The sequence below is a fragment of the Pseudonocardia humida genome (assembly GCF_023898865.1).
Taxonomy (GTDB): domain Bacteria; phylum Actinomycetota; class Actinomycetes; order Mycobacteriales; family Pseudonocardiaceae; genus Pseudonocardia; species Pseudonocardia humida.
This window is the reverse complement of record NZ_JAGSOV010000054.1, coordinates 1-115343: the sequence shown is the minus strand read 5'-3', so window position 1 is coordinate 115343 and position 115343 is coordinate 1. Positions and strand designations below refer to the sequence as shown.

Annotated in this window: 98 protein-coding genes and 1 riboswitch (1 of these 99 running past the window's edge); of the genes, 56 read left to right on the top strand and 42 right to left on the bottom strand. The window is 75.1% G+C overall.

The features are described from left to right. The 6 genes from KDL28_RS25850 to KDL28_RS25825 form a co-directional block, all read left to right on the top strand. A protein-coding gene (locus KDL28_RS25850) for an MFS transporter (protein ID WP_252442415.1) crosses the window boundary here: on the top strand, positions 1-135 show its 3' end. Its footprint begins 1371 nt before the window's first position; 135 of the gene's 1506 nt are visible here — the last part of the coding sequence; its start codon lies beyond the left edge, outside the window; it ends in the stop codon at positions 133-135. Between the two features lie 15 nt (positions 136-150). Then, on the top strand, positions 151-726 hold the full coding sequence (locus KDL28_RS25845) for a PadR family transcriptional regulator (RefSeq protein ID WP_252442413.1): 576 nt from the start codon (positions 151-153) through the stop codon (positions 724-726). A gap of 96 nt (positions 727-822) precedes the next feature. Beyond that, positions 823-1794, top strand: a complete 972-nt coding sequence (locus KDL28_RS25840) for an ATP-binding cassette domain-containing protein (RefSeq protein WP_252442411.1) — start codon at positions 823-825, stop codon at positions 1792-1794. After that, complete coding sequence (locus KDL28_RS25835; RefSeq protein ID WP_308216062.1) at positions 1791-2630, top strand: ABC transporter permease; 840 nt, start codon at positions 1791-1793, stop codon at positions 2628-2630. Before KDL28_RS25840 ends, KDL28_RS25835 begins: the two co-directional genes overlap by 4 nt. A 191-nt stretch (positions 2631-2821) precedes the next feature. Further along, positions 2822-5095: an ATP-binding cassette domain-containing protein gene (locus KDL28_RS25830; protein ID WP_252442409.1), complete on the top strand. Its 2274-nt coding sequence runs from the start codon at positions 2822-2824 to the stop codon at positions 5093-5095. A gap of 90 nt (positions 5096-5185) precedes the next feature. Beyond that, positions 5186-5995, top strand: coding sequence for a sulfite exporter TauE/SafE family protein (locus tag KDL28_RS25825; protein ID WP_308216061.1), 810 nt, complete (start codon positions 5186-5188; stop codon positions 5993-5995). A 10-nt stretch (positions 5996-6005) separates the two neighbouring features. Here KDL28_RS25825 and KDL28_RS25820 read toward each other — a convergent pair whose 3' ends face one another. From KDL28_RS25820 to KDL28_RS25810, 3 genes are all read right to left on the bottom strand, one after another. Further along, on the bottom strand, positions 6006-7226 hold the full coding sequence (locus tag KDL28_RS25820; protein WP_252442407.1) for a heparan-alpha-glucosaminide N-acetyltransferase domain-containing protein: 1221 nt from the start codon (positions 7224-7226) through the stop codon (positions 6006-6008). A gap of 71 nt (positions 7227-7297) precedes the next feature. Beyond that, positions 7298-9112 (bottom strand): serine/threonine-protein kinase, encoded by a 1815-nt coding sequence (locus KDL28_RS41690; RefSeq protein WP_252442405.1) that lies wholly within the window; start codon positions 9110-9112, stop codon positions 7298-7300. A 139-nt stretch (positions 9113-9251) separates the two neighbouring features. After that, positions 9252-10427 carry a lactate 2-monooxygenase gene (locus KDL28_RS25810; protein WP_252442403.1) on the bottom strand — a complete coding sequence of 392 codons (1176 nt, stop codon included), beginning with the start codon at positions 10425-10427 and terminating at the stop codon, positions 9252-9254. Between the two features lie 80 nt (positions 10428-10507). Here KDL28_RS25810 and KDL28_RS25805 point away from each other — a divergent pair, with 80 nt between their 5' ends. Continuing rightward, on the top strand, positions 10508-11305 hold the full coding sequence (locus KDL28_RS25805; RefSeq protein WP_252442401.1) for a DUF427 domain-containing protein: 798 nt from the start codon (positions 10508-10510) through the stop codon (positions 11303-11305). Between the two features lie 25 nt (positions 11306-11330). Here the strand turns inward: KDL28_RS25805 and KDL28_RS25800 are convergent, their stop codons facing one another. Then, positions 11331-11879, bottom strand: a complete 549-nt coding sequence (locus tag KDL28_RS25800) for a MarR family winged helix-turn-helix transcriptional regulator (protein ID WP_252442399.1) — start codon at positions 11877-11879, stop codon at positions 11331-11333. 96 nt (positions 11880-11975) lie between these two features. Then, positions 11976-12950: a type I pantothenate kinase gene (gene coaA / locus KDL28_RS25795; RefSeq protein ID WP_252442397.1), complete on the bottom strand. Its 975-nt coding sequence runs from the start codon at positions 12948-12950 to the stop codon at positions 11976-11978. A gap of 286 nt (positions 12951-13236) precedes the next feature. On the opposite strand from coaA, the gene KDL28_RS25790 reads away from it, so the two are divergent. From KDL28_RS25790 to KDL28_RS25775, 4 genes are read left to right on the top strand one after another with little or no spacing between them, the layout of a single operon-like run. Beyond that, complete coding sequence (locus tag KDL28_RS25790; RefSeq protein WP_252442395.1) at positions 13237-14658, top strand: hemolysin family protein; 1422 nt, start codon at positions 13237-13239, stop codon at positions 14656-14658. Further along, positions 14648-15721, top strand: a complete 1074-nt coding sequence (locus tag KDL28_RS25785; protein ID WP_252442393.1) for a hemolysin family protein — start codon at positions 14648-14650, stop codon at positions 15719-15721. Before KDL28_RS25790 ends, KDL28_RS25785 begins: the two co-directional genes overlap by 11 nt. A gap of 42 nt (positions 15722-15763) precedes the next feature. Further along, the gene (locus KDL28_RS25780) at positions 15764-16171 is read left to right on the top strand and encodes a PPOX class F420-dependent oxidoreductase (protein ID WP_256502729.1); all 408 of its coding nucleotides are present in this window, start codon (positions 15764-15766) and stop codon (positions 16169-16171) included. A 48-nt stretch (positions 16172-16219) separates the two neighbouring features. Next, a complete protein-coding gene (locus KDL28_RS25775) occupies positions 16220-17086 on the top strand; it encodes a 3-methyladenine DNA glycosylase (RefSeq protein WP_252442391.1) in 867 nt (288 codons plus the stop codon). A 548-nt stretch (positions 17087-17634) separates the two neighbouring features. Here KDL28_RS25775 and gcvP read toward each other — a convergent pair. Continuing rightward, positions 17635-20502, bottom strand: coding sequence for an aminomethyl-transferring glycine dehydrogenase (gene gcvP / locus KDL28_RS25770; protein WP_252442389.1), 2868 nt, complete (start codon positions 20500-20502; stop codon positions 17635-17637). A 94-nt stretch (positions 20503-20596) separates the two neighbouring features. Next, a riboswitch (glycine riboswitch) is annotated at positions 20597-20703 on the bottom strand. A gap of 186 nt (positions 20704-20889) precedes the next feature. On the opposite strand from gcvP, the gene KDL28_RS25765 reads away from it, so the two are divergent. Next, positions 20890-21183, top strand: a complete 294-nt coding sequence (locus tag KDL28_RS25765) for a YiaA/YiaB family inner membrane protein (protein ID WP_252442388.1) — start codon at positions 20890-20892, stop codon at positions 21181-21183. On the opposite strand, the gene KDL28_RS25760 is transcribed toward KDL28_RS25765, so the two are convergent. The 6 genes from KDL28_RS25760 to KDL28_RS25735 form a co-directional block, all read right to left on the bottom strand. Then, positions 21167-22384, bottom strand: coding sequence for an MFS transporter (locus tag KDL28_RS25760; RefSeq protein ID WP_252442386.1), 1218 nt, complete (start codon positions 22382-22384; stop codon positions 21167-21169). The two genes, KDL28_RS25765 and KDL28_RS25760, sit on opposite strands and share 17 nt — an antisense overlap. A 272-nt stretch (positions 22385-22656) precedes the next feature. Then, positions 22657-23232, bottom strand: a complete 576-nt coding sequence (locus KDL28_RS25755; protein ID WP_372497069.1) for a MerR family transcriptional regulator — start codon at positions 23230-23232, stop codon at positions 22657-22659. Positions 23233-23459: 227 nt separating this feature from the next. Next, positions 23460-23933 carry a bifunctional nuclease family protein gene (locus KDL28_RS25750; RefSeq protein ID WP_252442384.1) on the bottom strand — a complete coding sequence of 158 codons (474 nt, stop codon included), beginning with the start codon at positions 23931-23933 and terminating at the stop codon, positions 23460-23462. A 289-nt stretch (positions 23934-24222) separates the two neighbouring features. After that, positions 24223-24663: a glycogen accumulation regulator GarA gene (gene garA / locus KDL28_RS25745; protein ID WP_372497068.1), complete on the bottom strand. Its 441-nt coding sequence runs from the start codon at positions 24661-24663 to the stop codon at positions 24223-24225. 140 nt (positions 24664-24803) lie between these two features. Beyond that, positions 24804-25193: a glycine cleavage system protein GcvH gene (gcvH, locus tag KDL28_RS25740; RefSeq protein ID WP_252442382.1), complete on the bottom strand. Its 390-nt coding sequence runs from the start codon at positions 25191-25193 to the stop codon at positions 24804-24806. Positions 25194-25206: 13 nt separating this feature from the next. Beyond that, positions 25207-25869: a CDP-alcohol phosphatidyltransferase family protein gene (locus KDL28_RS25735; RefSeq protein ID WP_308216060.1), complete on the bottom strand. Its 663-nt coding sequence runs from the start codon at positions 25867-25869 to the stop codon at positions 25207-25209. Between the two features lie 106 nt (positions 25870-25975). Here KDL28_RS25735 and KDL28_RS25730 point away from each other — a divergent pair, with 106 nt between their 5' ends. The 5 genes from KDL28_RS25730 to KDL28_RS25710 all read left to right on the top strand — a co-directional run bounded on the left by KDL28_RS25730 (position 25976) and on the right by KDL28_RS25710 (position 31373). Next, positions 25976-26491 (top strand): OsmC family protein, encoded by a 516-nt coding sequence (locus KDL28_RS25730; RefSeq protein ID WP_252442380.1) that lies wholly within the window; start codon positions 25976-25978, stop codon positions 26489-26491. Between the two features lies 1 nt (position 26492). Then, positions 26493-28151 (top strand): acetolactate synthase large subunit, encoded by a 1659-nt coding sequence (locus tag KDL28_RS25725; RefSeq protein WP_252442378.1) that lies wholly within the window; start codon positions 26493-26495, stop codon positions 28149-28151. A gap of 283 nt (positions 28152-28434) precedes the next feature. After that, positions 28435-29331 carry an MEDS and STAS domain-containing protein gene (locus tag KDL28_RS25720; RefSeq protein WP_252442376.1) on the top strand — a complete coding sequence of 299 codons (897 nt, stop codon included), beginning with the start codon at positions 28435-28437 and terminating at the stop codon, positions 29329-29331. Between the two features lie 21 nt (positions 29332-29352). Continuing rightward, positions 29353-30309 carry an ATP-binding protein gene (locus KDL28_RS25715; RefSeq protein WP_252442374.1) on the top strand — a complete coding sequence of 319 codons (957 nt, stop codon included), beginning with the start codon at positions 29353-29355 and terminating at the stop codon, positions 30307-30309. Between the two features lie 269 nt (positions 30310-30578). Continuing rightward, entirely contained in the window at positions 30579-31373 is a 795-nt protein-coding gene (locus KDL28_RS25710) for an AfsR/SARP family transcriptional regulator (RefSeq protein WP_252442372.1), read from the top strand. Between the two features lie 96 nt (positions 31374-31469). Here KDL28_RS25710 and KDL28_RS25705 read toward each other — a convergent pair whose 3' ends face one another. Next, on the bottom strand, positions 31470-31976 hold the full coding sequence (locus KDL28_RS25705; RefSeq protein ID WP_252442370.1) for an ATP-binding protein: 507 nt from the start codon (positions 31974-31976) through the stop codon (positions 31470-31472). 165 nt (positions 31977-32141) lie between these two features. On the opposite strand from KDL28_RS25705, the gene KDL28_RS25700 reads away from it, so the two are divergent. Then, positions 32142-32393, top strand: coding sequence for a hypothetical protein (locus tag KDL28_RS25700; RefSeq protein WP_252442368.1), 252 nt, complete (start codon positions 32142-32144; stop codon positions 32391-32393). Next, entirely contained in the window at positions 32390-32755 is a 366-nt protein-coding gene (locus tag KDL28_RS25695; protein WP_252442366.1) for a DUF4235 domain-containing protein, read from the top strand. The genes KDL28_RS25700 and KDL28_RS25695 overlap by 4 nt, the downstream gene beginning before the upstream one ends. A gap of 68 nt (positions 32756-32823) precedes the next feature. Here KDL28_RS25695 and fgd read toward each other — a convergent pair whose 3' ends face one another. After that, entirely contained in the window at positions 32824-33828 is a 1005-nt protein-coding gene (gene fgd, locus KDL28_RS25690; RefSeq protein WP_252442364.1) for a glucose-6-phosphate dehydrogenase (coenzyme-F420), read from the bottom strand. A gap of 164 nt (positions 33829-33992) precedes the next feature. Between fgd and KDL28_RS25685 the strand changes: the two genes are divergently transcribed. Both KDL28_RS25685 and KDL28_RS25680 read left to right on the top strand, forming a co-directional pair. Further along, positions 33993-35780: an ABC transporter ATP-binding protein gene (locus KDL28_RS25685; protein WP_252442362.1), complete on the top strand. Its 1788-nt coding sequence runs from the start codon at positions 33993-33995 to the stop codon at positions 35778-35780. Next, on the top strand, positions 35777-37675 hold the full coding sequence (locus tag KDL28_RS25680; RefSeq protein ID WP_252442360.1) for an ABC transporter ATP-binding protein: 1899 nt from the start codon (positions 35777-35779) through the stop codon (positions 37673-37675). The genes KDL28_RS25685 and KDL28_RS25680 overlap by 4 nt, the downstream gene beginning before the upstream one ends. A 3-nt stretch (positions 37676-37678) precedes the next feature. Here the strand turns inward: KDL28_RS25680 and KDL28_RS25675 are convergent, their stop codons facing one another. Further along, complete coding sequence (locus KDL28_RS25675) at positions 37679-38113, bottom strand: hypothetical protein (RefSeq protein ID WP_252442358.1); 435 nt, start codon at positions 38111-38113, stop codon at positions 37679-37681. An 82-nt stretch (positions 38114-38195) separates the two neighbouring features. Then, complete coding sequence (locus KDL28_RS25670; protein WP_252442356.1) at positions 38196-39386, bottom strand: acyl-CoA dehydrogenase family protein; 1191 nt, start codon at positions 39384-39386, stop codon at positions 38196-38198. A gap of 119 nt (positions 39387-39505) precedes the next feature. On the opposite strand from KDL28_RS25670, the gene recQ reads away from it, so the two are divergent. Together recQ and KDL28_RS25660 are read left to right on the top strand one after the other, a co-directional pair. Further along, complete coding sequence (recQ, locus tag KDL28_RS25665) at positions 39506-41422, top strand: DNA helicase RecQ (protein WP_252442354.1); 1917 nt, start codon at positions 39506-39508, stop codon at positions 41420-41422. A gap of 9 nt (positions 41423-41431) precedes the next feature. Continuing rightward, entirely contained in the window at positions 41432-44236 is a 2805-nt protein-coding gene (locus tag KDL28_RS25660; RefSeq protein ID WP_252442352.1) for a helix-turn-helix transcriptional regulator, read from the top strand. Here KDL28_RS25660 and KDL28_RS25655 read toward each other — a convergent pair. The 4 genes from KDL28_RS25655 to KDL28_RS25640 form a co-directional block, all read right to left on the bottom strand. Continuing rightward, positions 44191-45000 (bottom strand): RNA polymerase sigma factor, encoded by an 810-nt coding sequence (locus KDL28_RS25655; protein WP_252442350.1) that lies wholly within the window; start codon positions 44998-45000, stop codon positions 44191-44193. The two genes, KDL28_RS25660 and KDL28_RS25655, sit on opposite strands and share 46 nt — an antisense overlap. 96 nt (positions 45001-45096) lie before the next feature. After that, positions 45097-47229: a patatin-like phospholipase family protein gene (locus KDL28_RS41685; protein ID WP_252442348.1), complete on the bottom strand. Its 2133-nt coding sequence runs from the start codon at positions 47227-47229 to the stop codon at positions 45097-45099. A gap of 1 nt (position 47230) precedes the next feature. Continuing rightward, positions 47231-48856, bottom strand: a complete 1626-nt coding sequence (locus KDL28_RS25645) for a GMC oxidoreductase (protein WP_252442346.1) — start codon at positions 48854-48856, stop codon at positions 47231-47233. A 158-nt stretch (positions 48857-49014) separates the two neighbouring features. Further along, positions 49015-51609, bottom strand: a complete 2595-nt coding sequence (locus tag KDL28_RS25640; protein WP_256502721.1) for a GcvT family protein — start codon at positions 51607-51609, stop codon at positions 49015-49017. Between KDL28_RS25640 and KDL28_RS25635 the strand changes: the two genes are divergently transcribed. The 5 genes from KDL28_RS25635 (at position 51543) to KDL28_RS25615 (ending at position 57200) form a co-directional block, all read left to right on the top strand. Then, positions 51543-52463 (top strand): choline/ethanolamine kinase family protein, encoded by a 921-nt coding sequence (locus tag KDL28_RS25635; protein ID WP_252442342.1) that lies wholly within the window; start codon positions 51543-51545, stop codon positions 52461-52463. The two genes, KDL28_RS25640 and KDL28_RS25635, sit on opposite strands and share 67 nt — an antisense overlap. 59 nt (positions 52464-52522) lie before the next feature. Further along, a complete protein-coding gene (locus KDL28_RS25630) occupies positions 52523-54232 on the top strand; it encodes an amino acid permease (RefSeq protein ID WP_252442340.1) in 1710 nt (569 codons plus the stop codon). 91 nt (positions 54233-54323) lie between these two features. Further along, a complete protein-coding gene (locus KDL28_RS25625) occupies positions 54324-55682 on the top strand; it encodes a glutamine synthetase family protein (RefSeq protein ID WP_252442338.1) in 1359 nt (452 codons plus the stop codon). Further along, entirely contained in the window at positions 55663-56439 is a 777-nt protein-coding gene (locus tag KDL28_RS25620; RefSeq protein ID WP_252442336.1) for a gamma-glutamyl-gamma-aminobutyrate hydrolase family protein, read from the top strand. The genes KDL28_RS25625 and KDL28_RS25620 overlap by 20 nt, the downstream gene beginning before the upstream one ends. Beyond that, the gene (locus KDL28_RS25615) at positions 56436-57200 is read left to right on the top strand and encodes a 3-oxoacyl-ACP reductase (protein WP_252442334.1); all 765 of its coding nucleotides are present in this window, start codon (positions 56436-56438) and stop codon (positions 57198-57200) included. Before KDL28_RS25620 ends, KDL28_RS25615 begins: the two co-directional genes overlap by 4 nt. A 136-nt stretch (positions 57201-57336) precedes the next feature. Here KDL28_RS25615 and KDL28_RS25610 read toward each other — a convergent pair whose 3' ends face one another. Next, positions 57337-59598, bottom strand: coding sequence for a HelD family protein (locus KDL28_RS25610; RefSeq protein WP_252442463.1), 2262 nt, complete (start codon positions 59596-59598; stop codon positions 57337-57339). Positions 59599-59849: 251 nt separating this feature from the next. Here KDL28_RS25610 and KDL28_RS25605 point away from each other — a divergent pair, with 251 nt between their 5' ends. Continuing rightward, positions 59850-60623 carry an RNA polymerase sigma factor SigF gene (locus KDL28_RS25605; protein ID WP_252442332.1) on the top strand — a complete coding sequence of 258 codons (774 nt, stop codon included), beginning with the start codon at positions 59850-59852 and terminating at the stop codon, positions 60621-60623. Positions 60624-60704: 81 nt separating this feature from the next. Then, positions 60705-61187 (top strand): SRPBCC family protein, encoded by a 483-nt coding sequence (locus KDL28_RS25600; protein ID WP_252442330.1) that lies wholly within the window; start codon positions 60705-60707, stop codon positions 61185-61187. A gap of 27 nt (positions 61188-61214) precedes the next feature. Here the strand turns inward: KDL28_RS25600 and KDL28_RS25595 are convergent, their stop codons facing one another. Further along, positions 61215-61817, bottom strand: coding sequence for a DUF6328 family protein (locus tag KDL28_RS25595; RefSeq protein ID WP_252442328.1), 603 nt, complete (start codon positions 61815-61817; stop codon positions 61215-61217). An 80-nt stretch (positions 61818-61897) separates the two neighbouring features. Continuing rightward, on the bottom strand, positions 61898-62467 hold the full coding sequence (locus KDL28_RS25590) for a type 1 glutamine amidotransferase domain-containing protein (protein WP_252442326.1): 570 nt from the start codon (positions 62465-62467) through the stop codon (positions 61898-61900). A gap of 81 nt (positions 62468-62548) precedes the next feature. On the opposite strand from KDL28_RS25590, the gene KDL28_RS25585 reads away from it, so the two are divergent. Further along, complete coding sequence (locus KDL28_RS25585) at positions 62549-62758, top strand: hypervirulence associated TUDOR domain-containing protein (protein ID WP_252442324.1); 210 nt, start codon at positions 62549-62551, stop codon at positions 62756-62758. Between the two features lie 76 nt (positions 62759-62834). Further along, positions 62835-63581 carry a leucyl/phenylalanyl-tRNA--protein transferase gene (aat, locus tag KDL28_RS25580; protein ID WP_252442322.1) on the top strand — a complete coding sequence of 249 codons (747 nt, stop codon included), beginning with the start codon at positions 62835-62837 and terminating at the stop codon, positions 63579-63581. Between the two features lie 116 nt (positions 63582-63697). Here aat and KDL28_RS25575 read toward each other — a convergent pair whose 3' ends face one another. Further along, positions 63698-64099, bottom strand: coding sequence for a hypothetical protein (locus tag KDL28_RS25575; RefSeq protein WP_252442320.1), 402 nt, complete (start codon positions 64097-64099; stop codon positions 63698-63700). 207 nt (positions 64100-64306) lie between these two features. Here KDL28_RS25575 and KDL28_RS25570 point away from each other — a divergent pair, with 207 nt between their 5' ends. Beyond that, entirely contained in the window at positions 64307-65254 is a 948-nt protein-coding gene (locus KDL28_RS25570; protein ID WP_252442318.1) for an ATP-binding protein, read from the top strand. 29 nt (positions 65255-65283) lie between these two features. Continuing rightward, positions 65284-65679, top strand: coding sequence for an SCO5389 family protein (locus KDL28_RS25565; protein ID WP_252442316.1), 396 nt, complete (start codon positions 65284-65286; stop codon positions 65677-65679). Between the two features lie 487 nt (positions 65680-66166). On the opposite strand, the gene KDL28_RS25560 is transcribed toward KDL28_RS25565, so the two are convergent. Next, a complete protein-coding gene (locus KDL28_RS25560; protein WP_252442314.1) occupies positions 66167-66775 on the bottom strand; it encodes a TetR/AcrR family transcriptional regulator in 609 nt (202 codons plus the stop codon). A 67-nt stretch (positions 66776-66842) separates the two neighbouring features. Between KDL28_RS25560 and KDL28_RS25555 the strand changes: the two genes are divergently transcribed. Continuing rightward, positions 66843-67274, top strand: coding sequence for an SgcJ/EcaC family oxidoreductase (locus tag KDL28_RS25555; RefSeq protein ID WP_252442312.1), 432 nt, complete (start codon positions 66843-66845; stop codon positions 67272-67274). A gap of 66 nt (positions 67275-67340) precedes the next feature. On the opposite strand, the gene KDL28_RS25550 is transcribed toward KDL28_RS25555, so the two are convergent. From KDL28_RS25550 to KDL28_RS25540, 3 genes are all read right to left on the bottom strand, one after another. Then, a complete protein-coding gene (locus KDL28_RS25550) occupies positions 67341-68051 on the bottom strand; it encodes a PadR family transcriptional regulator (RefSeq protein ID WP_252442310.1) in 711 nt (236 codons plus the stop codon). A 148-nt stretch (positions 68052-68199) separates the two neighbouring features. Beyond that, on the bottom strand, positions 68200-69789 hold the full coding sequence (locus KDL28_RS41680; protein WP_252442308.1) for a thiamine pyrophosphate-binding protein: 1590 nt from the start codon (positions 69787-69789) through the stop codon (positions 68200-68202). Between the two features lie 10 nt (positions 69790-69799). Next, positions 69800-70285 (bottom strand): MarR family winged helix-turn-helix transcriptional regulator, encoded by a 486-nt coding sequence (locus tag KDL28_RS25540; protein WP_252442306.1) that lies wholly within the window; start codon positions 70283-70285, stop codon positions 69800-69802. Between the two features lie 87 nt (positions 70286-70372). Here KDL28_RS25540 and KDL28_RS25535 point away from each other — a divergent pair, with 87 nt between their 5' ends. Further along, positions 70373-70960 (top strand): hypothetical protein, encoded by a 588-nt coding sequence (locus tag KDL28_RS25535; protein WP_252442304.1) that lies wholly within the window; start codon positions 70373-70375, stop codon positions 70958-70960. Positions 70961-71033: 73 nt separating this feature from the next. Further along, the gene (locus tag KDL28_RS25530; RefSeq protein ID WP_252442302.1) at positions 71034-71204 is read left to right on the top strand and encodes a hypothetical protein; all 171 of its coding nucleotides are present in this window, start codon (positions 71034-71036) and stop codon (positions 71202-71204) included. Between the two features lie 6 nt (positions 71205-71210). Here KDL28_RS25530 and KDL28_RS25525 read toward each other — a convergent pair whose 3' ends face one another. Beyond that, complete coding sequence (locus KDL28_RS25525; protein ID WP_252442300.1) at positions 71211-71717, bottom strand: hypothetical protein; 507 nt, start codon at positions 71715-71717, stop codon at positions 71211-71213. A 165-nt stretch (positions 71718-71882) separates the two neighbouring features. On the opposite strand from KDL28_RS25525, the gene KDL28_RS25520 reads away from it, so the two are divergent. Beyond that, a complete protein-coding gene (locus KDL28_RS25520; protein WP_252442298.1) occupies positions 71883-72824 on the top strand; it encodes an NADP-dependent oxidoreductase in 942 nt (313 codons plus the stop codon). A 10-nt stretch (positions 72825-72834) separates the two neighbouring features. On the opposite strand, the gene KDL28_RS25515 is transcribed toward KDL28_RS25520, so the two are convergent. Continuing rightward, a complete protein-coding gene (locus KDL28_RS25515) occupies positions 72835-74031 on the bottom strand; it encodes a hypothetical protein (protein WP_252442296.1) in 1197 nt (398 codons plus the stop codon). A gap of 226 nt (positions 74032-74257) precedes the next feature. On the opposite strand from KDL28_RS25515, the gene KDL28_RS25510 reads away from it, so the two are divergent. The 6 genes from KDL28_RS25510 to KDL28_RS25485 are packed head-to-tail and all read left to right on the top strand — an operon-like array spanning position 74258 to position 83055. Further along, complete coding sequence (locus tag KDL28_RS25510; RefSeq protein WP_252442294.1) at positions 74258-74527, top strand: hypothetical protein; 270 nt, start codon at positions 74258-74260, stop codon at positions 74525-74527. Beyond that, the gene (gene eccD / locus KDL28_RS25505) at positions 74524-75879 is read left to right on the top strand and encodes a type VII secretion integral membrane protein EccD (RefSeq protein ID WP_252442292.1); all 1356 of its coding nucleotides are present in this window, start codon (positions 74524-74526) and stop codon (positions 75877-75879) included. Before KDL28_RS25510 ends, eccD begins: the two co-directional genes overlap by 4 nt. Positions 75880-75891: 12 nt before the next feature. Further along, positions 75892-77709, top strand: a complete 1818-nt coding sequence (locus tag KDL28_RS25500; RefSeq protein ID WP_252442290.1) for a MinD/ParA family ATP-binding protein — start codon at positions 75892-75894, stop codon at positions 77707-77709. Next, positions 77706-81728: a type VII secretion protein EccCa gene (eccCa, locus tag KDL28_RS25495; protein WP_252442288.1), complete on the top strand. Its 4023-nt coding sequence runs from the start codon at positions 77706-77708 to the stop codon at positions 81726-81728. Before KDL28_RS25500 ends, eccCa begins: the two co-directional genes overlap by 4 nt. Next, a complete protein-coding gene (locus KDL28_RS25490) occupies positions 81725-82072 on the top strand; it encodes a hypothetical protein (RefSeq protein WP_252442286.1) in 348 nt (115 codons plus the stop codon). The genes eccCa and KDL28_RS25490 overlap by 4 nt, the downstream gene beginning before the upstream one ends. Further along, a complete protein-coding gene (locus tag KDL28_RS25485; protein WP_252442284.1) occupies positions 82069-83055 on the top strand; it encodes a DUF6177 family protein in 987 nt (328 codons plus the stop codon). The genes KDL28_RS25490 and KDL28_RS25485 overlap by 4 nt, the downstream gene beginning before the upstream one ends. A 4-nt stretch (positions 83056-83059) precedes the next feature. On the opposite strand, the gene KDL28_RS25480 is transcribed toward KDL28_RS25485, so the two are convergent. From KDL28_RS25480 to KDL28_RS25455, 6 genes are all read right to left on the bottom strand, one after another. Then, positions 83060-83722: an endonuclease V gene (locus KDL28_RS25480; RefSeq protein WP_252442282.1), complete on the bottom strand. Its 663-nt coding sequence runs from the start codon at positions 83720-83722 to the stop codon at positions 83060-83062. A 92-nt stretch (positions 83723-83814) separates the two neighbouring features. Next, a complete protein-coding gene (locus tag KDL28_RS25475; RefSeq protein WP_252442280.1) occupies positions 83815-84405 on the bottom strand; it encodes a hypothetical protein in 591 nt (196 codons plus the stop codon). A gap of 3 nt (positions 84406-84408) precedes the next feature. Beyond that, positions 84409-87213, bottom strand: a complete 2805-nt coding sequence (locus tag KDL28_RS25470) for an IQM protein middle domain-containing protein (RefSeq protein WP_252442278.1) — start codon at positions 87211-87213, stop codon at positions 84409-84411. Then, a complete protein-coding gene (locus KDL28_RS25465) occupies positions 87210-87563 on the bottom strand; it encodes a DUF6507 family protein (RefSeq protein WP_252442276.1) in 354 nt (117 codons plus the stop codon). Before KDL28_RS25465 ends, KDL28_RS25470 begins: the two co-directional genes overlap by 4 nt. A 127-nt stretch (positions 87564-87690) precedes the next feature. Beyond that, positions 87691-87999, bottom strand: coding sequence for a pore-forming ESAT-6 family protein (locus tag KDL28_RS25460; RefSeq protein WP_252442274.1), 309 nt, complete (start codon positions 87997-87999; stop codon positions 87691-87693). A gap of 13 nt (positions 88000-88012) precedes the next feature. Next, a complete protein-coding gene (locus KDL28_RS25455) occupies positions 88013-88348 on the bottom strand; it encodes a hypothetical protein (RefSeq protein ID WP_252442272.1) in 336 nt (111 codons plus the stop codon). Positions 88349-88961: 613 nt separating this feature from the next. On the opposite strand from KDL28_RS25455, the gene KDL28_RS25450 reads away from it, so the two are divergent. Then, complete coding sequence (locus KDL28_RS25450; RefSeq protein WP_252442270.1) at positions 88962-89978, top strand: M23 family metallopeptidase; 1017 nt, start codon at positions 88962-88964, stop codon at positions 89976-89978. A 29-nt stretch (positions 89979-90007) separates the two neighbouring features. Here the strand turns inward: KDL28_RS25450 and sthA are convergent, their stop codons facing one another. Then, positions 90008-91420, bottom strand: a complete 1413-nt coding sequence (sthA, locus tag KDL28_RS25445; protein WP_252442268.1) for a Si-specific NAD(P)(+) transhydrogenase — start codon at positions 91418-91420, stop codon at positions 90008-90010. A gap of 291 nt (positions 91421-91711) precedes the next feature. Between sthA and KDL28_RS25440 the strand changes: the two genes are divergently transcribed. After that, positions 91712-92971, top strand: coding sequence for a DUF4192 domain-containing protein (locus tag KDL28_RS25440; RefSeq protein WP_252442266.1), 1260 nt, complete (start codon positions 91712-91714; stop codon positions 92969-92971). Here the strand turns inward: KDL28_RS25440 and galE are convergent. Both galE and KDL28_RS25430 read right to left on the bottom strand, forming a co-directional pair. Further along, positions 92913-93878 (bottom strand): UDP-glucose 4-epimerase GalE, encoded by a 966-nt coding sequence (galE, locus tag KDL28_RS25435; RefSeq protein ID WP_252442264.1) that lies wholly within the window; start codon positions 93876-93878, stop codon positions 92913-92915. The two genes, KDL28_RS25440 and galE, sit on opposite strands and share 59 nt — an antisense overlap. Positions 93879-93990: 112 nt before the next feature. After that, the gene (locus KDL28_RS25430; protein ID WP_252442262.1) at positions 93991-94731 is read right to left on the bottom strand and encodes an iron-dependent transcriptional repressor DtxR; all 741 of its coding nucleotides are present in this window, start codon (positions 94729-94731) and stop codon (positions 93991-93993) included. Positions 94732-94894: 163 nt separating this feature from the next. Here KDL28_RS25430 and KDL28_RS25425 point away from each other — a divergent pair, with 163 nt between their 5' ends. The 3 genes from KDL28_RS25425 to KDL28_RS25415 are packed head-to-tail and all read left to right on the top strand — an operon-like array spanning position 94895 to position 99748. Next, positions 94895-96058, top strand: a complete 1164-nt coding sequence (locus tag KDL28_RS25425; RefSeq protein WP_252442260.1) for an acetoin utilization protein AcuC — start codon at positions 94895-94897, stop codon at positions 96056-96058. A gap of 1 nt (position 96059) precedes the next feature. Continuing rightward, positions 96060-98831: a bifunctional acetate--CoA ligase family protein/GNAT family N-acetyltransferase gene (locus KDL28_RS25420; protein ID WP_372497066.1), complete on the top strand. Its 2772-nt coding sequence runs from the start codon at positions 96060-96062 to the stop codon at positions 98829-98831. After that, entirely contained in the window at positions 98828-99748 is a 921-nt protein-coding gene (locus tag KDL28_RS25415) for an alpha/beta fold hydrolase (RefSeq protein ID WP_252442258.1), read from the top strand. Before KDL28_RS25420 ends, KDL28_RS25415 begins: the two co-directional genes overlap by 4 nt. Before the next feature lie 27 nt (positions 99749-99775). Here KDL28_RS25415 and KDL28_RS25410 read toward each other — a convergent pair whose 3' ends face one another. Continuing rightward, positions 99776-101470 carry a fumarate hydratase gene (locus KDL28_RS25410; RefSeq protein WP_252442256.1) on the bottom strand — a complete coding sequence of 565 codons (1695 nt, stop codon included), beginning with the start codon at positions 101468-101470 and terminating at the stop codon, positions 99776-99778. A 276-nt stretch (positions 101471-101746) separates the two neighbouring features. On the opposite strand from KDL28_RS25410, the gene KDL28_RS25405 reads away from it, so the two are divergent. From KDL28_RS25405 to KDL28_RS25385, 5 genes are all read left to right on the top strand, one after another. Beyond that, positions 101747-104101 carry a xanthine dehydrogenase family protein molybdopterin-binding subunit gene (locus tag KDL28_RS25405; RefSeq protein WP_252442254.1) on the top strand — a complete coding sequence of 785 codons (2355 nt, stop codon included), beginning with the start codon at positions 101747-101749 and terminating at the stop codon, positions 104099-104101. Positions 104102-104235: 134 nt separating this feature from the next. Then, a complete protein-coding gene (locus KDL28_RS25400) occupies positions 104236-105075 on the top strand; it encodes a fumarylacetoacetate hydrolase family protein (protein ID WP_252442252.1) in 840 nt (279 codons plus the stop codon). A 37-nt stretch (positions 105076-105112) separates the two neighbouring features. Next, entirely contained in the window at positions 105113-105889 is a 777-nt protein-coding gene (locus KDL28_RS25395; protein ID WP_252442250.1) for a maleylpyruvate isomerase N-terminal domain-containing protein, read from the top strand. Further along, the gene (locus KDL28_RS25390; RefSeq protein WP_252442248.1) at positions 105880-107343 is read left to right on the top strand and encodes an RNB domain-containing ribonuclease; all 1464 of its coding nucleotides are present in this window, start codon (positions 105880-105882) and stop codon (positions 107341-107343) included. The genes KDL28_RS25395 and KDL28_RS25390 overlap by 10 nt, the downstream gene beginning before the upstream one ends. 63 nt (positions 107344-107406) lie before the next feature. Further along, positions 107407-108522 carry a glutamate-cysteine ligase family protein gene (locus KDL28_RS25385; RefSeq protein ID WP_252442246.1) on the top strand — a complete coding sequence of 372 codons (1116 nt, stop codon included), beginning with the start codon at positions 107407-107409 and terminating at the stop codon, positions 108520-108522. Positions 108523-108597: 75 nt separating this feature from the next. On the opposite strand, the gene panB is transcribed toward KDL28_RS25385, so the two are convergent. Together panB and KDL28_RS25375 are read right to left on the bottom strand one after the other, a co-directional pair. Then, on the bottom strand, positions 108598-109506 hold the full coding sequence (gene panB / locus KDL28_RS25380) for a 3-methyl-2-oxobutanoate hydroxymethyltransferase (protein WP_252442244.1): 909 nt from the start codon (positions 109504-109506) through the stop codon (positions 108598-108600). A gap of 118 nt (positions 109507-109624) precedes the next feature. Beyond that, complete coding sequence (locus KDL28_RS25375) at positions 109625-111733, bottom strand: NAD(+) synthase (protein ID WP_252442242.1); 2109 nt, start codon at positions 111731-111733, stop codon at positions 109625-109627. 147 nt (positions 111734-111880) lie between these two features. On the opposite strand from KDL28_RS25375, the gene KDL28_RS25370 reads away from it, so the two are divergent. Both KDL28_RS25370 and glnA read left to right on the top strand, forming a co-directional pair. Next, positions 111881-113455, top strand: a complete 1575-nt coding sequence (locus tag KDL28_RS25370; RefSeq protein WP_252442240.1) for an alpha/beta hydrolase — start codon at positions 111881-111883, stop codon at positions 113453-113455. Between the two features lie 98 nt (positions 113456-113553). Beyond that, positions 113554-114897 carry a type I glutamate--ammonia ligase gene (gene glnA / locus KDL28_RS25365; protein ID WP_252442238.1) on the top strand — a complete coding sequence of 448 codons (1344 nt, stop codon included), beginning with the start codon at positions 113554-113556 and terminating at the stop codon, positions 114895-114897. Positions 114898-115343: the final 446 nt, after the last annotated feature.

Sequence of the window (115343 nt, the reverse complement as noted above, 5' to 3'; positions counted from 1 at the left end):
GCGGACGCCTACACCGCGGGCGTCGCCGTGGCTGCGGGCACCGGCGCGGTGGTGATCGTGCTGGTGGCCGGGTGCGCGGCGCTCGCGCTGCGCGGCGTGCCGGCCGGACGGACCGATGACCGGCGCCCCGACTGACCTACCCTGGGCCCCGTGTCCGCGACCAGGCTGCTCGTGCTGGGCATCGTGCGCGGCTACGGCCGCGCGCACGGCTACCGCGTCGGCAGCGACCTGCTGTCCTGGGGCGCCGACGAGTGGGCCAACGTCAAGTGGGGCTCGATCTACCACGCCCTGCGCCGGCTGACCGCCGACGGCTTCCTCCTCGACCACGACGACGTGCCCGGGCGCACCGACTACGAGCTCACCGAGCGCGGTGAGGCCGAGTTCCAGCGGCTGCTGCGCGACGCGCTGCGCCGCCCCAACCCCCGGCCCGACCTCATCGGCGCCGCGCTGGCCATGCTGCCCTCGCTCCCGCGCGCGGACGCGGTGCGGCTGCTGCGCGAGCGGCTCGCGGCGCTGGAGGCCACCCGGGACAAGGCCAGGGCCCAGGTCGAGGGCTGGGCCGACCCGCCGCACGTGCGCGAGCTGTTCGGGCTGTGGGAGAGCACCGCGGCCGGCGGCGCCGAGTGGACCCGCGGGCTGATCGAGCGCCTGGAGCGCGGCGACTACCCGATGGCCGGCGAACCCGACTCGCCCGGCACCCCGGGTAGCTGGCCCGACCTCCTCTAGGATTTCCCGTACGAACTACGGAATCCGGTTTGCGCGGAGCGGGGCCCGACGGGCACACTCGTCGGGCCGCACTCAAATTTTAGTACCGGGAGCACCATGCCACCGCCCGCCGTGCACGCCCACGCCCTGCGCAAGCACTACCCCGGCTCCACCGGACCCGCCCTGGGCGGCTTCGACCTGACCGTGCCCCCGGGCACCGTGCACGGCCTGCTCGGCCCCAACGGCGCGGGCAAGACCACCGCCGTGCGCATCCTGGCCACCCTGCTGCGCGCCGACTCCGGCCACGCCGAGATCGACGGCATCGACGTCGCCGCCCGCCCCGGCGACGTCCGGCGCCGGATCGGGCTGGTCGGCCAGAACGCCGCGGTCGACGAGGTGCTCGACGGGCAGCGCAACCTGGTGATGTTCGCCCGGCTGCTGCACCTGTCCCCGCCCGACGCGCGCCGGCGCGCCGCGCAGCTGCTGGAGCGCTTCGACCTCACCGAGGCCGCCGACCGCCCGGTCGCCGGCTACTCCGGGGGTATGCGCCGCCGCCTCGACATCGCCGTGGCCATGATCCTGGCCCCGGCCGTGCTCTTCCTCGACGAGCCGACCACCGGCCTGGACCCGCGCGGGCGGGCCGAGGTGTGGTCGGCGGTGCGGGCGCTGGTCGCGGCGGGCACCACCGTGCTGCTGACCACGCAGTACCTCGACGAGGCCGACCAGCTCGCCGCGCGGATCTCGGTGCTGGCCGCCCCCCGCGGCGGCGGCGGGCGGGTCGTCGCCGAGGGCACCCCCGACGAGCTGCGCGCGCGCATCGGCGGCGACCGGATCGAGGTGGTCGTGCGCCGCCCCGACGACCTGCCCGCCGCGGCCGCCGCCGTGTCGCGGGTCGCCGGGTCCGACGCCGAGGTCGACACCGACCTGCGCCGCGTCTCGGCCCCGGTCGCCGACCGGATGGCCGCGCTGGGGGCGACGCTGTCTGCGCTGGCGGAGGCGGACGTCGCCGCCGAGGACCTCGCCGTGCGCCGCCCCACCCTCGACGAGGTCTTCCTGCACCTGACCGACCGCGTGGAGGTGGACGCGTGAGCACGTCGACGACCACGGCGCCCGACGCCCCGCCGGCGCCCGCGGCGGGCTCGCCGCTGCGCTGGGCGCTCGCCGACACCGCCACCCTGACCGGGCGCCAGCTGGCGCACCTGCGCGCCCGACCCGGCGAGCTGGCCGGGGCCCTGGGCTTCCCGATCCTGCTGCTGCTGATGTTCGCGTTCCTGCTGGGCGGGATGATGCAGGCCCCCGGCGGCGACTACCGCCAGGCCCTCGCGCCGGGGCTGTTCACCATGACGATGCTGTTCGGGCTGTCGGCGACGATGGTCGGGGTGCTCACCGACGCCCAGCGCGGGATCACCGATCGGTTCCGCTCGCTGCCCATGTCGGCGGGTGCCGTGCTGGCCGGGCGGGCCGTCTCCGACATGGTGGTCTCCACCTTCGCCCTCGCGGTGCTGCTGGGCGCGGCGCTGCTGATCGGCTGGCGGCCCACGGCCGGTCCCGGGTCGGCGCTGGCCGCGGTCGGGCTGCTGCTCCTGCTGCGGTTCGCGCTGCTGTGGGTGGGCATCTGGCTCGGCCTGGTCGTGCGCGGACCCGGGGCGCTGACCGCGGTGCAGACCTTCGAGTTCCCGTTCGCGTTCCTGTCCGGGGTGTTCGTCGCGCCCGCGACCATGCCCGCCGGGCTGGGCCTGCTGGCCGAGTGGAACCCGCTGTCGTCCACCGCGGCCGCGGCCCGCGAGCTGTTCGGCAACCCGGGCTGGGAGGGCGGGTCCTGGGTCGCGCAGCACGCGCTGGTCATGGCGGTGCTGTGGCCGGTCGTGATCGTGGCCGTGTTCGCGCCGCTGGCGGTGCGCCGCTACCGGCGGATGAGCCGGTGACCCCGGCCGCGACCCCGTGGCCCACCGATGAGAACCCGGTGCGGCGCGGGTCCACCCTGCGACCCGACCCGGAAGAGCGCAGGTGCCTAATGTGATGCCAGTCACACTTTCCCCGCCGTTCTGTGGGTCCCCCGTGCCACGCTGACCCCCGCCCCCCTCCCGAAAACCGGACATTCCGAACAGGAGCCCCAGTGGAGTACCTCACCGTCACCGGCGCGCGGGAGAACAACCTGCGCGACGTCTCGGTCCGCATCCCCAAGCGCGCCATCACCGCCTTCGTCGGGGTGTCGGGCTCGGGCAAGTCGTCGCTGGTGTTCGACACCATCGCCGCCGAGGCCCAGCGCCAGCTCAACGAGACGTTCTCGGCGTTCGTGCGGGGCTTCCTGCCCAAGCTGGGCCAGCCCGACGCCGACCTGATCGAGAACCTGTCCACCGCCATCGTCGTCGACCAGAAGCGCCTGGGCGGCGGCTCGCGCTCCACCCTGGGCACCGTCACCGACATCAACCCGCTGCTGCGGCTGCTGTTCTCCCGCCGCTCCAGCCCGCACGTCGGCGCCGGCTACGTGTTCTCGTTCAACGAGCAGGGCATGTGCCCGGGCTGCAAGGGCATCGGACGCCGGGTCCAGCTCGACCACGACGCCATGTTCGACCGGTCCAAGTCGCTCAACGAGGGCGCCATCCTGTTCCGCGACTTCGCCGTGGACAGCTGGTACTGGCACGTCTGGGCGCAGTCCGGGAAGTTCGACAACGACAAGCCGCTCGCGGACTACACCGAGGCGGAGTGGAAGCTGCTGCTGCACGGCTCCGACGAGAAGGTCGAGCTGGCCGTGGCGGGCAGCAAGTCGATGAAGATGGACTTCGAGGGCGTGGAGGGCAAGTTCACCCGGCTCTACATCAACGCCAGCCAGGAGGACGCCTCCGACCGCAAGAAGGAGGCCGTCGCGAAGTTCACCACCTCGGTGCGCTGCACGGACTGCGGCGGCACCCGCCTCGCCGAGGCCCCCCGCACGGCCACCGTCGCCGGGCGCACCCTGCCCGAGGTGTGCGCGCTGGACCTCGGGTCGCTGCACGCCTGGCTGCCCACCGTGCGCGACCCGGAGATCGCCCCCATCCTCGACGAGGCCACCACCCGCATCGGCGCCCTGATCGACATGGGGTTGGGCTACCTCACCCTCGACCGGGAGACCTCCACCCTCTCCGGCGGGGAGTCCCAGCGCATCAAGATGGTCCGCCACCTCGGGTCCTCGCTGGTCGACGTCATGTACGTGTTCGACGAGCCGACCATCGGGCTGCACCCGCGCGACGTCGGGCGGATGAACGCCCTGCTGCACCGGCTGCGCGACAAGGGCAACACCGTCCTGGTCGTCGAGCACGACACCGACGTCATCACCGCCGCCGACCACGTCGTCGAGCTCGGCCCGCACGCGGGCACGGCCGGCGGCCGCATCGTCTACCAGGGCGACGTGGCCGGTCTGCGCCACTCCGGCACCCTGACCGGGGAGTTCCTGCACCGGCCGGTGACCCTGCGCGAGCACCCGCGCACCCCGACCGGGCGGCTGCGCCTCACCGGCGCCTCGGCCCACAACCTCACCGGCTTCGACGTCGACATCCCCACCGGCGTGCTCGTCGCGCTCACCGGGGTGGCCGGCTCGGGCAAGTCCACCCTGGTCCGCGAGGTGCTGCTGCCCCAGCACCCGGAGGCGATCGTGGTCGACCAGAGCGCGGTCGCCACCTCCATCCGCTCCACCCCCGCCACCTGGACCGGCGTCATGGAGCCCATCCGCAAGCTCTACGCCAAGGCCACCGGGGTCAAGCCGGCGCTGTTCAGCTTCAACTCCGCCGGCGCCTGCCCCACCTGCAACGGGCTGGGCGCGGTCTACTCCGACCTCGCCTACCTCGACGGCGTCCGCTCCACCTGCGGGGACTGCGAGGGCCGCCGCTACACCGAGGAGGTCCTCGCGCTCACCGTCGACGGCAAATCGATCTCCGACGCCCTCGACATGACCGCCGCCGACGCCGTCGAGTGGTTCACCGCCAAGGACATCCGCCGCCGGCTGCAGGCCGTCGTGGACGTCGGGCTGGGCTACCTGACCCTGGGCCAGCCCCTGTCCACCCTGTCCGGCGGCGAGTGCCAGCGGCTCAAGCTGGCCGGGCGGCTGCACGAGCAGGGCAACGTCTACGTCCTCGACGAGCCGACCACCGGGCTGCACATGTCCGACTGCGGCCACCTGCTCGGCCTGCTCGACCGCCTCGTCGACGGCGGCAGCTCGGTGATCGTCGTCGAGCACAACCTCGACGTGATCGCGCACGCCGACTGGGTGATCGACCTCGGTCCCGACGGCGGCGACGCGGGCGGGCGGATCGTCTTCGAGGGCACCCCGGCCGCGCTGACCACCGCCCCCGGCTCGTTCACCGGGGAGCACCTGGCCCGCCACATCGCCGCGCACGCCGCCGTCCCGGCCTGACCCCGCCGGCACCCCGGCAGCGAGGCGGCTCACAGCGACCCCGCTCACGTCGGCCCCGAACCGCCGCCCCCGCCGACCTAGGGTCGAACGGTGCCCCCCGAGACCGTCCTGCTGCTGGTCGGGGCGGGGGTGGCGGCCGGGCTGTGCGGGTCGATGGCCGGGCTGGCCTCGCTGTTCTCCTACCCGGCGCTGCTGGCCGTCGGGCTCCCCGCGACCGCGGCCAACGTGACCAACACCGTGGCGCTGGCCTTCAGCACGGTCGGCGCCGCGGCCGGGTCGCGCCCCGAGCTCGCCGGCCAGGGCGCCACCGTGGGCCGCCTCGCCCTCGTCGCGGTGCCCGGCGGTGCGCTGGGGGCCGGGCTGCTGCTGCTCACCCCGCCCGGGGTGTTCGAGGTGGTCGTGCCGGTGCTGGTCGCGGGGGCGTCGGTGGCGCTGCTGCTGCAACCGCGCCTGCGGGCCCGGGGTGAGCGGCGTCGGCGCGCCGACGGGCCGGGCGCGGCCAGCGCGGCCGTGCTGGGCCCGTCGCGGGGGTCGGCGTGGCCCAGCCGCCCGGTGCTGGCCGGAGTGCTGGTGGTCTCGGTGTACGGCGGCTACTTCGGCGCCGCGGCCGGGGTCCTGATGCTGGCACTGGTGCTGGTCGGGCTGCCCGTGTCGCTGCTGCAGGGCAACGCGCTCAAGACGATGCTGCTCGGGCTGGCCAACCTGGTCGCCGCGGCCGGGTTCGCGGTGTTCGGCCCGGTCCAGTGGTGGGCGGTGCCGCCCATGGCGGCCGGGCTGCTGGTCGGGGCGTGGTGCGGCCCGGCGCTGGCCCGCCGGCTGCCCGCCGCCGTGCTGCGCACCGGGATCGCCGTGGCCGGGCTGGGCCTGGCGGTGTCGCTGGCCCTGCAGAGCTGGGTGTAGGCCGGGCCCGCTACCGGGCCGGTGGACCGGGGGCGATCGCCCGGCGGATCGCCGTGCTCAGCCGCGAGATCACCGACTCCAACGGGCCGCGCACCCCGGCCGCGGCCACCACCACCCCGAGCGCCACGGCCGCGAGCACGTGAACCACCCACAGCGCCAGGTCGCCGGTGGGGTCGGGGGTGCTGCCGTAGCTCGAGGGCGCCATCGACAGCGCCGTCACGTGCAGCGTGTAGAGGGTCAGCGGGATCGCGCCGACCGCCGCGGGCACCCACACCAGCGCCCGCGACCACCGCGCCGCCAGCAGCATCAGCCCGAGCACGGCGAGCGCGGAGCCGGTGGTGGTGGCCAGGTCGAGCGGGGCACCCGAGTGCGGCACGTCGGCCGCCAGCCACCACCACGAGTTCGTGGGGGTGGTGCCGTAGCGGTGCTCGTCGAGCGCGCCGCCCAGCACCGCCGCGCCCCCGCCCGGCCCCAGCAGCAGCGACGACGCCACCGATGCGGCCACCGCGAGCGCGGCGCCCCCGCCCAGCAGCCAGCCCGCCACCCGCGTCGAGCGCAGGTCGAGCCGACCCACGGCCATCCCGGCCAGCAGGTAGGTCGTCCAGGTCAGGACCGGGTAGTAGCCGGTGACGGCCAGGGTCTCCAGCAACCGCCCCGGCGGGGGCAGCGCCGTCAGGGAGGGCTGGCGACCCGGACCCTGCGGTGCGCCCGCGCGCCACAGGATGCTCAGGACCGGCGTCAGCGCGCAGGCCAGCACCGCAGCGACGGCCAGCACCGCGGGCCCGAGCCGCAGCAGCGGCGCGGCCACCGCGAACAGCAACCCGTAGTACATGAGGATGACGGCCACGTTGGAGTCCAGCTCCACCAGCACCAGGCCGATGACCGCGATCAGCACGCCGCGCACCAGCAGCGCCACCGCCGCACCCAGGTGCGTGCGGGCGTCGGGCAGCCGGCGCGGGCCCCCGGTGCTCAGCGCGATGCCCACCCCGGCCAGCACCGCGAACAGCGCCGAGGCCCGCCCGTCGGCCAGCAGCCCGGTCGGCGTGGGCTGCCCGTCGTCGTCGCGCAGGGCCATGATGTGCGTGGCGAACATGCCCACCAGCGCCACCGCGCGGGCCGCGTCGACGCCCAGCAGCCGCCGGGCCGGCCGGGGCCGCGGCGGCAGGGTCGACCAGTCGGCCTCCTGCTCCGACTCCTCCGCCGACTGCGGCGTCGACTCGGGGCCCGGCACCGCACGGCGCCCCCGGACGAGCCGGTGCCGCCCCGTCCCGGTAGTGCCGGCGGCGGCCGGCGACCGGTCGGTCACCGGGCCCTGGCCGCCGACACCGGCCCGTCGGGCCGCGCGCCGCTGCGGCGCAGCCAGTCCTCCAGTGTCCGCGCCACGACCTGCAGCGGCGGGCGACGGGCGGGGTCGGTGTCCAGGGAGGCGCGCAGCAGCCCCAGGTGCGCCGAGCGGGTGGGCAGGTGGCTGAGCCGGGCCCCGGCCGCGGCCGCGCGCAGCCCGGACACCGCATCGGCGTGCGACCCGCGCGGCGGCTGGCCGGTCAACGCGTAGGACACGGTGGCCGCCAGCTGCCAGGCGTCCGAGGCCGGGGTGGCGCGCTCACCGCAGGCCACCTCCGGGGCCAGGAAGTCGGGCGTGCCCAGCACGAACCCGGCCATGGTCATGGTCGCGTCGCCGGTGCGCCTCGCGATGCCGAAGTCGATCAGGTGGGCCATCCCGGCCGCGTCCATCACCACGTTGCCCGGCTTGACGTCGCGGTGCATCACCCCGCGCCCGTGCGCGGCGTCCAGCGCCCCGGCCACACCCAGCCACACCCGCGCGGCCGACACGTCGTCGAGCAGCCCCTGCGCGCGGATCAGCTCGGCCAGCGACGGGCCGTCGACGTACTCCATCACCAGGACCATGCCCTCCAGCTCGGAGAGCCCCGGGTCGCTGATGGCCGGCAGCATGTCGTGGATGCGCACGCAGTGCGGGTGGCGCACCGCGGCCAGTGCCCGCGCCTCGCGCTGGATGCGCTCCTCGGTCTCCTGGTCGGGGGCGTGCGCGGCCTTGAGCGCCACCCGGTGGCCCAGCCGGGCGTCGTGGGCCAGCCACACCCGCCCGAAGCCGCCCGAACCCAGCCGCTTCTGCAGGGTGAACCGCGGCGCCCCCGGGGCCCCGCCGGCCGCGGCGAACGGCGGACCCGGGGCGACCATCGTCGGCTGCGGCGCACTGCGGCGCACGGGCGGGCGCGGCGGCGGCCGCTCCGGCGCGACGACGACCGGCGGCGCGGCCTCCCGCGCGGCGAAACGCTCGGCCAACCGCTCGGCCCGCCGCGACTCGGCGGAGGCCGCAGCCGGCGACGGCGGCCTGCGCTCGACGGGACGACGGCTGCCGGTGGCCTCCGCGCCCGCCCGCGCCCTGGCCCGGTCGGCGCCCTCCGACGAGCGGCGCACCGCCTCCCGCGACGGCGCGCCCACCACCAGCAGCACGAACATCCCCAGGAACGCCCCGGCGGCGAACCCGACCCACAGCTGGCCCGACGACCCGGCCGGCGTGCGCGCGGTGAGCACCGTCAACGCCAGCGTCGGCAGCCAGAAGAACTTCGAGGGCCACGCCGGGCCCCGCCGCAGCGCCAGTCGGGCCTGCGCGGCCACGAACATCGTCGCGAACAGCGGGGTGGCCACCAGCAGCGCGACCGCCAGCCCGATCTCCACCGGCCCGCCGCCGAACGCCTCGGCCACGGTGTACCCGCCCAGGTACTCGGCCTGGTTCCCGACGAAGCAGACCTGCTCGTCCATGCTGCGCAGCGCGCCCTCACCGAGCCCGCCGACGCCCACGCCGTCGGCCGCGGCGGCGAACACCCGCCCGGTGCCCACGAACACCGCCAGCGGCAGCAGGCCCGCGGCCAGCACGCCCGTGCCGACCAGGAACAGGCCCTCGGGGAAGCCGTAGCGCGACCCGATGCGCCGCCGCGACAGCGCCACGATGACGGCACCCACGGTGGGCAGCAGGCCCACGAACACGCCGAGCGCGGTGACCGCCCACGGCCAGCCGCCCGGGCACAGATCGACCCGGGCCGCTCCGCGCAGGGCCTCGACCAGACCCGCCAGTAGCGCGGTGAGGCGGTCCACGCCGCGTCCTCCCCTCGCCGAGGCCCGCTCGTCCGTCGGCACGATCGCCCTCGGCGGCCGGAACCCCACTATGGCACCACCGCCGCCGCGGCGTCGGGGTGCGCCCCCCGCGCGCCGCGCCGCGGAGCCGTCCCCGACGCTATCGCGGCAGCGTGACCAGGGCGTCCGGGGAACTACGCAGCCCCGCGAGATCGGCGTGACCCGCCAGCGCCAGGGTCAGATCCATCTCGGCGAGCACGCTGCGCAGCACGTGGGTGACCCCGTCCTGGCCGCCGAGGGCCAACCCGTAGGCGTAGGGCCTGCCCAGCAGCACCGCGTCGGCGCCCAGCGCCAGCGCCACCGCCACGTCGGCCCCGGTGCGCACCCCGGAGTCGAACAGCACCGCCGCCCGCCCCTCGACCGCCGCGACGACGCCGGGCAGCGCGCTCAACGACCCGACGGCCCGGTCGACCTGGCGCCCGCCGTGGTTGGACACCACCACCCCGTCCATCCCCGCCTCCACCGCCCGCAGCGCGTCCTCGGGGTGCAGGACGCCCTTGAGCACGATCGGGCCGTCCCAGTGCTCGCGGATCAGGTCGAGCCGGTCCCAGCGCAGCGCCGTCCCGGTGAACATCGGCACCCACCGGCCCACCGCGGCCATCAGGTCGTCCTCGGGGGAGGCGGCCAGCCCGGCCAGGAACGCCGGGTCGGAGAACGGGACCGCGCACCCCACGCCGCGCAGGAACGGCAGGTAGGACTGGTCCAGGTCGGCCGGGCGCCAGCCCAGCGTCCAGGTGTCGAGGGTGACCACCAGCGCGCTGAACCCGGCCCGGCGGGCCCGGTCGAGCAGGCTGACCGTCACCGCGTCCTCGGTGGGCCAGTACAGCTGGAACCACCGCGGGCCCTCGCCGGAGGCCTCGGCGACCTCCTCGATGGTGTGCGACGACGCCGTGGACAGCACCATCGGCACCCCCAGCCCGGCCGCGGCCCTGGCCACCCCGGGCTCGGCGTCCTCGTGCATGATCGACAGCACCCCGATCGGGGCCAGCAGCAGGGGCGCCGGCATCGCCGTGCCCAGCACGGTCGTCGACCAGTCCCGCACCGTCGTCTCGCGCAGCATCCGCGGCACCAGCCCGTGGCGGTCGAACGCCGCCCGGTTGGCCCGCATCGTCGCGCCCTGCCCCGCCCCGCCCGCGACGTAGCCGAACGGGCCGTCGTCCAGGACCGCGCGGGCGGCCTCCTCCAGCCGCGCCGGGTCGGTGGGCAGCGCGGGGGTCTGGCCGGCCAGCCCGTGCAGGTAGATCTCGGCGCCGTAGCCGGAGAACGGGGTGCTCATGGCGACACCTCAGCACACCGGGAGCGCACCGGGAGCGCACCGGCGGAATTCTCGACCGCCCGTCCCGCGTTGGCGGTGGCATGGGTCTCACCTTCGGCGACGGACCGCTGTCCCCGCGCCCGCCGCAGACCGTCAACTACGACATCGCCGGGCCGGCGCACAAGCTGCTCATGCACCCGTTCCCGCGTCGCGTTCGCGCCGAGTTCGCCGGGCGCACCGTGCTCGACACCCGCCGCGGGGTGCTGCTGCACGAGACGGCCATCCTCCCGCAGCTCTACGTGCCCGAGGAGGACCTCGACGCCGCGTCCTTCACCCCGACCGACCACACCACGCACTGCCCCTTCAAGGGCGACGCGACCTACCGCTCGCTCACCGTCGGCGACCGCACCGTCGAGAACGCCCTGTGGGCCTACCCCGAGCCGACCGCCGCCGCGCCCTGGCTCGCCGGGTACGCCGCGCTGTACTGGTCGGCCGCCGACACCTGGTACGACGAGGACGAGCAGGTGCCCGGCCAGCTCACCGACCCCTACCACCGCGTCGACGCCCGCCGCTCCAGCCGCCACGTGCGGGTACTGGCCGGCGACACCCTGGTCGCCGAGTCCCACGCGCCGCTGCTGGTCTCCGAGACGGGGCTGCCCAACCGGTACTACCTCGAACCGGGCGACGTCGTCGTGCCCACCGAACCCACCACCACCCGCACCGTCTGCTCGTACAAGGGCGAGGCGAGCTACCGCAGCGTGCGGCTGCCCGACGGGCGCGAGCTGACCGACGCGGCCTGGGGCTACCCGAAGCCGCTGCCCGAGGCGGGCGCCCTCACCGGACGGCTGAGCTTCCTGCACGACGAGCTGCGCACCATCGTCGACGGCGAACCCGCCTGAGCGGGCGGTCGAGCCGCAGCAACGCTCAGCAGGACTCGTCGTCGTCGACCAGCAGGGCCTCCAGCGCCGGCAGCGCGTCGGCCAGCCGCCCGCGCTGGTCGGCGGTCAGCCGCTCCAGGCGCCGCGCGACCAGCGCCGTGCGGGTGCTGCGCACCTCGTTCAACCGCCGCGCGCCCAGCTCGGACAGCACGATCCGCACACCCCGCGCGTCGTTCGGGTCGGGGGTGCGGATCACCAGGCCCTGCTCGTCCAGCGCGGCCAGCACCCTGCTCATGGTCGGCGCCGTCACCGCCTCGCGCCGGGCCAGCTCCGAGAGCCGCAGCGGACCGTGCTGCTCCACCGTGACCAGCGCGGACAGCTGCAGCGGCGGGGTCTGCTCGTGCCCGTCGATGCGGATGCGGCGGTTGAGCCGGCCCACGGCCAGCCGCAGCCGGGCGGCCAGCTCGGTCAGCTCGGTCTGCTCGTGGTCGGCGAGGCCCGAGGTGAAGCGCTCGGCGACCCCCTCGGCGACCACGGGGTCGGGCTCGCCCACGGCGGCTCCCCCCAGCGTCACGGCGCCCATGTCGGCGGTCATCCACCCATCGTGCCAGGCCGCGGTCGCGACCCGGTCACGACCGGATGTCGCGGCAGGACGGTCGCGCCCGGGGGCACCGACGCAGGTGAGCGCCGCCTACAGCTTGCGCAGCCGGATGCCGGTCACGTCGTGGCGGGGCCCCTTGCGCAGCACCAGGCTCGCCCGCCCCCGCGTCGGCTCGATGTTGCGCTCCAGGTTGGGCCCGTTGATCTCGGCCCAGATCGTCAGCGCCCTGGCGACCGCCGCGTCCTCGTCGAGCGCGGCGTAGCGGCGGAAGTAGGAGTCCGGGTCGCGGAACGCGGTCTCGCGCAGCCGCAGGAACCGCTCCACGTACCAGCGCCGGATGTCCTCGGTGGCGGCGTCGACGTAGACCGAGAAGTCGATGAAGTCGCTCACCGCCAGCGCCGCCCCGCCCTCCCGAGCGGGCTGCAGCACGTTGAGCCCCTCCAGCAGCAGGATGTCGGGCCGGTGCACCGTGCGCCGCTCCCCGGGCACGATGTCGTACACCAGGTGCGAGTACACCGGGGCGCTCACCTCGGCCCGGCCCGCCTTGATGTCGCTGACGAACCGCAGCAGCGCCCGCCGGTCGTAGGACTCCGGGAAGCCCTTGCGGCTCATCATCCCGCGCCGCTCCAGCTCGGCGTTCGGGTGCAGGAAACCGTCGGTCGTCACCAGGTCGACGCGGGGGTGCTGGGGCCAGCGCGCCAGCAGCAGGCGCAGCAGCCGCGCCGTGGTCGACTTGCCCACCGACACCGAACCCGCGATGCCGATCACGAACGGCGTGCGGGCCGCGTTCGCCCCGAGGAAAGTCCGGTAGGCCCGGTAGAGCCGCCCGCCCTCCTGGACGTGCAGGGTGAGCAGCCGCGACAGCGGCAGGTACACCTCGCGCACCTCGTCGAGGTCGATCTCGTCGCCCAGGCTGCGCACCCGGGCCAGCTCCTCGGCGGTCAGCGGCAGCGGCGTGTTCGCCCGCAACCGCGACCACGACTCGCGGTCGAAGTCCACGAACGGCGAGGACGTCGAGGACGCCGTCGTGCCTGCAGTGGTCCGCGCACCGTTGCGACCGCTCACCGGGCCAAAGTAGATCCCGCCGGGCCGCCGCGAAGGCAGAGGTGACGAGACGCTCACCGCCCGGCCGGGCACCCCGCGCACACCGCGAGCGGGTCGTACACTGTGCTCCTCCACCGAGGGTCCGCACCACGGCCCGCCCCGACGAGATCGCGGCCGGAACCCACCGGCCCCGCGAGGAGCATCCCGTGCCCACCGCACGCCCCGACGAACCGGGACGATGTTCGCACGCGGGACCGGCCTCGCGCCGGCTCCGCGGCCCCCACCCCCACCCGGACCCGGACCCGGCATGACCGTGCTCTGGTCGGTCCTCGGCCTGCTCGCCGTCGCCGCCCTCACCCTCGGCACCGCGATCTCGGTGGCCTCCGAGTTCTCCCTGACCGCGCTCGAGCGCAGCCAGGTCGACGCGCACGTCGCCGAGGTCGGCGACCGCAGGGCGCGCACCGTGCAGCGCGCCCACCGCAGCCTGTCGTTCCAGCTCTCCGGCAGCCAGCTGGGCATCACCATCACCACCCTGGTCACCGGCTACATCGCCGAGCCCGCCATCGCCGAGCTGCTCCGCCCCGGACTGGAGGCGATCGGGCTCTCCGAGGGCATCGCCTCGGGCACCGCGACAGCGCTGTCGCTGCTGCTGGCCACCACCCTGTCGATGGTCTTCGGCGAGCTCGTGCCCAAGAACCTGGCGATCGCCAACCCGCTGGGCACCGCCCGCGCCGTGGTCTGGCTGCAGAGCGGCTTCGCCCACGCCTTCCGCTGGCTGATCAGCGCGCTCAACGCCTCGGCCAACGCCATCGTGCGCAGGCTGGGCGTCGAACCCGCCGAGGAGCTGCGCTCGGCCCGCTCACCGGGCGAGCTCGGCTCGCTGGTGCGCTCCAGCGCCGAGCACGGCAGCATCGACGCCGGCACCGCCACCCTGCTCGACCGCTCCCTGCGCTTCACCGACCGCGTCGCCGAGGACCTGATGACCCCGCGCGTGCGCGTCGAGTCCCTCGACGCCGACGACACGGTCGCCGACCTCGTCGCCCGGTCGCGGCGCACCGGCTTCTCCCGCTTCCCCGTCCACGACGGCGACCCCGACGCCGTGCTCGGCGTCGTCCACGTCAAGCAGGCCTTCGGGGTGCCCGCCGCCGAACGCGCCCGCGTGCGCCTGCGCGACCAGGTCCAACCCGTACCCACCGTGCCCGAGTCCCTCGACGGCGACGCCCTGCTCAACCGGCTGCGCGAATCGGGCCTGCAGGTCGCCGTCGTCGTCGACGAGTACGGCGGCACCGCGGGCATCGTCACCCTCGAGGACCTCGTCGAGGAGATCGTCGGCGACGTCCGCGACGAGCACGACCGCGCCGAGCAGGCCACCGTGCGCCGCCTCGGCCGCGGCAGCTGGCTGGTCTCTGGCCTGCTGCGCGCCGACGAGGTGGCCGAGGCCACCGGCTTCGCGATGCCGGAGGGCAGCTACGAGACCCTGGCCGGGATGGTGCTCGCCCACCTGGGGCGCATCCCCGACGTCGGCGACGGCCTCACCGTCGACGGCTGGCGGCTCACCGTCATGCGCCGCGACCGCAACCGCCTCGCCGAGCTGCGCGTCGCCCGCCCCGACACCCTCCCCGAGCCGAACGCGCCCGCCCCCGACCGGCGACCCGCCGTCCCGTCGGCCGCCACCGAGGACGCCGAGCGCGCGCGGCCCACCCGCGAGGAGGCCGGCCGTGGGCGGTGACCTGCTGGCCCTGCTGGCCGCCATCGGGCTGCTGGCCGCCAACGCCTTCTTCGTCGGCGCCGAGTTCGCCCTGATCTCCTCGCGCCGCGACCGCCTCGAGGCGATGGCCGAAGCCGGCTCCGCGGGCGCCCGCACCGCGCTGCGCGCCGGCGCCGACCTCTCCCGCATGCTCGCCGCCTCCCAGCTGGGCATCACCATCTGCTCGCTGCTGCTGGGCAGGCTCGGCGAACCCGCCGTGGCGCACCTGATCGAAGCCCCCCTGCACTGGGCCGGGCTGCCCGAGGCCGTGCTGCACCCGCTCGCCTTCGCCGTGTCTCTGGCCATCGTGGTGGTCGCGCACATCCTGCTCGGCGAGATGGTGCCCAAGAACATCGCCATCTCCGGACCGGAGCGCACCGCGACCTGGCTGGTGCCCCCGTTCCTGATCTTCACCACCGCCATGCACCCGCTCATCGAGCTGTTCAACGTCATGGCCAACGGGGTGCTGCGGCTGCTGGGCGTCGAGCCCCGCGACGAGCTGGAGACCTCCTTCACCTCCGGCGAACTGGCCGACCTGATCGCCGAGTCCGGCCGCGAGGGCCTGCTCGACCAGGACGAGTCCCAGCGGCTCACCCGCACCATCGGCTCGGTCGAGGCGACCGTCCGCGAGGTCGTCGTCCCGCTCGCCGAGCTGGTCACCCTGCCCGCGGAGCCCACCGTCGTCGACGTCGCCCGCGCCGTGGCCCGCACCGGCTACTCCCGGTTCCCGCTCCTGGACCCCGACGGCCGGGTCACCGGCTACCTGCACGTCAAGGACATCCTCGACCTGCTCGACCCCGACCACGAGGACGGCGCGGTACCGCCCGAGCGCATCCGCGGGCTGCCCGAGATCCCCATCCCCGCCCGGCTCGACGAGGCGCTGGCCGTGCTGCGCCGCTCGCGCGCCCACCTGGGCCGGGTGATCGGCGCCGACGGCGGCACCGTCGGCCTGGTCGCCATGGAGGACCTCGTCGAGCACTACGTCGGCGAGGTCCGCGACGCCACCCACGCCGGCCCCGAACCCCGCCCGGGACCCCGCGACTGACGCCCTTGACCTGAACCCGACTCGAGGTCCGAGGATGGCGCCATGACCGTGTTCAGCGACGCCGAGCTCGCCTACCTGCGCGGGCAGCGCCTCGCCCGGCTGGCCACCATCGGACCCGACGGGGCACCTCAGGTGCGCCCCGTCGGCTTCGCGGTCGACGCCACCACCGGCACCATCGACATCCCCGGACTGCGCAACCCCTCCACCCAGAAGTGGCGCAACATCGCCCGCGACGGGCGCGTCGCGTTCGTCGTCGACGACGTCGTCCCCGACCCCTGGCAGCCGCGCGCCCTCGAGGTCCGCGGCACCGCCGAGCTGCTGCCCGACGAGCTGCCCGCCGCCGCGTTCCCCGGCGTCCGGCCCGGGGTCATCCGCATCCACCCCCGGCGCATCCTCGCCTTCGGGATCGAGGAAGGCGCCCCACCCGCGCGGACCGTGCCCGCCGGCTGACCCCGGACCGCGGCGCGGCCGGCACCGACCGGCGCCTACGGTGGACCGGTGCACGTGCTCGACGAGGCCGACTGGCGCGCCCGGGCCGCGGCCCACCGCGACCGTGTCGCGCGCTGGACCGACCCGCACCGCGAGCGCAGGCGCCGCCGCGAGCCCCACCCCGTCCTGGACTTCCTGTTCACCTACTACTCCCCGCGCCCCGCGCAGCTCGAGCAGTGGCACCCGGGACCCGGCGTCGGGCTGGCCGCGGGCGCGGGGTTCCTGACCCGACCCGGGTACGTGCGCGACGACGCCCTCGGCGACGGCGTCGTCCGCCTCGACCCCGCCGCCCTGCCCGAGCGCTACCACGGCACCGCCGCCTTCGTGCGCGCCCTGCTGACCGCGACCGCCGCCCGCCCGGCCCGGCTGAGCTGCTTCGGCCTGCACGAGTGGGCCATGGTGTACCGCACCGAAGCCCCCCGCCACGACGCCGTCCCGCTGCGGCTCGGCGCGGCCGGCACCGACGCGGTCGTCGAGTCGCTGCCGGTGCACTGCACCCACCACGACGCCTTCCGGTTCTTCACCGACGCCGCCCGCCCGCGCAACGCCGTCCAGCCCGCCCGCGCCGACCAGCTCGCCCTGGAGCAGCCCGGCTGCCTGCACGCCACCATGGACCTCTACAAGTGGGCCTACAAGCTCGTCCCGCTCACCCCGGGCGAGCTGCTGGCCGACTGCTTCGCGCTGGCCGTCGAGGTCCGCGAGCTCGACATGCGGGCCAGCCCGTACGACCTGTCCGCGCACGGCTACCCGGCCGTGCCGATCGAGACGCCCACCGGGCGGGCCACCTACGCCCGCGCCCAGGCCGACTTCGCGGCCCGAGCCGTTCCGCTGCGGCGGCGGTTGGTCGAGGTCTGCGACTCCCTCCTCGGGGCCTGAACGGCCGCCACGGCGGCGGCTACTCCCCTGTTTCCGGGCTGCCCGGTTCCGTCATTCGAAGAATGACGGAACGAAGGTGTCAATGAAGCATTGACGACAAGGGAGGACTGGGGCGCACAAGATCGTGGTATCTGCATCGCCCGGAAGGCCTCCTGTCTGCGGTGGGTGGGCCGGAGGGGGCCCATCCACCCCGACGGAGGTCGAGGGACGCTGCGGATGCCGGGGTGCTGCTCACCGGCACATCGGCGGCGGCGAGCACCCTCAGCTGCACGCGGCTTGCTCGAGTCCGGCGACCCGCGCCGAGCTCATCGCCGGCGTGCGCCCCGACCGGCGACGGTGCGTACCTGTCGCGGCCGGTGGCCGAGCGGCTCAGGTCGGCGTGATCCTGCGCCGAGCGCCGGCTCGGGCGCGTCCGTGCGTCTCCCCTGTCCCGTCATCCTTCGGATGACGGGACGAAGGCGTCAATGGAACGTTGACGGATGAGGCGCGCGCTTCCGAGCAGCGCGGCGGGGTGGGTAGCGCCCACCGCCACCCACCCCGCCGTCGGGCTACCGCCCCTCGGCGAACGCCTCCACCGGCGGGCAGCTGCAGACCAGGTTGCGGTCGCCGTGCGCGCCGTCGACGCGGCGCACCGGCGGCCAGACCTTGCGGTCGTGCACGCCCGGCACGGCGCCGGTCGGGTACCCGGCCAGCTCGGCCGGGTACGGGTGGTCCCACTTGGCCACCAGGCTCGCGGCGGTGTGCGGGGCGTTGCGCAGCGGGTTGTCCTCGACCGGCCACTCCCCCGACGCGACCCGGGCGATCTCGGCCCGGATGCCGATCATGGCGTCGACGAACCGGTCGATCTCGGCCAGGTCCTCGCTCTCGGTCGGCTCCACCATCAGCGTGCCGGCCACCGGGAACGACATGGTCGGGGCGTGCAGGCCGTAGTCGGCCAGCCGCTTGGCCACGTCGTCGACGCTCACGCCGGTGTCCTTGGTGATCCCGCGCAGGTCGAGGATGCACTCGTGGGCCACGTGCCCGTCGGCGCCGGCGTAGAGCACCGGGTAGTGCTCGCGCAGGCGGGCCGCGACGTAGTTGGCGGCCAGCACCGCGGTCAGCGTCGCCCGGCGCAGCCCCTCCGGCCCCATCAGCCGCACGTAGGCCCAGGAGATCGGCAGCACGCCCGGGCTGCCGTGCGGCGCCCCGGAGACCGCGCCGACCTCGCCCCGGTCGGGCAGGAACGGCGCCAGATGCTCGGCCACCGCCACCGGGCCCACGCCGGGCCCCCCGCCGCCGTGCGGGATGCAGAAGGTCTTGTGCAGGTTCATGTGGCTCACGTCGCCGCCGAAGGCGCCCGGGCGCGCCAGCCCGACCAGCGCGTTGAGGTTGGCCCCGTCGACGTAGACCTGCCCGCCCGCCTCGTGCACGGCGTCGCAGATCTCGCGCACCGCGGCCTCGTAGACCCCGTGCGTGGACGGGTAGGTGATCATCAACGCGGCCAGCGCTCCGCGGTGCTCGGCGATCTTGGCCCGCAGGTCGTCGAGGTCGACGTCGCCGGTCGGGCCGGTGGCCACGACGACGACCCGCATGCCGGCCATCACCGCCGACGCGGCGTTGGTGCCGTGCGCGCTGGCCGGGATCAGGCACACGTCGCGGTGGGACTCCCCGCGGCTGCGGTGGTAGGCGGCGATCGCCAGCAGCCCGGCGAACTCCCCCTGGCTGCCCGCGTTGGGCTGCAGCGACACCGCGGCGTAGCCGGTCAGCTCGGCCAGCCAGCGCTCCAGGTCGGCGATCAGCTCCAGGGTGCCCGCCGCGTCGGCCCGCGGGGCGAAGGGGTGCAGGTCGGCGAACTCCGGCCAGGTGATCGGCTCCATCTCGGCCGCGGCGTTGAGCTTCATGGTGCACGACCCCAGCGGGATCATGGTGCGGTCCAGGGCCAGGTCGGCGTCGGCCAGCCGGCGCAGCCAGCGCATGAGCGAGGTCTCCGAGCGGTGCTCGTGGAAGACCGGGTGCGTCAGGTAGTCGCTGGTGCGCAGCAGCCCGGCGGGCAGCGCGTCGGCGGTCTCGGCGTCGAGTCCGGCCACCTCGCCCACCTCGACCCCGAAGACCTCCCACAGGGTGCGCAGGTGCGCGGTGGTCGTGACCTCCGAGCAGGCCAGGCCCAGGGTGTCGGCGTCGACCCTGCGCAGCGAGATGCCCGCGTCGTGGGCGGCGTCGGCGAGCGCCTCGGCCCGACCCGGCACCCGGACCTGGACGGTGTCGAAGAACTCGCCGTGCAGCACCTCGACCCCGCCCGAGCGCAGGCCCGCGGCCAGCACCGCGGCCATGCGGTGGGTGCGCTGGGCGATCCGGCGCAGCCCGTCCGGGCCGTGGTGCACCGCGTAGCAGGCGGCCACCACGGCCAGCAGCACCTGGGCCGTGCAGATGTTCGAGGTCGCCTTCTCCCGGCGGATGTGCTGCTCGCGGGTCTGCAGCGCCAGGCGCAGCGCGGGGTTGCCGTCGGAGTCTCGGGAGAGCCCGACCAGCCGGCCGGGCAGCTGGCGGGCGTGCTTCTGGTGGACCGAGAGGTAGCCGGCGTGCGGGCCGCCGAAGCCCAGCGGCACCCCGAAGCGCTGGGTGGTTCCCAGCACGGCGTCGGCGCCCAGCTCGCCGGGCGGGGTGAGCAGGGTCAGGGCGAGCAGGTCGGCGGCGACCGCGGCGAGCGCGCCGCGCTCGTGCGCGGCCGCGATGACCGGGCCGATGTCGCGGACGGCGCCCGAAGCGCCCGGGTAGCTCAGCAGGACCCCGTAGAACTCCCCCTCGGGCAGCCCCGCGGCCAGGTCGGCCACGACCAGCTCGATGCCCAGCGGCTCGGCCCGCGTGCGCAGCACGTCCAGCGTGCGCGGCAGGGTGTCGGCGTCGACGACGAACCGCGGCGAGGACGCCCGCCCGGCCCGGCGCAGCAGCGTCATCGCCTCCGCGGCCGCGGTGGCCTCGTCCAGCAGCGACGCCCCGGCCACCGGCAGCCCGGTGAGGTCGGCGACCGTGGTCTGGAAGGTCAGCAGCGCCTCCAGCCTGCCCTGGCTGATCTCGGGCTGGTAGGGCGTGTAGGCGGTGTACCAGGCCGGGTTCTCCAGCACGTGGCGGCGGATCACCGCCGGGGTGGTGGTGCCGCTGTAGCCCAGGCCGATCATCGGCACGGTCACGGTGTTGCGGGCCGCGAGCGCGCGCAGCTCGGCCAGCACGACCGACTCCGACGCGCCCGGCGGCAGGGTCGTGGCCACCGGCTCCCGGTCGCGGATGCTGTCGGGCACGGCGGTGTCGGCCAGCTCCTCCAGCGAGGACGCGCGGATGGTCGCGAGCATGCGCTCGAGGTCGGCCGGGCGCGGGCCGATGTGCCGGTCGGCGAACGGCACGCCGTCTTCCAGCTCGGACAGGGGAACGCGGGTATCCACGGGAGCACCTCCGGGGGGACGGGGCAGGCAGGACCGGCCCTCCCCCTCTGTCGCCCGCCGCGTCCACACCGAGCCGGCGCCGCTCCAGAGGCGTCTCGACCGCACGGTCCTGGGTGCCTGAGAGGTTCCGGGGAGGATTTGCTCCTTCGGCGCCCGGTCGGCTGGATCGCCCAGCCACCGGGACTCTCCCGCGCGGGGTCGTCGACCGCGGAGCCGATGGTAGGCCCCACCGGAAGGATCATCCACCCGGCGGCCGGTTTCCGTGCGACGGATGTCGCGGACCGACCCGGTGGCGCGTCGTGGCGCCCACCCGCGGTGCCCGGATCGTGTCGGACCGTCGGTAGTTCCCCCGAGGTCGGCGGCCCCGCACCGCACGACACTTCAGCCATGCCCTCGACGCAGACCCCGAACTCCGGCCCCACGTCCGCCTTCTACGTGCAGTCCGTGATCTCGTTCGCCGTGTCGGTGATCGCCGTCGGCACCGCGGTCGTCTACATGCCCGTCGACCCGTGGATCCGCGCGTTCCTCGCCGTCGGCGTGCTCTACGTGGTGACCTCGACGTTCAGCCTGGCCAAGGTGGTGCGCGACCGCCAGGAGTCCTCGGCGGTGCTCACCCGCGTCGACCAGGCCCGGCTGGAGAAGCTGCTCGCCGAGCACGACCCCTTCACCTCCGCCACCTGACCAGCCCGGCGGCCAGCAGGCAGGACAAGGCCGCGACCAGCAGCGGAGCGCGCAGGTCCCCGGAGGCGCAGAGCCGACCGGCCAGCGCCGAACCCGCGGAGGTCGCGGCCAGGCCCGCGGCGATCTGGGTGGTCACCGCGGTCGTGGCCGAACCGGGCGGGGTGTGGCGCTCCAGGTCCAGGAAGCAGCGCAGGCCGACCGGCCCGGCCACGAGTCCGAACAGCCCCGCGCACACCACCGCCACGGGAAGGCCGGGAGCAGCCGCCGCGACCGCGGGCGGCACGCCCAGCGCTGCCATCAGCACCGGCAGGTGCCACCGAGGCGCGGCCGCGGGCATGCGGGTCCCGCAGGCGGTCGCGCCGAGCAGCGAACCCGCGGTGAGCGCGGCGTGCACCACCGCCGCGCTGGACGGCGCACCGGCGGCCAACGCCGCGGCGATCCCGGTGACCTGGACCAGCCCGATCGCGAACGCCTGCACCGCGGTCACCAGCACCGTCATCCGCACCGCAGGCACCGCGAGGGGACCTGCCGGCCTGACCGCGCGCGCGGCCGGTCGCCGGGGCAGCGCCGGTGCGGCCCGGGCGAACAACGCGGTCCCAGCCGCCGCGCACGCCGCGGCCACCAGCACCGCCACCTCGGCAGGCCAAAGCGCGAGGACACCGGCCAGCAGCAGCGGGCCGACCAGCACCGGCACCTCGAACAGCAGCGTCGACAGCGCGACCGCGGTCGGGCGCAGCGCCGGCTCGACCAGCAGCGGCCACGCGGCCCGCAGCGCCCCGCCGACCTGGGGCTCGCCCGCGCCCACGGCGAGGGCGAGCGCGGCGAGCAGCCCCGTCGGCGACCGCAGGACCGCGGCGGAGACGAACGCGACCGACGCGACCACCCGCGTCGCCGCGCTCACCAGCAGCACCGTTCGGGCGCCGAACCGGTCGATGAGCCGACCCTGCACCACCATGCCGGTGCAGGTGCCGACGCCGAGCACGGCGACCACCGCCCCGGCCGCGGCCAGGTCGTCGCCGCGGGTCACGACGAGCAGCAGCACCGCGGGCCCGAGCATGCCGACCGGCAGCGCCGCGAGGGCCGCACCCGCCGCGGGCCGGGGGACGCCGGGTGAGCGCAGCACGCGGCCGTAGCGACGCAGACCGGTCGGCGGGTCGGAGGAGGGAGGCAGGGCGGGACCACGGAAGCGGTAGCGGGGCACGGCGTCTCCCGAGCACGGATCGGAGACGCGCCTTCCCTGCCACCTGGCGCGCGCGAAGCCCGCTTGCCAGTGGCCCGTCCAGCAAGGTTGATGGGTACATCGGTGGATCCAGGTGTTCGCCGGCAAGGCGCCGGTCGGCCCTCATACCTGGCGTACTCGGTTCGGCCGGCAACGCAGCCGGCGGGCACCTGGGCCGCCGAGATACCCGGCGGACCGTGCTGGACGGGCCACTACGGCCAGGTTAGGCCGACGGGCCGCGCGAGGGAAGCGGATCAGCTGATGGCGCGGCGTGCGCGGCGCCGGGACAGCTCGTCCTCCGGGGACTCGTCCACGGTACCGCCGTCGGCGCGCTCGACCGGGAAGTCCTTGATGGAGCCGCTGATCTCCTTCATCGCCCCGCCCACGGCGATGCCGAACACGCCCTGGCCGCCGCGCAGCAGGTCGACGACCTCCTCCGGGGAGGAGCACTCGTAGACGGTGGTGCCGTCGCTGAAGAGCGTGATGCCCGCCAGGTCGCGGATGCCGCGCCGGCGCAGGTGCTCCACGGCGACCCGGATGTTCTGCAGCGAGACGCCGGCATCGAGCAACCGCTTGACGACCTTCAGGACCAGGACGTCCTTGAAGGAGTACAGCCGCTGCGAGCCGGAACCGGCCGCGCTGCGGATCGAGGGGGCCACCAGTCCGGTGCGCGCCCAGTAGTCCAACTGCCGGTAGGTGATCCCGACGACCTGGCAGGCGGTGGGCCCCCGGAAACCGACGAGCTGGTCGGGCAGCCCATCCAGGCCGGTCCCCAGCAGGGGATCCGGGAAGAGCTCACCCTGCTCGGGCGTCGACGGCGGGTTCTCCACCGAACTCCTTCCACCGGGGCCCGCGGACGCGGACCCGCTGTTAGGAGCCGACGGTAAGCGCGCACCGGCACCCGGTCAACGCGGCGCGCCGGTGGTGTCACCCGGACACGGGCGTGTCCCCCGTCCGGCCCTGCAGAGCGGTCCGCCACAGGGTACCCGTGGGCGGACCGTGCCACCGATCGTGGCTGGTGAGTGGGGACGCCGCCGACCCGTGCGGGCCGCCCCGGTCAGGGCTGGGCGCCGCGGAAGTCCTCCGGGGAGATCGAGTCGAGGAACTCGCGGAACTTCTCGACCTCGTCCTCCTGCTCGTCCGGGATGACCAGCCCGGCCTCGGTGAGGACGCTCTCCTCGGCGTGGATCGGCACCCCGATCCGCAGCGCCAGCGCCACCGAGTCGCTCGGGCGGGCCGAGACCTTGATCCCGCCGTCGAACACCAGCTCGGCGTAGAACGTGCCGTCCTGCAGGTCGGTGATGCGGACCTGCTCGAGCCTGCGCCCCAGCGACGTGATCACGTCCTTGAGCAGGTCGTGGGTCAACGGCCGAGCCGGCTTGACCCCCTGCTGCTCCAGGGCTATCGCGGTGGCCTCCACCGATCCGATCCAGATCGGGAGGTAGCGGTCGCCGGTGGTCTCCCGCAACAGGAGGATCGGCTGGTTCGCGGGGAGCTCTACCCGGACACCCACGACGCGCATCTCGCTCATGCGCTCTCCTCCTCTGACGTCCTGCTGTGTCGACGCTACACGGCACATCGGGCCCGCGCCTGCCCCCGCGCGGTCCGGAAACCGCCCGGTTCGCCACCACGGGCGGCGCCGTGGGCGCCGTCGATCGCCACGCTGTCCGAAAGGTCCGGAACCGCGACCGGCCGCCCGCACCCGCGCTCCGACCACCGATCGGTCCCCCGCCCGACGCGCTCATCGCACGGTGGGACAGGCGGTGGGACCCGGGGCGCGACGGCGCCGGCCGGGACGGTGGACGGGACGCGCGACGGGCTCAGTGGTCCCGCGGCCCGGTGAGGAAGACCAGCCGGAACTTGCCGATCTGCACCTCGTCGCCGTTGGCCAGTACCGCGGTGTCGACGGGCTCCCGGTTGACGTAGGTGCCGTTCAGGCTGCCCACGTCGACGACGACGAACTCGCCCGCGTCGTTGCGGAACTCCGCGTGCCGGCGCGAGACGGTCACGTCGTCGAGGAAGATGTCGCTGTCGGGGTGGCGCCCGGCGCTGGTCGACGCGCGGTCGAGGAGGAACCGCGAGCCCGCGTTCGGCCCGCGCTTGACCACCAGGAGCGCGGCCCCGGCCGGCAGCGCGTCGACGCCGGAGACCGGCTGTGCCTGGGCGGGGGGCTCGGCCTCGGACAGGAAGTCCGCGCGGAAGACCGAAGTGGCTTCCGGGGCACGCTCCGGCGGAACGCCCGGCCCGTCGTTCATGGTCACCTTCGGTGTCTCCTCCTGCGTGGGAACGGTGGACCCGGCGCGGGTCGTCGACCCGACCGGACCTCGGGATGTGTGCGGCCCGCGCCGAACGCGATCGGTGCGGTCAACCTACCGCGTGCCCGGCGTCGCGTCGGTGCCGGTCAGCTACCGATGAGGTCGCGATAGGCGGCCGGGTCGAGCAGGTCGTCCAGCGGCGCCGCGCCCGCGGCGCCCTCCAGCCGGAGCTCGAGCATCCAGCCGTCCCCGTACGGGCCGGAGTTGACCAGCTCCGGGGTGTCGGCGAGCGCCTCGTTCACCGCGACGACGGTGCCCGACAGCGGCGCGTAGATGTCGGAGACCGACTTGGTGGACTCGACCTCGCCGACCGCGGAACCGGCGGTGACGCTGTCGCCCACGGCGGGCAGCTGCACGAAGACGACGTCGCCGAGCTGGGTCTGGGCGTGGTCGGTGATCCCGACCCGGACCACCCCCTCGCCGAGGTCGCGCACCCACTCGTGCGCATCGGTGTAGCGCAGGTCCTCGGGAATCACGGGGCGAGCCTAGTTAGGCGTCGGAGGTGGGCCCGGCCGGGGTCGGGGTGCGCATCGCGAGCCCGAACTGGGCCAGGTAGAGCAGCCCGGAGTACAGGTAGAGCCCGGTCCCCCAGATCCCGAAGGCCAGCCCGATCGGCAGCGCCACCGGGGCCGCCCACGCGTCGGTCTGCCCGAGCAGGACCAGCGGGAACGCGTAGAGCAGCAGGAAGGTGGCGCCCTTGCCGACGTAGGTGACCGGGTAGGGGCCGTAGCCGCGGTGGCGCAGCACGGGCAGGGTGAGCGCGAGCACGAGGTCGCGGGCCACGAGCACGCCGATCGCCCACCACGGCACGATCCCGCGCACCCCCAGCCCGATCAGCACCGCCAGGATGTAGAGCCGGTCGACCGCGGGGTCGAGCACCGCGCCGAGGCGGCTGTACTGCCCCAGCACGCGGGCCAGCTTCCCGTCGGCCCAGTCGGTGATGCCGCCGACCATCAGCACGACGACCGCCCACCCGTCGGCCTCCAGACCGATCAGCAGGTACAGCAGCAGCGGCACGCCGGCCAGGCGCAGCAGGCTCAGCGCGTTGGGGACGGTGAGCAGCCGGTCGCGCCCGACCGCGCGCAGCTCCTCGCGCAGGTCGACGGCCGACCCCGTCGGGTTCCGCTCACCCGGCACGTCCCGATCCGCCACGCCCCGCTCCTCACCCGGGCCCGGTGGCCCCCGGGCAGCCTAGGCCCGGCCGCGCACCCGGGCGGGGCAGGTGCGTCGGCGGGCGGGAAGAGGCACGATCGCGACCATGGATGCAGCGGCGCTCAAGGCCACCCAGGCCCCACTCAAGGCCGGCTACTCGGCGGACCCGGACACGGCGCTGGTCACCTTGCGCGCCGACGGCAGCCTGGACGGCTCGGGCATCACCTGCTCGGTGCGCACGGCGGGCGCGCTGGCCGAGGCCGGGCTGCACCCCGCCGCAGGCGGCGACGGCACCCAGCTCTGCTCGGGCGACATGCTGCTGGAGGCCCTGGTGGCCTGCGCCGGGGTCACCCTGCGGGCGGTGGCCACGTCGCTGGGCATCGAGGCGAGCGGAACGGTGCGCGCGGAGGGCGATCTCGACTTCCGCGGCACCCTCGGGGTCGACAAGCAGGCCCCGGTCGGGTTCCGCGACGTGCGGCTGTTCTTCGACCTGGACACCGACGCCGCCCCGGAGAAGGTCGACACGCTCGTCCGGCTCACCGAGCGCTACTGCGTGGTGCTGCAGACCCTGAAGTCGGCACCCGCCACATCCGTCGAGGCGAGCACCGGAGGGGCGGCCTGAGATGACCGACACCGTCAGCGGCACCACCAGCGACACCACGAACGACCCCACCACGGCCACACCCGGCGCGCAGCGGCGCAACGCCGCCCCCGCCGCGCCCGACGCCACCGCCAACGGCGCCCACGCCCTGCTGCACACGCTGGTCGACAGCGGGGTGGACGTCTGCTTCGCCAACCCGGGCACCTCGGAGATGCACTTCGTCGCCGCGCTCGACGGCGTCCCGGCGATGCGCGGGGTGCTGACGCTGTTCGAGGGCGTCGCCACCGGCGCAGCCGACGGCTACGCGCGGATGGCCGAGCGGCCCGCGGCCACGCTGCTGCACCTGGGCCCGGGGCTGGGCAACGGGCTGGCGAACCTGCACAACGCCCGGCGCGCCGGCGTCGGGCTGGTCAACGTCATCGGCGACCACGGCACCGACCACGTCCGCCTCGACGCGCCGCTGCAGTCCGACATCGCCGCGATCGCCGGCTCCGTGTCGGGCTGGGTGCGCTCCACCTCCTCCCCCGAGCGCGTCGGCGCCGACGCCGCCGACGCCGTCGCCGCCGCGCACGCCGGGCAGGTCGCGACCCTGGTGCTGCCGGCCGACGTCAGCTGGGGCGACGGCGGGCGGGCCGCCGCGGCGCCGGCGCCGAGCCCGCGGGAACACGCCCGCCCCGACGCCGTGCGGGCCGCCGCCGACGCCCTCACCTCCCGGGAGCCGTGCGTCCTGCTGATCGGCGGCGACGCCACCCGCGCGGCCGGGCTGGCCGCCGCCGACCGGATCGCCGCGGCCACCGGGGCGAAGCTGCTCGTGGAGACCTTCCCGACCCGCCTGGAGCGCGGCGCCGGGGTCGCGCAGGCCGGGCGGCTCGGCTACGCCCGGGACGTGGCCGACCACCAGCTGGGCGGCGCGCAGCACGTCGTGCTGGTCGGCGCCCGCTCGCCGGTGGCCTTCTTCGCCTACCCCGACCGCGACGGCGACCTCGTCCCGCCCGGGGCGCGGGTGCACCCGGTGGTCGGGCGCGGCGGCGCCGCCGCCGACGCCCTCGCCGAGCTGGCCGACCTGGTGGCCCCGGGCACGACCGCCCGCACCGCGCCCGCCGCGCGCCCGGAGCTGCCGACCGGCCCGCTGGACGTCGGCTCGACCGCGGCGGTCATCGGGGCGCTGCTGCCCGAGGGCGCGATCGTCGTCGACGAGGCGGTCACCTCGGGCCTCGGCCTGCCCGCGGCCACCGCGGGCGCGCCCCGCCACGACTGGCTCACCCTCACCGGCGGGGCGATCGGCTGGGGCCTGCCCGCGGCCACCGGCGCCGCCGTGGCCTGCCCCGATCGGCCCGTCTGGGCCCTGCAGGCCGACGGCAGCGCCATGTACACCATCTCGGCGCTGTGGACCCACGCCCGCGAGGGGCTCGACATCACCACGGTGCTGTTCAACAACAGCGCCTACGCCATCCTGCGTGGGGAGCTGGCGCAGGTCGGGGTGAGCGGCTACGGCGAGCGCGCCCGCCGGCTGCTCGACCTCGGCGGCCCCGAGCTCGACTTCACCGCGCTCGCCCGCGGCATGGGCGTGCCCGCTGTGCGGGTGCGCACCGCCGAGGAGCTGGCCGACGCCCTGCGCCGGGCCGGCGCCGAACCCGGTCCACACCTCGTCGAGGCCATGGTGCCGCCGCTCGTCGCGTGACCGCCCGCGCCGAGCGGCGGCGCCCCCGCTTGTGACGCTGCGCGTCTGATCGGACACTTGCTGTACCACCGGGCGGACGAACTGGGCCCACCGCCCAACCGACCGCTCGACCGCTGGGCGCCGCGGACCGACTGCTCGACGTGTCGTACCTGGTCGCGGACTCAGCGGCCCCGATCGGCTCGCCGTAAAGTGGCCATGTCGTGACACGGGTCGCCGCCGGTCACGGCGTTCCCGCTGTCGTGGCTCGGACCGGGTGTGCGCCATGGTGAGGACGATCGAGGACATGTCCCTCGTGGGTCACACGTGTGCCGTCCCGGTGAGCGACGAGCAGCTCTGGGAGGTCACCGCGCAGTGGCTGGCCGGCGGGCTGGCCGCCGACGAGCGCGTCGTGTACTTCGAGGACGAGACGGCGGGCGCCGTGCTGGGCCGGATGGCCGACGACGGCGTCCCGGTGCGCCGGGCGCTCGACGAGGGCCGCATGGTCATCGTCCCCACCGCGCAGACCAGGGCGGCGGCCGCCCGCCCGGTCGCCCGGTACGAGGAGATGTTCCTCGACCAGATCGACCGGGCCTCCGCGCAGGGCTTCACCGGGCTGCGGATGAGCGGCGAGTGCGGTTCGGAGCTGCTGCGCGCGGGCGGCGTCGACCGGGTCGTCGAGTACGAGCAGGTCGTCGACCGGGTGCTGCGCTCGCACCCGAGCGCGCGCCTGCTGTGCCGCTACGACCTGCCGCGCTTCGACGAGGACGCCGTCTCGCAGATGCGCGAGCTGCACGAGACGGAGCTGATCGGCGAGGCCGTCTACGACGACAACCTCCTGCGGATCACCCGGTCCGACCCGTCGACCGCGCGGCTGGCCGGCGAGGTCGACCACAGCAACCGCCCGCAGATCCGCAAGCTCCTGGAGACCGTGCTCGACCAGGCCCTGCGCTCGCACTGGGCCTCCAGCGACATCACCCTGGACCTGTCCTCGCTGCGCTTCCTCGACGTCGCCGGGGCCGTCAGCCTCGTGCACGCGGCCGAGGAGTTCCCCAGCACCCACCGCCTCGTGCTGACCGGCGTGCGCCCCCGGGTGGTGCGCGTGCTCGACCGCTGCGGGGCCCCGTTCGCCGCCCAGCTGGTGGTGGTGCCCCGCACCGGGCAGCACCGCCGCGAGGGCGGCCGCCACCACAGCCCGTCGTGAGCCCGTCCCCCGGGGGTGGCCGTGCGGGTTGAGAACACGCGCAGCGGGCGCTGGGTGCGCCTGCAGCACGCCGCGGCCTTCCACCGCTCCCGCACCGACCTGGTGGACCAGGTGCTGCCGATGGTCCTCGACGGGCTGCGCGGCGGCACCCCGGTGGCGCTCTCGGTCGACCCGGCCACCGAGAGCGCCGTGCAGCGGGAGCTGGACGGCACGGCCGGGCTCATCCTGCTCAGCCGGCCCGACGGGCCCGACGGCGAGTCCGGGCAGACCCTGGCCGCCCGGCGCGCCCGGGAGCTGCGCGAGCTGGTCTCCGCGACCGGGCGCCCGCTCATCGTGATCAACGAGCACACCTCGCGGCTCGACGGCGTCGACGGCACCTTCTGGACCGAGCTCGACGCCGCGTTCAACATCGCGCTCGCCGAGCTGCCGGTCACCATGACCTGCTTCTACCCCGAGCTGCCGCTGCACCGGGAGATCCTCGACGGCGCCCGGCGCAACCACCCGCTGCTGGCCGTGCGCGGCGAGATGGCCCACAACCCCCACCACCTGGCCCCGCGCGAGGTGCTGGCCGAGCAGCCCGCCCCCGCGCCGGTGCTGCTCGGTCCCCCGGAGCTGCGCCTGCCCTTCGGCGCGTGGCAGCTGCACGACGTCCGCAGCGCCGTCGAGGACGCCCTGCTGTCGGCGAACTGCCCGCGCGAGCGCGCCGAGGACGTCGTGCTGGCCGTCAACGAGGTCGCCACCAACGCCGTCGAGCACGGCGACGCGCGCGCCGAGCTGCTCATCTGGGTCACCGACGACGGGGTGGTCTGCGAGATCCACGACGCCGGCAGCCTGCGCGACCCGCTGCCCGGGCTGCAGGCGCCGCACTCGTCCAACCCGCGCGGGCGCGGCGTGTGGATCGCCCGCCAACTGTGTGACTCCCTGCACGTGTGGACCGACGACAGGGGCACCCACGTGCGCATGCGAGCGAGCCCGTGAGTATGATCGGGGGAGGTGGTCGGTCGTCGGACCGTGACCAGCGGGGTCGGACTGTGACCAATCCGGCCCTTGGCAAGACGCTCCACAGCGAGAACACTTCTCCGCGGACTGGGCGCCGACGGGCTGCGCACGGCCCATCACCGCGCGGCACATCCGACACATCCGGCACTTCCACGTTTGGGACCACCATGTCTGACGATCAGCGACGATCTGCACCGACGCGGGCCCCCCACACCGCCACCCTCGGGCTCGCATCCCACCGGGTCACGGTGCTCGGCTCGTTCACCCTCACCTCGCGCGGCTCCGCCGTTCCGCTGGGGGTCGACGCCCGTCGTCTCGTCGCCTACCTGGCCGTCCACCCGCGGCCCCAGGAGCGCGCCGCGCTGGCCGCCGACCTCTGGCCCGGCACCGCCGCCGAGGCCGCCGCCCGCCTGCTGTCCGACGCCATCGCCGCCGTCGACGTACCCGGGCTGCTCACCGAGGACGGCCCCACGCTCTCCCTGGCCGCCGACGTCGAGGTCGACCTCGCCGACGCGCTGGGCCTGGTGCGCGGGCTGCCGGAGATCCCGGTCGACGACACCCCGGACATCTCGCTGCTCTCGTCCGACATCCTGCCCGGCTGGACCGCCACCTGGATCGCCGTGGAGCGCGAGCGGTTCCGCCAGCTGCGCCTGCACGCCATCGAGGAGCGCAGCCTGCGGCTGTCCGCCGCCGGCGCGCACGCCGAGGCCGTCGCGCTGGCCGAGTCGGCCGTGCGGGTCGCCCCCAGCCGCGAGAGCGCCCGCCGCGCCCTGATCGAGGCCCACCTGGCCCAGGGCAACATCGCCGCGGCGGTGGCCCAGTACGACGACTACCGCGAGCTGCTGCGCTCCAGCGTCGGCGGGCCCGACCCGTCCGGCCTCGACGGGCTGGTCCTGCCCACCGCCCCGGTGTGGCCGATGCTGCGGGCCCGGCGCCCGATGCCGCGCTCGGCGGTGCAGCTGCCCGGCCTGCGCTCCGTGCGCGGGGCCGGTGGCGGACGCCGCCTGGTGGCCGGCGGCTCCGTGCCCGGCACCACCCGCTGACGACCGCACCGCATACCGACACGCACCTGAGCCGCCGCCCCCGATCGGGGCGGCGGCTCGGTCGTGTGTAGACCGTGTGCAGACCCCGGCGGGCGCTCAGCCGCCGAGCAACACCGTGAAGACGACCTCGGTACCGGAGTCGTTGCTGGTCACCCGCATGTCGACGGACAAACCCTCGATCATCCTCAGGCCCCGGCCGCGGTGGCTGGGGCGCGAGGTCGCCGGCTTCCAGCGGCCCCGGTCGACGACGCGGACGACGACCCCGCGCCCGGCGTCGGTCGAGCGCACGTCGAGCTCGATGTCGACCGTTCCGGCCTCGGTCTCGCGGTAGGCGTGCTCCATCGAGTTGGAGACCGCCTCGCCCAGCGCCAGCTGCAGGTCGGCCAGCTCGACGTCGCTCAGGTCGCGCACCAGCGCCCAGGCCTCGATCCGACGGCGCAGCGGGCGCAGCCGGTCGACCGAGGCCGGGATGCGCAACTCCAGGCCGTCGGGGCGCTCGTCGGGGTCCGTCGCGCCGCCCCCCGCGACGTGCGACCCCGGCGCGACCGAGCGCGGGTCGACCCCACCGCCACCCGGCTGCCCCTGCGCCACTGCCCGATCCATCGCTTGTTCCTCGCTCCCCCACCGGTTCCGCTACCTTCACGCGACCCCCCGATCGCGTTACGCCCTTCGTCATGGCAGGTGCCCGGCCCGCGCCCGGGGCAAACGGACCCCCTCCGAACGGCGGGAACACGCATCGATCCACCTCCGCGCGGGTACTGCACGTGCATGCCTGGTACCTCCGAGGACGACGTGTCCGCCGACCCACATCTGGCCCGCACCCGCGAGACCGGGGGTGCGGACCCGGGACGCGACGGTCATCCCGGTGGGGCGGACGCCGCCGACCAGGACGGCGCCACCACGACCGGCACCGACGAGAACGAGGAGTTCGTGGGCAGGGTGGCCGGCCAGGACGCCGGCTACTCCGGGGAGACCGGCGCCGAGGCCAGGGCCGAGGCGTCACGAGCGGAGGGGCGATGAGCAAGCAGGACGGCAACGAGCTGAGCGGGCTGGCCAAGCTGGCCTACAAGCCGTTCGGCGTGGCCTTCGGGATGCTGGGCGGCCTGCTGGCCGGCCGGGTCTTCGGGGTCATCTGGAAGAAGGTGTCCAAGGAGGACGGGACCCCGCAGCCCCTGTCGAACGAGTACAGCACCCGCGAGGTGCTGATCGCCGCCACGCTGCAGGGCGCCATCTTCGGTCTGATCAAGACCGCGGTCGACCGCTACGGCATGAAGGGCGTGCGCCGGTTCCTGGACGCGCCCCGGCCGTCGTCGGCCGGGCGCAAGCTGGCCGCGGCGAAGGCCGCCGCGGGACGGGGCGCGGAGAAGGTCACCGCGGCCTGATCCGCACCTGAGGCACCCGATGACGGCCCCGCTCGCTCCGCGCGACCGGGGCCGTCGTGCGTGCGGGATCAGCTCAGCGCGCGCAGCTCGGGCAGCACGTCCTCGGCGAACTGCTCGAGGAACCGGCGCTGGTCGTGGCCGGGGCCGTGGAAGACGAGGTGGTCGAGGCCGGCGTCGAGGTAGGGCTTGATCTGGGCCAGCGCCTCCTGCGGGTCCGACGCCACGATCCAGCGCTTGGCGACCTGCTCGATGGGCAGCTCGTCGGCCAGGCGCTCCATCTCCACGGCCGAGTCGACGCTGTGCTTCTGCTCGGGGGTCAGCGACAGCGGCGCCCAGAAGCGGGTGTTCTCCAGCGCGGCGTCCTTGTCGCGGTCGTAGGACAGCTTGATCTCGATCATGCGGTCGACGTCGCCCGCCTCGCGCCCCGCCGCCGCGGCGCCCTCGGCCACCGCCGGCAGCAGCTTCTCGGTGTAGAGGTCCATGCCCTTGCCCGAGGTGCAGATGAACCCGTCGCCCGAGCGGCCGGCGTACTTGGCCACCACCGGGCCGCCCGCGGCGATGTAGACCGGGATCGGCTGCTCGGGGCGGTCGTAGATGGTGGCCCCGACGGTCTTGTAGTACTCGCCGTCGAACGACACCTCCTCGCCCGCCCACAGCTCGCGCATCAGCCGCACCGCCTCGCGCAGCCGGGCGAAGCGCTCCTTGAACTCCGGCCACTCCCGCCCCGACACCGCGATCTCGTTGAGCGCCTCGCCGGTGCCCAGGCCCAGCATCACCCGGCCGGGGTAGAGCAGGCCCAGCGTGGCGAACGTCTGGGCCAGCACCGCCGGGTTGTAGCGGAACGTCGGGGTGAGCACCGAGGTGCCCAGCAGGATGCGCGAGGTCCGCTCCCCCACCGCCGTCAGCCACGGCAGCGCCGCGGGCGCGTGCCCGCCCTCGTGCCGCCACGGCAGGAAGTGGTCGGACACGACGGCGCTGTCCAGCCCTGCCTCCTCGGCCAGCACCGCGTACTCCACCAGATCGCGCGGCCCGAACTGCTCCGCCGACGCCTTGTAGCCGATCCGCAATGCCACGACCCTCTGCCTCTCCCGCTGCCCGTCACCTGCCTTGCCCTTCCCACCCTGCCACCCGCCGGCCGATCCGTCGCGATCACCGGCCGGGTGCCGGCCGACCGCGGAGCCCGTGGGCGGAAATCGGCGTGCGGAACAACCCCGGCCGACCTAACGTCGAGCAGGCCATGAGCGCGCCGACGTCCGACCCCGACCCGCCGCGCCGCGCCACCCTCGGATCGCTGCGCCGCCTGGCGCCCTACGCCGCCCCGCACCGCGTCCGGCTGATCGTCGGCGGGCTGGCCGCGCTGCTGGCCAGCCTCGTCGGGCTGGGCGCGCCGCTGCTCATCGGAGCCGTGGTGGACGGGCCGATCGCCCGCGGCGAGCTGGGGTCGCTGCCCTGGCTGGTCCTCGGGGTGCTCGCGCTCGGGCTGGTCGAGGCCGTGCTCATCACCCTGCGCCGGCTGCTGGTCGCCCACCCGGCCAACGCCATCGAGGCGGCCATGCGCGACGACCTGTTCGCGCACCTGCAGCGGCTGCCGGTGGCCTTCCACGACCGCTGGGCCTCGGGCCAGCTGCTGTCGCGGGCCACCACCGACCTGACCACCATCCGCTGGCTGTTCGCGTTCTCCGGGCTCTTCCTGGTGATCAACGTCATCACGCTGGTGGTCGGGATCGGCGTGCTGGCCTGGCTCTCGCCGCTGCTGGGCGCGGTGGTGGCGGCGGTGGGCCTGCCGCTGGCGGGGCTGACCCTGGCGCTGGAGCGGCGCTACTCCACCCAGGCCCGCACCGCCCAGGACCGCGCCGGTGACCTCGCCACCGTCGTCGAGGAGTCGGCGCTGGGCATCCGCGTGCTCAAGGCGCTGGGGCGCAGCCGCGAGCTGATCGCCCGGTTCCTCGCCGACGCCCGCCGCCTGCGCGGCACCGAGCTGGCCAAGGTGCGGATCATGGCGGCGCTCTGGCTGCTGCTGATCACCCTGCCCGAGCTGGCCATCGCCGCGGTCGTCGCCGTGGGCACGGCCGGGGTCGCGGCCGGCTCCCTCACCCTGGGCACCGTCGTCGCCGCGATCACCGTGCTGACCTACCTCATCTGGCCGGTCGCCTCGATCGGCTGGCTGCTGGCCGAGGCGAGCAACGCCGCCACGGCCAACGCCCGCTACTGGGAGGTCCGCGACATCCCGCCCTCGATCGTCGACCCGCCGCACCCGCGCGAGCTGCCCACCCCGGTGCGCGGCGAGGTGGCGCTGCGCGGGGTGCGGTTCGCCTACGAGGGCGCCGAGCACGAGGTCCTGCGCGGCGTCGACCTGACCATCCGCCCCGGCGAGACCATGGCGCTGGTCGGCGCGACCGGGTCGGGCAAGACCACCCTCACCGCCCTCGTCGCCCGCCTGCAGGACGTCACCGCGGGCTCGGTCACCGTGGACGGCGTCGACGTGCGCGACCTGCGCCTCGCCGGCCTGCGCACCGCGGTGGCCTCGGCCTTCGAGGACCCGGTGCTGATCTCGGCCAGCGTGCGGGAGAACGTCACCCTCGGCTCGCCGGGCCTGCCCGACGACGCGGTCTGGGAGGCGCTGCGGGTGGCCAGCGCCGACGGGTTCGTCGCCGGGCTGCCCTGGGGGCTGGACACCCGCATCGGCGAGCAGGGGATGTCGCTGTCGGGCGGGCAGCGCCAGCGGCTCGCGCTGGCCAGGGCGGTGGTGGGGCGCCCGCCGGTGCTCGTGCTCGACGACCCCCTCTCCGCGCTGGACGTGCACACCGAGGCCGAGGTCGAGGCCGCGCTGCGGCGCGTGCTGGGCGGGGTCACCGCGCTGGTCGCGGCCCACCGGCCCTCGACGGTCCAGCTGGCCGACCGGGTCGCCATGCTGGCCGGGGGCCGCATCGTCGCCGTCGGCACCCACCACCACCTGCTGGCCACCGAACCGGCGTACCGGGCGCTGCTGTCCACCCCGGACGAGCGGACGCAGGTGCAGGCGTGACGACCTCCGAACCCCGCACCACAGGCACCGCGGGCACCGCCCGCGCCACCGACACCGGCGAGGACGTCGCCGACACCTGGCGGGGCCTGGCCGCCGAGGACGACGAGGCCGACGTCCTGCCGACCCGGGCGGGGCTGGCGCTGCAGCGCCGGGCCCGCGCCCTGGTCGCCGACCTGGCCCGCCCGCACCGCCGCGCCCTGGTGGTCGCCGCGGTACTGCTGGTCGTCGAGAACGTGGCCATGCTGGCCGGCCCGCTGCTCATCGCGACGGCCATCGACGTCGGCGTGCCCGCCGCGCTCGCCGGGCGCCCGGGGCCGCTGGCCTGGTCGATCGTCGGCTACGCCGGGGTCGGGCTGGCGGCCGCGCTGCTGCGCGCCGGCTTCCTGGTGCTGTCCGGGCGGATCGGCCAGGACGCCCTGCTCGACCTGCGCGGGCGGGTCCTCACCCACGGCCAGCGCCTCCCGCTGGACTTCCACGAGTCCTACACCTCCGGGCGGCTGATCTCCCGGCTGACCAGCGACATGGACTCGCTCAACGACCTGCTGGAGAAGGGCCTGGAGGGACTGCTGGGCGCGCTGCTGTCGATCGGCGGCATCGCGGTGCTGCTGGTCTGGCTCGACCCGGTGCTGGCCGCCGTGGTGATCGGCGGGTTCGTCCCGCTGGTCGTGCTCACCCGCTGGTTCCAGCGCCGCTCGCGGGCCAGCTACCGGCGCACCCGCACCAGCGTCGCGCGGCTGATCGTGCACTTCGTCGAGTCGATGAACGGGATCCGCGCGGTGCAGGCGTTCCGCCGCGAGCGGCGCAGCGAGCAGATCATGCGCGGGCTCGGCGGCGCCTACCGCGACGCCAACGCCGAGGCGTTCGTGGCCGCCGCCTGGTACCTGGGCACCCTGCGCGCCGTGGGCAACCTGACCCTGGCCGCGGTCCTGCTGCTGGGCGCGGTGCGGGTGGCCGACGGCGCGCTCGCGCTCGGCTCGCTGACCGCGTTCCTGCTGTACCTGCGCCGCTTCTACGACCCGCTCGACCAGCTGGCCCAGTTCTTCAACTCCTACCAGTCCGCGGCGGCCGCGCTGGAGAAGATCGCCTCGGTGCTGGACACCCCGATCGGCGTGCCCGAGCCCGCCGCGCCGGTCGCGCTGCCCCGCCCCACGCGCGGCGCGCTGGAGTTCGACCACGTGGTGTTCGCCTACCGCCGCGCCGCGGACCGCACCGTGCTGCCGGAGTTCGACCTGAGCATCCCGGCCGGCCAGACGCTGGCGCTCGTCGGCGCGACCGGCGCGGGCAAGTCGACGCTGGCCAAGCTGGCCGCCCGCTACTACGACCCGACCGGCGGCGCCGTCCGCCTCGACGGCGTCGACCTGCGCGACGTCGCCGACGCCGACCTGCGCCGCGCGATGGTGATGGTCACCCAGGAGGCGTTCCTGTTCTCCGGCACGGTGGCCGACAACATCGCGATGGGCCGCCCGGGCGCGTCCCGAGAGGAGGTGGTCGCCGCGGCCGACCTGGTCGGCGCGCGCGCCTTCGTCGAGGCGCTGCCCGAGGGCTTCGACACCGACGTGCGCAAGCGCGGCGGGCGGCTCTCGGCCGGGCAGCGCCAGCTGGTGTCGCTGGCCAGGGTGGTGCTGGCCGACCCGGCGGTGGTGCTGCTGGACGAGGCCACCTCGTCGCTGGACATCCCCTCCGAACGGGCCGTGCAGGCGGCGCTGGAGACGGTGCTGGCCGACCGCACCGCGCTGATCATCGCCCACCGGCTGTCCACGGTGCTCATCGCCGACCGCGTCCTCGTGCTGGAGGACGGCCGCGTCGTGCAGGACGGCAGCCCCGACGAGCTGCTCACCGTCGAGGGCGGCGAGTTCGCCGCCCTGCACACCGCCTGGCGCGACGCCCTGACCTGAGCCTCACCCGCGGCGGGCCGCGACCAGGCGGTCCACCCCCCAGGCGAGGGCACCGGCCACCGCCCCGACGAGCACCCCGGTGAGCAGGCCGGCGACCACCGCCGCGGCGCGGGCGAACGGGGTCGACGCGGCGGCCGGCAGGTCCATGGTCTCCCAGAGCAGCTGGTGGACCACGACCAGGAACACCCCGTGGATCACCCCCACCACCAGCACGGTGGCGAACGGGTTCGGCACCCGCTTGGCCACCGCGACCAGCACCCACACCGCGGGCGGGACGAACACGAACAGCCCGTTGACGAACGTCCCCTCGGTGATCAGGTCGAGGTCGTGCAGCACGACCCGGGGCACGGCGAGCAGGGCCAGCCCGACCAGTGCGGGCGCGGACAGGCCCAACGGGCGGCGGGCGGGGCGGCGGAGGGAGGGACGGGATCGGTCCATGCCCGCGACGCTAGGAACCGCGCTCCCCCGCCACATCCGTTCCCGGTCTCGACCCCACTACGTCCGTGGGCGACACCCCGGGTCAGACGAAGGCGGAGTGGCCGGTGATCGACCGCCCGACCACCAGCGTGTTGATCTGGCGGGTGCCCTCGAAGGAGTAGAGCGCCTCGGCGTCGGCGAAGAACTTCGCCACGCCGTAGTCGAGGATCACGCCGTTGCCGCCGAACACCTCGCGGGCCATCGCCACGGTCTCGCGCATCCGGCTCGTGCAGTACTCCTTGGCCAGCGCGGCGTGGTCGTCGTCGGCGACGCCGGCGTCCTGCATGTGGGCCAGGCGCACCGACATCGCCAGCGAGGCCGTGGTGTTGCCGAGCATCCGCACCAGCAGGTCCTGCACGAGCTGGAACCCGGCGATCGGACGGCCGAACTGCTCGCGCCGCTTGGCGTAGTCCAGCGCGAGCTCGTAGGCGGCCATCATGGTGCCGGTCGCGCCCCAGGCCACACCCCCGCGCGTGCGGCGCAGCACCGCGTTGGTGTCCTTGAACGAGTTCGCCCGCTGCAGCCGGTCGGACTCGGGCACCCGGCACCCCCGCAGCGCGATCTCGGCGTTCTGCACCGTGCGCAGGGCGAGCTTGTTCTCCATCTTGGTCGTGGTCATGCCGGGGTTGTCCTGGTGCACGACGAACCCCTTCACGCTGTCGTCGGCGACGTCGCGCGCCCAGATGACGACCAGGTCGGCGAACGTGCCGTTGCCGATCCAGCGCTTGTCGCCCTCGAGCACCCACTCCGCGTCGTCCCCCGAGCCGTCGCGGCGGGCGGTGGTCTCCAGCCCGCGGGCCACGTCGGACCCGCCGTGCGGCTCGGTCAGCCCGAACGCCCCGATCAGCTCCATCCGGGCCATCGCCGGCAGCCAGCGCTCGCGCTGCTCGTCGGAGCCGCACAGGTCGATGCTGCCCATCGCCAGCCCGTTGTGGATGCCGAAGAAGCTGTTCATCGACGGGTCGGTGTGGGCGATCTCCAGGGCGAGGAACCCGATCAGCAGCCGGCGCGCCTTCGGCCCGCCCAGGTCGTCGTAGGGCAGCCGGGCGATGTCCAGCTCCGCGAAGCCGGGGACCAGGTGGTGCGGGAACTCCGCGCGCGTCCAGTGGTCCAGGGCGACCGGTGCGACCTGCTCGTGCAGGAAGTGGCGCACCGTGCCCAGCGTGGCCCGCTCGTCGTCGGTGAGGTCGTCGGCGAAGCGGAAGAAGTCGCCGGCCAGGGCATCTGCCGTCATGCACTGACGATCGCACCGCACGGCGCGCCCCGCACCCGCAGCCGCCGACGACACCGGCGCCGGACCCCGTCCCCCGAACCGGCGACGGGCCGTCGGGGGCGCGGCCTAGGATCGCCCGCGTGAGCCTCCCCGCGACCCACGAACGGGCGAGCACCGATCCGGTCGAGGTGCTGAACCGGGTCTTCGGCTACCCCGCCTTCCGCGGCGAGCAGCAGGAGATCATCTCCCACGTCTGCGCGGGCGGCGACGCCCTGGTGCTCATGCCCACCGGCGGCGGCAAGTCGCTGTGCTACCAGATCCCGGCGCTGGTGCGCCCCGGTGTCGGTGTGGTGATCTCGCCGCTGATCGCCCTCATGCAGGACCAGGTCGACGCGCTGCACGCGCTGGGCGTGCGCGCCGGGTTCCTCAACTCCACCCAGGACCCCGACGAGCGCCGCGCGGTGGAGGCGGCGTTCCGGGCGGGCGAGATCGACCTGCTCTACCTCGCCCCCGAGCGGCTGCGCAGCCCGTCGACCCCGGCCCTGCTCGACCGCGGCCGGATCGCGCTGTTCGCGATCGACGAGGCGCACTGCGTGGCCCAGTGGGGCCACGACTTCCGCCCCGACTACCTGGCCCTGTCCGAGCTGCACGAGCGCTGGCCCGCGGTGCCGCGGATCGCGCTGACGGCCACCGCAACCGAGGCCACCCACGCCGAGATCGCCACCCGGCTCAACCTGGGCGCGGCCCGGCACTTCGTGGCCAGCTTCGACCGGCCCAACATCCAGTACCGGATCGCGCCGAAGAACGAGCCGCGCCGCCAGCTGCTCTCGCTCATCCGCGCCGAGCACCCCGGCGACGCCGGCATCGTCTACTGCCTGTCGCGGCGCTCGGTGGAGGAGACCGCGGCCTTCCTGGCCGGCGAGGGCCTGACCGCCCTGCCCTACCACGCCGGCCTCGACTCCCGCACCCGCGCGGCGAACCAGTCCCGGTTCCTGCGCGAGGACGGCGTGATCATGGTGGCCACCATCGCCTTCGGGATGGGCATCGACAAGCCCGACGTGCGGTTCGTCGCCCACCTCGACCTGCCCAAGTCCGTCGAGGGCTACTACCAGGAGACCGGCCGCGCCGGGCGCGACGGGCTGCCGTCGACCGCGTGGCTGGCCTACGGCCTGGCCGACGTCGTGCAGCAGCGCAAGATGATCGCCGACTCCGAGGGCGACGCGGCGCACAAACGCAGGCTGGGCCAGCACCTCGACGCGATGCTGGCGCTCTGCGAGACCGTCGAGTGCCGGCGGGTGCAGCTGCTGAACTACTTCGGGCAGAAGGGCGAGCCCTGCGGCAACTGCGACACCTGCCTGAGCCCGCCCGAGTCCTGGGACGGCACCGTCGCCGCGCAGAAGGTGCTCTCTGCGGTGTTCCGGCTCAAGAAGGAGCGCAACCAGAGCTTCGGCGCCGGGCACATCGTCGACATCCTGCGCGGCAAGCGCACGCCCAAGATCGAGCAGTTCCGGCACGACTCGCTGACCGTGTTCGGTGTCGGCGAGGACCTGGGCGACGGCGAGTGGCGCGCGGTCATCCGCCAGCTGGTGGCCCGCGGCATGCTGACCGTGGAGAGCAACCACAACACCTTCGTGCTCACCGAGGCCAGCCGCCCGGTGCTGCGCGGCGAGCAGCAGGTGATGCTGCGCCGCGACCCGCCCAAACCCCCCAAGCCCGCCCGCACCAGAGCGGCGAAGGCCGCGCGCGGGCCGCAGGCCGCGGAGCTGCCCGCCGAGGCCACCGGCACGTTCGAGCGGCTGCGCGCCTGGCGGGCCGAGGTGGCCAGGGAGTCCGGCCTGCCCGCCTACGTGATCTTCCACGACGCCACCCTGCGCGAGATCGCCGCCCGGATGCCGGCGAGCCTGACCGAGCTGGCCACCGTCAGCGGCGTGGGCCAGAGCAAGCTGGCCAAGTACGGCCAGGCGGTGCTCACCGTGCTCGTCGAGGACGCGGGCGGAACGGGGGACGACCCGCACGGCTCCGACGAGCCGCTGTCGCCGCTGCCACCCGAGCGCTAGGTTGGCCTGATGCTGCTCGGCCGGTCGCGGGAGCTGAGCCGGATCGGGGAGCTGCTGCGCGCGGCCTCGCGCGGGGAGAGCGCCGCGCTGGTGGTGCGCGGCGAGGCGGGGATCGGCAAGTCCGCGCTCGTCGAGGCCGTCGCCCGGGCGGCCGCCGACGGCGGTGCCGTCGACCGCCCCGCCGGCGCGACCGTCGTGCCGCGCGCCGCGGTCCTGCGCACCCGCGGCATCGAGGCCGAGACCGCCATCCCGTTCGGCGGGCTGGCCGACCTGCTGCGCCCCGCCCTGCCCCTGCTGGGCGAGCTGCCCGGCCCGCAGTCCGACGCGCTGGCCGGGGCGCTCGCCCTGGGCCCGCCCGCCGCGGCCGACCGGTTCGCCATCGCCGCGGCCACGCTGAGCCTGCTGGCGCTGGCCGGGCGGGGCGAACCGCTGCTGTGCGTCGTCGACGACGCCCACTGGCTCGACCCCGCCTCCGCCGAGGCCCTCGTCTTCGCCGCGCGTCGGATGCACGCCGAGGGTTCGGTCATCCTGTTCACCGTGCGCGACGGCGAGCCCGGCGCCGAGCGGTTCCTGGCGCTCGACCCGCTCCCGCTGGGCGGGCTGGACGCCGAGGCGGCCGGTGCGCTGCTGGCCGACGGGTTCGCCGAGCCACCACCGCACGAGGTCGTCGACCGGCTGGTCGCCGACACCGGCGGCAACCCGCTGGCGCTGCAGGAGCTGCCCGGGCTGCTCAGCGCCGACCAGCTGGCCGGGCAGGCCCCCATCCTGGCGCCGCTGCCGGTGGGCTCGCTGCTGCAGCAGAGCTTCCTGCGCCGGGTCGAGCGGCTGCCCGGACCCGCCCGCGACGCCCTGCTGCTCGCCGCCACCAGCGACGTCGACACCGTCGACGTGCTCGACCGCGCCCTGCGCGACGCCGACCGGTCGCTGGCCGACCTCGAACCCGCCGAGGAGGCCGGGCTCCTCGCCCTCGACGGGGGCAAGCTGCGCTTCCACCACCCGCTGGTCCGCTCGGCGGTCTACCACTCCGGCAGCCCCGCCGAGCGCCGCGCCGCCCACCGCCGCCTCGGCGACGCCTTCGCCCACGTCGCCGACCCCCAGGCCGACGAGCGCCGGGTGTGGCACCTGGCCGCGGCCACCCTCACCACCGACGAGACCGTCGCCGCGGCGCTGGAGCAGGTCGGGCTGGCCGCCGCCCGCGCCCAGGGCCACGCCGCCGCGGCCCGCGCCCTGGAGCGGGCCGCCGAGCTCAGCCCGGAACGCGGCGAGCGCGCCCGCCGGCTGATGGCCGCCGCCCGGGCCGCCGTACCCGCCGGCGCCACCCAGGACGCCATCCGGCTGCTCGAGCAGGCCCAGCGCTGGAGCGACGACCCCGCGCTGGCCGCCCGCGCCGAGTCCGAACGGCTGCGGCTGGGCGTCTGGGGCATCGACGCCGAGGTCAACCGGGCCCGGCTGTTCGACTTCGCCGCGCGGGCCGAGGCGACGATGCCCGCGGTGGCCGTGCACGCCTACCTGGCCGCCGCCCAGGCCAGCCTGTTCAGCTACGACGTCGCCGCCATCACCCGCGCCACCGGGCGCGCCGCGCTGCTGGGCGGAGCCGACGAGCGGGTCGGGCTGCTGTGCGACGTGCTGGCCGCGATGGCCGCCGCCCAGGCCGGGGAGACCGCGCGGGCCGCGAAGCTGATGGCCGCCCGCCACGAGCAGCTGCTGGCCCAGCCGACGCTGGACATCGAGCAGCTGGTCACCGTGAGCGGGGTCTGCTACCTGGCGCTGGAGCAGCCGGAGAAGGCCCGCCCGCTGCTCGGGCGCGCCGTCGAGTCCAGCCGCCGGGCCAACACGGCGGGGTTGCTGGCCGTGCAGCTGCCCTGGATGGCCGCGCTGGAATGGCAGTCCGGGAACTGGACGATCGCGCTCGCGCTCGCCGAGGAGGCCGTGCGGCTCGCCCCGGAGACCGGCTGGCTGGCCCAGCTGCCCAACAGCCTGAGCACCATGGCCCGCGTCGAGGCCGGCATGGGGCTGCCCGGCTGCCGCACGCACGCCGAGCAGGCCATCGACGCCGCCCGCCGCAGCGGCAGCACCGGGACCCTCGTGCACGGCCTGGCCGCGCGCGGGCTGCTCGAGCTGGGCCTGGGCGATCACGCGGCCGCGGCCGACGACCTCACCGCCGCGCTCGCGGCCGCCCCGCCGACGGCCGCGCCGCTGCTGCGCTTCCACGTGCTGCCCGACCTGGTCGAGGCCTGCATCCTGGCCGGGCGCGGCGACCGGGCCCGGGTCGCGCTGGCCGAGCTCGACGAGCTCGCCGAGCGCTGCGGACGGGTCTCCGCGCTGGCCGCCGCGGCCCGCTGCCACGCCCTGCTCGACCGCGACACGGCGACCGACCGGTTCGAGCAGGCCCTCGCGCTGCACGCGCGCGGCACCCCGCCGTTCGACACCGCCCGCACCCGGCTGGTCTACGGCGCCCGCCTGCGCCGCGGCCGCGACCGCGCCGGGGCCCGCGCCCAGCTCGGCGCCGCGCTGGAGGCCTTCGAGCGCCTCGGCGCCACCCCGTGGGCCGAACGCGCCCGCCACGAGCTGACCACCAGCGGCGGCTCAGCCCCCGCGCACGGGGAGCCCGTCGAACGCCTGCTCACCGCCCAGGAGCTGCAGGTGGCCCTGGCCGTGCGCGGCGGCATGAGCAACGCGGAGGCCGCCACCTCGCTGTTCCTCAGCGTCAAGACCATCGAGTACCACCTCAGCGCCATCTACCGGAAGCTGGGCATCCGGGGGCGCACTCAGCTGGCCCGCTTCATCTCCCCCGCGCCCCCGACCACCGGCTGAGCGACCGGCTGGGCGACCGGCCGTCCGACCGGCAGCCCGGGCCGGTCCGCGGCCACCGGCAGCTCCCAGCCCGCGGCTCCGCAACAGCCGCCGGCGTCGTCGACACCGAGGACCTCCAGGCGGGCCCGCAGGTCGCGCAGCGTGCGGGCCCGGGTCGGGCCGATGCTGCCCACCGGCATCCCGATCATCCGGGAGGCCGCGGCGTAGTTGCCCGGCCACCCGAAGAACAGCACGTCGACCAGCGTCCGCCTGCGGCCCGACAGGGTGTCGACGGCCTCGCGCACCGAGCGACGCATCTCGTCGTGCAGGACGAGGGCCTCCGGGCCCGGCACCGGATCCACCAGGGTCTCGCCGACCTCCTCGTCGGCCCGCTCGCGCCCGGCCGCGGCCAGCAGCGACAGGCACTCCCGGCGGGCCGTGGTCTTCAGCCAGCCGCCGAGCCGCTCGGGCTCCCGGACCGTGTGCAGCCGCTCCAGCGCGCGCAGCCAGGTGTTCTGCACGGCGTCAGCGGCGTCGGCCTCCTGCAGCCGGTAGCCGCAGGCCACCGCGCGGACCATGGTCCCGTAGCGGGCCATGATCTCGGTCCACGCGCCGCGGTCGCCGCCCGCGGCCTCGGCCACGAGCTCGGTGACGGTGCGCCCGCCGGGGATCTCGGCGGCATCGGTGGCGACCTCGACGGCGACCTCTACGGCGACCTCTACGGTGGTCTCTGCGGCGGTCTCTGCGGCGGTCTCTGCGGTGGTGGTCCCGGGGAGCTCTGGCATCGGCTTTTCCCTCGTTTCGGCAGGTCACCGAGGCTAGGGAGCGGGCCGGGAACCCAGATCCGAGGAAACCCCTGCGCGACCCCGGGGTCGGGGCGCTCAGTGCCGGGAGACCACCCTGCCGATACCGCGCAACCACGCCGCGTGACCGGTGTGCATGACCCGGCGCAGCAGCGGCGCGGCCAGGCCCGGCAGCAGCCCGCGCTGGGTCTCCTGGGTGACCACCCTGGTGCCCTCCGGCGTCGGCGACAGCGACCACAGGTGGTGCCCGCGCGCGCCCGGGCCCCGCCACGTCCAGCCCAGCCGCCCGGCGGCCTCGTCGTAGGCCGTCACCGTGCAGGTGATGGGCAGGCCGAAGGTGACCCAGCGGAACACCGCACCCGGTCCGAGCCTGCCCTGCGCGCTGCCGGCCACCCGCAGGAAGTGCGCGTTGCCGTAGAACGACGACCACGACCCCGCCGCGACCAGCGCCTCCCACGCCCGCCGCGGCGGGCCCGGCACGACCCGCTCGTTGTGCACGAACACGCGCGCGCCCCTCGGTCGTTCGGCCGGAGGCCAGCCCGGCAGCTCGACCGGCCCCGGCTCCGGCGGCGCGGTCGAGCGCTCCCGCAGGTACAGCCGGACCAGCCGGCGCCAGAAGAACACCAGGAAGCCCGGCCCGCCCGAGCCGCGCAGGGACCCGAGCAGCCGCACCACCCCCGGCACGCCGATCTCCAGCCTGCCCCCCAGCACCGGCGCGGCGTCGGGGTCGTCGTCGCGCAGGACGTGGACGTCGAGCGTGGTGGTGTCGGTCCACGGCGACGAGCCGGGACGGGCGGCGACGGCCTTCGTCCCCACCACCCGCAGCGGGCGACCGGTGCGGTCGCTGGTGCTCAGCCGGTACTCCATCGTGCTGCCCCGCCCCGGGGCGGACTCGGGCAGCAGCGCGACCGTGCCGTCGACGATCGGGCGGGTGCCGCCGAGCAGCGGGCACTCCATCCAGCCCGCCACCCGGGCGGTGTGCCGGTCGTCGGCGAGGAAGGCCCGCAGGTCGTCGACCTCCACGCCCAGCCGCAGGGTCATCAGGTCGCCGCGGACCTCGCCCACCTCGGCCGCGACCGCGGCCCGGGCCGGGCCGAGCGCCACCGGCCCGGCCAGCCGCTCCCGGAACCGCACCAGCCCGGTCCGACCGCCCGCGCCGCGGCGGCCCGACCGGCCGTCCACCTCGTCGTCCGCCCTGTCGACGCCGCTGCCGGCGCTGCCGGCGGTGTCCACGGTGGTCGCGGTGGACGCGGCGTCGTCGGACGCCTGCTCGTCGACGTCGAAGCCCTCGTCGCGGCACCACTGCCGGGCCGCGGCGACCCCGCGTTCCACCGCCGCGGCCACCGTCGCCCGGGTGAAGGTGAACAGGTAGTGCATCGGCACCTCCTCGCGCAGCACCCGCACCCGCACCGGGTGCGGGTACTCGGCCGGGCGGCCCTGCGCGTGCGCGGCGTTGCTGCGCGCGATCCGGTCCAGGTCGCGGCGCAGCCGCCCGTTCGCGCAGGCCTCGATGACCTGGAAGTACTGCGCCACCGGCCCGCCGCGCCATCGCCCGCGGGTGCTGACCGTCCACACCAGCCACAGCTCGTCGGCCCCCGCCGCGATGGCCGCGTCGAGGTTGGCGTCGGTGACGAAGACGCCGTCGATGTGGTTGCGCCCGCGGATCGGCACCGCCGGGAACCAGCCCGGCAGCGACGTCGCGGCCACCAGGTGGTCCTCGGTCATGGCCGCCGGCGGCAGCGTCACCAGCTGCTGCTCGTGCACGTCGAACAGGTTGAACCCGGCCGAGCGCCCGCTGGCCTGGATGCGCTCCCAGTCCAGCCGCCAGCCCTCGCGCAGCGTGCGGCGGCGGAACCGCGACATCGACAGCAGCGACGCGCCCCGCAACCAACCCCGCCAGTTGACCGCCAGCCCGTGCTGGACCGGGGCGAATCGCCGCCAGTTGTCCGCGATCTGGCGCCCGGTCATGCCCTGGCACCACATGGCCAGGTTGTAGACCCCGCCGCTGGCCCCGTCGGCGTGGCGGAACTCCAGCGCACGGCCGCCCGCGCGGGCCTCGTCCAACCAGACCTGCAGCACGCCCGCCTGGAAGGCGACCTTGAGCCCGCCACCGGCCATCACCAGCGCCCGCCGCGGGCCGTCGGGCCCCGGGTCGGGCGCCAGCACGCCACCCGGCTCGGTGCCCTCGAACATGCTGCTCTGCCCAAGCACGTCAGTCCTCCGTGATCTTCGTTGCGAAGCGCTCGGCCAGCGCCGCGATGGTCAGCGACGGGTTGGCCCCGATCGGGCCGGGCACGACGGAGCCGTCGGCGACGAAGAGCCCCGGGTGGCCGTAGACCTCGCCGTAGGAGTCCACGACGCCGTCCCAGCGGTCGCGGCCCATCGGGACCCCGCCCAGCGGGTGCGCGGTGATGCCGCGCGAGAGCCAGTCCGACAGGCCCTTGCGGAACCGCCAGCCCATCGCGTCGGCGATCCGGTCCAAGGTCGCCCACACGCCCCGCAGGTAGCCCTCGTCGTGCGGCCAGTCGATGCGCAGCTGGCCGTGGCGGCCCAGCCGCATGGTCCCCGTGGTCGGGTCCAGGCCCATGGCCAGGACCGGCAGCGTGCTGCGGGCCGTGCGCGCGGTGGCGAGGACGCGGGCCACCTCCGCGCTGACGTCGCTGTCCGGGCGACCCGCGAGCCGGGCGCGCACTCGCGCGGCCAGGATCCGCACGCCCTGGCGGTGCAGCCCGGGCTGGGCCGCGGTGGCCACCCAGGACGCGAACACGGGGTGGCCCCCGTCCTCGACCAGGTGGTCGCCGGCGCGGGCCACGTGCGTGATCACCGGGCCGCCCGCGGAGTCGACCGCGCTCTCGCGGTCGGCGGCCAGGAAGCCCAGCGCGTCGCCGTTGCCGGAGAACCGCCTGCCCAGGGCCGGGCTCAGCGCGGGCAGCGCCGCGTGGTTGGTCAGCAGCAGCCAGGTGCTGCCCAGCGCCCCCGCGGCCAGCACGACCTTGCGGGCCCGGACGGTGCGAGCGCGCGGTCCCCGGTCGTCGCCGACCCGCCCGGCCATCCGGTCGTCCGGGGCGTGCTCGACGTAGCCGACCTCGTACCCGTCCCCGACCGGGGTGACCCGCCGGACCTCGCAGAGCTCGCGGATCGTGGCCGGCTGGCGCAGGCTGCGCGAGGTCGCCGCCGACAGGTAGGTCAGGTCGAGGGTGTTCTTGGCGCCCTCGTTGCAGCCCAGGTCGCACTCGCCGCACAACCGGCAGGTGCGCCGGCGCACGCCGTGGACGTTCTCCCCGTCCTCGACGTCCTCGCCGAGCGGCTGGTCGGGGCCCGGGAAGCTCACCGCCAGCGGGACGCGCCGCGGCTCCAGCCCGGCCCGCCGGGCGGCCCGGACGAAGGCCGCGGCCTTGGGCACGCGGTGGTCCAGGTGCTCGGGCAGCGCCTGGACGCCCAGCATCTTCTCCACGGTCCCGTAGTGCTCGTCGAGGTCGGCGTAGGTCAGCGGCCAGTCCCGGTGCTGGCGGGCGAACCACTCCTCGGGCATGCGCATCGCCACGTTGGCGTAGATCAGCGAGCCGCCGCCGACCCCGCTGGCCACCACGGCGTCCATCCGCCGGAACGACCACAGCTGGAACAGCCCGAACAGGCCCGCCTCGGGGTCCCAGGTGTTGGTGGCCATCTGCAGGGGGGTGCGCGGGAACTCCCCGGGCCGGTACCACCGGCCGCGCTCCAGCACGAGCACGCGCTTCTCCCGCTGGGCCGCGCGGCAGGCCACCACCGACCCGCCGAAGCCCGACCCCACCACGACGACGTCCCAGACGTCGTCCTGTCCGTGGCGCTCCTCCGCCATCGCCGCTCCCCTCGTCGGCGCGGCGTCCGCCGACCGGGGGGCTCGGGGGCAGGCCACCGCGTCCTGCCGAAGGAGGAACGCCCAGTGGCCCGCCTGGATACGTCAGCGGTGCACGGGCCTCGTCGCGCCGCGCGTGGTCGGCGCGGGGGTGGTCGGGATCAGGCGCGCACGGCCGCGCCGGAGGGGTCGTACAGCGGGGTGCGGGCCACGACGGCGCCGATCCACCGGCCGTCGACCTGCACGCCGGCCTGCTCGCCCTCGGCCACGCCCGCCGGCAGGTAGGCGTAGGCGATCGAGCGCTGCACCGAGTAGCCGTAGCCGCCGGAGGTGACCTGTCCGACGAACGCCCCGTCGCGCTCGAGCCGCACCGGTTCGCCGCCCAGGGCCACCGCCCGCGGCTCGTCGAGCACCAGGCACTGCAGCGTGCGCTCGATCCCGCGGTCGCGGGCGGCGAGCAGTGCCTTGGCCCCGACGAAGTCGCCGCCTGCCCCGTCGTCACCGCCCGGGCGGCGCACCGCGAAGGACAGCCCGGCCTCGTCCGGGGTGGTCTCCGGGCCGATGTCCGAGCCCCAGACCCGGTAGCCCTTCTCCAGCCGCAGGCTCTCCAGCGCCCGGTAGCCGCAGGGCTGCGCGCCCGTCGCGGCCAGCTCGCGCCACAGCGCCATGCCGTACTCGGCCGAGCAGTACAGCTCCCAGCCCAGCTCCCCGGCGAACCCGACGCGCAGCGCGCGCACCGGCACGTCGCCGACGGTCGTCTCGCGCATCGTCAGGTACCCGAAGTCGGCGCCGGCCAGGGAGGTGGGGGTCAGCGGGGCGAGCAGGTCGCGCGAGCGCGGGCCCCACAGCGCGAAGCACGCCCAGCCGCCGGTGACCTCGGCGATCCGGACCGAGGAGCCGAGCAGCCGGGCCTGGCGGCGCAGCCAGCCCAGGTCGTGCCCGCTCAGCGCGGTGCCGGTGACCAGCAGGAACTCCTCGGTCGCCAGCCGGGTGACGGTGACGTCCAGCTCGATGCCCGCCCGCTCGTTGAGGGCCTGGGTGTAGGTCACGGTGCCGGGGGCGCGGTCGACCCGGCCGGCGAAGACCTGCCGGCAGAACGCCGCGGCGTCCGGGCCGCTGATCTCGATCTTGGAGAAGGAGCTCTCGTCGAAGATCCCGGCGCTCGCGCGCACGGCCAGGTGCTCGGGCTCCACGCACGGCGACCAGTGGTGCCCGGCCCAGCCGTGCGGGCGCAGCTCCTCCGACCCGGCCACCGAGTAGTGGTTGACCCGCTCCCAACCGGCCTTCTCCCCGAACACCGCGCCGTGCGCGGCGTGCCAGGCGTGCGCGGGCGAGAGCCGCAGCGGCCGCCCTGCGGTGCGCTCCTGGGCCGGGTAGGAGATGTCGTAGTAGCTCTCGTAGTTCTCCGTCGTGCGGGCCAGGGTGTAGCCCGGGGAGCGGTAGTGGCGGCCGAAGCGGCGCACGTCCATGTGCCACAGGTCCAGGCCCGGGTCGCCGTCGAGGATCCAGGCGGCCATCACCTGCCCGATGCCGCCCGCCCCGGCGATGCCGTGCGCGCAGAAGCCCGCGGCCACGAAGAACCCGGCGACCTCGGTCTCGCCGAGGCAGAACTCGTTGTCCGGGGTGAACGCCTCCGGGCCGTTGATCATCGACGCCAGCCCGGTGTCGGCCAGCGCAGGCACCCGCACCTGGGCGTTGGTCATGATCTCGTCGAAGCGGTCGAGGTCGGGGCTGAGCAGGCGGCCGTTGAAGTCGGCGGGCACGGCGTCGTAGCCGGTGGCGGTGGCGGTGAACGCGGCGCTCTGGCGCTCGTAGCCGCCCATGACCAGGCCCTCGATCTCCTGGCGGTAGTAGACGAGCAGGTCGGGGTCGCGCAGCGAGGGCAGCGTCCGGCGGCCGCCGGGCACGTCGTCCCACGGCAGCGCCGCGGTCACCGCGTACTGGTGCGACATCGGCACCACGGGCACCCGCACGTCGACCATGCGGGCGATCTCCGCGGCGAACATGCCCCCGCAGTCGACCACGACCTCGCACTCGACGTCGCCGCGGTCGGTGCGCACGCCGGTGACCGTGCGGTGGCCCCCGCGCTCCTGGACGTCGACGCCCAGGACCCGGGTGTGCTGGGCGATGGTGGCGCCCCCCGCCCGGGCCAGCGCGGCCATCGCCTGGCACAGCCGCGCCGGGTCGACCTGGCCGTCGGTGGGCGTGTACGCCGCGCCCAGCACGCCTTCGGTGGACATGAACGGGAAGAGGGCCTTCGCCTCCTCGGCCGAGATCAGCTCCAGCGGCAGCCCGGAGCGCGCCGCCCAGCCCGCCTGGCGGCGGATCTCCTCCAGCCGCGCGGGCGAGGACGCCAGCCGCAGCGACCCCGACTCCACCCACCCCGGGGCGTGCTCGGTGGCCTCCAACCGCCGGTACAGCTCCACCGAGTGGACGTTCATCCGGGTGAGCGCGGGATCGGAGCGCAACTGCCCCACCAGACCGGCCGAGTGGAACGTCGACCCGCTCGTCAGCTCGCCCCGGTCGAGGAGCAGGATGTCCCTTTCGCCCCGTTCGACCAGATGGGCGGCGACGCTGGTGCCGCCCACCCCCCCTCCGATGATCACAATCCGGGCACGGTGCGGAAGATCGACCACGAGGGGGACAGTACGGTCTGGACCGGTCACAGTGCGAGCCCTACGATCCCCCGGTGGAGTTGCAGACCGCGTCGATCGACGCCGATTTGGACGCGTTACTCGATTCCATTCCGTGCACATCGCGCCAGCCCCGGACCGTGGAGGAACTGCCCGGAGGTCTGACGAATCGCAACCTGAAAGTGACGAATGCCGACGGCTGCTGCGTCGTGCGCATTCCCGCCGAGGGACCGGGCATGCTGGGCATCGACCGCGACCAGGAGTATGCGAACTCCGTGGCCGCGGCCGAGGCCGGGGTCGGCGCGCCCGTGCTGCACTACCGGCCCGCCTCCGGACTCACCGTCGAGTTCCTGCCCGGCACCGCCCTCACCGACGCCGACCTGCACGACCCGGCGGTGCTCGGCAGGGTGGCCGCGGCATGCCGGCAACTGCACGCCGGACCGCGCTTCGTCAACGACTTCGACATGTTCGCCGTGCAGGCGCGCTACCGGGCGATCGTCGCCGAGCACGGTTTCCGGCTGCCCCCGCGCTACGACGAGTTCGCCCCCCTGGTGGCGCGCATCGCCGAGGCGCTCGGGCCGCGGGTCACCGTGCCGTGCAACAACGACCTGCTCGCCGCCAACATGCTCGACGACGGCGAGCGCGTGCGGATCATCGACTACGAGTACTCCGGCAACAACGACCCGTGCTTCGAGCTGGGCAACATCTGGAGCGAAGCGACCCTCCCGGCCCCGCTGCTGGACGTGCTGATCACCGCCTACTACGGACGGCCCCGCCCCGAGCAGGTCGCCCGCGCCCGGCTGTTCGGGCTGATGTCGAAGTACGGCTGGACGCTCTGGGCGGCGATACAGCAGGCCACCAGCCCGCTGGACTTCGACTTCTGGTCCTGGGGCATGGAGAAGTACGACCGCGCCGTCGCGGAGTTCGACGGACCCGACCTCGAGCCCCTGCTCGCGGCCGCCCGCACGGGCGGGTGACGCGCCCCGCGCACCCGCCCGACGACCGAGCACTCCCCTTCGAGACAGGACCCCAACCCATGGCCGAAGACCGCCCCGACGGCAAGGCGAGCGATACCGGTGCCACCCCGAGCGCCGCGAGCACCAGCACCCCGAGCACGACCGGCGCCACCGCGGCCGACACCGCCACGGCCGACACCGCCACGGCCACGGCCACGCCCGCAGGGGGGACACCCGCCTCCCCCGCCCACGACAGCGACGAGGCCATCCTGCACCGGCTGGGCTACGCCCAGGTGCTGTACCGGGAGATGGGCGGGTTCTCCAACTTCGCCATCTCCTTCACCATCATCTCCATCCTGGCCGGCTGCCTGACCTCCTACTACATCGCGTTCAACAACGGCGGCCCGGTCGCGATCACCTGGGGCTGGCTGCTGGTCGGCACGTTCTGCGTGCTGGTCGCGATGGCGATGGGCGAGATCGCCTCGGCGATGCCCACCGCGGGAGCGCTGTACTTCTGGGCGTCCAAGCTGGGCGGCCCGGCCTGGGGCTGGTTCACCGGCTGGTTCAACCTGGTCGGGCAGATCGCGGTGACCGCGGCCATCGACTACGGCGCGGCCATCTTCACCACCGCCCTGCTCAACCTGTGGTTCCCCGACCTGATCGGCACCGACACCGGGGCCATCTTCATCACCTACACCGTGATCATGGCGCTGCACCTGACGGTGAACCTGCTCAACGTCAACCTGCTGGCCCGGTTGAACACCTTCTCCGCCTGGTGGCACATGGTCGGCGTGGTGGTCATCGTCGGCGTGCTGATCGTCGTCCCGGAGAACCACCAGTCCGCGTCCTTCGTGTTCACCGAGACCATCAACAACTCCGGGTTCTCCGACAACGCGTTCTGGTTCGTGTTCGGCATCGGGCTGCTGATGGCCCAGTACACGATCACCGGCTACGACGCCTCGGCGCACATGAGCGAGGAGACCCGGCAGGCCTCCCGGGCCGCCGCGCTGGGCATGGTCATGGCCGTGGTGGTCTCGGTGGTGTTCGGCTTCATCCTGCTGGTCGCGGTGACCTTCGCGGTGCCCGACGTGCAGGGCACGATCGACGCGGCAGGCAACGCCGTGGTCTACATCTGGACCGAGTCGGTCGGCGAGACCTGGGCGGAGTTCCTGCTGCTGATCGCGGTGGTCGCGCAGTTCTTCTGCGGCACCGCGTCGGTCACCTCGGCCTCCCGGATGATGTTCGCGTTCTCCCGCGACCGCGCGGTGCCCGGCTCCACGCTGTGGCGCAAGGTCTCCCGCAACCGGGTGCCGGTCAACGCCGTGATCGCGATCTGCGTGCTGTCCTGGGCGCTGATGATCCCCACCCTGGCCAACGGCGTGGTCGGCTACCTGGTCGGCACCTCCATCGCGGTCATCGGGCTCTACATCGCCTTCGCGCTGCCGATCATCCTGCGGATCAAGGCGGGCAGCCGGTTCGAGCGGGGCGCGTGGAGCCTGGGCAACCACTACAAGTGGATCGCCCCGATCGCGGTGGCCTGGATCGCCATCGTCTGCGTGCTGTTCCTGATGCCGATCTCCCCGAACGGGGTGCCCGGCGCCGAGGAGTTCGACTGGGAGGTCGTCAACTACGCCCCGCTGACCGTGGGCGGCGCGCTGATCCTGTTCGGCGGCTGGTACCTGCTCTCGGCGCGCCGGTGGTTCACCGGCCCGGTCCGCGAGGCCGGCTCGGAGGCCGAGCTGGAGTCCATCGAGCACCAGCTCGAGGTCGAGGCCGGCAAGTCCTCCTGACCGTCCTTCCCGTACGTCCGACGGGCCGTCACCCGCAGCCGCGGGTGGCGGCCCGTCGTGGCGATCCGATCTTCGTGAGAGGCTTCCGGCCATGACCCGCAACGGGCTGCTGACCCTCGACGAGCTGCGCACCCAGGTGCGGGACGGCTCGATCGACACGGTCCTGGTGGCGTTCACCGACATGCAGGGCCGCCTGCAGGGCAAGCGGTGCGCGGCGCAGTACTTCCTCGACCAGGTCGTCGAGAACGCCGCGGAGGCGTGCAACTACCTGCTGGCCGTCGACGTCGAGATGAACACCGTCGCCGGCTACGAGATGTCGAGCTGGGAGCGCGGCTACGGCGACTTCGTGCTGAAGCCCGACATGGCCACGCTGCGGCTGCTGCCCTGGCACGAGGCCACCGCGCTGGTGATCTGCGACCTGGAGTGGCTCGACGGCGCCCCGGTGCCGGCCTCCCCTCGGCAGATCCTCAAGGGCCAGCTCGACCGGCTCGCCGAGCGCGGCCTGACCGCCGACGTCGGCACCGAGCTGGAGTTCATGATCTTCAACGACTCCTTCGACACCGCGTGGCGCAAGGCCTACCACGACCTGCAGCCGGCCAACCTCTACAACGTCGACTACTCGCTGATGGGCACGGCCCGCGTCGAGCCGCTGCTGCGCCGAATCCGCAACAGCATGGCCGGCGCCGGGATGGTCGTGGAGTCGGCCAAGGGCGAGTGCAACCTCGGCCAGCACGAGATCGCCTTCCGCTACTCCGACGCGCTCACCACCTGCGACAACCACTCCATCTACAAGACCGGGGCCAAGGAGATCGCCGACCAGGTCGGGTCGTCGCTGACCTTCATGGCCAAGTTCGACGAGCGCGAGGGCAACTCCTGCCACATCCACATCTCGTTGCGCGGGCGGGACGGCAACGCCTTCGTCGGCGACGGCGAGCACCACTTCTCCCCGCTGTTCGAGCACTTCATCGCCGGGCAGCTGGCCTGCCTGCGCGAGCTGACCTACCTGCTCGCCCCGAACATCAACTCCTACAAGCGCTTCGCGGAGGGCTCCTTCGCCCCCACCGCGGTGGCCTGGGGCCTGGACAACCGCACCTGCTCGTTGCGGGTCGTCGGGCACGGCGCCGGGCTGCGGGTGGAGAACCGCGTCCCCGGCGGCGACGTCAACCCCTACCTGGCGACCGCCGCCCTGATCGCGGCCGGCCTGCACGGCATCGACAACGAGCTGCCGCTGGAGCCCGCCTTCGCCGGCAACGCCTACGGGAGCGGGCGGCCCACCGTGCCCCGCACGCTGCGCGAGGCCGCCGAGCTGTTCTCCGGGTCGAAGGTGGCGCTCGAGGCGTTCGGGTCCGACGTCGTCGCGCACTACACCAACGCCGCCGCCATCGAGGTGGCCGCGTTCGACGCCGCGGTCACCGACTGGGAGCGCAAGCGTGGGTTCGAGCGGCTCTAGGCCCGGGCGCGCCCCGGGGCGCCCGCTCGTCGGCGTCACCGCCTACGGGGAGCGGGCGTCCTACCTGGTGTGGGAGCACGACACCGTGCTGCTGCCCCGCACCTACCCGGACGCGGTGTTCCGCGCGGGCGGGGTGCCCGTGCTGCTGCCCCCGCGCACGGAGGCCGCCGACGCCGTCGACCGGCTCGACGCCCTGGTGCTGGCCGGCGGCCCCGACATCGACCCCGACCGCTACGGTGCCGAGCGCGACCCGCACACCGGGCCGCCGCGCCCCGAGCGCGACGCCGCCGAGTACGCGCTCCTGCGGCGCGCCCTGGAGGTCGGCATCCCGGTGCTCGGCGTGTGCCGCGGCATCCAGGTGCTCAACACCGCCCTCGGCGGCACCCTGCGCCAGCACCTGCCCGACGCACTGGGCCACACCGGGCACAACCCGACCCCCGGCGTCTTCGGCACCGTCGACGTCGCCCTGGAGCCGGGCAGCCGGGTGCACGGCGCGCTGGGCGAGCGGGTGCGCGTGCAGTGCCACCACCACCAGGGCCTCGACCGCCTGGGCGACGGCCTGGTGGTCACCGGGCTGGCCGCGGACGGCACGATCGAGGCGGTCGAGCTGACCGGACGGGAGTTCGTCGTGGGTGTCCAGTGGCACCCCGAGCAGGACGTCGTGCCGGGTGCTGCGCCAGGTACCGCACAGGACGACAGGGGGCTGTTCGCCGCGCTGGTGGCGGCGGCCCGCGACAGGGAACGGGAGCACGTGTGAGGCGCTTCGATGACCGGACAGCGGTGATCACCGGCGGCGGCAGCGGCATCGGGCTGGCCACCGCGCGGCGGCTGGCCGAGGAGGGCGCCCGCGTCGTGGTCGCCGACATCGACCCGGACGCGGGCAAGGCCGCCGCCGAGGAGGTCGACGGCCTGTTCGTGCGCACCGACGTCACCGACGAGGAGCAGGTCACCGCGCTGTTCGCCGCCGCGGCCGAGCACTACGGCTCGGTGGACGTGGCGTTCAACAACGCCGGCATCTCCCCGCCCGACGACGACTCCATCCTGACCACCGGGCTCGACGCCTGGCGACGGGTCCAGGAGGTCAACCTGACCTCGGTGTACCTGTGCTGCCGGGCCGCGCTCCCGCACATGCAGCGGGCCGGGAAGGGCGCCATCGTCAACACCGCCTCGTTCGTGGCCGTGATGGGCGCGGCGACCTCGCAGATCTCCTACACCGCGTCCAAGGGCGGGGTGCTGGCGATGTCGCGCGAGCTGGGCGTGCAGTTCGCCCGCGAGGGCATCCGGGTCAACGCGCTGTGCCCGGGCCCGGTGGACACCCCGCTGCTGCAGGAGCTGTTCGCCACCGACCCGGCGCGCGCGCAGCGCAGGCTGGTCCACATCCCGCTGGGCCGCTTCGCCCGCCCGGAGGAGATCGCGGCCACGGTGGCCTTCCTGGCCAGCGACGACGCCAGCTTCATCACCGCATCGACCTTCCTGGTCGACGGCGGCATCTCCGGCGCCTACGTCACCCCCCTCTAGCCACCCCTCCGCTCCAGCCTCCCGTCCGCGCGCCGCCCGCCCGGTTCAGGAAAGCCACGATGCTGCCCGCTGCGGGCAGCATCGTGGCTTTCCTGAACGTCGGGCCCGGCCGCGCACCGGCTCATCGGGCCCCGGGTCAGCCGTCGAGGCGGCGCAGCATCTGCGGCAGCGGCTGCGCGTGCACGACGGCCAGGCGCTGCGTGGAGCGGGTCAGCGCCACGTAGAGGTCGTTGGCCCCGCGCGGGCTCTCCGCCAGCACCTCCGCCGGCTCCACCAGCAGCACCGCGTCGAACTCCAGGCCCTTGGCCGCGCTGATCGGCAGCACCACCACCGGCGAGGTGAGGTCGACGTCCGGGTCGGCCGGGCCGTCGGGGGTGTCCGGGCCGGGCTCGACCGCGCCGACCAGCCGCGCGCGCAGCCCCTCCACCCGGGCCGCGGGCGCGAGCACCGCCGTGCGGCCGTCGCCGATGGCGCCGGCCTCCTCGGCCAGGACCTTGGCCACCGCGTCGTCGAGCCGGTCGGCGTCGGCCGCGACGGCCCGCGGCCGCACCCCGACGCTGCGCACCGACCGCGGCGCGGTCAGCCCCGGTTCGATCGCGGCCAGCACGTCGTCGGCCACGTCGGCGATCTCGGCTGGCGTGCGGTAGTTGACCGTGAGCTGCTCCAGCCGCCAGCGCGCGGCCACGAACGGGGAGAGCACCTGCCCCCAGGACGACGCCCCCGACAGGTCGCCGGTCTGGGCGATGTCGCCGACGATCGTCATCGACCGGGTCGGGCACCGGCGCATGATCAGCCGCCAGGCCATCGGCGAGAGCTCCTGGGCCTCGTCGACGATGACGTGGCCGTAGGTCCACTCCCGGTCGGCCGCGGCGCGCTCGGCGGTCGAGTCGTAGCGGCGCACCCGCTGGCGCTCGGCGAGCCGGTCGGCGTCGACGATGTCGGTGGCCCGCAGGAGCTCGGGGTCGAGGTCCTCCTCCAGGTCGAGCACGTCGAGCACACCCTGGGCGTAGGCGACCTCCTCGCGCAGCGCCGCGGCCTCGCGGGCGGCCTGCTCGGAGCCGTCGTCGCCGAGCAGCTCGGCGGCCTCGTCGAGCAGCGGCACGTCGGCCGGGCTCCACCGGGCGCCCTCGGGCACCTCCTGGGCGGCGGGCCTGCGGTGCAGCAGCTCGCGGTCGGCGGCCGGGATCCGGCGGGCCACCTGAGCGAGCTTGCGGCGGTCGGCGAACAGGTCGGTGAGCAGCTGCTGGGCCGAGAGCGTCGGCCACAGGGCGTCGAGCTCGCGGCGCAGCTCGGGGCTCTCGGTCAGCTCCTCGCGGATGTCCTCCAGGTCGCCGCCGTCGAGCAGGCCGCGCCCGCCCAGGCCCCGCGCGACCTGCTGGGCCAGCAGCCGCACCGCCTCGCGCTGGAAGATCCGCTTGGCCTCGTTGTGCGGCTTGCGCGAGCGCCGCGCCCGGCTGCGGGCCTGGTTGGCGACGTCGTGGTCGAGCCGCACGCGCTGCTGCTCGACGACCAGCTCGATCGGCCTGCGCGGGACGCGCTGCCGGTCGCGCACCGCGGCGGCGATCACCGCGGCCATCTCGGCGCGGCCCTTGACCTCGCTGACCTCGACCGGCTCGGGGCGGCGCGCGTCCAGGCCGGGGAACAGCTGCCCCACGGTGCCCAGCACGACCGCCGTCTCCCCCAGGGAGGGCAGGACCTGGCCGATGTAGCTCAGGAACGTCGGGTTCGGGCCGACGACCAGCACGCCGCGGCGGGCCAACCGGTCGCGGTGGGTGTAGAGGAGGTAGGCGGCGCGGTGCAGCGCGACGGCCGTCTTGCCCGTGCCCGGCCCGCCCTGCACCACCAGCACGCCCGACGGCTTGGACCGGATCACCGCGTCCTGCTCGGACTGGATGGTGGCCACGATGTCGCCCATGCGCCCGGTGCGCCGCGCCGAGACCGCGGCCAGCAGGGCCGCCTCGCTGGTCAGCCCGGAGCTGGACGAGGTGGCGGCCGCGTCGTCGAGGTCGAGGACCTCGTCGTCGATGGCCAGCACCTCGCGCCGGCGGGTGCGCAGGTGCCGGCGGCGGCGGATGCCCTCCGGCGAGGCGGCCGTGGCGGTGTAGAACGGCCGCGCCGCCGGTGCCCGCCAGTCCATCAGCAGCGGCTCGTACTCGTTGTCCTCGTCGAGCAGCCCGAGCCTGCCGATGTAGCGGCGCTCGCCGTCGTCGGCGTCCAGGCGGCCGAAGGCCAGGCCGTGCTCGGCGGCGCGCAGGGCGGCGAGCCGGTCGGTGTACATGGCCGCGGCGACGTCGCGCTCGGTGAGTGCCTGGGGCGTGCCCACCGTCTCGGCGTGCAGCACCTCGTCCAGGCGGGCGGCCGTCTCGGCGCGGCGCTCGTCGAGGCGGCCGTACAGCATCTCGACGTAGCGACGCTCGTGCTCGATGCCGTCCTCGTCGGCGAACTCCCTACCGACCTCGGGATCGTGCGCGCAGGAGGTGCTGTTGGACACCGGCTGATCACCACTTCGTACGGCGGACTGTGCGGTCTTGCGGAAACGCAGACCTACGAACCTACCAGCGCGGGTGTTTCCGCCTCTGCGGCCGCGGGTAGGTCCGCGAGTGCCCTTGCGACCCGGAGCGACGCGAGCCCGAACGAGGCGGTGCCGCCATGGCTGACACGTCGGGCACGTCGGAGTACGGCCACCTCGCACCGCTGCTCTCCGAGCTGGCGGGCCTGCCGCCCGGGCACCCGGAGCGACCCGCGCTGCGCGCCAAGCTGGTCACCGGCTACCTGCCGGTCGTGCAGCACATCGCCCGCCGCTTCGCCGGGCGCGGCGAGCCCACCGACGACCTCGAACAGGCCGGCACCGTCGGGCTGCTCAACGCGGTCGACCGCTTCGAGCCCGACCGCGGAGTCGACTTCCTGTCCTACGCCGTGCCCACCATCACCGGCGAGATCCGCCGCCATTTCCGCGACCGCACCTGGTCCATGCGGGTGCCGCGGCGGCTCAAGGACCTGCAGGGCACCATCGCCTCGGCCGTGGGCCCGCTGTCGCAGGAACTGGGCCGGGCCCCGCGACCCAGCGAGATCGCGGCGCGCGTCGGGCTGCCGGTCGAGGAGGTGCTCGAGGGGCTGGACGCCCAGCAGGCCTACCGCAGCAGCTCGCTCGACGAGCTCGTCGCCGGCGCCGACACCGCACTGGCCGACACCCTGGGCCAGCCGGACAGCGAGCTGGACCAGGTCGAGTACCGCGAGGCGCTCGGGCCACTGCTCGACGACCTGCCCGCGCGGGAGCGCAACATCGTGCTGCTGCGGTTCTTCGGCAACCTCACCCAGACCCAGATCGCCGACCGCGTCGGCATCTCCCAGATGCACGTCTCCCGGCTGCTGTCGCAGACCCTGGAGCGGCTGCGCAGGCGGATGGTCGACGAGCCGGAGTAGCCCGCGCCCGGCCGGCCGTGCGCGACGGTGTGAACCGGATTCGGCGCGATTAGCCCCGCCCGCGCCGGGTAGCCCAGGATCATGACCACCAATGTTCTGCACAGCATCGACGTCAAGGTCCCGGTCAGCGTCGCCTACAACCAGTGGACCCAGTTCGAGTCGTTCCCGAAGTTCATGGACGGCGTGGAGCGCATCGACCAGGTCAGCGACACCAAGACGCACTGGGTGACGAACATCGCCGGGGTGAAGCGCGAGTTCGACGCCGAGATCACCGAGCAGCACGCCGACGAGCGGGTGGCCTGGACGACCGTGAACGGCACGCACCAGGCGGGCGCGGTGACCTTCCACCGGATCGACGACGACACCACCCGGGTGACCCTGCAGCTCGACCACGACCCGGAGGGCTTCGTGGAGAAGGCCGGGGACGCGCTGGGCATCGTCCAGCGCAGGGTCAAGGGCGACCTGGCGAACTTCAAGGAGTTCATCGAGTCGCGCGGCGCGGCCGAGGGCGGCTGGCGCGACGACGTGAAGCGGGCCCCGCAGACCGGCGAGTTCAACGGCTGATCCCGCCGGCGGGCGGTCCCGCCCGGATCAGCTGCGAGCCGCCACCCGGTCGTCGGGTGGCGGCTCGTTCGCGTCGGCGTCGAGGGGGTTGTCCGCGTCGCCCTGCTGCTCCTCCGCGATCTGGTGGCGCAGCAGCGGCATCGGCAGCAGGAACCACAGCCCGGCCAGCACCAGCCCGACGACGATCGACGTGGTGACCGCGAACGAGCGGTTGACGGCGACGTCGAGGACCAGCAGCGTGCCCCCGGCCAGGGTGAGCACCAGGGTGGCCAGCCCCGCGGCGAAGAGCTTGTGCCCGGTCTGCACGATCTCCGGCTTGAGCCCGCGGCCGTAGGTGACCCGGTGCACGGCCGCGGGCGCGATCAGCAGCCCGGCGGTGAGCAGCGAGAGCAGCAGCGTGACGACGTAGGTCCAGCGCTGGAACTCGTCGATGCGGCCGAAGCGCTCGGTGAAGGTCATCGACAGCAGGAACGCGATGAGGATCTGGACGCCGGCCTGGACGACCCGCAGCTCCTGCAGGAGCTCGCTCATGTTGCGGTCGGCGCGCTCTTCGGGGGTCTCGTTCCGGCCGGTGGCCACCGGCGCGTCCTGCGCGGTCGTGCCGTTCTTCGCGTCTGCCGCCCGATTCACCGGCGAAGCGTACCTGTCGGGTGAGACGGCCCTCACCCGACAGCGCTACGCCGCCCGGGTTGTCTTGCGGTCCGGTTCGATCAACGACGGGTGGCCGAGTCCCCCGCGGCCGTCGCGAACACCTCGACCACGGTGGCGCAGAAGGCCGGCAGGTCGTCGGGGTTGCGGCTGGAGATCAGCGCGCCGTCCTGCACGACCTCCCGGTCGACGACCTCGGCCCCGGCGTTGCGCAGGTCGGTGCGCAGGCTCGGGTAGGAGGTCAGGGTGCGCCCCTTCACCACCTCGGCGTCGATGAGCGTCCACGGCCCGTGGCAGATGACCCCCACCGGCTTGCCCGCCTCGACGATCGCGCGCACGAAGGCGCGCACGTCGTCGTCCATGCGCAGGCGGTCGGCGTTCACGGTGCCACCGGGCATCAGCAGCGCGTCGTAGTCGTCGGGCGAGGCGTCGGCGGCGGTGCGGTCGACGCCGAACTTCTCCGCCGGCTGGATGTCGCCGTTCATGGCCTGGATCTCGCCGTCGGAAACCGAGACGAGCTCGGCCCGCGCCCCTTCCGCGGTGACGGCCTCGCGCGGATCGGTCAGCTCCACCTGCTCCACGCCGTCGGTCGCCAGGATCGCGACCCGCATACCGTCCAGCCTGCCGGGCATCGCATTTCCTTCCCTCGTGCGTTCACCCTCTCGGGGCCTACCCGAGTGGGGTAACCGGTCCACGCCCGGGTACTCATGATCATGAGCGAGTTCGAGAGGGGTGACCACGTCACGTGGCGCAGCCACGGCGGCACCGCCGAGGGCGTGGTCGAGGAGGAGATCACCGAGGACACCGAAGCCGCGGGCCGCACCGTGCGCGCCTCGGAGGACGACCCGCAGTACCGGGTCCGCAGCGAGAAGAGCGGCAACGACGCCGTGCACAAGCCCGGCGCGCTGGACAAGGAGGGCTGACCGGCCACCGGGCCGCGCGGGCGACCGGGCGCGGCGCGCGTGACAGCGCCGGGTCGGTCGCGGTAGACCGACCCCGGTGGACCTCCTGCTCGCGCTGCTGACCGGCCGCGTCGCCACCCTCGGCGACGAGCTGGCGTTCCCGCCACCGGAGGCGGCCCTGCCCAGCGGGGTCGTCGCGGTCGGCGGAGACACCTCGCCGCAGCGCCTGCTGCTGGCCTACTCCCGGGGCATCTTCCCGTGGCCGCACGAGCGGCTGCCGCTGCTCTGGTACAGCCCCGACCCGCGGTTCGTGCTGCCGCTCGACGCCGTGCACGTCGGGCGGACGCTGCGCCGGACCGTGCGCGCCGGCACCTACCGCATCACGGCCGATACGGCCTTCGACGAGGTCGTCGCGGCGTGCGCGCGGACCCCGCGCCCCGACCAGGACGGCACCTGGATCACCGACGAGCTGCGGGCGGGGTTCGGCGCCCTGCACGAGCGCGGCCACGCGCACAGCGTGGAGGCCTGGCACGACGGGCGGCTGGTCGGCGGCATGTACGGGATCGCGCTGGGCGGTGTGTTCTGCGGGGAGTCGATGTTCGCCCACCGGCCGGACGCCTCGAAGGTGGCGCTGGTCACCGCGCTGGCGAACCTGCGTCGGTGGGGCTTCACGCTGCTGGACTGCCAGGTGCACACCGAGCACCTGGAGCGGTTCGGGGCGATGGAGTGGCCCCGGACCGACTTCCTGGAGGCGCTGGAGGACGCCACCCGCGACCCGGCGGAACCCGGCCCCTGGCACCTGGACCTGCACGGCGCCGACGCCCTGGCCGAGCTCGACCGCTGAGCCCCTCACCCCCCGGGGGGGGGGGGGGGGGGGGGGGGGGGGTGGGGGGGGGGGGGCGCGGCGGGGGGGGGGGGGACCTTGCGTCCCGACCCCCCTCGTCGTGCGCCCCGTCGGGCTCAGTTCGAGCGGCGCGCGCCCAGCACGACGACCGCGGCCAGCAGGGCCGGGATGGCCCACTCGACCTTGTGGATCGCGTCCGTGTTCGGCGGGTCGCCCGCGCCGAGCTTGGCGGTGCCCACGGTGGCCCCGAGCGCGGCCGTGGTCAGACCGAGGCCGACGACCGAGCCGCGGCTGCGGGTGCTGGCGGCCATGCCCACGCTGCCGACGAGGTGGCTGAGGGCGGCGGCGCGGAAGATCGGGTTCCAGCGCGCCCAGCCGGCGGAGGCCACGCGGTTGCGGTCGGCCGGGTCGACCTCGTCGGCGGCCGCGTTCAGCCCGGAGGCGCCCATCAGCGAGCCCCCGAACCAGGCGGCGGCGCCGACGTCGCGCAGCGTGCGGAGTGCGGTCGTGCGATCCATGTGTCTGTGCTCCCCGGGGGTGAGAACTGCTAGGGCCGCCGATCGTAGCCAGCGGCCGGCGGCGATCTTCGAGGCCCGGTGGCACGGGCGTGCGGGCGCCACCGGGACGGGGGTCGCCGATCCGGGCGACCCGGACCCGGTTCCGCGGCGCACATGGTAATGATTATCGTTTGATGCGGCAGTGAGGGAACGACCACGGGAGGTTCGGTGCGCATCGCGTTCGTCGGCAAGGGCGGCAGCGGGAAGACCACGTCCGCCGCGCTGTTCAGCCGGTACCTGGCCGAGCAGGGCAGCCGCGTGCTCGCGGTCGACGCCGACATCAACCAGCACCTCGGGCAGGCGCTGGGCCACGACGGCCCGCCGCCCCGCGCGCTGGGCGCCGACCTGGCCTGGCTCAAGGAGCACCTGCGCGGCGCCAACCCGCGCATCGCCTCGGCCGACCAGATGATCAAGACGACCCCGCCCGGCACCGGTTCGCGGCTGCTCGACCTGGATCCCGCGGGCGAGCTGCTGGCCCGCTGCTCGGTCGAGGTCGGCGGGGTGCGCCACCTGGTGACCGGCGAGTTCGACGAGGCCGACATCGGGGTGTCGTGCTACCACTCCAAGACCGGGGCCGTGGAGCTGTGGCTCAACCACCTCGTCGACGGCCCGGGGGAGTACGTGGTCGTCGACATGACCGCCGGCGCCGACGCCTTCGCCTCCGGGCTGTTCACCCGCTTCGACCTGACCGTGCTGGTCAGCGAGCCGACCCGGCGCGGGGTCGGGGTCTTCCGGCAGTACGCCGAGCACGCCGCGGGCCACGGCGTCGCGCTGGCCGTGCTGGGCAACAAGGTCACCGGCCCCGACGACGTCGACTACCTGCGCTCCCAGGTCGGGCCCGCGCTGCTGGGATGGTTCGGCCAGTCCGCATGGGTGCGCGCGGCCGAGCGCGGTGCGGTCGCCCCCGTCGCGGAGCTGGAGCCGGCCAACCGCGCCGTGCTCGAGGTGCTGCGCGCCCGCCTGGACGCCCGCGAGCGCGACTGGGCGGCCTACCACCGCGGCACCGTCGACTTCCACCTGCGCAACGCCGCCGCCTGGGGCAACCGGGCGGCCGGCGCCGATCTCGCGGCTCAGGTCGACCCGGACTTCGTGCCGGGCCGCCCGGTGTCCGTGTGAACCAGTCCGCCCACCCGCCAGGAGGTCCCGTGTCCCTCGACGTCCCCACCGCCGTCCTCGATCGAGCCGCCCGCGGCGAGCTGGACGACGCCGCGTTCCTCGGCGTCGTCCGCGACTCCCTGCCCTACGCGTGGCAGGTGGTCAGCGCGGCCGCCGACGACCGCACCGCCCGTCCGGACGCCCCGTTCGGCGAGCACGAGGTGCCGCCGCCGTCCGAGGCCGAGCGCGGCCAGCTGCTGCGCGCGCTGGCCAGCAACGCCATCCGGGGCGCGCTCGAGCGCCACTTCGGCGTCGTGCTGGCCTTCCAGAACTGCCACCGGGTGGCGGCGTTCGCCCCCGCGGCCGTCGACTCGGCGGTCTACCGGGAGTTCGTCAGCCCCCGCGGCCAGGTGCTCAACCAGACCCCGGAGCTGCGCGACTGCTGAGCGCACCCTCCCGGGCGGCGGTGGCCGCGGCGGCTGGTTGGCTCGACGCCGTCGTCCCCGCCGGGGACCGCCGCCCGGGAGGACCGTCCACGGCCGAACCCGATCCCGTCGCCGACCGGCTCACCATCGCCGAGCTGGTGGCCCGGCTCAACGACCACCCCCGGGTCGATGCTCGACCACCACCGGATCGGCCTGCTGCCCGAGCCGCTGCGCAGGGCCGACGGGTACCGCTCCTACGGCCTGCGCGCCCTGCTCCACCTCACCCGCGCCCGGCGGCTGGTGCAGCTGGGGCCGAGCTGGAGGAGGCCGCCGACGTCGTCGCCGACGACGAGGGCCGGGAGCCGGCCGAGATCCTGGCGGAGGTCGACGCCGACCTCGCCCGGCAGGAGGCGGAGGGATCCTCGCGTCGATGACGGTCCGTGAGCCGGGCCGGCGGGGTTCGGCGTCCACCGGATCCCCGGGCTGCGCCCACGGCTCCACCGCGGGCTCATCCGGCCAGCACCGCGTCGGCCAGCGTGCGGGCCAGCCAGTCCTCGTAGTCGTCGTGGCTCCAGCCGCTCTCGCGCACGAGGCTGTCGTGCACGCCGGCGCTCATCAGGGCGACCGCGATGTCGGCCGCCCGGGCCGCGACCGGCCGCCCGCTCGCCCGGATGCGCTCGACCACCAGCTCGACGGCCAACCGGTTGCGCCGGGCGCCCTCGGCCTGGGTGGCGGCGATGTCCGGGTCCGCGGCGGCGCCGGAGGCCAGGATCGCCACGATGTCGCCGCAGCGCTCGCGGACCTGGCGCGCGGCGCGGGCCAGCAGGCCGAGCAGGGCGGCCGGGTCGTCGACGCCGTCGCTCTCGGCGACCAGGTCGGGCAGGCCGGCCTCCTCGTCGAGCAGGTCGACGAGCCCGCCCAGCACCCCGGCCTTGGACCCGAAGTGGGCGTAGATGGTCTGCGGTGAGACGCCCGCCCGCTCGGCCAGCAGCCGGATCGGGGTGCGGGCGTAGCCGCGCTCGGCGAACAGCGCGCGTGCCGCGCCGAGGATGGTGCGCAGCGTCAACGCCTCGCGCCGGTCCCTCAGTCGCACGATGCCGGGCAGGTCCGCGCCCATGTACCCTCCGATTGGAACGTTGTTCCAGTGACTGGATCGATGTGTGGACGAGAGAGGTAGGGTAGCGATGACGGTGGACGAGGTCATCTCCGCGCTGGAGCGGGCGTGGAACGACGGCGACGGCGACGCCTGGGCGGCGCGCTTCGCCGAGGACGCGGACTTCGTGGACGTGGTGGGCCGCGTGCAGCACGGCCGGGCGGTGATCGCCGCCGAGCACCAGAAGATCTTCGACACGATCTACCGGGGCAGTCGCATCGAGATCCGCCCGGTGTCCCGCCGTCCGGTCGGGGACGCGGTGGTCGTGCGGACGGAGTCGACGCTTGAGGTGCCCGCGGGACCGCGCGCCGGGACCACCCGGGCGATCCAGACGAAGGTCCTGCGCGGCGGCGAGATCGTCTCGTTCCACAACACCGTGCGGATCGACGGCGCGGCGTTCGCGGGCCACGACGAAGAGCTCGCCGCCCGCAGGCCCCTGGGCTGGAACGACCGCGGGCGCTGAGCGACCGGGCACGCCGGAGCGCCCCCGGACCGGTGGGTCCGGGGGCGCTCCGCGCCGGTCGGGCGGTCACTCGGCGAGCAGCCGGTAGATCGTCTTGCGGGCCTCGGCCAGCGCGGTGCTGGCCGCGGTGATCTGCTCCGGGGTGCCGGCGCCGAGCACCTGCTGGGTGGCCGCGTGCAGCTGCGCGAGCTGCTCCCACAGCGCCACCCCGTCGTCGTCGGCGTCCTGGCCGAGCGACTCCCACACCGCGTCGAGCTCGGCGCGGTGCTCCTCGACGAAGGTGGTGCCGGTCTCGGTCAGGTGCACGACGCGGCGGCCGTCCGCGTTCTCGACGTGCACCAGGCCCTCGTCCTGCAGCTGCGAGAGCGTGGGGTACACCGAGCCCGGGCTGGGGCGCCACGCCCCGCCGGAGCGCTCGGCGATCTCCTGGATGATCTCGTAGCCGTGCCGCGGCTGCTCGGCGACGAGCGCGAGCACCGCCAGGCGGATGTCGCCGCGGGCCGTGCGCCGCCCGCGCCGTCCGCGCGGGCCGGGGAACCGGCCGCGCGGGCCCGGTCCGAACGGCGGCACGGGCGGGATCGGCGGGAACGGGGGACCCGGCCGCCGTCCGCGCCGGCCGTGGCCGCGCCCGTGGTGCGGGCCGATCTCCTCCTCCTCGACCGGACCGAACGGCGGCGGCGGGGCCATCGGGCCGTCGGCGGGTCCGGAGAACGTGTGGCGGCCGAAGCGCCGGTTGCGGAACCGACGGGGGCCGTCCTCGGGGTTCATGCTGGTCATGATGGATCTCCTCGGTCTGCGAGCCTCGGCGCTCCGATAGCACTCGATCAGCTCGTGTGCCATCACGATATATCGTGATAACACCGACAGAAAGGTGATCTGCGTCACTGGTGCTTGTGCGCTGGGCGCGGGAGGGAGCGCCCGGTCCCTAGTCCTGGTGCCAGCGCGGCGAGGTCGTGCGCGGCGGGAGCAGCCGGGCCTTCACGTGCACCAGGTGCGGCTCCCCGCTGCCGAGCGCGGCGGCGAGGGCGCCGGCGAGCTCGTCCACACCGCCGACGGCCGTCGCGGCCAGGCCGAACGAGGCGGCCAGCGCGGTGAAGTCGGGGGTGGCGAGGTCCACGCCGACCTCGGGGTGCCCGGCCACGACCTGGTCGTAGCGCAGCATCCCGTAGCCGGCGTCGTCGACGACCAGGACGGTGACCGGCAGCCGCTGCTGCACCAGCGTGGCCAGTTCGCCCAGCGCCATCATCAGCCCGCCGTCGCCGCACACCGCCAGCACGGGGTGGCCGGCGGCGGCCGGTCCGATCGCCGCGGGCAGCCCGAAGCCCAGGGTGCCCCAGCCCACCGGGTAGGCGAGCCGGCGCGGGCCGGGCGCGGCCGCGTACCCGCCGACCCAGTAGCCGGCCACCGCCATGTCGCAGACCAGCACCGTCCGCGGGGTCCGGGCCGACTCGACGGCCTGCACCAGCGCCACCGCCTCGGCCGTCGCCGGGTCGGCGCCGAGCCGGGCGAGCACGGTGGCGCGCAGGTCCGGCTCGCCCCACGCCGGGTGCGCGGGCAGCCGCTCGACCAGCCCGCGCAGCGCCTCCCCGAGCTTGCCGGCGACCGCGGCGTCGGGCGTCCACTCCGGCTGCTCGACCGGTGCCGGGTCGATCGTGACCAGCGCGGGCGGGCGCGGCATCGTCCAGTTGCGGGTGTTCATGCCGTCCAGGTCGCCGCCCACGGCCAGCAGCACGTCGGCCGAGCCGATCAGCTTCGCGGCCTCGGGTTCGTGCGGGGGCAGGCCGAGCGCGGCCGGGTGGCCGGTGGGCGGGCAGCCGCGGCCCTGGAACGTCGACACCACCGGGGCGCCGAGGTGGGTGGCCAGCCCCGTCACCGACGGCGCCACGTCCACGGCGCCGCCACCGGCCCAGATCACGACCCGCCGCCCGCGCAGCACCTCGGCCGCCGCGTCCAGTGCGGCGGGCTCGGGCTCCGGCTCGTGCCAGCCCGAGGCCCGCTCGGTGGGCGCGGCGGGCTGCCCGAGCACGTCGGCCGGGATGTCGAGGTAGACCGGACCCCGCGGGTGGCGCATGGCGGCGGCAACCGCCTCGTCGAGCACGGCGGCCACCTCGTCCGGTGTGCGCGGGGTGAACACCGCCCTGGCCAGCGGCGCGAACAGCGCGGCCTGGTCGCGCGACTCGTGCAGCACCCCGCGCACCCGTCCGGGGCGGCGCAGGGCCTGCGGGATCTCCGAGGCCACCAGCAGCACCGGGGAGCCCGCCGCGGCCGCCTCGCCGAAGGCGGCCACGGCGTTCGCCGCGCCGGGACCGGTGGTGACGACCGCGGCGCCCAGGCCGCCGGTGCAGCGCGCCCAGCCGTCGGCGGCGTAGACGGCGGCCTGCTCGTGGCGCACCACGACCGGTGCCCGCCCGTCGGCGGCCCGCCAGAAGGCGAGGTTGTGCACGCCGGGCAGGCCGAAGACGGTCCGCGCGCCGTGCCGGGCGACCACGTCCAGCACCTGCTCCGCCACGATCACCGCCCGCACGCTACCGGTCGTCCGGCTCCTCGGCGGCGGCCTCGGCCGACAGCCTGCGGGTCTGCTCGCGCAGCACGGTGATCGTCTTGACCAGGTAGTCCTCGATCGCGCGGGCCTGGTGCTCGTCGTAGTCGCCGGTGAAGCCGGCCATGGCGGCGCTCAGGTCGGCGAAGATGCCCGAGAGGTCGGGGCGCCCCGGCGCGGACACCGGGACGATCACCACGCGCCTGCGGTCGGCCGGGTCTCGCGTGCGCCGCACGTGCCCGGCCGACTCGAGCCGGTCGACCAGTCCGGTCACGGCGCCGGGGGACAGGCCGGTGCGCTGGGCCAGCTCGCCCGCGGTGACGGCGCCAGCCCGGGAGATGGCGCCGAGGGCCCGGTGGTCGGCCGCGCTGAGCCCGAGCCGCTGGGCCACGGCCTCGTGGAAGAGCACGACCGCGGTGCTCAGCTCCCAGCCCAGGTTCGCCCCGCGCTGCTCGGCGCCGTCGTGCGTCATGGGTCGGATCCTCCACCTCGGCCTTTGCTTCGGCTCGCCGAAAGTTTTAGGCTACCGAAGTAATTGACGTGAGCGGGGGGAATGACGATGACGACGAGCGGGACGGCCACCGACGGGAGCGTGCGCCTGGCGCGCGAGGTGCTCGACGAGGCGTGGCGCCGGTACCGGGGCCACCTGCTGCCGATCGTGGGCCTGTCGCTGGTGGGGTCGGCGCAGCGGGCGCTGGTCCAGTTCGTGGGCGACGACCTCCCGCCGTGGGGCGCGCCGGCCCTGGAGGGGGTGACGTGGGGGTGCCGGGCGCTGCTCGTCGTGCTGCTGTGGCGCTGGATCATCGGCTCCGACGCCCGCCTGCGGGGAGTGGGCCTGCCGGAGGGGGTGCGCCGGGTGGGCCGCTACGCCCACCGGCACCGGCGGGCGTTGGTGCTGCAACTGGTCGGCTTCCTGGTCGCCGTGCTCGTCCTGGACGCGGTCCCCGACCTGGTGATCGCCCCGCTCGTGCCGGCGGAGGCCGGGCCCCTCTACCGGGCCGTCCTGCTCGCGGTGAAGAACCCGACCGTCATCGCGTTCACGATGGTCTGGGGCCTGGCGCTGCTGCACCAGGCACTGGTCCGCGGGACGCGGGGGGAGGCGTCCGGGGGGCCGCGCGTGCTGTCGGAGCGCCCGTCCGCGGAGTAGCGTCGCGGTCGGCCGGGTGCGGAACTCCGCGGGCCGCCCGTTCGTCGGACGGGGAACGAAGGGGGGCACGACGATGGTGCTGAAGATTCTCGGGATCGCGCTCGCGGCGTGGATCGTGCTGTCGGTCCTGGGGGCGATCTTCAAGTTCCTGGGCACGGCGCTGGTGATCGGCGCGGTGCTGTTCGTCGGGGCCGCGGCCTACGGCGCGATCAAGAACCGGTCCGGGCGCTCCATCGGGTCCTGACGGCGCTCAGCGCCGGGTGCCGCCGCACGCCCGGGTGAGGTAGTCCGACACCTTCTCCCCGGCCGCGGCCAGCTCGGCGGAGTCCAGCCGCGCGCTCAGCGTCGGGTCGGCGCTCACCGCGCGCCCGTCGCCGTTGTTGGCCAGCAGCGCGTCGAGCTGCAGGTCGACCGCGTCGACGGTCTGCTGGACGTCGTCGCGGATCTCCGGCGGCGCCGCGATCACCATGTCCGAGCCGCTGCGGCGCACCGCGTCGACCGCCCGCACCAGCTCCTCGCGGTCGGCCCCACCCCCGGACACCAGCCGGTTCAGCGGCGAGATGGCCTCGCTGTTGACCCGCGAGGCCGCGCAGAAGGGGTCCTCGACCGGGGCGCGCCGGTCGGTGCTCGTGTCCGCGCCGCGGGTGTCGCTGGCGGCGACCGAGCCGCCCACCCCGCAGCCGGCCAGTGCACCGGTGAGGACGAGGGCGCAGGCGAGCGGCGCGCTGAGCCGGACGCCGCGCGTGCGGAAGGACATGCGGACTCCACGGGAGGACGGCGGGTGCCCGCAGGTTAGCGGGCGCCGCGGTGGAACACTGTGAAGCCGGTCGACCACGGGCGGGAACGTGGGACCGGGCGAACGCGTCGACCCCTCGCCCCGCGTCCGCACCGGGGCGGTGGTAGGCATCCCCGGGTGGGAACGATGCGCGTGATCACGCAGCTGTCCACGGGCGGCCCCGAGGTGCTGGAGCTGGGCGAAGCCGAGGTGCCCGCGCCGCTGCCCACCGAGATCCGGGTCCGGGTCGCGGCCGCGGGGGTCAACCCCGTCGACTGGAAGACCCGCGCCGGGGCCGGGATGGCCGCCGTGCTCGGGCCGCCGCCGTTCACCGTCGGCTGGGACGTCGCCGGCACGGTCGACGCGATCGGCGCAGGCGTCACCCGCTTCGCGGTCGGCGACGCGGTGTTCGGCATGCCGTGGTTCCCGCGCGCGGCCGGGGCCTACGCCGAGTTCGTCACCGCCCCCTCCCGGCACTTCGCGCACCGCCCGGCGGGCCTGTCCGAGGTCGAGGCGGGGGCGCTCCCGCTGGCCGGGCTGACGGCGTGGCAGTCGCTGGTCGACGTCGCGCACGTCCAGCCGGGGGAGCGGGTGCTGGTGCACGCCGCGGCGGGCGGCGTGGGCCACCTCGCCGTGCAGATCGCCAAGGCCCGCGGCGCATACGTGATCGGCACCGCCTCGGTCCCCAAGCACGACCTGCTGCACGACCTGGGCGTCGACGAGGCCGTCGACTACCGCACGGAGGTCTTCGAGCGGGCCGTCGGCGCGCCGGTCGACCTCGTGCTCGACCTGGTCGGCGGGCAGACCTCGGTCCGCTCCCTGGACGTGCTCGCCCCCAACGGGCGGATGGTGTGCGTGCCCTCCGCGGGGGTCGCCGACGCCGTGGCCGCGGCCGCGGAGCGCGACCTGCGGGCCACCGGCATGCTCGTCGAGCCCGACGGCGACGGGCTCGAGGAGCTCGCCCACCTCGTCGACGACCGCAGGCTGCGGGTGCTGGTGGCCGAGACCTTCCCGCTGGAGCGGGCCTCGCACGCGCACCGCGCCGGGGAGCTCGGCCACACCTCCGGCAAGCTGGTGCTCACCGTCTGAGCGCCCGCGCTCAGCGGGCCGCCGCGGCCCGGACCTCGGAGACCACGTCCCGCACGCGCTCGCGGACCCCGCGCAGCTCGGTGAGGTAGAGCCAGTAGTCGGGGTGGGTGCCGGTGAGCCGGTCCCGGGCGTTCTGCAGCCGCACCGACTGGGCGTCGAGGATCTGGCCGAACCGGTCGACCAGTCCCCGGTCGACGACCAGGCGCTGGGCGTCGCGCAGGACGAAGCGGGTGTCGGCGGCCTCCTTGGACGGGTCCTCCCGGACGGCCCGCAGCTCGGCGAGTCGGTCGACGACCGACTCGTGGTGGTGCTCGGCCCGGCCCAGCGCCGCCCGCGCCGCGGTGACCCGGTCGGCGGCGTCGTCCCAGTCGCCCTCCTCGGCGGCCCGCCGGGCCGCGGCGATCACCGCGTCGGCCTCGACGACCGCCTCCCTGGCGGCCCGCTCGGCGCCGGTGAGGTCGCGCGAGCACGGCTCGGAGAACTCCCGCCGCAGCGCGGACATGGCCGGCTCGATCCGCTCGACCTTGGTCTCGGTGGCGCTGCGCCGGGTGGTGATGCTGGCCAGGGCGGAGCGCACCGACTGCGCCGTGCGCGGCGCCTCCTCGGCCAGCGTGCTCGCCGAGCGGGCCAGGTCGATGGTGCGCTGGGTCGCCGTGCGCTGCTCGCGCAGCCCGAGGGTCGGGTCGTCGAGGCGGGCGGCCTCCTGCTCGGCCTCGGCCAGCTGCTGCGCGGCCCGCCGCGACCGGAAGCCCGCGGCCTCGGCCCCTTCGACCGCCGAGCGCGCGGCGACCAGCAGCGTGCGCGCCTGCTGGACCGCCCGCGGCAGCCCGGCCAACGCGAGCGTGGCCTCGTCGAGCACGCGGCCGTGCTCGGTGCGGAAGCGGCGGATGACCTCGCGGGCGCGCTCGATCTCGCGCAGCGCCCGCTCGTCGGCGGCCCTACCGCCGGAGCTCGGTCGGCCCTCGACGATCGGGAAGTCGCGCGTGGCCACCAGGTAGGCCTCGGTGGCCGCGTCGCCCACCGCGGCCACGTCGGCCCACGCCCGGCCCAACCGGCGGGCGGTGCCCAGCTCCTCGGCCGCCCGCACGGCCTCCGCGGCGGCGCGCTGCTCGTCGTCGAGGGCGAGGAAGCCCTGGGTGGCGGCGTTGCGGGCCTCCAGCGCGGCCACGTCCGGTGCGCCGTCCCTGCGGTCAGACCTGCGGAACAAGTCGCTCCCCTCGCGCGCGGTGGACACGAACTTACCCGGAACGGCCCCCTCCGCGCCGTCGCGAGCGGTGGAGATCCGGATCGCGACGCGGTGCGTCGAGCGGGGCCGTTCGGATGGAACCCGGCGCGCCGGGCGGGTGAACCGACGACGCAATACGACAGCGACTGCTCGCACCGGGTGACAGGGCGCACGATCGGGTGGGTGTCGGTGACTACCATCGACGGCGATGCCCCGGGATCTCGACGTCCAGCTGCTCGAGTCGGTCGCGGTTCGCCGCGGCCGGCTCCGCGAGGCGCTGATCTGGGGGCGGGAGCGACGGGTGCGGTCCACGGTCGACAACCTCAAGCGCCTCGCCGTGGGGGTCGTGCTGGCCGCGGTGGCCTCGGCGGGGTGCGTGGGCTGGTCCTTCGTCCAGGACCTGCTCGCCCAGCAGCAGGCCCGCCAGCAGCAGCAACAGCAGCAGCAGGTCCTCCCGCCCGCCGGGGCGCCGCGATGACGGCCACCCTGCCGCCCGCCGGCCCCGCCGCAGCGGCCCCGCGCACCGCCCGGCTCACCCGGCTCACCCTCAGCGGCAGCCACCGCCGCGCCGACCTGGTGCTGCCCTCCGACGAGCCGGTCGGGCTGCTCGTGCCCGACCTGGTCGCGATGGTCGGCGGGGGCGTCGCGCCGGGCGCCGACCCGCGCGGCTACCAGCTCACCACCGTCGACGGCGTCGCCCTCGACCTGGCCGCCAGCCTGCGCGACGCCGGGGTCCCCGACGGCGCGCTCATCCGGCTCGACCCGGTCACCGAGTCACCGCCCGCGCCGATCCTGCACGACGTCGCCGACCACGTCTCCGACGACCTCGACCGCAAGTCCGGCCGCTGGGGCCCGGTGGCCCTGCGCTGGACGGCGACCGGCGTCGCGGTCCTGTCCGCGCTCGTCGCCGCCATGCTGACCGCGCCGGCCACCGGGCCGGTTGCGCTGCTGGTCGCGGCGGCGGCGCTGGCGGCGGCGGGCGTGCTCCTCGCGCTCACCGGGCGCCGCCCGGCCGGCATCGCCGTGCTGCTCGCCGGAGCGGCCGCGGCCGCGGTGGCCGTCCCGCTCACCACCGACGTGGACCGGCTGCGGTACACGGGCTGGGCGCTGGTGGTGGCCGTCGTCGTCGGGCTGGTCGGGGTCATGACCGGGCAGCGGCGGGCCGGGTTCGTCGGGGCCGGCGCGCTGCTGGCCCAGCTCGGCCTGTGGTACCTCTTCGGCACCGCCGGGACGGCGGTGGAGCAGACCGCCGCGGTGCTCGCGATCGTCGCGATCGGGGGGCTCGGAGTGCTGCCCCGGCTGGCCGTCATGGCGTCCGGGCTGGCCGGGCTCGACGACCGGCAGGCGGCCGACGAGCCCGTCACGCGCGTCGCGGCCACCGCCGCGGTGCACGCCGCGCACCGCGGGCTGGCGATGGCCTGCCTGGCCACGGCGGCGTCCGCGGCCGTCGCGGGCTGGCTGCTGGCCGCGGCGGGCTCGGGGTGGACGCTCACGCTGGCCGGGCTGACGGCACTGGCCGTGCTGATCCGGTTGCGCGCCTTCCCGCTGACCGTGGAGGTGGTGGCGCTGGTGGCCGCGAGCACGGTGATCGCTCTCGGGCTGCTGCTGCACTGGATGGCCACCGCCGCGGACCAGTGGTGGGCGGGCGCGCTGGCCGCGGGCGCCGTGGCGGTCGGCGCCGTGGTGCTGCTCGACCTGCGCCCGCGCCCGCACGTGCGGGCCAGGGCCCGCCAGTTCGCCGACCGCGTGGAAGGGCTCGTCGTGGTGGCCACCGTGCCGGTGGCCGTCGGGGTCTTCGGCGTGTACGAGCGACTCCTGAACACCTTCTGACGACCGGGGACCATGTCTTCCGCAGCTTCGCACCGGGCGCACGACCCGCTGTCCGCCCCTCCCGGGCCGGACGGCGGGGCGGGCCTGTTCGCCCCGGCGGCCCCGGTCGCCCCGGTCGCGGCCGTCGCCGGTGACGCCGCGGCCCCCCGTCCACGGCACCGGCTGCAGGACACGGGGGAGCAGCCGCCGGTGCGGTCGGCCGATGCCGGGGCCGATCCGCCGGTCTCCCCGCAGCCGGTCTCCCCGCCGTCGATCCCCGTCCCGGTCTTCGACACCCCCGAGATCCGGGTCCCCCACGTCGCCGACGCCACGGGCCCGGTCCCGCCGGGGGGAGCGGCCGCGTCGGACGGGCCGTCGCGCCGCGACCGCGATCGCACCGATCCCGTGCCGGGGTCCCCGGCCGACGCGGGCGGCTCGGGCCGGTTCCCGAGCGCACCGGCCAACCCGCTGTTCACCGACAGCACCGGGCCCGCTCCCGCGCCCCGACCGGCACCGGCCGCGCCCGCCCCGCCCCGCCCCGACCCCGCGGAGCCGCGCCGCAACCGGGCCGATGCGGCCCGGCCCCCCGGCACCGGCCCGGTGCCCCTCCCGCGCGCCGAGGCCGATCCGCCCTCCCGCCGGCCCGAACCACGCCCCGGCGAGCGCGGGCCGCTCCCGCGCCCCGTACCGCCTGCCCCGGCACCCGGGGCCCCCGCGCCGCCCGACGACAACTCGGCCCGGCCCACCGAGCGGGTCTTCCCCGGCCCGGTGCCCCCGCCGCCGCCCGGCCACGGGAGCTCGGCACGGCTCCCGCAGGTCGCCCCGCGCCCCGGGCCCCGCCAGCCCGGTCCGCCGCGCCCCGGTCCGCCCCCCGCCCAGGGCACCTCACCCGGCATCACGGCGCGTCCGGGCCCGCCGTCGCGTCCCGCGCCCCCGCCGGCGCCCGCCCCGCCGCGCGACAGCGGCCTCGACGGCAGGCTCGGCGACCGCGCCCCCCACGGCGACGGGTTCGCCCGCCGGGCCGCGCGCTTCGCCGTGCACCTGGTCACCACCACCCGGGCCACCCGCGAGCTGGCCGAGCTGGCCGAGGCCGCGCAGGCCCCGGTCACCACCGGTCGCCGCATCGCGGTGGTGTCGGTGTGCGGCGGCGCCGGCCGCTCCACCGTCACCGCGCTGCTCGGGTCCGTCTACGCCACCCGCCGCGCCGACCACGTCCTGGTCGCCGACGCCGACACCGAGCACGGCTCGCTGGCCTGGCGGCTGGGGGTGGCCGAGCGGGAGGGGCTGGCGACGCTCGGCCCCCGGCTGCTGGCCGCCCGCGGCGTCGCCGACCTCGACCCCCTGCTGCCGCGCGCGGCCTCGGGCCTGCGGCTGCTGCCCGGGCCCGCGGGCGCGCCGCCCGGCGCCACCCGGGAGGTCACCCGGGCGCTGTCGCGGTTCTTCGCCGTGTGCGTCACCGACTGCGGCCGCGGGCTGCAGCCGCCGGCCACCACCGAGGTCCTGCAGGACGCACACGCTGCCGTCGTCGTGGCGCCGGCCACCCCGGACGGCGTGCGCAGCACGCTGGCCGGCCTCGCCCAGGTGCCGCCCGCGCTGCTGCAGCGCACCGTCATCGCGCTGAACACGACCGGTCGGGGTGGGCGAGCCGCGCTGCACGTCGACGCCGCGTACGAGGTGCTCGCCCGGACCGGGGCCGCGCTGGTCGGCATCCCCTACGACCGCCACCTCGCCGCGGCCACGCCGGTCGAGCCCGGCAGGCTCGCCGAGTCGACCGCGATCGAGGCCACCCGGCTGGCCGGGCTCCTGCTGCAGCGCGCGGCCCAGCCCCCGTGGGCGCCGGGTCCGCGATGACCACCCGCCTGGTCCACCGCCCGGCCCGCCGGGTGCCTCCGCTGACGGCCGAGGACCCGGTCGCGATGAGCCCGCCGCCGCTGCTGCCCGACGGGCGCACCGGCAGCGGCCTGCAGAGCCTCATCCCGCTGGCCGGCGCGGGGCTGGCGATGAGCATGATGATGTTCCTGCGCGGGTCGGGGTTCGCCGCGCTCGGCGCCGTCATCCTGGTCGTCTCGCTCACCGCCGCGGGCGTCCTCTACATCACCCAGCGCGGCCAGGCGAGCCGCAAGCGCCGCGCGCAGCGCGAGCTGTACGTCACCTACCTCGAGGAGCTGCGCGACGACCTGCGCGAGCGCGAGCGGGAGTTCCGCGAGCGCAGCGTGCGCCTCGACCCGCCCGCCGGGCACCTGCTCGGCCTCGCCGCCGACCCGGCGCGGCTGTGGGAGCGCCGCCGCGGCGACGTCGACTTCCTGCGCCTGCGCGTCGGCACCGGCGCCCTGCCCGTCCGCGAGATCACCATGCGCGAGGAGGGCACGGTCGTCAGCCCGACCGACCCGTTCATGCGCTCGGAGGCGCGCGCCCTGATCCGGCGATTCGAGCGGGTGCCCGGCATGCCGCTGCGCATGGGCCTCGACCGCGCCGGCGATGTCAGCGTGATCGCCGCCGACCGCGCCGACGTCCTGCGCGTGGCCCGCACCCTGATCGCCCAGCTCGCCGCCCTGCACGCCCCCGACGACGTGCGGCTCGCGGTGATCGCCCCGCCGGAGGCCGAGTCGGACTGGGGCTGGACCCGCTGGCTGCCCCACCTGCTCGACCGCGAGCAGATCGGCCCGGCGGGCCCGGTGCCCCGGCTCGTCCCCGACGAGGCGACGCTGGTCCAGGTGCTGGCGGCCGACCTGCGCGAGCGCGCCCGCACCGCGGCCACCGCCCACCGCCACGGCGGGGGATCGGCCGAGGCCCGCACCCGGCCGCGGCTGGTCGTGATCGACGACGCCTTCGGCCGGGTGGCGCGCCGCATCCCCACCCCCGACCCCGCGATCGGGCTGCCCGCGCTCGGCATCACGGTCGTCCACCTGCTGGCGGATCGGCTGCAGGAGCCGAGCGAGGTCTCGCGCCGCCTGGTGGTGACCGGGCGGGCGGACAGCGGCGGGGGCGTCGAGGCCACGCTCACCGACCTGGCCGCCACCCCGCCCGTGGTCATCTCCGGCGACCTCGACGAGGCCCCCCAGCCGCTGCTGGAGGGGCTGGCCCGGCGGCTGGCCCCGCTGCGCCTGTCCGCCGACTCCTACGACGACGGCACCGGCACCCCGCCCGCCGACCTGGCCGACCTGCTGGGCCTGCCCGACCCGGCGGTGCTCGACGTCGCCCGGCTGTGGCGCCCGCGCTCCGAGCGCGACTTCCTGCGCGTCCCGATCGGCCTGGACTCCGCGGGCCGCCCGCTGCTGCTCGACCTCAAGGAGTCGGCCCAGCTCGGCATGGGGCCGCACGGGCTGTGCGTCGGGGCCACCGGTTCGGGCAAGAGCGAGCTGCTGCGCACGCTGGTCCTCGCCCTGGCCGCCGTGCACCCGCCGGAGGACCTGTCGATGGTGCTCGTGGACTACAAGGGCGGTGCCGCGTTCGCCCCGTTCGGGTCGCTGCCCCACGTCGCCGGCCTGATCACCAACCTGTCCGGCGACGCGGCGATGGTCGAGCGGATGTACACCAGCCTCGACGGCGAGGTACTGCGCCGCCAGCAGCTGCTCGCCGACGCCGGCCGGATCACCGACATCACCGACTACCGGCTGCGCCGCGCGGAGCGGGGCGCGCCCCCGGAGATGCCGGCGCTGCCGCACCTGCTGGTGGTGATCGACGAGTTCGGCGAGCTGCTCACCGCGAAGCCCGAGTTCGCCGAGCTGTTCCTGCGGCTGGGCCGGATCGGCCGCTCGATCGGGGTGCACCTGCTGCTGTCCAGCCAGCGCATCGAGCAGGGCAAGCTGCGCGGCCTGGAGACCTACCTGTCCTACCGGATCGGCCTGCGCACCCTGTCGGACATGGAGTCGCGCACCGTGCTCGACACCCCCGACGCCGCCCGGCTGCCCGCGCTGCCGGGCAACGGCTACCTCAAGGTCGACGTCACGGTCTACGAGAAGTTCAAGGCCGCCTACGTCTCCGGCCCGCTGGCCGACAGCGTCGACGCCGAGCTGGCCCCGGTCGCCGGGCCGCCGGTCAAGCCGATGCTGCGCTTCGGCCGGGTCTTCGACGACGTCGCCGACGCGGAGCCCGCCCAGCCGACCAGGCGGGGCAGCGGCCCGACCCTGATGTCCACGGTCGTCGGCAAGCTCGCCGACGCCGCCGCCCCGGTGGCCCCGATCTGGCTGCCGCCGCTGCCCGAGGCGGTCACGCTCGACCGCGCCACGGGTGGCTTCGACGTCACCGCCGACGGCGTCCGCCTGCGCGCGGGCGGTGGCGACGGGCTGAAGGTGCCGCTGGGCCTGCTCGACGACCCGGCCCGCCAGTGGCAGGGCCCGTGGCTGGTCGACCTGGCCGCGGGCGGCGGGCACCTGGCGGTGCTCGGCGGGCCCGGCTCCGGCAAGTCCACGGCGCTGCGGACGCTGGCCCTCGGGGTGGCCGCCACGACCACCCCGACGCAGGTCGGGATCTACGGGATCGACCTGCTGGGCAGCGGGCTGCGCGGGCTCTCCGGGCTGCCGCACGTGGGCGGGGTGGCCGGGCGCGACGACCGGGAACGCGTGCGGCGCACGGTCGACGAGGTGCACGCGATGCTGGCCCGGCGCGAGCAGATCTTCGCCCGCAACGGCCTGGACACGCTGGCCGACCTGCGGGCCGGCCGGGCCGCGGGGCGCCACTCGGAGCTGGGCAGCGACGAGGTGGTGCTGCTGGTCGACGGGTACGGGCAGCTGACGGCGGAGTTCGAGGAGCTGGAGTCCGCCATCCACGACGTGCTGGCCCGCGGCGGCCGGTTCGGCGTGCACGTGGTGGCCACGGTGCGGCGGTGGAGCGAGGTGCGCGGGGCCCAGCAGGTGGCGTTCACCCAGCGGGTGGAGCTGCGGTTGACCGAGCCCGCCGAGTCCGGCATCGACGGCAAGCTGGCCCGCGGCGTCCCCGCCGACGCCCCGGGCCGCGGCCTGACCACCGGCAAGCTCTACGCGCAGGTCGCGCTGCCGCGCCTGGACGGGCTGCCCGACCCGGTGTCGTCCGGGCTGGCCGAGGCGGTCACCCTGATCAAGGGCTCGTGGACGGGCGCGCTGCCCGCGCAGGTGCGGGTGCTGCCCGCGGTGCTGCCGGCCTCCGACCTCGCCGACGTCGAGCTCAAGGCGGGCTCGGTGCCGCTGGGCCGGTTCGAGAACGACTTCAGCCCCGCCGTGCTGGAGCTGGTCGGGCGCGACCAGCACCTGCTGGTCCTGGGCGACACCGGCACCGGCAAGACCAACCTGCTGCGCGCGGCCGTCGCGTCGCTGGTGCGCGGCTACACCCCGGAGGAGCTGGTGTTCGCGGTGGTCGACCCGCGCCACGGGCTGGCCGGGGCGGTGCCGGAGGAGTACCTCGGCGGCTACGCGCACAACAGCGTGCTGGCCCAGCGGCTGGCCTCGGCGGTGGCCGGGCAGCTGGCCGAGCGCACCGGCGGCGACGAGGTCGCCTCCACCGGCCCGCCGACCGGGGGCATGGCCGCCGGCCTGCCGCGGATCGTGCTGCTGGTCGACGACCAGGACGTGCTGGCCGCCTCGGGGTCCCAGCCGCTGGCCCCGCTCGTGCCGCACCTGGCCAACGGCCGCGCCGTGGGCCTGCACGTGCTGACGACCCGCCGCGTGTCGGGCGCCTCGCGCGGGCTCTACGAGCCGTTCACCCTCGGGGTGCGCGAGGCGGGCTGCCTCTCGCTGATCATGTCCGGTGACCGCACCGAGGGCCAGCTCATCGCCGGCGTCCGGGCGAGCACGATGCCGGTCGGCCGGGCCAAGTTCGTGCGCACCGGCACCGCGCCGCGCATCGTCCAGACCGCCTACCTCGCTCCCGAGGACCCCACCCCGGAGGTTCCATGACCCTCGACCTGGTCGCGCTGTGCGAGCGCCAGCCCGACGCCGGCATGACGCTGGCCGCCATGCGGGCCTGCGGCGCCGAGCTGCGGGTCAACACCATCGAGCGCGGAGGGCTGGTGCAGCTCTGCAGCCCGGACGAGCGCCCGTTGGTCACCGTGGAGGGGCCCCGGCTCGTGCAGGTGCCGGGGGAGGTTCAGCGCCTGCTCGGGGTCACCGACGCCCCGCACCCGACGTGGTGGGTGGAGGCGAAGGCCGTCTCGACCGACCCCGAGGCCCCGCGCATCGCCCGCCGCTTCACCGCCGCGCTGCTCTCGCTGACCGGGGGCGTGTCGTGGTCGAGCCGGTGAACGAGCCCGGGCCGGGCCACCCCGCGGCCGACCGGGTCACCCCCGAGGCGCTGGTGGTGGAGCAGTCGCGGGCCGTGGTCGGCCTGTCGACCTGGCTCACCGACGCCGCGGTGACCGCGCGCGAGAGCCGGCGGCTGCTGCAGGTGCTCACCCCGCCGGACAGCCGCATCACCTACCCGCTGGAGCTGCTGTTCGCCGCGAGCGGCGGCCAGTGGGTGGTGCGCGACGGGTCCGGCTTCCGCGACGGCTTCCTGGGCGTCCCGGTCGGGTGGAACGGCGCCCGGTTCGCCCCGGTCGACGGGGCGGTCCCGGAGGTGGAGCCGATGGACCCCGGCCGGGGCAGCCTGGAGATCCAGGTGACCACCCTGCACCCGGCCACCGCGGAGCTGCAGCTGGGGGCGAGCACGGCCGCGGTCACCGCGGTGCTCACCGGCGCCGCCCCGCTGGGCTGGGGCACCGCCGAGCCGGCGACCCAGCCCTGGTCGACCCGCGAGGTCACCGAGTTCTGCCGCGACCGCGCCCCCGACCCGACCGCCCTCGTCGTCGTGGCGGGCGAGCCCGGCCGCCGCGCCGTGGGCCGGCTGGAGGTCACCCCGGTCACCACCGGGGTGCTGGAGGAGGTCCGGCTGGCCGGCCCGGCGGCCGCCGCCGTGGCCCAGGACAGCATCGACGAGCTCGTCGAGGACCTGGCGGGCAGCGCCCGCAGCATGATCGTCGCCGTGCACCCGACCCGGTCCGAGGGCACCCGCCCGTCCCGGGTGAGCCCGCCCGCGGTGCCCTACGGCGTCCTGATCGGCCCGACGGTGCTCGCCGAGCGCGGTGTCGACCACGCCCGCGAGGCCCCCGCGACCTCCGTACGGGTGCTGGGCAGGCGCAGCAACGACCCGGCCTGCTGGTGCCGCCTCGACGGCGGCCCCACGACGTCGTTCGAGCGGCTCGACGCGGTGCTGCGCCACTTCGACCTGGGTGCCGCGCTGCGGTAGCCGCCTACTTCAGGGCTCGGCGGGAGATGTGGTCGGCCCGGCGCACCGGGTCGGGCAGCCGGAACTCGGTGCACAGCCCGAGCACGACGTCGCAGGCCTGGTCGACGCCGATCCGGTGGCCGGGGGAGACGTACACCGGGCGCACCCCGTCCTGGGTGCGCAGCACGCACCCGAGCACGTCCCCGCCCTCCACGAGCGCCGCCCGCTCGCCCCGCGCCGGCCCGGGCTCGTCGTGCTCGCCGACGAGGTGGTTCTTCGCGCAGCCCACCGCCGGCAACCCGGTGACGACGCCCAGGTGGCAGGCCACCCCGCAACGGCGGGGGTGGGCCAGCCCCTGACCGTCGCAGAGCAGCAGGTCGACCGGGGTCCGCAGGGCGTCCAGCACCCGCAGCAGCATCGGGATCTCCCGGAAGGCCAGCAGCCCCGGGACGTAGGGGAACCCGACCTCGCCGTCGACCACGACCTCCTCGACGGCCTCCAGCGTCCCGACGTCGACCACGACCGCGGCGGCGGCGACGAGGTCGGAGTCCTTGCGGTAGGAGATGTCGAGGCCGGCGACCCGCCGCGGCGGCGGCACCGGACCCGTCGGGATCTCGACGCGCGCCGCGATCTCCCGCTGCACGACCTCCGCCTCGGCCACCGTCGCCGGCTCGCGCCACCGCTCCACCCGGCGATCCTGCCCTCCGGACCGGGCGACAGGGCCAGAGGGTCGGGTGGCCCGCCCACCCCTCCGGACACCGGGAGGGGTGGGCCACGATCTCAGCTCGGCTCGAGCGGCATCCCGGTCAGCTCGGTGAAGTCGGCGGCCGTCGACCCGGGCTCGGCGCCCGAGAGCAGGTCCACACCCGGTGCGGTGAACGCCCCGGTCGATCGCAGGGCCACGAGCTGGCCCGTGCGCAGTCGCAGGACCAGCACCTTCAGCTCGCCACCCCCGTGCTCGACGGTGTCGAAGAGGCGGTTGAGCGTGCGCCGCACCTGCATCTGCGACAGCGGGATCCGGCCGATGACCGGAGCACCGGCCAACGCCCCCCATTCCTCGACGCCCTGCTGCTGGAAGGGCGGCACCGGCCACGGGCGCCGCGCGTCGAGCCGGTCCACGATGCGGATGAGCGCGTCGCGGACCGCGGCGTCGTCCTGGTTGGGGAGGTCGGCGAGGTGCTCACCGGACGCCAGCGCTGCGGAGGCGGCCTCGTAGTACGCCTCGATGGGTTGGGTGAAGACCCGCTGCCGCAGGACCCCTTCGACGATCCGCTCGACGGCGTCGTCGTCGAGCGGACCGGTCAGATCCGCACCGTAGGTCAGCTGGTGGACGTAGCCCCGCCACGGGGATACCGGCTGTGTCGGCGTCATGTCTCAGAATCCTGCCTCGAATTGGATCCCGGAGGTGTCCAGACCCTGCTCGCGCAGCACGTCGGCCACAGTCTGCTGGTTCTCCGGGAGCGGTTGGTAGTGCCCGCTCTTGCGGGACACCACCTGCGGGACGCCGTTGACCACCGCGATCTCGCCCGCTCCGGCCACCGGTCCACCGCCGAGGAAGCTGGAGTGGTGGAGCTGGCCGACGATCTGCTCGGGTGAGACGTAGAGGTTCCCGTTGCGGTCCATCACGAACATCGCGCGCGGCTCGCCCGCGGAGTGCACCGTGGAGGCGTTCGAGGTGTCCAGCGGGGAGCCGTCGTGCGCCCAGTGCAGCCGCCCGTCGATGACCACGACCCGGTGCGCCTCCAGCACGTCCGGCGTGAAGTACTCGACCCTGCCGCCGAAGGCGGCGCCGGGGTGCGTCGGGTCGTTCTCGTACTTGTAGTGGTCGTTGAGCTCCCTGGGAGGCAACAGCTCGTCGCGCACGAGCGGCGGGTGGACGCCGGGCGGCAGCGATCCCTCGGCTCCCGGCGCGCCGTCCTGGGGCGTGCCGTCCGGGGGTGGCGCGTCGTCGCCGTCGTAGTACCGGCCGTCGTCGTAGTAGCCGTCGCCACCCGGTCCGTCGCCGGGTCCGTCGCCGCCGGGTCCGTCCCCACCAGGTCCGTTGCCGGGTCCGTTATCGCCGGGTCCGTTACCGCCGGGTCCGTCCGGCCCGTCGCCACGACCGGGCGCATCGGGCGCGCCATCGCGTCCGCTCGGCACGTCCGCCGGCGGCAGGTCACCCGGGGCGTCCGGCGTGGTCGGGGTTTCAGGCCCGCGCCCGACCGGCGGGTCCGCGTCGAAGCGGGCGACGGGCACGTCGGGCCGCACGGGCGGGGTGTCGAAGCCACCACCGCGCCCGCCACCGGCCGGGACGTCGGGTCGTGCGGGCGGGGTGTCGAACCCACTGCCCCGCCCCCCGCCGGTGATCGGCTGGTCGGGCAGGCCGGCCCGACCCGGCACCTCGGCGCCGCGCGAGGACGGTCCCGGGGTGTCGATGCCGCCTGCCGCAGGCGCGTCGGCACCGCGCGCACCGGCTCCCACCAGCTCGCGCTCGGGCACCCGCGCGGGGACCTCGGCGTCCGGTCGCAGCGGTCCGTCGGCGCCTGCTGTGCTGGGTGCGTCGATGCCGCGTCCGCCGCCGATGACGCCGTCCTGGACGAGTGGCGGTCCGTCGGGGATGTTCGGGGTCGGCGGGTCGAAGGTGCGGCCGTCGATGACGCCGTCGGGTGTGAGGGTGGCCGACGGCGGGAGGGTCCGTTCGCCGGCGCTGTCGCGGGTGGGCGGGGTGTCTGGTGCGTCGGCGCCGGGTGTGGCGGGTGTGTCGACGTTGCGTCCGCCGCCGATGACGCCGTCCTGGACGAGTGGCGGTCCGTCGGGGATGTTCGGGGTCGGCGGGTCGAAGGTGCGGCCGTCGATGACGCCGTCCGGTGTGAGCGTGGCCGACGGGGGCGGCGTGTTGCGGGCGCCGTCGCCGACCGCGTCGCCCACGGACGGGCTGCCGGAGGTCGACGGCGGGTCGAAGACGCGCTGGTCGATGACGCCGTCGGGCACGGCCAGCTCGCCGGGCCTGCCACCGGAGGGCGGCGACGGGGTGTCCACGTGGGTGGGCGGGGTGTCGACGTTGGGGATGGTGACGTCCGGCACCTTGAAGCCGGGGAACTTGGCGATCGCCTTGCCCGCCAGGTCGGTGACCGTGGGCATCCTGGCGATGAAGTCGCCGACCTTGACCGCCCCGGCGCCCGCCTTTGCCACCACCGCGACCCGGCTGCCCTGCGCCGCGGCGCCGCCGCCCCGCAGCGCGCTGCCGGCGCCCTTGGTGCCGATGATCGCCGAGACGACGTTGAACGTGACCATGCCCGCGGCCTTGGACTTGTCCTCGCCCCAGGTGTCGTAGGCGATCAGCGCCTTGCCCGCGCCGAGCAGGGTGTCCGCCAGCGCGCCCTTCGGGATCCCGGGCAGGTCGGTGACGCTGTTGATGGCGAGCGCGACCGGGCTCAGGGCGAGGGCGAACATGCCCAGCCCCTTCCACGCCGCGCCCGCGTTGGCCCAGCTCCACTGGCCGTCGGCGTAGCCGATCAGCGCGCCGAGGCCCTTGACCATCTCGACGGCGCCGTCCTTGATGCCGACGAAGAACGCGCCGACGTCGCCGAGGAAGCCGCGGTCGTGCTCCTCCGCCTTGCCCCACGGCAGGGCCTCGCCCTGGCCGAGGACGGCGTCGAGCATGTCCTTGGAGTAGCCGAACTCGTTGTCGGCGATGGTGCCGTCGCCGTTCTCGGCGACGTAGCGGCGGTCGGAGTACAGGGCCAGGATGGAGTTGGCGCAGCGGCGCTGGGCGTCCTGGAAGTCGGCGACCGCGGCGTTGACGTCGCTCAGCAGCTGGTTGTGCCGGTTGACCTGGTCCTCGTCCTCGCGCCATTCCGGGTCGGCCCGTGCGGTCGCCTCGAAGGCGGTCGCCTGGTCCCGCAGCGCCTGCAGCCTGGCCTTGATCGCGTCGACCTCGGTGGCGTAGGTGCTCAAGGCGCCGCCGACCGCGGTGAAGTCCTGCCCGACCGAGGCGGTGATCGTCTGGACCGGTCCGGTGGCCGCGAAGAGCTGGGCCGCCTCGGGAGCGGAGTAGACCGGGCCCAGGGTCTGCCACGTGGAGTGCACGCGGCGCCCGGTGTCCGGGAAGTCCGCGCCGAGGCCGGTGAGCGCGGCGGCGTGCTGGCCGAGCACCCCCATGTCGCCCGGGATCTGCGGGATCGCCGCTGCGCTGATCACTGCGGACCACCGCCGTACCCGGGCATGGTGGCCCGCGGGTCGGGGGCGGCAGCGGCCGAGGCCTGCGCGTTGGCCGCCATCTCCAGATCGCCCTCGACGTAGGCGTTGGTGGCCTGGGCCGCGCCGTTCATGCAGGCGCTGGTGCGGGTGAAGACGGAGGTGATGTCCGCGGTCGCGGACTCGGCGTAGCCGGCCAGCGCCTGGTTCACGATGTCCGAGCTGGACTGGCCCATCGCGCCTTCGAGGCTCGCGTTGAGCGTCGTCATCTGCCCGTCGAACTCCTGGGCCACCGCCTCGGTGTTGGTGAGCACCGAGCGGACGCCGACCGGGTCGATGTCCCACCGCGTCATGATCGGACCTCCGGCTCGCCACCGCGGGCCCGGTGGACCCCACCACCGCGTCCGGTGGTCCGCCCCCTCGCTCCGTACGTGCCTTCCACTGCTTCCCCCCTTGCCGAACTACCGCGCCGGGCGCAGGTCAGCCGATCGAGTCGACGGCGCCCCTGGCGCGGGTCAGCGCGCTGGTCGCCGAGTCGTCGTTCTTGGTCATCGTGGTCCGGACCAGCGCGATGATCTCCCGGACCTGGGTCGCGGCGTTGTTCCAGCGCTGCTCGACGGTGCGGTACTGGTCGTCGACGCCGTCGGCCTGGAAGTCGGACATCGCCGTGGCGACGTCGGTCTGGCGCTGGGAGATGTTGGCCTCGAGGCGGGCGACGATGCCGCCGAGGTCGGACTGGACCTGCTGGGAGACGCCGGTGTCGAAGCTGCGGCGGTCGGTGCTGGGCATGTCTGCCTCCAGGTCAGCGGCCGGCGCCGAAGCGCGCGGCGTCGAAGTTGGCGGAGCCCTGGGCGGAGGTGGCGTTGTCGGCCATCTCGGTGTCGCCCTGGCTGAAGGACTGGTTCATGCCGCTCTGGCCGCCGAGGATCGCCGACAGCGCACCGTTCAGCTCCGCGGTGATCGAGTCGGCGTTGGCCTTGAACGAGTCGAAGGCGGCCCGGCCCGCGCCGTTGAAGTTGCCCTCCAGCGGCTCGGCCGCCGCGATCAGTTGCTGGATGAGGGCGCCGAGGTCGTCGCTGGAGCCCTGGGTCTGCTGGGTGAGCGCGGTGAGCGTCTGCGCTCCCATGTCGAACTTCATGATCGCCCCCTGGTCGGTTCTCGCGTGATCGGCGGCAGCGTCACCGGTGCCTCGCGGCGTGCGCGGCTGGTGACGGCGTCGGTGCACGACGTGACACGGCACGGTATCGGCCTGCTCCCGCGCGGGAGGGGCGTTGTCGCATTCACGCCATGCCTCCGGTCCGATCGAGAATCATCGGTCCGCGCGCCGTTTCGGTGCGCTGAATGAATCACGTGTCCGTCCCGGGTCCGGTTCACCGGATCCGGGATTTTCTGGCAGCCGTCTGACGTGCGCGGTGACGGACCTCCGTTGCTGCGCCGATCGTTTGAATGTGATGGGCCTTCCGGGGTGAGATCTACGGTGAACGGCCGATCCTGACGGGAAATCGGAGATGGCTGCGCGGTGAACGCGCCACTCGACGGGCCCGACGCGTTCCACTCGTCCGCTCGTCGCGCCGGGCCGTCCGGCAGTCTCACCGGGTTCCGGAGCGGGTTACTCGCCAGTCGCCTCCCGCTTACCGTCTCCAGCGGATCGATAACGGCGCGGTCACAGCCCGGACACGGGTCCAACCCCGGGACCCTCCCCACCCCCGAGGGGACGTCCGGCCCGCGCCGTCGGATCCGGAAGGAAGGTCGTGGCACGGCACCGCTCCCCCGAGGGCCGGCGCGCACACCTCGAGCCCCCGCTGTCGCCCGCACTGGCGGCAGCGGGGGTCGGTGACGCGTACCGGACCGTCGAGTTCCGCTTCCCCCTGACCTCGTCGGCCGCCCCGGCCGGCGGCGCGGGCGGCTCGGCGGGATCCCGCGCGGACTCGTTCACCTCGTCCACCCCCGTCCGCTTCGTCGCGGCGGCCATCGCCGGCACCGCGCTCGCCGCGACCGGCCAGCACCTGCTCGTCCAGGCCGTCCCCGCGGCCTCGGACGGAGCGGCCGCGCTGCGCGCCGGCATCGACGGCCTCTTCGGCACCACCGGGCAGCAGGCGGCGCCCCCGACGGCCGACGTGCCAGTGGCGCCGATCGTCGCGGCCTCGGAGGCCGCCCCGCTCGTCGCGGAGCCGATCGGCGCCATCGGCTCCGAGCCGCTGACCGCCGAGCCCGTGGTCGCCGACGCCGCCGCCCTGGTGAAGGCCGCCGACCTGCAGCGCATCGCGGCCGAGGAGAGCGCGCGGGCCGCCGAGCAGGAGCGGGCCCGGATCGCGGAGCAGGAGCGCGCCGCGGCCGACCGCCGGGCGGAGAGCGAGGCCGCCGAGGCGGCAGCGGTCGCCGGCGGTGGCGTCCAGATGGTCGACGGTACGTTCACCTCGGCGTTCGGCGCCCGCGACGGCCGCGCCCACGAGGGCATCGACGTCGCCGCGCCGATCGGCACCCCCATCCACGTCCCGCTCGCGGGCACCGTCGTCGACTCCGGGCCCGCCAGCGGCTTCGGCCTGTGGGTGCGCGTGCAGCACGAGGACGGCACCATCACCACCTACGGCCACATCAACCGCTCGTTCGTCGGAGTGGGCGAGGAGGTCGAGGCGGGCGAGGTGATCGCCGAGGTCGGCAACCGCGGCCAGTCGTCCGGGCCGCACCTGCACTTCGAGGTGACCAGCGAGGCCGGCACGAAGATCAACCCGCGGCCGTGGATGAGTGAGTTCGGGGTGTCGATCTAACCGCGCCCCCTCGCCCGTCCCGGCCCGGATCAGGCCTCGGCGGCGAGCGCGTCCAGCGCGCGGATCTTGTTGGTGGCGTCCAGCGCGGCCACCTTGTACGCCTCGGACAGCGTCGGGTAGTTCAGCACCGTGTCGACGAGGTAGTCGACCGTCCCGCCGCAGGCCATGACCGCCTGGCCGATGTGCACCAGGTCGGTGGCGCCGGTGCCGAACAGGTGCACGCCGAGCAGCGTTCGGTCCTGCGTGGACACCAGCATCTTCAGCATGCCGTAGGAGTCGCCGACGATCGCGCCCCTGGCCAGCTCGCGGTAGCGCGAGGTGCCGACCTCGTAGGGGACGGCGCGGGTGGTCAGCTCGGCCTCGGTGAGGCCGCAGTAGGAGATCTCCGGGACGGTGTAGATGCCGATCGGCTGCAGCGCCTGCAGCTCCCGGGCCGGTTCGTCGAACGCGTGGTAGGCGGCCAAGCGGCCCTGGTCCATGCTGGTGGCCGCGAGCGCCGGGAAGCCGATGACGTCGCCGACGGCGTAGATGTGCGGCACGCTCGTCCGGTAGTGCTCGTCCACGCTGATCCGGCCGCGCCGGTCGGCCTCCAGCCCCGCCTTGCCCAGGTCGAGCTCATCGGTGACCCCCTGCCGACCGGCCGAGTACATCACCATGTCGGCCGCGATCCGCTTGCCGCTGGCCAGGCTGGTGACGGTGCCCCGGCTGGTGGTCTCGACCTTGGAGACCTCCTCGCCGAACCGGAAGGTGACCGACTGGTCGCGCAGGTGGAACTTGAGCGACTCGACGACCTCCGGGTCGCAGAAGTCGAGCATGGTCGGGCGCTTCTCGACGACGGTCACCCGGGTGCCCAGCGCGGCGAACATCGAGGCGTACTCGATGCCGATCACCCCCGCTCCCACCACGACCAGCGAGGACGGCACCCGCTGCATCTTCAGCACGGCGTCGGAGTCGAGCACGTGGTCGTCGTCGAAGGCGACCTCGGCCGGGCGGGCGGGCTTGGTGCCGGTGGCGATGACGACCTTCTCGGCGGTCACCGTCTTGTGGTCGCCGCGGGCGTCGCCCGCCACGGTGACGGTGTGCGGGTCCTCGAAGCGGGCGGTGCCGCCGAGGATGTCGACGTGGTTGCGCAGCAGCTGGTTGCGGATCACCTCGACCTCGCGGCCGACGACGTGCTGGGTGCGGGCGAGCAGGTCGGCGATGGTGATCTCGGACTTGACCCGGTAGCTGGCGCCGTACATGTCGCGCTGGGCGAAGCCGGTCAGGTAGAGCACCGCCTCGCGCAGCGTCTTCGACGGGATGGTGCCCGTGTTGACGCAGACCCCGCCCATCATGTCGCGCCGCTCGGCCACGGCCACCCGCTTGCCGAGCTTGGCCGCGGCGATCGCGGCCTTCTGCCCGCCCGGGCCGGATCCGATGACCAGCAGGTCGTAGTCGTACACCCGGGATCCTCCAGCCTGTCGCGGCTGCGCGCCGCCCGTCGATCCGCCGCCCTCGGTCGTGCTCGACCGGCGGCGGGCGGGCCGAGCACGTGCCCGCCAGCGTCGCGGGCCGGCGCGCACCCGGCAAGCGCGGGAGATTAACAGTCGGCGACGACAGGTCGACCCCTGCACGGCGCGGGCCGTCCACAGGGGGCACGGCGACCTGGGACGACGCCGACGGGCCCGCCGGCGGTCCACAGCCGTACGGCGCAACCGGCCACGGGCCGACCCACCGTCGGTGACCCTGCGTTCATGACCTCCACCACCTGGCCGCCCACCGGCTCCCACGTCCACCGCCCGTCCGCCGCCCGTCCGGGACCGACCGCCCCGCCGCCGCACCGACCCCCGCTCGACGGGCGCGATCCGATGGAGCCCGCACCCGACGGGCGCCGCGCGGACCCGACCCGCGAGCCCACCGCCCGACCGCCCGTCGACGAGTTCGTGATCGGCGACCCGGCCGGGCTGGCCGCCGCGGTCCCGGCACTGCTCGGGTTCCACCCGCGCGACTCGCTGGTCCTGCTGTCGATCAGCGGATCGGGCGCAGGCCGGCGGATCGGCCTCACGCTGCGCGCGGACCTCCCGCCCCGGTCCTCGCCGCCCGGCGACCTCGCCGAGCTGGGCCGCGCCGTGGTGGGCATGCTCCTGCGCGACAGCCCCCGGACGGCCGCCGTGCTCGTGCTCGCCCCCGGCCGCGGCGCCGACCTGCCGCACCGCCGCCTCGTCGATGCGATGACCGAGGCGCTGCGGGCCCACGGGATCGGGCTGCTCAGCGCCGTGTGGGCGGCGAGCACGGCGGAGGGCGCGCCGTGGGCGTGCTACCTGCCGTGCGGCTGCAGCGGCGCCCTGCCCGACCCGGGCACCACCGCGCTCGCCGCGCGGGCCGTGCTCGACGGGCGGGTCGTGCACGGCTCGCGCGACGACGTGGAGCGCACCCTCGAGCCGGTCGACCCGGCCGCGATCCGCCGCCGCGAGCTGATCCTGACCGGGGAGGACCGCTCGACCGGTGTGCTCGACGCGCCCCCCGACGATCCGCGGGAGCTGATGGCGCTCGTCGACGCGGCGATCGCCGACGCGGGCGACGGCGCGCTGGCGCTCGACGACGCCCGGGCGGTCGAGCTGGCCGCGGCGCTGGCCACCGTGTCCGTGCGCGACGGCGCCCTGCAGCGCTGCCTCGGCCCGGCCGCGGGCGCCGCCGAGCAGCTGTGGGCCGCGCTCGTCCGCGAGGTGCCCGACCCGGAGGCCGCCGAGCCCGCCGTGCTGCTGGCGGCGTGCGCCTTGCTGCGCGGCGACGGCGCCCTCGCCACCATGGCCCTCGGGCGGGCCGAGCGCGCCTGGCCGGGGCACCGGCTCACCGGTCTGCTGCGGGTGCTGGCCCACGCCGCGGCGCCGCCGCCCGAGGTGCGGGAGGTGCTCACCGCGAGCGTGGCCGAGGTGCCCGGCCCGCCGCGGTCGGTCAGACGGGCTGGCGGCGGCTCTGCGCGAAGCTCCACGCGTCGCCGACCATCGTGCTGAGGTCGGTGCGCACCGGGTTCCAGCCGAGCTCGGCCTTGGCCGCGTCGCTGGCCGCGATCAGCACCGCCGGGTCGCCGCTGCGGCGCGGGGCGGCGACGGCGGGGATGGGGTGGCCGGTCACCTCCCGGCAGGCCTCCACCACCTCGCGCACCGAGAAGCCGGTGCCCGAGCCGAGGTTGTAGATGCCGTGGTGGCCGGGCCGGGCGTGCTGCAGCGCCAGGACGTGGGCGTCGGCCAGGTCGTCGACGTGCACGTAGTCGCGGACGCAGGTGCCGTCCGGGGTGGGCCAGTCGTCGCCGAAGACCTGCACCGACTCGCGGGTGCCCGCCGCGACCTGCAGGACGAGGGGGATGAGGTGGGTCTCGACGGCGTGCCGCTCGCCGAAGCGGCCGTGCGCACCGGCCACGTTGAAGTAGCGCAGGCTCACCGCGGCCACGCCGTGGGCGGCGGCGTAGGAGGAGATGGCGTTGTCGATCGCCAGCTTGCTGGCGCCGTAGGGGTTGGTCGGCCGGGCCGGGGCGTCCTCCCGGATCGGGATCGCCTCCGGCTCGCCGTAGGTGGCCGCGGTCGAGGAGAACACCAGCCGCGGGGTGCCGTGGCGGCGGATGGCCTCCAGCAGCCGCAGCGAGGTGACCACGTTGCCCGACCAGTACAGCTCGGGGCGCTGCACCGACTCGCCGACCAGCGAGCGCGCCGCGAAGTGCAGCACGCCGTCGAAGCCGGCGCCCAGCACCTCGTCGGCCGCCTCGGCGAGGTCCGCCTCGACGAACTCCGCGCCGTCGGGCACCGCGTCGCGGTGACCGGTGGACAGGTCGTCGAGCACCGTCACGTCGTGGCCGGCGTCCACCAGATGGGCGGCGCACACACTGCCGACGTAGCCGGCACCACCGGTGACGAGCAGCTTCACGGACATCCTCCTCGGGCACGGGTACGCACCGCCGCGGGCGGCGCGGCGCCCACCGTCTCATGCGCCCGCCGGTCGCCCGCGCGGGGGACCGGGCCGCCGGCCGCGGTACCGGTCAGCGAGCGGCGACCAGCACGGCGTGCGCGATCAGCGGGGCCACCGCCGACTCCGCGCCCCGCGAGCTCACCGGCACCGACTCGCCGAACCGGGAGATGGAGCGCACGTCCACGTCGAGGCCCGGCACGATGCCGGCCCCCTTGAGCTCGGCCATCAGGTCGGCGTCGACCTGGATGTGCTCGGCGATGCGACGCACCACGACCTGACCGCCGCCGCGGCGGGCGAACTCGTCGAGCCGCTGCAGGCCGGCCTCCAGCGTCGGCGGCGCGTTGTGCGAGGTGCGGCCGTTGGCGACCTCGGTGCCGTCGGCCGCGACGGGAGGGGTGAGGTCGGCCAGGCCCGGGATGGGGTTGCCGTAGGGCGAGATGGTGGGGTTGTCGAGCAGCGCCACGAGCTTGCGCTCGACGGCCTCGCTCATGACGTGCTCCCACCGGCAGGCCTCGGCGTGCACGAACTCCCACTCCAGGCCGATCACGTCGGCCAGCAGGCGTTCGGCGAGGCGGTGCTTGCGCATCACGGACACGGCCCGCGAGCGCCCGGTCTCGGTGAGCTCGAGGTGCCGGTCGCCGGCGACGACGACGAGGCCGTCGCGTTCCATGCGGGCGACCGTCTGGCTGACTGTCGGCCCGCTCTGGCCGAGGCGCTCGGCGATCCGGGCGCGCAGCGGGACCACGCCCTCCTCCTCGAGCTCGTAGATGGTGCGGAGGTACATCTCGGTGGTGTCGATGAGGTCGTTCACGCTGCAGCCCCTTCGGTCGACACCCATCCTATCCGCGTCGGATGTCCGGTAGGTGGCCCGGCATGGGCCCGCTTCCCGACGATCGCGCCCGCCTCGACCACGGGCGGGGTAGGCCGTGCGCGGAACGCGCGATGCGGGCCCCGCATCCCCTACGGTCGGGGCCATGACGGCCGCAGTGGTGTGGACCCCGGAGTTCCTCACCTACGACCTGGGCGACGACCATCCGCTCGACCCCGTCCGGCTCGACCTGACGATGCGCCTGGCCACCGAGCTCGGGGTGCTGGAGGGCGTCGAGCCGCTCGTGCCGCGGCAGGCGCCCGACGAGGAGGTGCAGCGGGTGCACGTGCCGTCGTACCTGACGGCGGTCAAGTCGGCCCCGGAGGCGCCGTTCCGGGTGGGCCACGGCCTGGGCACCGACGACAACCCGATCTTCTTCGGCATGCACGAGGCCGGCGCGCTGGTCTGCGGCGGCTCGCTGCTGGGCGCCCGCGAGATCGCCGAGGGCCGGGTCGACCGGGCGGTCAACATCGCCGGCGGGCTGCACCACGCCATGCCCGACCGGGCCGCCGGCTTCTGCGTCTACAACGACTGCGCCGTGGCCATCTCCTGGCTGCTCGACCACGGCTTCGAGCGCATCGCCTACGTGGACGTCGACGTGCACCACGGCGACGGCGTGCAGGAGGCCTTCTACTCCGACCCGCGGGTGCTGACCATCTCGCTGCACCAGCACCCGATGACGCTCTGGCCCGGCACCGGGTGGCCGGGGGAGTCGGGCCGGGGCGAAGGGGTGGGTTACGCGGTCAACGTCCCCCTGCCGCCCGGCACCGCCGACGGCGGCTGGCTGCGCGCCTTCCACGCGGTCGTGCCCTCGCTGCTGCGGGAGTTCCGCCCGCAGATCCTGGTCACCCAGTGCGGGGCCGACACCCACGCCGAGGACCCGCTGGCCAACCTCGGGCTGTCGGTCGACGGCCACCGGGCGATCTACCGGGCGCTGCGCGAGCTCGCCGTGGAGACCGCCGGGGGCAAGTGGCTGGCCACCGGGGGCGGCGGGTACGGGCTGTTCCGGGTGGTGCCTCGGTCCTGGACGCACCTACTGGCCACCGTCCTCGACCGCGACGTCGACCCGCGCCGCCCGATCCCGGCCGGCTGGACGGCGCACACCTCCCGGCTGACCGGGCGCCCGCTGCCCACCGAGATGACCGACGGGCGCGACCCGAGCCACGAGCCGTGGACCGAGGGCTCCGACCGGGTCGACACGGCCGTCATCGATGTGCGACGAGCGGTGTTCCCGCTGCACGGCCTCGACCCCGACGACCCCCGGGACTGACGTGGACACGACGAACCCGAGCCCCGGCCCCGCTGCCGACACCGCTGCCGACACCGCACCGGACGTCGATACCGCCGCGAGCGAAGCCACGGTCCCGGCCCCGGTCCGGCAGTCGCCCGATCCCGGCTACCCGCGGCACTGGGAGGCCGACGTGGTGGCGTCGGACGGCGGCATCGTGCACCTGCGCCCGATCCTGCCCGAGGACGCCCCGGCGCTGCTGCGCTTCCACGAGCACCTCTCCGAGCGCACCCGCTACCTGCGCTTCTTCGGGCCGTACCCGCGCATCCCCCCGCGCGACCTGGTCCGCTTCACCACCGTCGATCACCGCTCGCGGGTGGCGTTCATCTGCCTGCTGGGCGACGAGATCATCGCGGTCGGGCGGTACGAGGGCCTGCCCGGCGGGGCGCAGGGTGAGGGTCCGCACTCCGCGGAGGTCGCGTTCGTCGCCCGCGACGAGCACCAGGGCCGCGGGCTGGGCTCGATCCTGCTGGAGCACCTGGCCGCGGCGGCCAGGGAGAACGGCCTGCGCCGGTTCGAGGCCGAGGTGCTGGTGGAGAACCAGCAGATGGTGCGGGTGTTCCGGCAGGCCGGCTACCAGGTCAGCCGGGCCTTCGCGGAGGGCGTGCTGCACCTGGAGTTCGACATCGACCCCACCGAGCGGTCGCTGGCGGTGCGCGATTCGCGCGAGCAGCGGGCCGAGGCGCGCAGCGTGCACAACGTCCTGCACCCCACCTCGGTGGCGGTGATCGGGGCCTCCACCGACCCGTCGAAGATCGGCCACGCGGTGCTGGCCAACCTGCTGCGCGGCAACTTCACCGGGCCGGTCTACCCGGTCAACCCCGACGCCCGGTCGGTGCGCGGGGTGCGGGCGTACCCCTCGGTGACCGACATCCCCGACGAGGTCGACCTCGCGGTGATCGCGGTCCCGGCGTCGAACATCGACGAGGTCATGGACTCCTGCCTGGCCAAGGGGGTCAAGGCGCTGGTGGTGGTCAGCGCCGGGTTCGCCGACGCGGGCGAGGGCGGCACGGTGGCCGAGCGGCGGCTGGTCAGCGAGGCCCGGGCGCACGGCATGCGCGTCGTGGGCCCGAACGCACTGGGCGTGGCCAACACCGACCCGGAGGTGCGGCTCAACGCCACCCTCGCCCCGGACGTGCCCGGGCTGGGGCGGGTGGGCTTCTTCTCCCAGTCCGGGGCGCTGGGCATCGCCATCCTGGCCGCGGCCAAGGAGCGCGGCCTCGGCCTGTCGACCTTCGTCTCGGCGGGCAACCGGGCCGACCTGTCGGGCAACGACCTGCTGCAGTACTGGCAGACCGACCCGGCCACCGACGTCGTGCTGCTCTACCTGGAGACCTTCGGCAACCCGCGCAAGTTCGCCCGGCTGGCCAGGCGGCTGGCCCGCACCAAGCCGGTGGTGCTGGTCAAGAGCGGTCGGCACTCCGCGCCGACGCCGGCGCTGGCCGCCACCGCCACCCCGGTCGACGACGTGAACCTGCGCGCGCTGTTCGAGCAGTCCGGCGTGATCCGGGTGGAGACGCTGGCGCAGCTGTTCGACGTGGCGCTGCTGCTGGCCTACCAACCGCTGCCGGCCGGGCCGCGGATCGCCGTGGTCGGCAACTCCACCGCGCTGGGCCTGCTGGTCGAGGACGCGCTGCTCGACGAGGAGATGGAGCCGGCGGGCAAGGCGGTCGACGTGGGCGTCACGTCCACGCCGGAGGAGTTCGCCGCCGCGGCGGCCGCTGCGGTGGGCGAGGAGGGCGTCGACGGCCTGATCGCGGTGTTCGTGCCGCCGGTGGCCACGCCGGGCGCGGCGTACGCGCGGGCGCTGCGCGAGGCGGTGGCCGACAGCGGCAAGCCGGTCGCGGCGGTGTTCCTGGCCGCCGAGGGGGTGCCGGCCGAGCTGGCCGTCGCGGGTCCGGGCGGTGGGCCCGGTCGGGGATCGGTGCCCAGCTTCTCCAGCCCCGAGCGGGCCGCGGCCGCGCTGGCCCGGGTCAGCCGGTACGCGCGGTGGCGCTCGCGGCCGGTGGGCGAGTTCGTCCGCCCGCAGGGGGTCGACGCCGAGCGGGCGCGCGCCCTGGTCCACAGGCTCGGCGCGGAGCGCACCCACCCGGTCGCCGACGAGGAGGCCGTCGAGCTGCTGGGCTGCTACGGCATCGCCGTGGTCGACTTCCGCCGCGTGGAGGGCGTCGAGCAGGCCGTCGCCGCGGCCGAGGAGCTGGGCTACCCGCTCGCGGTGAAGGCGGCGGCCGAGCGCTGGCGCCACCGCACCGACCAGGTCGGCGTCCGGCTCGACATCGTCACGGCCGAGGGCGTGCGCCGCGCCCACGACGACTTCCTCGCGCTCACCGGCAGCGAGGAGCTCTACGTGCAGCGGATGGCGCCCAAGGGCGTCTCCTGCGTGCTGGAGATCGTCGACGACCCGACGTTCGGCTCGCTGCTGTCCTTCGGGCTCGCCGGGATGGCCACCGAGCTGCTGGGCGACCGCGCCTTCCGGGTGGTGCCGGTCTCCGACCAGGACGCCGCGGCGCTGGTGCGGGCGCCGCGGGCGGCCCCGTTGCTGGCCGGCTACGGCGGCACCGAGCCGACCCGCCTCGAGGCCCTGGAGGACCTGGTGCTGCGGGTCGGCGCCCTGGCCGAGGACCTGCCCGAGATCCGCTCGCTGGTGCTGGAACCGGTGCTGGCCTCGGCCGACGGCGCGGCCGTCGTCGGGGCCAGGGTGGTGCTGGGGCCGCCGCCGCAGCGCGCCGACAGCGGGCCGAGGCGGTTGCGGTGAGCACCGCGCCCGTGTTCGTCGACCCGGAGGACGAGTCCTGGGGCCACCACACGCTCCGCGACGCCGAGGGCCACCGCGTGCACCTCACCCGTGGCGGCACCGGCCCGGCGGTGGTGTGCCTGCACGGGTGGCCCGGCGGTTGGTTCGACTACCGGCTGCTGCGCCCGCTGCTGGAGCCGGTCGCCGACGTCGTGCTGCCCGACCTGCGCGGGTTCGGCGGGTCCGACCGGCCCGCCCTGCCGGTCGCGGGGTACTCGCGGGCCGCGCAGGCCGCGGTGGTGCTCGCCGTGCTGGACGCGCTGGGGATCGAGCGGGCGGTGCTCGTCGGCTACGACATCGGCTCGTCGATCGCGATCCAGGTCGCCCGCGACGCCCCGGACCGGGTCGTCGGGCTGGCCCTGGGCAACCCGATGAACCCCGCGGCGGGCCCGCTGCTGCTGGCGCCGGAGCACCGCGGCGAGTTCTGGTACCAGGACTTCCACCAGCTGGAGCTGGCCTCGGCGCTGATCGACGGGGAACCCCGGGCGGTCGCGGCCTACCTCGGCCACTTCTACCGGCACTGGGGCGGGCGCCAGGAGCCGCTCGGCCCGGCGCACCTGGCCGCGCTGGTGCGCGCCTACGCCGAACCGGGGGCGTTCACCGCGAGCCTGAACTGGTACCGCTCGGGCTCGTCGAGCCTCCCGGTCGCCGTGGCCGCGGCCCGCGGCGACGCGCCGCCCGCGCCGCCGGTGGGGGTGCCCTCTGCGGTGGTGTGGGGCGCGGCGGACCCGCTGTTCCCCCCGGCCTTCAGCGAAGGGCTGGAGGCGATGCTGCCCGGGCACCGCCTGACCGTGCTCGAGGACGTCGGCCACTTCGTGCCGTTGGAGGCGCCGGGCGAGCTCGCGGCGGCTGTGCGGTCGCTGCTGCCGGGGGGTTGAGCCGGCCGTCCGGTCGGCAGGGCGCGCCTACCGCCGGAAGGAGACCTGCAGCAGGGGCTGGCCGACCTCGGAGAAGAAGTCGTTGCCCTTGTCGTCGACCACGACGAACGCCGGGAAGTCCGCCACCTCGATCTTCCAGACCGCCTCCATGCCCAGCTCGGGGTACTCCAGGACCTCGACCTTGCGGATGCAGTCCTGGGCCAGCCGGGCGGCCGGGCCGCCGATGGAGCCGAGGTAGAAGCCGCCGTGGGCGGCGCAGGACGTGGTCACCTGCGTGGAGCGGTTGCCCTTGGCCAGCATCACCAGGGAGCCGCCTGCGGCCTGGAACTGCTCGACGTAGGTGTCCATCCGCCCGGCCGTGGTCGGGCCGAAGGAGCCCGATGCGTAGCCCTCGGGGGTCTTGGCCGGGCCCGCGTAGTAGACGGGGTGGTCGCGCAGGTACTGGGGCATCGGCTCGCCGGCCTCCAGCCGCTCGGCGATCTTGGCGTGCGCGATGTCGCGGGCCACCACGAGCGAGCCGGTCAGCGAGACCCTGGTCTTCACCGGCAGCGTGGAGAGCTGGGCGCGGATCTGGTCCATCGGGCGGTCCAGGTCGACCCGCACGACCTCGTCGGAGAGGTCCTCCTCGGTGGTCTCGGGCAGGTAGCGGGCCGGGTCGCGCTCCAGCTGCTCCAGGAACACCCCCTCGGGGGTGATCTTGGCCTTGGCCTGGCGGTCGGCGGAGCAGGACACGGCGATGCCGACCGGCAGCGAGGCGCCGTGCCGGGGCAGGCGGACCACCCGCACGTCGTGGCAGAAGTACTTGCCGCCGAACTGGGCTCCGATGCCGAACCGCCGGGTCAGCTCCAGGACCTGCTGCTCGAGGTCGCGGTCGCGGAAGGCGTGGCCCAGCTCGGACCCGGCGTCGGGCAGGGCGTCGAGGTAGCGGGCCGAGGCCAGCTTGGCCACCTTGAGGGTGTACTCGGCGGACATGCCGCCGACGACGATGGCCAGGTGGTAGGGCGGGCAGGCCGCGGTGCCCAGCGAGCGCAGCTTCTCGTCGAGGAAGGCGGCCAGCCTGCGCGGGTTCAGCAGGGCCTTGGTCTCCTGGTAGAGGAAGGTCTTGTTGGCCGAGCCGCCGCCCTTGGCCATCACCAGGAACTCGTACTTCGGGGCCTGTCCCGGCGCGCTGTAGAGCTCGATCTGGGCCGGCAGATTGGAGCCGGTGTTGCGCTCGTCCCAGAACGAGGTGGGGGCCATCTGGGAGTAGCGCAGGTTGAGCGAGTCGTAGGCCTGGAAGACCCCGCGGGTGACGGCGCGCTCGTCGTCGCCGCCGGTCAGCACGGTCTCGGTGCGCTTGCCGATCACGATCGCGGTGCCGGTGTCCTGGCACATGGGCAGCACGCCGCCCGCCGAGACGCACGCGTTGCGCAGCAGGTCGATGGCCACGAACCGGTCGTTGGGGGAGGCCTCGGGGTCGTCGATGATCGCCCGCAGCTGGGCCAGGTGCGAGGGGCGCAGCATGTGCTGGATGTCGCGCACGGCCTCGCGGACGAGCGCGCTGATCGTGGCCGGGTCGACCTCGAGGAACGTCCGGCCGGCGGCCTCGACCACCCTGCCGGGGGAGAGGTCGAGCCTGCGGTACTCGGTGTCGTCGGGACCGAGCGGGAGCACCTCGGTGTAGCCGAAGCCGGGCTCGTCGCCGGGAGCCGCCGCGTGGTGGGAGGGGCTGTTGTCGGGCACGAACCCGCACGTTACAGGGGCGCGGGGAGGTGGTCGGGAAGTCGGACCGGCCCCCGACCGGTCCGACCCCCCGGGGCGGGCTCCGGTGCGGGCGAGCCCGTTCCGGAGCGTGGTCTGCGGTGGGGTGGAGGGCGAAGACTTCCGAATCGGAAGTAAACCGTCAACCGCTGGGGGCCCGCGTCGCCCTGATGGACGCGTTGGGATCAATAGCATCGGGCAACGAAATCCGGGGGCGAAACTGAGCGGAGGCCCCTCCGGACGCCGTAGGGTCGGACCATGCCCGGATCGATACTCGGCACTTCCGTCCGCCGGGTCGAGGACCTCGACCTGATCACCGGGGCCACCACCTACGTCGGCAACCTCGTCCTCGACGGGCTGCTGCACCTGGCGTTCGTGCGGTCCCCACTGGCCCACGCCACCATCACCGGCATCGACGCGGCGCAGGCCGTCGCCGCGCCCGGGGTCGTCGGCGTCTTCACCGCGGCCGACCTCGACCTGCCCGCCCACCACGGCCTGATGCCGGTCAACCCCGACGTCCCGCGCCCACCGCTGGCCGTCGACCGCGTCCGCTTCGTCGGCGAGGCCGTCGCCGTCGTCGTGGCGGAGACCAAGGCCGCCGCCGTGGACGCGGTGGAGCTGGTCGAGGTCGACTACGACCCGCTGCCCGCCGTGGTCGACGCCGAGGCCGCGCTCGCCCCGGGCGCGCCCCTGCAGTTCCCCGACCTGGGCACGAACCTGATGGCCGGGATGCGCCCGGCCACCGACGGCGAGCTCGACGGCGCCGAGGTCGTGGTGCGCGCCCGCATGGTGAACCAGCGCCTGGCGGTGATGTCCATGGAGGGCAACGCCATCGCCGTCGACCCGGACCCCGGCGACGGGCACGAGATGACGATCTGGGTGTCCACCCAGATGCCGCACGGGTTCCGCAGGCAGGCCGGGCAGCTGTTCGGGCTCGAGCCCGAGCGGATCCGGGTGATCGCCCCGCACGTGGGCGGCGGGTTCGGCGGCAAGGCCGGGTTCATCGCCGAGCACACCGCCGCGGTCGGGGTCGCCCGGCGGCTCGGGCGCCCGGTCAGCTGGGTGGATACCCGCTCGGAGAACCTCGTCTCGATGCCGCACGGCCGGGCGCAGATCGGCTACTACGAGCTCGGTCTCACCCGCGAGGGCGTGATCACCGGGCTGCGCGCGCGGGTCGTCGCCGACGCCGGGGCCTACGCGGGCTTCGGCGGGGCGCTGGCACTGGGGCCGACCCGCACCATGAGCCCGGGGGTCTACCGCATCGGGTCCGTCGGCTACTCCGCGGCCGTGGCGGCCACGAACACGACGCCGGTCGGGGCGTTCCGCGGCGCGGGCCGCCCGGAGGCGACGGCCTACCTGGAGCGGCTGATGGACCTGGCCGCCGACGAGCTGGGCCTGGACCCGGCCGAGATCCGCAGGCGCAACTTCATCGCCCCCGACGCGTTCCCGGTCACCACCGTCACCGGGGCCCGCTACGACATCGGCGACTACGACCTGCCGCTGCGCGAGGCGCTGCGCATCGCCGACTACGACAAGCTGCGCGAGGAGCAGGCCGCGCGCCGCGAGTCGGGCGACCCGGTGCAGCTGGGCATCGGGCTGGCGGTCTACGTCGAGATCACCGCCGGGGGCGGCGGCACCGAGTTCGGCTCGGTCACCGTGCACGCCGACGGCTCGGTGACCATCTCCGCGGGCACCTCCGGGCACGGGCAGGGGCACGCCACCGCCTTCGCGATGCTGGCAAGCGACCGGTTGGGCATCCCGATGGAGCGCATCCGGTTCGTCCAGTCCGACACCGCCGCGGTGCCGCGCGGCGGGGGCACCGGCGGGTCGCGATCGCTGCAGATGGGCGGCAACGCCGTCGCCGCGGCCGCCGACGACGTGCTCGAGCAGGCCCGCAGGCGGGCCGCGGAGCTGCTGGAGGCGAACACCGACGACGTCGAGCTGACCGAGGACGGCGAGTTCGGCGTGACCGGTGTCCCGGGCGCCACGCTCACCTGGACCCAGGTCGCCGCGCACGGCGAGGAGCTGCACGCGGGGCTGGACTTCCGCCAGGAGGGCGCCACCTTCCCGTTCGGGGCCCACGTCTCGGTCGTGGAGGTCGACACCGAGACGGGCATGGTGACGCCGCGGCGGCACGTGGCGGTGGACGACTGCGGCCGGGTGCTCAACCCGCTGCTGGTCGAGGGCCAGCAGCACGGCGGGCTGGCCCAGGGCATCGCCCAGGCGTTGTACGAGGAGGTCGTGTTCGACCCCGACGGCCAGCCGCTGACCGCCACCCTGGCCGACTACCGGATGCCCACCGCGGCCGACCTGTTCACCTTCGAGACGTCCAACACCGAGACCCCGACGCCGATGAACCCGCTCGGGGCCAAGGGCATCGGCGAGTCGGCCACGGTGGGGGCGACGCCCGCGGTGCAGAACGCGGTCGTCGACGCGCTGCGCCCGTTCGGGGTGCGCCACGTCGATCTGCCCTGCTCCCCGCAGCGGGTGTGGGCGGCGATCCGCGACGCCAGGGCGGGCCGCCCGGTCGACCCGTGGCGGGAGCCGCCGGCGGTGTTCGCGACGCTGCCGGTGCAGGGTGGGGCGAGCGGCGCGGAGGGCGGGGAGATCTGACCGCGGCGGACGGGCGCCGCGCACCCGCGCGCTCGGCGCCCGTTCGTCGAATCGTCCCGCCTCGACGCCCACCCGGGGATGTGCCGGGCGGTGCGCTGGGCCAGACTTCCCGGCGTGACGAGCGAGGAGACGCGATGAGGCTGGCCACGATCCGCACGGCGACGGGCACGCGGGCCGTGCGCATCGACGGCACCGGTCCCGACGACACCGCCGTCGAGACCGGTGAGGCGGATGTGCGCGCGCTGCTGGAGCGTCCGGACTGGGCCGCGCACGCCGCGGCCGCGGCCGGCCCGAGCCACCCGGTCGGCGGGCTGGACTACGCCCCGCTCGTGCCGTCCCCCGAGAAGATCATCTGCGTCGGCCTGAACTACCGCGACCACGTGCTGGAGATGGGCAACCAGCTGCCCGAGTACCCGACGGTCTTCGCCAAGTTCGCCCCGGCGCTCGTCGGCGCGCACGACGACATCGTGCTGCCGAGGGTGTCGGACAAGGTCGACTACGAGGCCGAGCTGACGGTGGTCATCGGCTCGCCGGTCCGGCACGCCACGGCCGAGCAGGCCGCCGCGGCCATCGCCGGCTACACCGTGCTCAACGACGTCAGCGTGCGCGACTACCAGAACCGCACGAAGCAGTTCCTGCAGGGCAAGACGTTCGAGAAGTCGACGCCGCTGGGCCCGTGGCTGGTCACCCCGGACGAGCTGCCCGACGGCGGCTGGGAGATCTCCAGCGTGCTCGACGGCGAGACGATGCAGCGGTCGACGACCGCCGAGCTGGTGTTCGGCGCGGTCGACCTGGTCGTGTACCTGTCGGAGATCCTCACGCTGAACCCGGGCGACGTCATCGCCACCGGCACGCCGGGCGGGGTGGGCCACGCCCGCAAGCCCCCGCGCTACCTGACCGACGGCGCCGAGCTCGTCACGTCGGTGGCCGGGGTGGGCGAGCTGCGCAACACGTGCCGCCTGGAGAAGCCGTGACCGACCCGTCCTGCGGCGGTGCGGTGCGGGCCGCGCCGTGACCCGCACCCTGGTCTCGTCGCTGGCCTGGGCCGGGGACGGGGCGGCGCACCTGCGCGGGCTGATGACGCGGATGGCGGACGCGGCGTTCGCCGCGCCGTCGCTGCTGCCGGGCTGGAGCCGGGCGCACGTGCTGACCCACGTCGCCCGCAACGCCGACGCGATGATCAACCTGCTGGACTGGGCGCGCACCGGCGTGCCCAGCCCGGCCTACGCCAGCCGCGAGCAGCGCGACCACGACATCGAGGTGGGCGCCCGGCGCGACCCGTCGGCGATCCGCGACGACGTGGTGGACTCCTCCGACCGGCTCGCCGTCGCGGTGCGCGGGATGCCCGAGCAGGCGTGGACGGAGCGGGTCGGCGGCAACGGCCCGCACGCCATGCCGGCATCGGACATCCCCTGGCTGCGGGCCAGGGAGATGTGGGTGCACTCGGTCGACCTCGACGTCGGCGCCTCGCTGGCCGACGCCCCGGCGCCGATGCTGGTCGCGGTCCTCGACGACGCCGCGCGGTCCATCGGCGCGAGCCCGCACTGCCCGCCCATGGAGCTGGTGGCCACCGATCTCGGCCGCCGCTGGTCGGTGGGCGGCGCCGGTACGGGCGACGGCCCCGAGCTCGCCCCGGCCGTCGACGCCATCTCCGCCGACGACGTGCGCCGCGTGGCCGTCAACGGCACGACCGTGCAGCTGGCGACCTGGCTGCTGGGCCGCTCGAAGGGGCGCGAGCTGCGGACCGGCGACGGTTCGCCGCTGCCCACGCCGCCGCGGTGGCTGTGAGCGGGCCGGGTCGGGTGCCGCCCGCGACCCCGGACTTCGCCGCGATCCGCGCCGAGTTCGCGCTGCCGCAGGAGTTCCCGCCCGAGGTGCTCGTCGAGGCCGAGCGGGCCGCCGCCCGGGGGCCGGCGGGCGAGCGCGTCGACGCGACCGACCTGCCGCTGGTGACGATCGACCCGCCCGGGTCGAAGGACCTCGACCAGGCGCTCGGGGTCGTCCGCACCGCCACCGGGTACCGGGTGCACTACGCGATCGCCGACGTGGGGTCCTTCGTCCGCCCCGGCGGTGCCCTCGACGCCGAGGTGCGCCGTCGCGGGCAGACGGTGTACCTGCCCGACGGGTCCGTCCCGCTGCACCCGCCCACGCTGTCCGAGCGGGCCGCGAGCCTCCTGCCCGACGGGCCGCGCCCGGCCGTGCTGTGGACCGTCGAGCTCGACGGGGCCGCCGAGCCGGTGTCGGTCGACGTGCGTCGGGCGCTCGTCCGCTCCGCAGCCCGGCTCGACTACGAGGGCGTGCAGGCCGACTTCGACGCCGGTCGGCTGCACCCCGCGCTGGCCGGGCTGCCCGAGCTGGGCCGGATGCGCCGGGCGCTGGCGCTGGGCCGCGGGGCGATCGAGCTGGAGATGCCCGAGCAGGAGGTCGTGCCCGACGGCGCGGGCTGGACCGTGCGGGTTCGCGCGCGCTCGGCCGTCGAGCAGTGGAACGAGCAGGTCTCGCTGCTCACCGGCGCGTCCGCGGCCGGGATCATGATCGAGGCCGGGGTCGGGCTGCTGCGCACGCTGCCCGCCCCGGACCCGGAGGCGCTGGCCGGGTTCCGGCGCACGGCCGAGGAGCTGGGCGTGGCCTGGCCCGACGGGGCGCACCCGGCGGAGGTGCTGGCCGGGTTGCCGCCGAGCGGTGCCGTCCCGCTGGCGGTGCGCCGGGCGGCGACGGCGCTGCTGCGCGGGGCCCGCTACACGGCCTTCGACACCGCGGCGGGGGTGCCGGTCCCCGAGGACCCCGGGCACGGGGGGATCGGGTCGACGTACGCGCACGTCACCGCGCCGTTGCGGCGGCTGGTCGACCGCTTCGGCTCGGAGCTGTGCCTGGCCCTGGCCGCGGGCCAGGAGCCGCCGGACTGGCTGCGCGCCGCGCTGCCCGCCCTGCCCGAAGTCATGGCCGCGTCCGACGCCCTGGCCGGCAAGGTCGGGCGGGCGTGCGTCGACCGCACGGAGGCCGGGCTGCTCGTCGGCCGCATCGGTGAGCGCTTCGAGGTGGTCGTGCTGCGTGCCGGCGGCCCGGAGGGGGAGCCGGGGGAGGTGTTCCTGGCCGACCCGCCGGTGGTGGCCCGGTGCGCCGGGGCTCCGCGGGCCGGGAGGACGGCGCTGGTCCGGCTGACGGCTGCCGATCCCGGCACCGGGCGCATAGAGTTCGCGGCCGGTGACGCACCGGCGTCCGGGGCGGCGCCGACCGCGTGACCGCCGGCGGCGACCCGGCTAGGTAAGGGTACCCTTAGCTCTCCGTCGTCTGGAGGTCGCTCCGTGCCCGAACGCACGTTCCGCTACGGCATCGAACACGAGTGCGCCATGCTGCGCGCCGACGGCACGTTCGCCGACTTCACCGCCGTGTCCTTCGAGGAGCTGCAGGCGGTGGTGGACGCGCTGCCCGCGGACCCGGCCGACTACCCCCAGCTGCGCATCGGCGACCAGGGCATCAAGCACAAGCGCTGGTACGTCGAGGGCTACGAGCGCTTCGACGAGCGGGGCGGGCTGCTGCGCTGCGACCCCAAGGGCATCGAGGTGCGCACGCGGATCCACACCTCGGTCGAGGAGGCCACCGACGCGCTCGCCGCCGACCTCGCCCTGCTCGACGTCGTGGCCGCCCGCTCCGGGCTGGCCACCACGACGATCGCGTTCAACCCGCTGCGCTCGCACTACCGGGTCGACCCGCCGCTGAACGACTGGGAGCGCAGCCACCGCACCGGCTCGCCCGAGGAGCGCACCGCCCACCTGCACATGGTCACCTACGGCCCCGACCTCAACCTCTCCTGCGCCGACCTCGACGCCGAGGCGCTGGTCGACGTCGGGCGCAAGCTCACCCACTACAGCCCGTGGCTGGTGCCGCTGTCGTTCTCCTCGCCGTTCCGCGACGGCCGACCGTGGGGCGGGTTGTCGGCGCGCACCCAGCTGCGCACGGGGGCCCGCCCGGCCGTGCTGGTGTTCCTCGGCCCGGACGACGCGCAGGTGCCCGCCGACCCCTCGCTCACCCAGCCCGCCCGGCTGGCCGCCGAGGTCGGCCGGATCGAGTTCAAGGCCTTCGACGCCTGCCCGGGCCAGGTGCTCTACGGCGAGCTGCTCAGCCTGCTGACCGGCCTCGTGCTGGACGACACGCTGCCCGGCAGGCGCACCACGCCCGACGGGCCGCTGCACCGCGAGGTGGCCGAGCGGGGGCTGGCCGACCCCGACGTGCACGCCACGACCGGCGAGCTGCTCCGCGCCGCGGCCGCCGCCCTCGCCGGCCGCGACGCCGACCTGGCCCGGCTGGAGTCGCTGCGCGGGCGCTGGGAGCGCCGGGAGTGCCCGGCGGTCGCGATGCTGGCCGAGCACGCCGCCGGTCGTCCGGTGGCCGGGCTGCCGGGCGCGTCCGTCCCGGGCTGACGCCGCGGTGGCACACCGCACGGGCGCGACGCGGGGTCCGCGCCCGTGCGGGTGGTCCGTGGGTCGCTCCGGCGGTCAGCTGTAGGAGTGCTCGGCGTCCGGGTAGGAGCCGCCGCGCACGTCCTCGCCGAAGCGCCGCGCCGCGTCCAGCAGCACGCCGCCGACGTCGGCGTACTGCTTGACGAACCGCGGCTTGCGGCCGCGGTTCATGCCGGCCATGTCCGACCAGACCAGCACCTGGGCGTCGGTCTCCTGACCGGCGCCGATACCGATGGTCGGGATGACCAGCTCGGCGGTCACCCGCTTCGCCACGTCGGCGGGCACCATCTCCAGCACCACCGAGAAGGCACCCGCGGCCTGCAGCGCCAGTGCGTCCTCGACGAGCCGCTCGCCGGCGTCGCCGCGGCCCTGGACGCGGAAGCCGCCCAGCGCGTGCTCGCTCTGCGGGGTGAAGCCCAGGTGGGCCATCACCGGGATGCCCGACCCGGCCAGCGCCTCGACCTGCGGGGCGAACCGGGCCCCGCCCTCCAGCTTGACCGCGTGCGCGCCGCCCTCCTTCATGAACCGGAAGGCCGTGGTGAGGGCCTGCTCGGCGCCCAGCGCGTAGCTGCCGAACGGCAGGTCGGCCACGACCAGCGCGGAACGAGCCCCGCGCGAGACGGCCTTCACCAGCGGCAGCATCTCCTCCACGGTGATCGGGAGGGTGTTCTCGTAGCCGTAGACGTTGTTGGCCGCCGAGTCGCCGACGAGCAGCACCGGGATCCCGGCCTCGTCGAAGATCTCGGCGGTGTAGGTGTCGTAGGCGGTGAGCATCGGCCAGCGCTCGCCGCGCTCCTTCAGCTCGCGCAGGTGGTGGATGCGGGTCCGCCTGGGCCTGCCGGTCGCCGGGGCCGCGGGGCCCGAGCGGTACGGCGGGGGGACCTCGTCGGTGCGGGGTGGCGTGCGGTCGGGTTCCGCGCTCGCGCGGGACTGGGTGTCAGACATCGTCGTCCGTCCTCCCTCGAGGCCCGCGGTGCGGGTCCCCGGGTCGTCGGGGGCTGATGGCGAAAGCGTGACACCCGCGTGGCCTGTGCATCACCGACCTGGGACGGAGTTCACACGCTCACTCCTCGGGGACGTTGGCCCGGACGTCCTCGACCCAGATCCGGGCCGACATGTCCGACGGGGCCCGCCAGTCGCCCCGCGGGGACAGCGAGCCCCCCGCGGACACCTTCGGCCCGTTGGGCAGCGCGGAGCGCTTGAACTGGCTGAAGCCGAAGTAGCGCTGCGCGAAGACCTCCGACCAGTGCCGGATCTCGGCCAGCGTGTAGGACGGGCGCTTGTCGTCGGGGAAGCCGGGCGGCCAGTCCCCGGCGTCCGGGTCGTGCCAGGCGTGCCAGGCCAGGAACGCGATCTTGGACGGCCGGAAGCCGTAGCGCAGCACCTGGAAGAGCGTGAAGTCCTGCAGGTTGTAGGGCCCGATCTTGGCCTCGCTGCTCTGCACCTCCTCGTCCTCTCCGGTGGGCACCAGCTCCGGGGTGATCTCGGTGTCCAGGACGTCGGTGAGCACGGCGTTGACGTCGTCGTCGAACAGGTCGGTGGCCGCGACCCAGCGGATGAGGTGCTGGATCAGCGTCTTGGGCACGCCGCCGTTGACGTTGTAGTGCGACATCTGGTCGCCGACGCCGTAGGTGGACCAGCCCAGGGCGAGCTCGGACAGGTCGCCGGTGCCCAGCACGATCCCGTTGCGCTGGTTCGCCGCCCGGAACAGGTAGTCGGTGCGCAGCCCGGCCTGCACGTTCTCGAACGTGACGTCGTAGACGGGTTCGTCGCGGGAGAAGGGGTGCTCGAGGTTCTTCAGCATCAGCCGGGCGGTCTCGGTGATGTCGATCGTCTCGAACGTCACGCCCAGCGCCTCGGACAGCCGCACCGCGTTGCCCTTGGTGCGCTCGCCGGTGGCGAAGCCGGGCAGGGTGAAGGCGAGGATGTCGGAGCGGGGCCTGCCGAGGCGGTCCATCGCCCTGGCCGCGACGATCAGGGCGTGGGTGGAGTCCAGCCCGCCCGACACCCCGATCACGATCTTCGGGTCGCCGATCGCGCGCAGCCGCTGCTCCAGGCCGGAGACCTGGATGTTGTAGGCCTCGTAGCAGTCCTGGGCCAGCCGGCTCTCGTCGGCGGGCACGAACGGGAAGCGCTCCACCTCGCGGCGCAGGCCGATGTCGCCGGTCGGCGGGTCCAGCCGGAAGCGCACCTCGCGCACGCCGTCGCCGCCGGGGCGCCGCTCGGCGAGGTGGCGGCGGTTGTCGTCGAAGGTGCCCATCCGGGCCCGCTCGGCCCGCAGCAGGTCGAGGTCGACGTCGGCCACCGAGCGGCGGGGGCCCTTCGGGAAGCGCTCGGTCTCGGCCAGCAGCACGCCGTTCTCGTAGATCATCGTCTGGCCGTCCCAGGCCAGGTCGGTGCTCGACTCGCCTTCGCCCGCGGCCGCGTAGACGTAGGCGGCCAGGCAGCGCGACGAGGCCGAGCGGCACAGCAGCTTGCGGTCCTCGGCCCGGCCCACGGTGATCGGGCTGCCCGACAGGTTGGCCAGCACGGTCGCGCCGGCCAGTGCGGCCTCCGCGCTCGGCGGCACCGGCACCCACATGTCCTCGCAGATCTCCACGTGCAGCACCAGCCCGGGCACGTCCTCGGCGCGGAACAGCAGGTCGGGGCCGAACGGGACCTCGGTGGTGCCCCCGGCGCCGTCGGGCACCCGGATCGTGCCGCGCACGTCGTCGCCCACGGCGAGCTGGCGGCGCTCGTAGAACTCGCGGTAGGTGGGCAGGTACGACTTCGGCGCGACGCCGAGCACCCGCCCGCGGTGCACCACGACCGCCGTGTTGTGCACGCGGTTGCGGTAGCGCAGCGGGGCGCCGACCACCAGCACCGGCAGCAGGTCGGCCGACCCGACGACCACGTCGCGCAGCGCCGACTCGACCGCGTCGAGCAGGGTGTCCTGCAGGAGCACGTCCTCGATCGAGTACCCGCTGAGCGCCAGCTCCGGGAAGACGGCCAGCCCGACGCCCTCGTCGTGGCACTCGCGGGCCGCGCGCAGCACCGACTCCGCGTTGCGGTCGGGCTGGGCGATCGCGGTGGTCAGCGTGCAGGCGGCGGTGCGCACGAAGCCGTGCCGGTAGGCCGAGCGGAAGGCCGCGCCCCTGTTCTCGGTGCCCTCGTTCTCCATGGTCGTGCGCACGCCGCCTCTCGTGATCGGGTCGGTGGGACACGCGAACCGTACGACGGCTCCGGTACCCGCCGCTGGAGCGCCGACACGCCCCGCCTGTCGTCATCACGTCATCGATGCGGTCTGCCCGCCACCGGGCCCACTGGCATGCTGTGCCGGGTGAGAGCCCGGCTAGGAACACCCGCCGCATTCGTCCTCTGCTGCGCCGTGCTGGCGGGGTGCACCCAGTCCACCACCGGCGCCGCCGCCCCCAGCGGGGCGAACGGTCCGCAGCCCACCGAGGACTCCGCCGAGCTGGCGTCGTTCTACGAGCAGCAGCTGACCTGGGGCCCGTGCGGGGAGTTCGCCGTCAGCGCCGAGGACCGCCAGGCCTACTCCGCCCCCGGCTTCGACTGCGCCAGGCTCGAGGTGCCGGTCGACTACGCCGCCCCGGCCGGGGAGAAGGCGCAGATCGCACTGCTGCGGCAGAAGGCGTCCGGCGAGAAGATCGGTTCGCTGCTGTTCAACCCGGGCGGGCCCGGAGCGTCCGGGATGAGCCTGGTCGCCAACCTCGCCGGGGGCCTGACCGGCAGCCCGCTCTCGCAGCGCTTCGACCTCATCGGGTTCGACCCGCGCGGCGTCGGCGCCTCCACCCCGACGATCGACTGCCTCACCAACGAGGAGTGGGAGGTCGAGCGGGCCGACCTGGACGTCGACCCCTCGCCCGCGGGGGTGCAGGAGACCGAGGCGGAGAACGAGGAGTACGCGCAGCGCTGCACCGAGCGCTCCGGGGGCGCGGCCTTCCTGGCCAACTCCGGCACCCGCGACGTCGTCCGCGACATGGACATCATGCGCCAGGCGCTGGGCGACGAGAAGCTGAGCTACGTGGGCTACTCCTACGGCACGCGGATCGGCTCGGCCTACGCCGAGGCCTTCCCGCAGAACGTGCGGGCGCTGGTGCTCGACGGGGCGCTGGACCCCAAGGAGACCACCATCGACCGCACGGTCAAGCAGAACGCCGGGTTCCAGCAGGCCTTCGACGCGTTCGCCGCCGACTGCGCCGCGAACCCGGCCTGCCCGCTGGGCACCGACCCCGCACAGGCCACGGCGGTGTTCCAGCAGCTCACCCGGCCGCTGATCGACCAGCCGATCGCGGTCGGCTCACGCACGCTCTCCTACGGCGACGCGGTGACCGGGGTCATCCAGGCCCTCTACGCCAAGGACTTCTGGCCGGTGCTGACCCAGGGCATCGCCGGGCTGGCCACCGGCAACGGGCGCATCCTGCTGGCACTGGCCGACCTGTACTACGGCCGCGGCGACGACGGGAACTACGACAACAGCATCGAAGCGTTCGTCTCGATCAGCTGCATGGACGAGGAGCGGATCGCCGACCGGGCCCAGCAGGAGGAGCTGATCCGGCGGGCCAACGAGGCCGCCCCGTTCCGCGACGACGGCCGGGGGGCGGTCGGCGCGCTCGACCCGTGCTCGTTCTGGCCGGCCGAGCCGACCAGCCAGCCGCACACGCCGCAGGCCGCGGGACTGCCCCCGACGGTCGTGGTGTCGGTCACCGGCGACCCGGCCACGCCGTACCAGGCCGGTGTCGACCTGGCCCAGGCCCTGGGCGGCAGCCTGATCTCGGTGGAGGGCAACCAGCACACCGCGGCGCTGCGGGGCAACCGGTGCATCGACGACGTCGTCAACGCCTACCTGATCGACCTGGAGGTCCCGCAGGGGCAGACGGAGTGCGCGCTATGAGGGCCGTTCGGCCGCCCGTCAGCCGATCGGGTCGTGATGTCGCACGCCCTGATCTGGCGGGAAACACGTTCGTAACGCGTCGTTCCTAGGCTCGCCCCATGGATCGCCAGCAGGAGTTCGTGCTCCGCACGCTCGAGGAACGCGACATCCGGTTCGTGCGACTGTGGTTCACCGACGTGCTCGGGTACCTCAAGTCGGTCGCCGTGGCACCGGCCGAGCTGGAGGGGGCCTTCGCCGAGGGCATCGGCTTCGACGGCTCGGCCATCGAGGGGTTCGCCCGGGTCTACGAGTCGGACATGGTCGCCCGGCCCGACCCGTCGACGTTCCAGGTCCTGCCGTGGGAGACCGCGAGCGGTGAGCACTACTCGGCCCGGATGTTCTGCGACATCGCCATGCCCGACGGCTCGCCGTCCTGGGCCGACCCGCGCCACGTGCTGCGCCGCGCGCTGAGCCGGGCGGGGGAGGCCGGGTTCACCTGCTACGTGCACCCGGAGATCGAGTTCTACCTGCTGCGCGACCTCCCCTCGGACGGCAGCCCGCCCGTGCCCGCCGACTCGGGCGGCTACTTCGACCAGGCCAGCCACGACGTCGCCCCGCACTTCCGGCGCAACGCCATCGAGACGCTGGAGTCGATGGGCATCTCGGTGGAGTTCAGCCACCACGAGGGCGGGCCGGGGCAGCAGGAGATCGACCTGCGCTACGCCGACGCGCTGACCATGGCCGACAACATCATGACCTTCCGGTACGTGGTGAAGGAGGTCGCGATCACCCAGGGCGTGCACGCGTCGTTCATGCCCAAGCCGTTCTCGGCCCACCCGGGATCGGCGATGCACACGCACTTCTCGCTCTTCGAGGGCGACCGCAACGCCTTCCACGACCCCGACGACCCCTACGAGCTCTCCGAGACGGGCAAGGCGTTCGTCGCCGGCGTGCTGCGCCACGCTCGGGAGATCACCGCGGTCACCAACCAGTGGGTGAACTCCTACAAGCGGCTGATCACCGGCGGGGAGGCGCCCACCGCGGTGTCCTGGGGCCACGCCAACCGATCGGCGCTGGTGCGGGTGCCGATGTACTCGCCGGGCAAGTCCTCGACGCGCCGGGTGGAGATCCGCACCCTGGACACGGCGTGCAACCCCTACCTGGCCTACGCCGTGATCCTCGGGGCCGGGCTGCGCGGGGTGCAGAAGGGCTACGAGCTCGGCGCACCCACCGAGGACGACGTGTGGTCGCTGACCGACACCGAGCGCCGGGCCATGGGCTACGAGCCGCTGCCGCAGAACCTCACCGAGGCGCTCGGCGCGATGGAGCACTCCGAGCTGGTCGCCGAGATCCTCGGCGAGCACGTGTTCGACTTCTTCCTGCGCAACAAGCGCGCGGAGTGGGACGCCTACCGGCGCAACGTGACGCCCTACGAGCTGGCGACCTACCTGCCCGTGCTGTGACGCGTCGCTGATCAGGTCGTGACCGGTTCGTGACGGTCGCCGGTGCTCCGCGGGAACGCCCCGCGGAGCACCTCCGTCTCCGGGCCCGGGCTCGTGACCTGCGCGAACGCGAACGGGCCCCCCCGATTTGAACTCCTGGAAGCCTGCGTGTAACTTCTTCCATGTCGCCACGGCGGGCAGCACGACAGACCGGGACTGGTTCTCAGGCCCAGAGTCAGCCCGCGTAAGCTGGAGACAGCCCCGGCCGGACCCCCGGGACGCTCAGCGTCCAGGAGGGGTACAGTGTCGGGGGCGCCCCGGAAGTCACCTAGCGGTGTCCGATGGTGTGTGGGTGTCTTTTGAGAACTCAACAGTGTGTCGAGCTATTGTTTTTCTGGTTTTGGTTTTGTGCCAGATATTTGTTCGGCCGAGTGGAGCGCGTACCCCGTGCGTTGGCTTCCTCGGTG

What these genes read in the sequence shown, in the direction of transcription:
- KDL28_RS25840 (WP_252442411.1), top strand. Translation starts at nt 823, where the DNA reads ATGCCACCGCCCGCCGTGCACGCCCACGCCCTGCGCAAGCACTACCCC.
- KDL28_RS25810 (WP_252442403.1), bottom strand. Translation starts at nt 10,427, where the DNA reads ATGAGCACCCCGTTCTCCGGCTACGGCGCCGAGATCTACCTGCACGGG.
- KDL28_RS25805 (WP_252442401.1), top strand. Translation starts at nt 10,508, where the DNA reads ATGGGTCTCACCTTCGGCGACGGACCGCTGTCCCCGCGCCCGCCGCAG.
- KDL28_RS25800 (WP_252442399.1), bottom strand. Translation starts at nt 11,879, where the DNA reads ATGACCGCCGACATGGGCGCCGTGACGCTGGGGGGAGCCGCCGTGGGC.
- KDL28_RS25790 (WP_252442395.1), top strand. Translation starts at nt 13,237, where the DNA reads ATGACCGTGCTCTGGTCGGTCCTCGGCCTGCTCGCCGTCGCCGCCCTC.
- KDL28_RS25780 (WP_256502729.1), top strand. Translation starts at nt 15,764, where the DNA reads ATGACCGTGTTCAGCGACGCCGAGCTCGCCTACCTGCGCGGGCAGCGC.
- KDL28_RS25765 (WP_252442388.1), top strand. Translation starts at nt 20,890, where the DNA reads ATGCCCTCGACGCAGACCCCGAACTCCGGCCCCACGTCCGCCTTCTAC.
- KDL28_RS25750 (WP_252442384.1), bottom strand. Translation starts at nt 23,933, where the DNA reads ATGAGCGAGATGCGCGTCGTGGGTGTCCGGGTAGAGCTCCCCGCGAAC.
- KDL28_RS25730 (WP_252442380.1), top strand. Translation starts at nt 25,976, where the DNA reads ATGGATGCAGCGGCGCTCAAGGCCACCCAGGCCCCACTCAAGGCCGGC.
- KDL28_RS25725 (WP_252442378.1), top strand. Translation starts at nt 26,493, where the DNA reads ATGACCGACACCGTCAGCGGCACCACCAGCGACACCACGAACGACCCC.
- KDL28_RS25720 (WP_252442376.1), top strand. Translation starts at nt 28,435, where the DNA reads ATGTCCCTCGTGGGTCACACGTGTGCCGTCCCGGTGAGCGACGAGCAG.
- KDL28_RS25705 (WP_252442370.1), bottom strand. Translation starts at nt 31,976, where the DNA reads ATGGATCGGGCAGTGGCGCAGGGGCAGCCGGGTGGCGGTGGGGTCGAC.
- KDL28_RS25700 (WP_252442368.1), top strand. Translation starts at nt 32,142, where the DNA reads ATGCCTGGTACCTCCGAGGACGACGTGTCCGCCGACCCACATCTGGCC.
- KDL28_RS25695 (WP_252442366.1), top strand. Translation starts at nt 32,390, where the DNA reads ATGAGCAAGCAGGACGGCAACGAGCTGAGCGGGCTGGCCAAGCTGGCC.
- KDL28_RS25685 (WP_252442362.1), top strand. Translation starts at nt 33,993, where the DNA reads ATGAGCGCGCCGACGTCCGACCCCGACCCGCCGCGCCGCGCCACCCTC.
- KDL28_RS25675 (WP_252442358.1), bottom strand. Translation starts at nt 38,113, where the DNA reads ATGGACCGATCCCGTCCCTCCCTCCGCCGCCCCGCCCGCCGCCCGTTG.
- KDL28_RS25670 (WP_252442356.1), bottom strand. Translation starts at nt 39,386, where the DNA reads ATGACGGCAGATGCCCTGGCCGGCGACTTCTTCCGCTTCGCCGACGAC.
- KDL28_RS25660 (WP_252442352.1), top strand. Translation starts at nt 41,432, where the DNA reads ATGCTGCTCGGCCGGTCGCGGGAGCTGAGCCGGATCGGGGAGCTGCTG.
- KDL28_RS25655 (WP_252442350.1), bottom strand. Translation starts at nt 45,000, where the DNA reads ATGCCAGAGCTCCCCGGGACCACCACCGCAGAGACCGCCGCAGAGACC.
- KDL28_RS25645 (WP_252442346.1), bottom strand. Translation starts at nt 48,856, where the DNA reads ATGGCGGAGGAGCGCCACGGACAGGACGACGTCTGGGACGTCGTCGTG.
- KDL28_RS25640 (WP_256502721.1), bottom strand. Translation starts at nt 51,609, where the DNA reads ATGTGCACGGAATGGAATCGAGTAACGCGTCCAAATCGGCGTCGATCG.
- KDL28_RS25630 (WP_252442340.1), top strand. Translation starts at nt 52,523, where the DNA reads ATGGCCGAAGACCGCCCCGACGGCAAGGCGAGCGATACCGGTGCCACC.
- KDL28_RS25625 (WP_252442338.1), top strand. Translation starts at nt 54,324, where the DNA reads ATGACCCGCAACGGGCTGCTGACCCTCGACGAGCTGCGCACCCAGGTG.
- KDL28_RS25610 (WP_252442463.1), bottom strand. Translation starts at nt 59,598, where the DNA reads ATGCTGTACGGCCGCCTCGACGAGCGCCGCGCCGAGACGGCCGCCCGC.
- KDL28_RS25605 (WP_252442332.1), top strand. Translation starts at nt 59,850, where the DNA reads ATGGCTGACACGTCGGGCACGTCGGAGTACGGCCACCTCGCACCGCTG.
- KDL28_RS25600 (WP_252442330.1), top strand. Translation starts at nt 60,705, where the DNA reads ATGACCACCAATGTTCTGCACAGCATCGACGTCAAGGTCCCGGTCAGC.
- KDL28_RS25590 (WP_252442326.1), bottom strand. Translation starts at nt 62,467, where the DNA reads ATGCCCGGCAGGCTGGACGGTATGCGGGTCGCGATCCTGGCGACCGAC.
- KDL28_RS25585 (WP_252442324.1), top strand. Translation starts at nt 62,549, where the DNA reads ATGAGCGAGTTCGAGAGGGGTGACCACGTCACGTGGCGCAGCCACGGC.
- KDL28_RS25575 (WP_252442320.1), bottom strand. Translation starts at nt 64,099, where the DNA reads ATGGATCGCACGACCGCACTCCGCACGCTGCGCGACGTCGGCGCCGCC.
- KDL28_RS25560 (WP_252442314.1), bottom strand. Translation starts at nt 66,775, where the DNA reads ATGGGCGCGGACCTGCCCGGCATCGTGCGACTGAGGGACCGGCGCGAG.
- KDL28_RS25555 (WP_252442312.1), top strand. Translation starts at nt 66,843, where the DNA reads ATGACGGTGGACGAGGTCATCTCCGCGCTGGAGCGGGCGTGGAACGAC.
- KDL28_RS25550 (WP_252442310.1), bottom strand. Translation starts at nt 68,051, where the DNA reads ATGACCAGCATGAACCCCGAGGACGGCCCCCGTCGGTTCCGCAACCGG.
- KDL28_RS25540 (WP_252442306.1), bottom strand. Translation starts at nt 70,285, where the DNA reads ATGACGCACGACGGCGCCGAGCAGCGCGGGGCGAACCTGGGCTGGGAG.
- KDL28_RS25535 (WP_252442304.1), top strand. Translation starts at nt 70,373, where the DNA reads ATGACGACGAGCGGGACGGCCACCGACGGGAGCGTGCGCCTGGCGCGC.
- KDL28_RS25530 (WP_252442302.1), top strand. Translation starts at nt 71,034, where the DNA reads ATGGTGCTGAAGATTCTCGGGATCGCGCTCGCGGCGTGGATCGTGCTG.
- KDL28_RS25525 (WP_252442300.1), bottom strand. Translation starts at nt 71,717, where the DNA reads ATGTCCTTCCGCACGCGCGGCGTCCGGCTCAGCGCGCCGCTCGCCTGC.
- KDL28_RS25520 (WP_252442298.1), top strand. Translation starts at nt 71,883, where the DNA reads ATGCGCGTGATCACGCAGCTGTCCACGGGCGGCCCCGAGGTGCTGGAG.
- KDL28_RS25510 (WP_252442294.1), top strand. Translation starts at nt 74,258, where the DNA reads ATGCCCCGGGATCTCGACGTCCAGCTGCTCGAGTCGGTCGCGGTTCGC.
- eccD (WP_252442292.1), top strand. Translation starts at nt 74,524, where the DNA reads ATGACGGCCACCCTGCCGCCCGCCGGCCCCGCCGCAGCGGCCCCGCGC.
- KDL28_RS25500 (WP_252442290.1), top strand. Translation starts at nt 75,892, where the DNA reads ATGTCTTCCGCAGCTTCGCACCGGGCGCACGACCCGCTGTCCGCCCCT.
- eccCa (WP_252442288.1), top strand. Translation starts at nt 77,706, where the DNA reads ATGACCACCCGCCTGGTCCACCGCCCGGCCCGCCGGGTGCCTCCGCTG.
- KDL28_RS25490 (WP_252442286.1), top strand. Translation starts at nt 81,725, where the DNA reads ATGACCCTCGACCTGGTCGCGCTGTGCGAGCGCCAGCCCGACGCCGGC.
- KDL28_RS25475 (WP_252442280.1), bottom strand. Translation starts at nt 84,405, where the DNA reads ATGACGCCGACACAGCCGGTATCCCCGTGGCGGGGCTACGTCCACCAG.
- KDL28_RS25465 (WP_252442276.1), bottom strand. Translation starts at nt 87,563, where the DNA reads ATGACGCGGTGGGACATCGACCCGGTCGGCGTCCGCTCGGTGCTCACC.
- KDL28_RS25460 (WP_252442274.1), bottom strand. Translation starts at nt 87,999, where the DNA reads ATGCCCAGCACCGACCGCCGCAGCTTCGACACCGGCGTCTCCCAGCAG.
- KDL28_RS25455 (WP_252442272.1), bottom strand. Translation starts at nt 88,348, where the DNA reads ATGAAGTTCGACATGGGAGCGCAGACGCTCACCGCGCTCACCCAGCAG.
- KDL28_RS25440 (WP_252442266.1), top strand. Translation starts at nt 91,712, where the DNA reads ATGACCTCCACCACCTGGCCGCCCACCGGCTCCCACGTCCACCGCCCG.
- KDL28_RS25425 (WP_252442260.1), top strand. Translation starts at nt 94,895, where the DNA reads ATGACGGCCGCAGTGGTGTGGACCCCGGAGTTCCTCACCTACGACCTG.
- KDL28_RS25405 (WP_252442254.1), top strand. Translation starts at nt 101,747, where the DNA reads ATGCCCGGATCGATACTCGGCACTTCCGTCCGCCGGGTCGAGGACCTC.
- KDL28_RS25400 (WP_252442252.1), top strand. Translation starts at nt 104,236, where the DNA reads ATGAGGCTGGCCACGATCCGCACGGCGACGGGCACGCGGGCCGTGCGC.
- panB (WP_252442244.1), bottom strand. Translation starts at nt 109,506, where the DNA reads ATGTCTGACACCCAGTCCCGCGCGAGCGCGGAACCCGACCGCACGCCA.
- glnA (WP_252442238.1), top strand. Translation starts at nt 113,554, where the DNA reads ATGGATCGCCAGCAGGAGTTCGTGCTCCGCACGCTCGAGGAACGCGAC.